The sequence below is a fragment of the Pseudomonas sp. R11F genome (genome assembly GCF_050312575.1).
GTDB lineage: Bacteria > Pseudomonadota > Gammaproteobacteria > Pseudomonadales > Pseudomonadaceae > Aquipseudomonas > Aquipseudomonas palleroniana.
Window position 1 is genome coordinate 1 of sequence record NZ_JBNPJU010000053.1, and the last position, 99,262, is coordinate 99,262.

Below are 99,262 nucleotides of genomic sequence, written 5' to 3' on the forward strand. Positions count from 1 at the left end.
AGTAGGTCATCGTCAAGATTAAATTCCGAAACCCCATTTGCGAAAGCAGATGGGGTTTTGTTTTGGGCGATCGAAAACTTCCGGCAGTTGTCCACATTCAACCTGTATCAAGTCTGGCCGCTTCTACGGCTGTATCCACAGAGCCCAAATACCTCACCAGGTTTGGCGGCTGGGCTGCGATCAGATAGTGCGCCGCGTATATATCGCTATCGTTGTGTACCTTTCAGACTGCGATGCGGCGTCTGAGTGTTTAGCAAAATAATCCCCGGAAACAGCTCATATCGCCTGTCCGGACACAGTCACCCAGGACTATCATGCCGATAACCCTGTCCCTCACTACAAGGAGCCGCTCGGAACGCCGATGCGCCAGATCTGGAAATCTTTTCGAGCCCTTTATTTCGCTTCCTTGATGATGCTGATCGGCTCCGGCCTGCTCAGTACTTACCTGGCATTACGCCTGGCAGCAGACCATGTTGACAGCTTGTGGGTGGGGGCATTGATGGCGGCCAACTATTTTGGCCTGGTGCTGGGTGGCAAGATCGGGCATCGCCTGATCGCCCGCGTCGGACACATCCGTGCGTATGCCACTTGTGCCGGAATTGTCGGGGCCGCCGTGCTGGGTCACGGGCTGGTCAACTGGTTGCCGGCCTGGATCGTGCTGCGGATGATCGTAGGCCTGGGGATGATGTGTCAGTACATGGTTATCGAAAGTTGGCTGAACGAGCAGGCAGACGCCAAGCAGCGCGGCTTAGTGTTCAGTGGCTATATGATCGCCTCCTATCTGGGCCTGGTATTAGGCCAGTTGATTCTCGTGTTGCATCCTCAGCTTGGCCTGGAGCTGTTGATGTTGGTAGCGGTCTGTTTTGCCTTGTGCCTGGTGCCGGTGGCCATGACCCGGCGCATTCACCCTGCGCCGCTACATCCGGCACCGATGGAACCGCGATTCTTTATCAAGCGTGTGCCGCAGTCGTTGAGTACGGTGCTGGGGGCCGGGCTGATTGTGGGCTCCTTTTACGGTTTGGCGCCGCTGTACGCGTCCCAGCAGGGGTTGACGACTGAACAGGTCGGTGTGTTCATGGGGTGCTGCATTTTTGCAGGTTTGGTGGTGCAGTGGCCGTTGGGTTGGTTGTCTGATCGTTATGACCGCGCATTATTGATTCGCTGTTTCGCTTTGTGCCTGGCAGTGGCAGCTCTGCCCCTGGCGATCCTGACCCAGGTGCCATTGGAGGTGCTGTTTGTCGCGGGTTTCCTGTGTTCGTTGGTGCAGTTCTGCCTTTACCCGCTGGCCGTGGCGTTTTCCAATGACCATGTCGAAGGGGACCGTCGGGTATCGCTGACTGCCATGCTGCTGGTGACCTACGGCATCGGCGCCAGTGTCGGGCCGCTGTTGGCGGGCGTGGTGATGAAGTTGTTTGGCAGCCATATGCTGTACGCGTTTTTCAGCCTGTGCGCGCTGATTCTGGTCTGGCGTATCCGTCCGAAAGCCGTGACTAACCTGCATCAGGTTGATGATGCTCCGCTGCACCACGTAGCGATGCCCGACAGCATGTCCAGTTCACCCTTGGTGGCTGCGCTCGATCCTCGTGTCGATGAGGCGGTGGTGCAGGAGCAGATGCAAACCACCGTAGCTGAGCCTGGGTCCGACGCTAATCCGCAAGCACCGACCGAGGGGGATGCACTGGATACTCCACCCGAGCATCCAGACCCGGATAATCATCCTCATGACCTGAGCAAGGCACGCCCCTGAATATAAAAACGGGCAGATCCCATCAGGATCTGCCCGTTTTTTGACGCGAGTTTTAAGGCTTAAAAATCATCATCCTTGTCGAAGCGTCGCGCTTCACGCTGCAGCTGATACACAAACCGTTCTACCTGGCGCTGCACCAGGCCGCTCATGTTATGAAAGCGCACGCCGGCGAAAGTGGTATTGATCTTGTCTTCGAAGTGCAGATAACGCAGTTCGACGGACGTGCTCATGCTGCCAAAGGGCAGGGCAGCGATAAAGCGGTCATACACCTGACCCAGTTGCAGGCGCTCGGATATGTCGCCTTCAAAGCGCAGCTTGCAGCCGGTAGCGGAAATATCCAGTAGCTTGCCACTGATGGGGGCCTTGAGCTTTTCGCCGCCCAGCTCGATGTTCACCAGCTGTGCCAGCTTCAACGCAGCGCGGAAGGCATTGCGTCGCTGATGGTAGACCACTTCGCCAGGTATGCTGCCGGTGTAAATGCGGTGCCCATCTTTCTCGCTGATGGCCAGCGTACCGTTGCTTTCCCAGGCAACCCGCACACCCTCATGAAAGCCTTCAATGCGGAAGGACTCGCCATTCTCGAGGTAGCGTTCGCCATCGCGGGGAATCATTTCGTCCAAGGCCAGCGTCTTGCTGTCCCGGTCAACGTCTACCAGGTAGCTTTGAAAGCGCTGGCTGCGCTCGTGGAAAGTGATGATCAGTGGATCATGGCTTTCCTGCAGCATTCGCAAAGTACTGGCGATTTCCAGAGGCGTGGTGAGGACCTTTGGTGGCTGCGGGGCATCTTCCGCATTAAGGGCGTTGAACACGGTTCTTCCATCTCCAGACAAAATACGACTACACGCAAGAAGGGGCATTTTGCCAGTATGTAGCGTGCCTTGGATAGGCGCGCGGTGAACCGGCGTCAGGCTTGGCTGCGGGTGCTTGGTTTGACCAGGCGCGAGGTCGAGCCTTGGGCGTTGTAGAGGGCCGGAGGTTCTCCGCCGTGGAGTATGCGCAACTGGTTGGCGGTCGTGGCTTGCTGAAGCTGGATCGACTGACCGTTGAGCAGGTTGGCTTCCTGGCACTGGGCGAGCAATTGATTGAGCGCGCTACTCTGGGTCAGTAGTTGATCACCAACCGAGGAATGGCTGGCCAGTTGGGCAAGGCCGTCGTGATCAGCCGGCAGGCCCAGGCTGATGAGAATTTCGCTGCGCTTCTTGCCGTGTTGTTCGAGCAGCACAATCAGCGACTGTTTGCGTGCCAGGATTTCTTCCAGCAAACGCATATCCCGGCCATACAGGGCCAGGGATTCTTCTTTGAGCAACTCGAGCAAATGTTGCGTCGGCGCCAGATCATCAATGATCAGTTGGAGCAAATGTTCGTCGTGGTGCATGGCTGGCCTTGGGTTTTAAGCGTCCAAAAGCCCAGCGCAGGCCTTTGCCTAGCGCTCGGCTTCGAAGTTAAGCAGCTTGCTGGCTACACGGTTGCTGTCGACTTTATAGCTGCCATCGGCGATAGCCTGTTTCAACTCGGCCACACGGGCTTTATTGACAACCGGTTGATCGCGCAGCGAGTCAGTGACCTTCTGCAACTGTTGAGCCTCATTGCTCAGGTGTACCGATTCCCCGCTCTGGCTGACACCGGCCGGTTCTGCCTTGGTAGGCGCAGGCTGGGACTTGGCTTCTACACTGTCCTTGGCACCACCGGTGCGCGTAGAACCGGGCAAAGCCGGGGCGTTATTCAAACGACTGAAATCAATGACCATGTTAAAAAACCTCTGGGTATTTGGACGCTTGCCATGTTTTCGGCCATACCCGGATAAACTTTAGGCGCGATTGAGAATAAACCTGAATGCGCAGATGTTCAGCCCACAGTGTAGGAAAAGCCAGCGTCCTATGCCAGTGGAGTCTATAACGCCACCTCGACTTGTCCCGGTGCGGTCACCTGCGCCTTGATCACACGGTTGGAGTTGAGGTTCTTGACGCGAATCTGTTCGCTCATACCGCCGTTGGACAGTGCCTCCCCCGGCATTTTTACTGTCAATGCGCCGCTACTGGCGGAAATCACCACCTGATCCCCCTTGCGAATCACCTCGGCCTGTTCCAGATGGACCAGCGTGATGACTTGATCGGTAACCATTGGTCGGGTCAATTTCTGCCCGATGGCTTGGTCCACCGATGTGAGATAGCCCTGGTTGATCTGGCTGATATCACGTTCGCGCAGGGCAACATCTTCGAAACCGATGATGCCGGTGCGCTTCAGCGGGCGTGTCACCACCACGACATCGCGGAACAATTTGACTTGAGCGGGCACGAACACCGTCCAGGGCGAAGCGCCTTCACAACGGACTTTGACCGTGACGCGACCAATAGGCTGGGCAGGGCTTTCCAAGGTGGCAGTCAATTCCTTGTCGCACATTGGCATGCGCAGGCGAGGGTCTAACTGGTTGACTTGGATCTCGTAGCGTCCCGGCGTTTGTGTGGTTGTCAGATAATCTTCTACAGTGAACTCAAGAAAGCCCTGAGTGACGCCGATAAGTAGATCAGGCAATGTGACGTTGTCGGCACGGGTCGTAGCGCCTGCCGTCAAGGCAAGCAAAACCATCGTGGCGCAGAGCAGTCTGCGGTAGCGAGGGCGGGGGTGTCGGGAAACTGTCGTTTTAATGTCCATGGCCAATAAATAGCAAAGCTCGTGCCGTTTCGTGTTAGGGCGCGCGCCGCCTTGTAGGTATGGCCCAAGGTTTTAGCGTAGGAGTGCAGGCATGGCAGGTGTAATGGATTCAGTAAACCAGCGTACACAGCTGGTAGGGCAGAATCGCCTGGAGTTGTTGCTTTTTCGCCTGGACGGCAGCCAGCTATATGGCATCAACGTGTTTAAAGTTCGGGAAGTGTTGCAGTGTCCCAAATTGACGATCATGCCCAAATCCAGCCCTGTGGTGTGTGGTGTAGCCAACATCCGTGGTGCGACCATCCCGATTCTTGACCTGGCACTGGCCACAGGTTCCGCCGGTTTGCAGGACCGCGGAAGCCCGTTCGTGATCATCACGGAGTACAACACCAAGACCCAGGGTTTCCTGGTGCGCTCGGTGGAACGTATCGTCAACATGAACTGGGAAGAGATCCATCCGCCACCCAAGGGCACTGGGCGCGATCACTACCTCACGGCGGTGACGCGGGTTGATAACCAGTTGGTGGAAATCATCGACGTGGAGAAGATCCTCGCCGAAGTGGCGCCGACCTCGGAGTCTATCTCGGTAGGCGTGGTCGATGCGGAAACCGCGCACAAGGCGGTATCCCTGCGCGTACTGACCGTGGATGACTCCTCGGTCGCTCGCAAGCAGGTCACGCGTTGCCTGCAAACCGTTGGCGTGGACGTGGTGGCTCTTAATGATGGTCGCCAGGCGCTGGATTACCTGCGTAACCTGGTCGATGAGGGCAAGAAGCCGGAAGAAGAGTTCTTGATGATGATTTCCGACATCGAGATGCCGGAAATGGATGGTTATACCCTCACGGCCGAAATACGCAGCGACCCACGCATGCAAAAATTGCATATCATCCTGCATACTTCATTGTCGGGTGTATTCAATCAGGCAATGGTCAAGAAGGTCGGCGCTGATGACTTCCTGGCCAAATTCCGTCCTGATGACCTGGCATCCCGGGTAGTCGACCGGATCAAGGCTGCAGATCACGGCTAGGGGCTTTCCCTGGCGATCACACGATTTAAGAGGCGGTATCATTGTCTACGGGTAATTTGGATTTCGAACAGTTCCGGGTCTTCCTGGAAAAGGCCTGTGGCATATTGCTCGGTGAAAACAAGCAGTACCTGGTATCCAGCCGTCTCAACAAGCTGATGGAGCAGCAGGGTATCAAGTCGCTGGGCGAGTTGGTTCAGCGCATCCAGGGACAGCCGCGCAGTGGGCTCAAGGAAATGGTGGTCGATGCGATGACCACCAACGAGACCCTATGGTTTCGCGACACCTACCCCTTTGAGGTGCTCAAGAGCAAAGTGCTGCCGGAGGCCATCAAGGCCAGCCCGGGCCAGCGCCTGCGCATCTGGTCGGCGGCGTGCTCTTCGGGGCAGGAACCGTATTCGATCTCGATGTCTATCGATGAGTTTGAGCGAACCAACATGGGCCAGCTGAAGGCGGGGGCACAAATTGTTGCCACCGACTTGTCCGGCACCATGCTGACCAATTGCAAGACCGGCGAATACGACAGCCTTGCTCTGGGGCGTGGGCTTTCCCAGGAGCGCCTGCAGCGTTACTTTGAGCCTAAAGGGGCAGGGCGATGGGCGGTCAAGGCGCCGATCAAGAATCGCGTGGAGTTTCGCTCGTTCAACCTGCTCGACAGCTATGCCAGTCTGGGCAAGTTTGACATGGTGTTTTGCCGCAACGTGCTGATCTATTTCTCGGCCGAAGTGAAGAAAGACATCCTGTTGCGCATCCACGGCACCCTCAAGCGTGGCGGCTACCTGTTCCTGGGGGCTTCAGAAGCGTTGAACGGTTTGCCGGATCATTACCAGATGGTGCAATGCAGCCCTGGGATCATCTACCAGGCGAAGTGATGCACCCTTGAACAAAAAATGGGAGGCCCCACACAGGCCTCCCATTTTTTTCGCCTCAAAGCGGCAACTTGCATTGCCGCTTTACTGGCTTCACGCGGAAGTCCATTGCCGCTTTTCTGGCATTGCCGCTTAACAGCATCCAGCAAATCCTTGAAATACGGGCCTTCGAAGAATTGGCATGAGCCTTGCTATAACCCAGATACGAAAAGCAGGTCAGCCTAAAGGTTTCCGCCATGAGCATCAGCTTCGATAAAGCGCTCGGTATCCACGAACAAGCCCTGGGCTTCCGCGCCCAGCGTGCCGAAGTCCTGGCCAACAACATTACCAACGCCGACACCCCGAACTACAAGGCTCGGGATCTGGATTTCTCCGCTGTGCTCGCGGCGCAGCAGGACAAGACCAAGAACGGCACCTTTGCCTTGAATATGACCAATAGCCGGCATATCGAAGCACAAGGCCTGAGCAGTGGTGACGAGGCGTTGTTGTATCGCACGCCGATGCAACCGTCGATCGACCAGAACACCGTCGACGCCCAGCTGGAGCAATCGGCCTATGCCGAGAACTCGGTGAACTTTCAGGCCAGCTTCACCCTGCTCAACAGTAAATTCAAAGGGCTGATGTCAGCCCTGCGTGGAGAGTAAGCCATGTCCCTGTCCAGTGTTTTCAATATTGCCGGCAGTGGCATGAGCGCGCAGACCACGCGTTTGAACACCGTCGCCAGTAACATCGCCAACGCCGAGACCGTGTCTTCGAGCATCGACCAGACCTACCGCGCCCGTCACCCGGTGTTCGCCACCATGTTCCAAGGTGGCCAGGGCAACGGCAGCGATTCGCTGTTCCAGAATCAGGACGCCGCAGGCTCCGGCGTGCAGGTGTTGGGTGTGGTCGAAGACCAGAGCAACCTTGAGGCCCGCTACGAGCCCAACCACCCTGCTGCGAACGAAAAGGGCTACGTGTACTACCCCAACGTCAACGTGGTCGAGGAAATGGCTGACATGATCTCCGCCAGCCGCTCGTTCCAGACCAATGCGGAAATGATGAACACCGCCAAAACCATGATGCAGAAGGTCCTGACCCTGGGTCAGTGATAAGGGGCGCCAAATAATGGCCATTGTTGATACCACTAATCCAGCCAACACGCCGGTTCAGGACCTGTTCAATACCAAGGTCAAGACGGCGACAGACAACAGCAGTCTCAATAACGCAGCCAAGGCCGCCACGGGTAACCAGGCACTGGGCAAGGATGCGTTCATGCAACTGCTGGTGACCCAACTGAAAAACCAGAACCCGCTGTCGCCCCAGGATAACGGCGCGTTCGTGGCGCAACTGGCCCAGTTCAGCAGCCTGGAAGGCATCAACACCCTGAATGACTCGGTGAATGCGATCTCCAGCAACTTCAGCTCGTCGCAGGCGCTGCAAGCCTCGTCGTTGGTCGGGCGCTCGATCATCACCCAGACCGACAAAGCGTTGGTCGATACCAGCAAGAGCATGACCGGCTCGGTGGCGGTGACGGCAGCGACGGGTAACGTCTCCGTCAAGATCACCGACAAGGATGGGAACGTGGTGCGCACCATCGATATGGGCGCCCAGAGTGCCGGTAATAGCAGCTTTATCTGGGACGGCAAGAACGACAAGGGTGAAGTCGCTCCAACGGGCACCTACACCTTCAACGCCACCTACAAGAATGACAAGGGCGACTCTGCTGCCCTGTTGACTTCGCTGCCCGCCACGGTGACCAGCGTGACATTGAGCAAGACCGGCGGCGAGATGCTGCTCAACCTTGCAGGTGGCATGGGCAGCGTCAAGCTGTCGCAAATTCAGACTATCGGTACATAGAGCCGGCTAAATACGGCAGAGGGAGAGAAACATGTCTTTTAATATCGGCCTTAGCGGCCTCTATGCGGCCAACAAACAGCTGGACGTGACCGGTAACAACATCGCCAACGTTGCGACCACCGGCTTCAAAACGTCGCGTGCAGAATTCGCCGACATCTACGCAGCTTCCAAGCTGGGTACTGGCCAGAACAGTGTCGGCAGCGGTGTGAGCCTGGCAGCCGTGTCCCAGCAATTCACCCAGGGTGATGTCGTCGGCAGCGGCGGCCTGTTGGATATGGCGATCCAGGGGGGCGGCTTCTTCGTCCAGAAGGGCAGTGACGGGTCGCTGGAATACACCCGTAACGGTTCCTTCCACTCGGATAAAGACGGCTTCATCGTCAACAACACCGGTACCTCGCGCTTGCAAGGCTACGCGGCGGATGCCAATGGCAACATTATCAAGGGCGCCCTGACCGACTTGCAATTGAACCTGTCGAACCTGCCGCCCAAGGCCTCCACCAAAGTGGACTCCCAAAGCAACCTGAACTCATCGTCGCCGGTGATCGACCAGACGGCCACACCGTTCGATCCCACCAAGTCCGAAACCTTCACGACCCAATACAACACCACCTTGTATGATAATCAGGGCAACGCACATTCGATGGTGCAGTACCTGGTCAAGACGGGTGGCAATACGTGGAATTCCTACACCCTGATCGATGGCCGCAACCCTGATGGTACTGCGCCGACGGGCACGGGCTCCACACCGCCGGTTGCTTCGACCTTGAGCTTTGACGGCGCAGGCAAACTCACCGGGATCGTTACCGGTGGCGCGTCCAGCACTACGCTGACCATTGCCAACTGGACCCCAGGTACAGTGACCAATGGTGTGTGGACGCCAAACGGCGCGACGGCCAACCCGACCGGTATCGCCATCAACATGGCTAACATCACCCAGTACAACTCGGCCACCTACCGTAACCCACCGGTCACCGATGGTTACGCCACCGGCCAGATTACCGGCTTGAACATTGATGGTAGCGGCGTGCTGTTCGCAACATTCAGCAACCAGCAGAGCAAGGCGATCGGCCAGCTCTCCTTGGCCAGCTTCAACAACGAGCAAGGCCTGCAGCCGGCCGGCAGCACCACCTGGAAAGAGACCTTCGCCTCGGGCCAGCCGGGTTATGACAACCCGCAAGCCGGTACCCTGGGTTCGATCGTGTCCAAATCCCTGGAGAGCTCCAACGTCAACCTGACCAACGAGCTGGTGGACCTGATCAAGGCCCAGAGCAACTATCAGGCGAACGCCAAGACCATCTCTACTCAGAGCACGATCATGCAGACCATTATCCAGATGACCTGATGCATCTGGGTTGGCATGCAGTCTGAAGGCCCCTCGTATGAGGGGCTTTTTTTTGCGTGGGAAAACACCCGCTGAGGAGTAATGGAATGCTGTGGAACGCCTGAGTCCTGAATCGCCACTGAGTAGGCCTGTGACTCAATGGAGAGGCTTGGGAATGTGGAATTCAGGTGTAGTGGGGTTCGGATATGGGCGCGTGGGTTCTACGCCGGGTGTAGAGCCTGCGACGTCGGCGCCTGTCGCGCCTGTTAATGAGGCGGGTGCGATCAAGAAGCTGCTCAATGAGCTGTTTGACGCCGAGCAAGGTTCCAAGTCCCAGACGGCCCGGGACGTGCGCGACAAACTCAATGCCCTGCGCGAGAAGCTGGGCGACGAGCAATTCAAGGCGCTGATTGACGACCTGATCGCAGAGGCTTCCGCGCCGTTTCGTGAGTTTCTCAAGCGACTGTTGAAGGAATGGTTTCCGGATGCGGATGATGCCTCGCCCAGCCCACCACCGGTGTTGCCAGGCAGTGGTGGTCGTGGTCCTGGCGTGCCTAGAAGCGATTTCGGCCCCAGTGAATCCATGAGCAACAAGCCCATTACCGAAGGGGCGAAACATTTCAACTACAAACCGGACTACAGTAATCCGGGGAAGAAACCGGACAACATCTGGAGTGGGTTCAGTCAGGGGGCGGATGGCAATTGCATCACGGTTTCCGCGATAAAGGCGGCGATGATGCAGTACGGCCAGAAGCCCACCGATGTGTACAAAGAGGTCAAGGAGAGTGGCGACGGTTATGACGTGACCATGCGCGATGGCTTCAAACTGCATTTGTCCAAGGGCGAGTTGCAGCTTGCAGCGCGGGAGGCACGCTTCAAGGGGGATGACCCGCAAATGATGACCGACGCAAACTTCATGTATGCCGTGAGCGCAAAGCGGGCTCAAATGGAGAACAATGATGGCACTGCCGGGCGCAGTTACCGGGCTGCCTTGAATAGCTTGATGGATGGGGAGGGCAGCCGGGAAGGCTTGGATCGTTTGGGACTCAGAGGACGTTACAGGCCAGCGACTGACGCGGACCTGAGAAGCAGCAAGGTGGGCACGGTGGAGTATAAAGGTCATTCGATGGCCGTGATCAATGGCCGGATCGAGCTATGGGGTGAGCGAGGTGGGGCACCCAGGTCGGGGCTGGCGACCGTCTTGTTCTAAGCGGCCTGTCCGACTAAAGAAAACCCCCGAAAAGAAAACCCCCGATAAACCCCATTGCAGCCAGGGTCTATCGGGGGTTTTTCAATCCCGGCTGTTCAAGCCCGGGACCGGTTCAGCTTATTGGCAAGCTTCGCAATCCGGCTCGTCGATCGCGCAGGCCTTTGGCACGGGGGCCGGGCCGGCTGGCGCTGCGAGAACCGAATCATCACCGTGGTTACCGCTGGAAACAGCGTTCAGCTTGCCGGTGTTGATGGTCGACTTCTCGGTGCTGGTCGCGGCCAGGGCACGGAGGTAGTAAGTGGTTTTCAGGCCACGGTACCAAGCCATGCGGTAGGTCACGTCCAGCTTCTTGCCCGATGCACCGGCAATGTACAGGTTCAGCGACTGCGCCTGGTCGATCCACTTCTGACGACGGCTGGCGGCGTCAACGATCCACTTGGTGTCCACTTCGAAGGCGGTCGCGTAGAGCTCTTTGAGTTCTTGCGGGATACGCTCGATCTGCTGCACGGAACCGTCGTAGTACTTCAGGTCGTTGATCATGACCGAGTCCCACAGGCCGCGGGCCTTGAGGTCGCGAACCAGGTACGGGTTGATCACGGTGAATTCGCCCGACAGGTTCGATTTCACATACAGGTTCTGGTAGGTCGGTTCGATCGACTGCGACACGCCGGTGATGTTGGCGATGGTTGCAGTCGGTGCGATGGCCATGATGTTGGAGTTACGAATGCCTTTCTGTACACGAGCACGTACCGGTGCCCAGTCCAGGGTTTCTTTCAGGTCAACGTCGATGTACTTCTGGCCACGGGCTTCGATCAGGATCTGTTGCGAGTCCAGCGGCAGGATGCCCTTGGACCACAGCGAACCCTGGAACGTCTCGTATGCACCGCGCTCGTCGGCCAGGTCGCAGGACGCCTGGATCGCGTAGTAGCTGACCGCTTCCATGGACTTGTCGGCGAACTCGACCGCGGCATCCGAACCGTACGGAATGTGCTGCAGGTACAGCGCGTCCTGGAAGCCCATGATGCCCAGGCCCACTGGACGGTGCTTGAAGTTGGAGTTCTGCGCCTGTGGTACCGAGTAGTAGTTGATGTCGATAACGTTATCGAGCATGCGAACGGCAGTGTTGACGGTACGTTCCAGCTTGGCGGTATCCAGCTTGCCGTTGACGATGTGGTTCGGCAGGTTGATCGAGCCCAGGTTGCAAACGGCGATCTCGTCCTTGTTGGTGTTCAAGGTGATCTCGGTGCACAGGTTCGAACTGTGGACCACGCCGACGTGCTGCTGCGGGCTGCGCAGGTTGCATGGGTCCTTGAATGTCAGCCATGGGTGGCCGGTTTCGAACAGCATCGACAGCATTTTGCGCCACAGGTCTTTGGCCTGGATGGTCTTGAACAGCTTGACCTTGCCTGGATACTCGGTGAGGGCTTCGTAGTACTCGTAGCGCTCTTCGAAGGCTTTGCCGGTCAGGTCGTGCAGGTCCGGTACTTCGGATGGAGAGAACAGGGTCCATTTGCCGTCATCGAAGACGCGCTTCATGAACAGGTCAGGGATCCAGTTGGCCGTGTTCATGTCGTGGGTACGACGACGGTCATCACCGGTGTTCTTGCGCAGCTCGATGAACTCTTCAATGTCCATGTGCCAGGTTTCCAGGTAGGCACACACAGCGCCTTTGCGCTTGCCACCCTGGTTGACCGCGACGGCGGTGTCGTTCACGACTTTCAGGAACGGTACGACGCCCTGGGACTTGCCGTTGGTGCCCTTGATGTACGAACCCAGTGCGCGCACCGGCGTCCAGTCGTTACCCAGGCCGCCAGCGAATTTGGACAGCATGGCGTTGTCGTGGATCGCGTGGTAGATGCCCGACAGGTCATCCGGCACGGTGGTCAGGTAGCAGCTGGACAGCTGTGGACGCAAGGTACCGGCGTTGAACAGGGTCGGTGTCGACGACATGTAGTCGAACGACGACAGCAGGTTGTAGAACTCGATCGCGCGGTCTTCTTTGTGCTTCTCTTCGATCGCCAGGCCCATGGCCACGCGCATGAAGAACACTTGCGGCAGTTCGAAGCGCACACCGTCCTTGTGGATGAAGTAACGGTCGTACAGGGTTTGCAGGCCCAGGTAGGTGAACTGCTGGTCACGCTCGTGATTGATCGCCTTGCCGAGTTTTTCCAGGTCGAAGGAGGCCAGGACCGGGTTCAGCAATTCGAATTCGATACCCTTGGCGATGTAGGCCGGCAGGGCCTTGGCGTACAGGTCGGCCATCTCGTGGTGGGTGGCGCTGTCGGCCACGCCCAGGAAGCCCAGGCCTTCGGCGCGCAGGGTGTCCATCAGCAGGCGCGCGGTCACGAACGAGTAGTTCGGCTCACGCTCGACCAGGGTACGGGCGGTCATCACCAGGGCGGTGTTGACGTCGGTCAGGGCCACGCCGTCGTACAGGTTCTTCAGGGTTTCGCGCTGGATCAGGTCGCCGTCGACTTCTTCCAGGCCTTCACAGGCTTCGGTGATGATGGTGTTCAGGCGGCCCAGGTCCAACGGTGCAAACGAACCGTCGGCCAGGGTGATGCGGATCGACGGGTGAGCTTGCACCGCAGCTTCTTCAGCGGGGGAGCGCACGGCACGTTCCTTGGCGCGCGAGTCACGGTAGATCACGTAGTCGCGAGCGACTTTCTGCTCGCCGGCACGCATCAGGGCCAGCTCGACCTGGTCCTGGATTTCTTCGATGTGGATGGTGCCGCCCGAAGGCATGCGACGTTTGAAAGTCGCGGTGACCTGTTCGGTCAGGCGGGCAACGGTATCGTGGATGCGCGACGAGGCAGCAGCGGTGCCGCCTTCAACTGCAAGAAACGCTTTGGTGATGGCGACGGTGATTTTGTCATCGGTGTAAGGAACGACAGTGCCGTTACGCTTGATCACACGCAGTTGGCCGGGTGCAGTGGCGGACAGATCCAGGTTTGAATCAGCGGCCTGCGGCACGGAGCCTTGCGGGTTCTCGCGAGTTGTGTCGGTTTGCATGGGGGGTTGTCTCCACGTTCTATATTTGATTGCGAGTGCCAGGCTTTTTCCTGCAACACCCGTACCGTTTTCCATGTCGGGGATGGAGAACAGATGCCATCCGCGTGAGCGGTTTGGTCTACTGAAAATCTGTTGGTTCCACGTCGCGCTAACAAATAAAGCGCTTGAGTTTCGAGCCACTTGTGTGGTTAGGCACTTTGCTCGAAAACCCTACATGTAGGGTCTCGTTTGTCCTCGAGGTACAAGATAATGCGTTTTTGAGGGGTTAGCAACGGAGTAACCTGTGGATAAGGTTGTGAGTAAAATGTGTAAGAAAGGTCGAATGCCCGTGTAGGCCGCGTTACTGCTGGATTGCACCGTTTGTCATTAAATGTTTCGGGTGCAAAACAACCGAGCCTTTTTCGAAGGGCGCGAACCCTATCACAAAAAAATGCGATCACCGAGTGGATTTCCGGGCTTGTGCGCAAGGGCAGGCCCGTGGCTACAATCGGCCTCTGTTATGCCCTCTAAACATTACAAATAAGGTGTGGCCGGCGAAGATCAGCATGTGGGAGAAGCATGTGAGAGATAGACACGCTTGCTCCCCTATCCGGCCGCATTGTCATAACGACTCTCTATCGCGACGAGGATCACCCGTGGAGCAAGAGGCCTGGCAAATACTGATTGTCGAGGACGACGAGCGATTGGCCGAGTTGACCCGTGATTACCTGCAGAGCAACGGCCTGCGGGTGTCGGTGGAGGGCGATGGCGCCCGGGCTGCGGCGCGTATTATCGACGAACAGCCGGACCTGGTGATCCTCGACTTGATGCTGCCCGGCGAAGACGGCTTGAGTATCTGTCGCAAGGTGCGTGCGCGCTACGACGGGGTGATCCTGATGCTGACCGCCCGTACCGATGACATGGATCAGGTGCAGGGACTGGACTTGGGGGCGGATGACTATGTGTGCAAACCCGTACGCCCACGCTTGCTGCTGGCGCGCATTCAAGCCCTGCTGCGGCGCAGCGAGCCGACGGAGGCCGGCGTTGTGGAGAACCAGCGTCGCTTGCAGTTTGGTCCCTTGATCGTGGACAACGCCCTGCGCGAAGCCTGGCTGCATGACGGCGGCATCGAACTGACCAGTGCCGAGTTCGACCTTTTATGGCTGCTGGTGGCGAATGCCGGGCGTATCTTGTCCCGCGAAGAAATCTTCATTGCCCTGCGCGGCATCGGCTACGACGGCCAGGACCGCTCCATTGATGTGCGTATCTCGCGTATTCGCCCGAAAATAGGCGACGACCCGATCCACCCACGGCTGATCAAGACCATCCGCAGCAAAGGCTACCTGTTCGTCCCCGAAGCCGCTGCCGATATGCCGCTGTGAACTCGATCTTCCTGCGCATCTACGGCGGCATGTGTGCGGCGCTGATTCTGGTGGCGCTGCTGAGCGTGCTGGCGCTGCACCTGCTCAACGAGGTGCGCAGCGGGCAATACCGCGAGCGCCTGGCCCACGGCACCTTCGCGTTGATGGGGGACAACCTGCAACCCATGAGCGCCATCGAGCGTCAGCGTGCCCTGGCGGTGTGGGAGCGTTTGTTGGGCATCCCCCTGGAACTGCGCAGCCTCAGCGATGCGCAGTTGGACCTTGCCCAGCGCAATCGCCTGCAACGCGGCCAGGTCCTGGTGCAGCAGACCGGGCCGCATGCCGCGCGGGTACTGCGTTTGGTCAGTGAGCAAGAGTCGTTGGTGCTGACCGGCGAAGTGCAGCAGATCAGCGAGCAGCTGGCGCGTGCAACGATCTACCTGTTGGCCGATGAACTGGTGCGTTACCCGGTGGCGGAGCAGCCGCAGCGTTTGGCCGACCTAAAGGAAGCCAAGGGCTTTGGCTTCGAAATGCACCTGATGACCCTCGATCAGGCTGATATGGATGAGGATCAGCGCCGTCGTGTGTCGGAAGGCGATACGGTGATGGCGCTGGGTAAAGGCGGTGATTCGATTCGCGTGTTCGCCGGTATGGTCGGTACGCCTTGGGTCCTGGAACTCGGCCCGTTGTATCAAATGAACCCTTACCCGGCGCAGTGGCTGATCCTGATCGCGTTGGTCAGCCTGACTCTGATCGGCTTGATCGTGTATTTCCTGGTGCGCCAGCTCGAGCAGCGCCTGCGCGGGCTGGAAGCGGCGGCCACGCGTATTGCCAAAGGCAGCCTGGAGGTGCGTGTGCCGGCCCGCGGGGCGGACTCGGTCGGGCGTCTGGCGGCAGCCTTCAATGGCATGGCCGAGCATCTGCAGCAGTTGCTGGCGATCCAGCGCGAATTGGTGCGCGCGGTGTCCCACGAACTACGTACCCCGGTGGCGCGCCTGCGCTTTGGCCTGGAGATGATCGGTGACGCCGCCACCCCCGAGGCGCGGCGCAAGTACATGGACGGCATGGACAGTGATATCCAGGACCTCGATGGCCTGGTGGACGAAATGCTCACCTATGCACGCCTGGAGCAAGGTGCGCCGCAACTGAGTTTCCAGCGGATCGACCTCAGCGCGTTGCTCGATCAGGTCATCGGCGAATTGTCGCCACTGCGCCCGCAGATCAGCGTGAGTCGGGGGGGCTGCCTGTCCTCGGCGCATTGGGACGACGCTTGGGTCGACGCCGAACCGCGTTACCTGCATCGGGCTTTGCAGAACCTGGTGAGCAATGCCATGCGCCATGCCCAGGGCCGAGTGTTGATCAGCTATCAGGTGGGGCAGGTGCGCTGCCGTATCGATGTGGAAGATGACGGCCCGGGCGTGCCGGAAAGTGCATGGGAGCGGATCTTCACACCCTTTCTGCGCCTGGATGACAGTCGCACCCGGGCCTCGGGTGGGCACGGCCTGGGTTTATCGATCGTACGGCGGATCATCTATTGGCACGGCGGGCGCGCCTTGATCAGCAAGAGCAACAACCTGGGCGGGGCATGCTTCAGTCTGAGTTGGCCCAGGGATCAGGAGAAATCCTGAAACCGCGATCTCCTGTGGAAGGGGGCTTGCTCCCGATAGCGCCCTATCAAGCGCCGATAGCCACCAGGCTCAATAACTGATCCCCATCCACCGCATACTGCCCCTCCAATACCTTGCCGTGGCACCACTCGGCCGACAGGTCCGTCAGCAGGCGCAAGCGCACATGGCCGGCTTCGGACCACTCCAGCACCTCGGCATGCTCAAAGTAGAAACGCTGCTGCACAATCGGGTAGAGCGCCTTGAACAGGCTTTCCTTGAGCGAGAACGTCAGCGTCACCAACCGGGCGATCTGCTCACGCGGCAGGGCGGCCATGCGTTGCAGTTCATCGGCGGTGAGAATTTCCCCGGCCAGGCGCTCGGCCCGCTCCAGGCTCAGCAGGTTCTCCAGGTCCATCCCCAGCCCACGCCATTGCGCCTTGTACCCGACGATGGCGGCGGCATGTCCGGTGCTGTGGGTGATGGAGCCGCTGATATGCCCTGGCCACACCGGCGCACGGTCTTCGCCGATGGCCGGGACGCAATCGAGCTGATCCAGTTGTTGCAACGCCGTACGCGCACACAGCCGGCCGGCAAGGAACTCGGCCTGGCGCTTGGCCACCGAGCGCTGGATGCTGGCCGGTGGCGGCACGGCGCTGCGCTGGAAGTCGCCGGCCTTTAATAAGGTGGGGTCGAAGCGGGTGCTGAGAAACACCGTATCCGGCAAGGGTTCGGGTAGGGGCCAATGTGCATCGAGCGGGGTGCAGCAAGCGGGTAGGGGCGTCATGGGCGGTATTTTGCTTCAGTTGGCACACCAGTGGATAGCCCGCAACGGTTCAGGTGCGGTTCAGAGCCCGTTCAGGGGGAGTTCAGGGGCGCCTGCGTAGTCTGGCACCCATAGCCAAATGCGTAGAGGTAACCCCATGACTGCGATCAAACAGCTGCTGTTGGCCTTAACCATGCTCAGCGCCACTGCCGGAGTGCAGGCTGCGGACGGCTCCTTTGCCGCGTTCGGCGGCGAGAAAACCAAGAAGTCCGGCAACCTGATCCACCGTGTCAGTTTCGACGATGCAGGCAGCCAGGCTGCGCCGTGGGGTCAGTCGCTGGGGCAGACTGCCCCGCAGCCGGGTTACCGCACCGGCTACGAACACCTGACGGGCCAATACAATGGCATTAAACTGCGCCCGCAAGACCTGCAGGGCCGCTATGATATCCCTCTGTCGGACAGTTGAATCGCCTTGGAGAGCCTTATGAAATTGCTGGTGGTGGAAGATGAGGCGCTGTTGCGTCATCACCTGTTGACCCGCCTGACCGACAGTGGGCATGTGGTCGAAGCCGTGGCCAATGCCGAAGAAGCCTTGTACCAGACTGGCCAGTTCAATCACGACCTGGCCATCATCGACCTCGGCCTGCCCGGCATGGGCGGCCTGGACCTGATCCGCCAATTGCGCATCCAGGCCAAGAGTTTCCCGATCCTGATCCTCACGGCGCGGGGCAACTGGCAGGACAAGGTCGAAGGCCTGGCCGCCGGTGCCGACGACTACGTGGTCAAGCCATTCCAGTTCGAAGAACTGGAGGCGCGCATGAATGCCCTGTTGCGCCGCTCCAGTGGTTTCACCCAGTCCACGATCGTGGCGGGGCCGCTGTTGCTGGACCTCAACCGCAAACAGGCTTCCCTGGATGAGCAACCCTTGGCGTTGACCGCTTATGAGTACCGTATTCTCGAGTACTTGATGCGCCACCATCAGCAGGTGGTCGCCAAGGATCGCCTGATGGAGCAGCTCTATCCCGATGATGACGAGCGTGATCCGAACGTTATCGAAGTGTTGGTGGGCCGCCTGCGTCGCAAGCTGGAAGGCCCGGCGGGGTTCAAGCCGATCGATACCGTGCGCGGCTTGGGTTACCTGTTCAATGAGCGCTGCCGTTGATTCGCTCGCTACGTGTGCGCTTGATGCTGGCGGCCGCGACCCTGGCCGTGCTGTTTATGTTGGGCTTGTTGCCCGCCATGCAAGGCGCTTTCAGCCTGGCGTTGCAGGATTCCATCGAGCAGCGCCTGGCGTCGGATGTGACCACCCTGATTTCTGCGGCACGCGTCGAAAACAACCGCTTGCTGATGCCCGCGCAGTTGCCTGACGAGCGTTTCAACCTCACCGACAGCCGGCTGCTGGGCTATATCTATGACCGCGAAGGTCATCTGGTGTGGCGGTCGCGGGCAACCCAGGAAGAAAACATCAACTACCGGCCGCGTTACGATGGGCGTGGCAACGAATTTGCGCGTATCCGCGAAGCCGGTGGCCAGGAGTTCTTCGTGTATGACGTCGAGGTCAAGCTGCTGGGAGGCAAAAGTGCCGCGTTCAGCATCGTCGCGTTGCAACCGGTACGCGAATATCAACTGACCCTTGAGGGGCTGCGGGAAAACCTCTACCTGGGCTTCGGCGCCGCCTTGCTGGTGCTGTTGACCTTGCTCTGGCTGGGCTTGACGTGGGGGCTGCAAGCCCTGCGACGCCTGAGCCAGGAGCTGGACCAGATTGAAAGTGGCACGCGCGAAAGCCTCACCGAAGAACACCCACGCGAACTGTTGCGCCTCACCGGCTCCCTCAATCGGTTGCTGCACAGCGAGCGTGAGCAGCGTACCCGCTACCGCGATTCCCTCGACGACCTCGCCCACAGCCTGAAAACCCCGCTGGCGGTATTGCAGGGCGTGAGTGAAGACATGGCGCAGCGTCCCGAAGAACGTGGCCAGGCCATGGTTCTACAATCGCAGATTGAACGTATGAGTCAGCAGATCGGCTACCAGCTGCAACGTGCCAGCCTGCGCAAAAGTGGCCTGGTGCGCCACCAGGTGCATCTTGCGCCGGTGCTGCAAAGCCTCTGCGACACATTGGGCAAGGTGTACCGCGACAAGCGCGTTACCGTGTCCTTCGACTTGCCGGACGAGGGTTATGTGCCCATCGAGAAAGGCGCCCTGCTCGAAATGCTCGGCAACCTGCTGGAAAACGCCTATCGCCTGTGCCTGAGCGAAGTGCGTATCAGCCTGGTAGAAAGTCTTGCCGGCACTGAGCTGTGTATCGAGGACGATGGCCCCGGTGTGCCACCGGATCAGCGCGCACGGATTCTGCAACGGGGCGAACGGCTGGACCGTCAGCATCCGGGGCAGGGCATTGGGCTGGCGGTGGTCAAGGACATTATCGAAAGTTACGGCGCACGCCTGACTTTGGGGGATTCGGCGCTGGGTGGCGCGGCGTTCAAGATTCACTTCCCGGCTGTGTGATTTTTAGTGGCTGAGCCGGCCTCATCGGGGGCTAGCCCCTCCCAGATTTTTTGATTTGTGAACACATTCAAGGGTGGGAGGGGGCTTGCTCCCGATGGCGTCAGTATGGGCGCCACCTTCCTAATTTTCCTGCTCCCGGTAGGCGCCCGGCGTAAGCCCCGTCCACTTCTTGAACGCCCGATGAAACGCCGACGGTTCGGAGAATCCCAACTGCTCGGCGATTTCCTGCAGCGACAGATTGGCCCGCCCCAAGTGATAAATGGCGATGTCTCGCCGCAATTCATCTTTGAGTGCCTGGAAACTGGTGCCTTCCTCGCGCAGGTGTCGGCGCAGGGTCTGCGGGCTGATGTGCAGGTGCTGCGCCACGGCCTCCAGGTCCGGCCAAGGCGTGCGGTCACGGCTTAACAAGCGGCGTAACTGGCTGCTCAAGCTGTCGCCTTCGTCCGGTCGTGACAGCAAGTCTGCGGGCGAGCGCTGCAGAAAATGCTTGAGCGTGCGTTCGTCCTGCAGCAAGGGCAGGCTCAAATAGCGGCAGGGGAATACCAGGCTACTGCTCGGTGCGTTGAATACCTGAGGGCAGGGGAAGAGCAAGTCATACTCGCCTGCATGGGCCGGCATCGGGTAGTGGAACGTCGCCTGATGCAACCGGATTCGCTGGCCGATCAACCAACTGCCCAGGCGATGCCAGATCACCAGCAGGCATTCGCTCAGGAAATGATCCGGGTCCCACAGCTGTGAGTCATCCAGGCTCAGACGAGCCATGTCGCCTTCTCTTGTCAGATGCCAGCGCGGACCCTGTGGGAATAAGCTATAAAATAATAAACCGCGTTCCAGAGCCTTCTCCAGGGTGCGGCAGTGAATCAGCGCGTGGCACATCATGGCGAAGGTGCCGCGTTTACTCGAACCTTCAGCGAACCCCAGGTACTCGTCGTCGAGCTCCAGCCAGAGCATCTGCAACAGCCGGGTAAATTGTTCCGGCGCAATGCGGGCGCGGGGCTCGGTCAGCAACTCAGGGGTAATGCCCACCTGTTGCAGCAGGGCCGAGTAGTCATAGCCCGCCCGACGGGCACCGACCAGAGCCGCTCGGGCGTAGTGACTGGCGATGGTGCGTTCACGCATGTGAGGGCCTCGTCCATGGAGTGGCGGATGTTAGCCATCACTGGGTGAGGCGACAAGGCGGATATCCGCCAAATTGTAGGACGGGATTTGGCTGCATGGCGGAAACCCGCCACTTGTTCAGGGCGCGTGAAGGAAGGTTGAGCGCGCCCAGGCCTGATGTCTAAAGGCCTTCAGCGGATTTGCAGAAAGTGGCACGGCGTTTGCGATAAGAGATGGCAGCGCAGGCCTGGTCCTACCAGCCTCGCAAACAACAAATCCCTCCAGTGCAGGAGGGTTCGCAATTCAAGTGTCGTGGGCAATGGCGGATATTTGCTACACGGGACGATTGAGGAACTTTGCAATGACGACTCGTCAGCCACTGTACAAATCCCTGTATTTCCAGGTGATCGTTGCAATCGTTATCGGTATTTTGCTCGGTCATTTCTACCCGCAGACCGGCGTGGCGCTCAAGCCACTGGGTGACGGCTTTATCAAGCTGATCAAAATGGTCATCGCCCCGATCATCTTCTGCACCGTTGTCAGCGGTATCGCTGGCATGCAAAGCATGAAATCGGTCGGCAAAACCGGCGGCTACGCGCTGCTGTACTTCGAAATCGTTTCCACCATCGCCCTGCTGATCGGCCTGGTCGTGGTCAACGTTGTGCAACCGGGCGCCGGCATGCACATCGACGTGGCTACCCTGGACGCCTCCAAAGTTGCGGCCTACGTGACTGCCGGTGCAGACCAGAGCGTGGTTGGCTTTATCCTCAATGTGATTCCGAACACCATCGTCGGCGCCTTCGCCAACGGTGACATCCTGCAAGTGCTGATGTTCTCGGTGATCTTCGGTTTTGCCCTGCATCGCCTGGGTGCCTACGGCAAGCCGGTGCTGGACTTCATCGATCGCTTCGCCCACGTCATGTTCAACATCATCAACATGATCATGAAGCTCGCGCCAATTGGTGCCCTGGGTGCCATGGCGTTCACCATCGGTGCCTACGGTGTAGGTTCCCTGGTGCAACTGGGTCAGCTGATGATCTGCTTCTACATCACCTGCGTCCTGTTCGTGGTGGTGGTGTTGGGTGCCATCTGCCGTGCCCACGGTTTCAGCGTGTTGAAGCTGGTGCGCTACATCCGTGAAGAACTGCTGATCGTACTGGGCACTTCCTCTTCCGAATCCGCGCTGCCACGCATGCTGATCAAGATGGAGCGCCTGGGCGCGAAGAAATCCGTAGTCGGCCTGGTGATCCCCACCGGCTACTCCTTCAACCTCGACGGTACTTCGATCTACCTGACCATGGCTGCCGTGTTCATCGCCCAGGCGACTGACACCCACATGGATATCACCCACCAGATCACCCTGCTGCTGGTGCTGTTGCTGTCCTCCAAAGGCGCTGCTGGCGTGACCGGTTCGGGCTTTATCGTACTGGCTGCCACCCTGTCGGCCGTCGGCCACCTGCCGGTTGCCGGCCTGGCACTGATCCTGGGTATCGACCGCTTCATGTCCGAAGCGCGCGCCCTGACCAACCTGGTCGGTAACGCCGTTGCCACTATCGTTGTCGCCAAGTGGGTCAAGGAACTGGACACCGACAAGCTGCAGAGCGAGCTGGCGTCCGGTGGTACCGGTATCTCCGATACCCGTCCGGAAGATGACCTGGGTGTGGCCGAAGGCCCTGCTCCTGTCATCAAGTAACTCGCTGCTGGCGTGAACTGACGCCGAAGCCCTCCACAAACGCCCCGACTGTTTCGGGGCGTTTGCGTTTGTGGTCGGCCACTCTGGAGGCTTTTGCTTTACAGTGATTGGGTGAGTAATCGTTGTAAGGCCGGCAGGAGGTTGGATGGATAGCGTGGATCTGAATGTCCTGCGCAGTGTGCTCGAATGGCGTCGCGCCGGGCAGCGGGTGGTGTTGTACAGCGTGGTCCAGACCTGGGGCAGTGCACCGCGTCCGCCGGGGGCGATGTTGGCATTGCGGGGCGACGGGGTCGTGATCGGCTCGGTGTCCGGCGGTTGCATTGAGGATGATCTGATTGCGCGCCTGCAAGATGGTCGCCTGGCGGAAGATGGCCCGCCCGTGCAGTTAGTGACATACGGGGTCACCCGCGATGAGGCGGCGCGCTTCGGCCTGCCGTGCGGTGGCACGTTGCGCCTGACCGAAGAACGGGTAGGCGACTGGCAATGGGTCGCACAGCTGCTGGAGCGTTGTGAGGACCATCAGATTGTCGCCCGGGAGCTGGATCTGGCCACGGGTACTGTGACCCTCGGCAGCGCAAGCAAGACGGATGTGGTGACATTTGACGGGGAGCGCCTGCGCGCCATCTATGGCCCGCGCTGGCGCCTGCTGTTGATCGGTGCCGGGCAGTTGTCGCGCTACGTGGCCCAAATGGCGCGCTTGCTGGATTTCGAAGTGTTGGTCTGCGACCCGCGTGAAGAGTTCGTCTACGGCTGGGAAGAACAGCATGGTCGGTTTGTGCCGGGCATGCCGGATGAGGCGGTACTGAACATTCAGACCGACGAGCGCACAGCTATCGTCTGCCTGACCCACGACCCCCGCCTGGATGATATGGCGTTGCTGACGGCATTGAATTCCGATGCCTTCTACGTCGGCGCGCTGGGCTCGCGGGTCAATACCCAGAAGCGCCGGGAAACCCTGGCGGCGCTCGGGCTGACGGCCGAGGCGATTGCGCGCTTGCATGGGCCGATCGGCTTGCACATCGGTAGCCACACGCCTGCTGAAATTGCCTTGTCGCTGATGGCTGAAGTCGTCGCAATCAAGAACGGTGTGGCGCCGATGCAGAAAAAGCCGCTGCCGGTGGTCGCCGAGTGACGGTGACGGCGATTGTACTGGCGGCAGGGCAGGGCAGTCGTTTCCGTGCCGAAGCCGGTGCCGACCAGGACAAGCTGCTGGCCAATTGCAGCGGATTGGATGGCGTGACGCGGCCGGTACTCGAGCAGGTGCTGGTGAACCTGCCGGCGACGCTCGTTGAGCGTTGGGTGGTGACCTCGCCGGAGCGCCTGGAGGTCATTCGGTTGGCCAAGGCGCAGGGTTGCAAAGTCGTGTTGCTGGAATCGGCGGGCATGGGCGACAGCATTGCCGCGGCGGTCGCGGCCAGCGGTGCGACGGATGGCTGGCTGGTGGTGCTGGGAGATATGCCGTTTATTCGGTCCTCGAGCATTGAGCGGGTGATCGACGGGCTGGAGGCGGGCGGTATCCGTGTGCCGGTGCAGGATGGGCGGTATGGGCATCCTGTAGCGTTTGGCCAGGCATTTGGGCCTGAGCTGATGGCATTGACCGGTGATCGTGGAGGACGATCATTGTTTGCGCAGACGTTGGTCAGCGAAGTGGCGGTTGAAGACCCGGGTGTGCTCTGGGATGTCGATGTTCCGCAGTCCTTGAACTTCAAGCCGATCTGAGTGTGGGAGGGGGCAAGCCCTAATGCCTGTCAGTTAAGCGATAGAGCAGACGATGAATAACCTGTGGGAGGGGCGGTGCGACGATTCGACTTGCTCCCGATGGACTGCGTAGCAGGCCCATTTTTGAGGCCGCTGCGCGGCCTATCGGGAGCAAGCCCCCTCCCACAATGACCGCGTTAAGCCGATCACATAAAAAAGCCCCGCCTGATCACTCAGGCGGGGCTTTCTTGTGGCTGCTGGAATCAGGCGAGAGGTTTGCTCTCGTGCTCTGCTTCCTGTGCTGCGGCAGCAGCAGCTGCGGCTTCAGCTTCCTTGCGACGACGGCGCACTTCACGTGGATCGTTCGGTGCACGGCCGTTTTCGGTCAGGGCGCTGACCGGTGCGGCTTCAACCGCAGGGGCGGCCACTTCGGCAGCTACCGGCGCCTCAACTACTGCTGCAGGTTCTACGACCGGAGCAGGCTGAACCACTGGGGCTGGCTCGGCAGCCACGACTTCGGCAACCGGTTCCGACACTTCTTCTACCGCAGGGGCAGGCGTTGGCGCTTCAACCGGAGCAGCTGGCTCGGCAGTCCATTGGAAGGCGGTCTGTTCTTCGCGAACTTCTCGTACTTCTGGAGCCGCTTCGACAACCGGAGCTTCAACAGCAGCTTCGACCACTGGCTCAGGTTCAGCTACAGGTGTCGGCTCGACAGCCGCCACTTCAACTTCTGGCTGGGCTTCAGGAGCCTGGGCAACTTCCACTTCCGGAACAACCGGCGCTTCGATTGGGGTAGTGGCTTCGACCACAGGAGCTTCTACGACTGGGGTTTCAACGACAGGTGCTTCAACAACCGGCGCTTCAACCACTGGGGTCTGGGCAGCAGGTGCTTCTACAACCGCAGTTTCTTCAACAGCAGCAGTTGCGCGTTCAGCCTGTTCGTGAGCCTGGGCTTCAGCAGGTGCGCTGATGACCGAGCTGGCCACCGCGGCAGTCACGGCCAGGCCGGCAGCCAGTTCGGCGCCAGTCGGCTCGCTGGTAGCGGCTTCGGCGTTCTCGCCGGCTTCTTCCGAGCCTTCGATCACATTGCCATTGGCATCGCGTTGACGCTCACGACGGTTGCTGCGACGACGCTGGCCACGGGAGCGGCGGCGTGGACGATCGCCTTCGGCGTTGTCCTGGCCATCTTCCTGCAGTTGCTCTTCGCCGTTCAGGACTTCTTCTTCGCTGGCGGCAGCGGCTTGTTCGGCACGTGGTTGACGCTCTTCACGCGGTGGGCGTGGTTGGCGCTCCTCACGAGGCGCACGCTCTTCACGTGGCTGGCGAGCCGGGCGCTCTTCGGCGACAACCGCAGCACCGGCAACGGTAGCGGCAGCGGCTGGCGCTGCGTCCAGCGGTTCGCGCAGTTCACGCACGCGCTCTTCACGCTCGCCACGTGGCTTGCGATCTTCACGCGGTGCACGTGGCGTGCGCGGTGCACGCTCTTCACGCGGTGCGCGTTCTTCGCGGGCTACGGTCGGGGTTTCTTCACGGGCTTCGCGAGGTGCACGCTCTTCACGTGGCGCGCGTTCTTCACGCGGTGCACGTTCTTCGCGTGGCTTGCGCTCTTCATCACGACGACCGTTGCGGTTACGGCTCTGCTGGCGGCCGTTGCGACGTTCTTCGTTGCGCGCCGGACGTTCGGTGGCCGGTTTTACAACCACAACCGGAGCAGCAGGCTCTTCCTTGGTGGCGAACAGGCTGACCAGCGATTTCACCAGGCCTTTGAACAGGCTCGGCTCAGGCAGGGCGGCCGGAGCGGCAACCGGGGCAGCCGCTTCAGTTGGAACCGGTGCATTGGCACGCGCCGGTGCAGTCTTCACGGCAGCTTCCTGGCGAACCAGGGTGCGCGTCGCGGCAGCCGGCTGGACTTCTTCCACTTCGGCAGCGGCAGCCGCGATTTCGTAGCTGGACTGGTTGTTGTGGGCTTCCGGGCTGTCGTCACGCAGGCGCTGCACTTCGAAGTGCGGCGTTTCCAGGTGATCGTTCGGCAGGATCACGATACGGGCACGGGTGCGCAGTTCGATCTTGGTGATCGAGTTGCGTTTTTCATTGAGCAGGAATGCGGCGACCGGGATCGGCACCTGAGCGCGGACTTCGGCGGTGCGGTCTTTCAGGGCTTCTTCTTCGATCAGGCGCAGGATCGCCAGGGACAGCGATTCAACGTCACGGATGATGCCGGTGCCGTTGCAGCGCGGGCAGACGATGCCGCTGCTTTCGCCCAGGGACGGACGCAGGCGCTGACGGGACATTTCCAGCAGGCCGAAGCGCGAGATGCGGCCGACCTGTACGCGGGCGCGGTCAGCTTCCAGGCATTCGCGGACTTTCTCTTCCACGGCGCGCTGGTTCTTGGCGGGGGTCATGTCGATGAAGTCGATCACGATCAGGCCGCCGATATCACGCAGGCGCAACTGGCGGGCGATTTCTTCAGCCGCTTCCAGGTTGGTCTGCAGGGCGGTTTCTTCGATGTCGCTACCTTTCGTGGCGCGCGCCGAGTTGATGTCGATGGACACCAGGGCTTCGGTCGGGTCGATCACGATGGAGCCGCCGGAAGGCAGTTCGACCACGCGCTGGAAGGCGGTCTCGATCTGGCTTTCGATCTGGAAACGGTTGAACAGCGGCACGCTGTCTTCGTACAGCTTGATCTTGCTGGCGTACTGCGGCATCACCTGGCGGATGAAGGTCAGGGCTTCGTCCTGGGCTTCAACGCTGTCGATCAGCACTTCGCCGATGTCCTGGCGCAGGTAATCGCGGATGGCGCGGATGATCACGTTGCTTTCCTGGTAGATCAGGAACGGCGCGGAACGATCCAGGGACGCTTCTTTGATGGCGGTCCACAGTTGCAGCAGGTAGTCGAGGTCCCACTGCATTTCTTCGCTGCTGCGGCCCAGGCCGGCAGTGCGCACGATCAGGCCCATGTCGGCCGGGGCTATCAGGCCGTTCAGCGCTTCACGCAGTTCGTTGCGCTCTTCGCCTTCGATGCGACGGGAAATGCCGCCGGCACGTGGGTTGTTCGGCATCAGGACCAGGTAACGGCCGGCCAGGCTGATGAAGGTGGTCAGGGCGGCGCCCTTGTTGCCACGTTCTTCTTTCTCGACCTGGACGATGACTTCCTGGCCTTCGCTCAGGACGTCCTTGATGTTCACGCGGCCTTCAGGAGCTTTCTTGAAGTATTCGCGGGAGATTTCCTTGAGGGGCAGGAAGCCGTGGCGCTCGGAGCCGAAGTCGACAAAGGCAGCCTCAAGGCTTGGTTCGATGCGAGTAATACGGCCTTTATAGATGTTGGCCTTCTTTTGCTCGCGTGCACCGGATTCGATGTCCAGGTCGTATAGGCGTTGGCCATCTACCAGTGCAACACGCAACTCTTCGGGTTGAGTTGCGTTAATCAGCATTCTTTTCATGTTGTACCGTCGGTTTCCGGGCTGCCGGAAACGGCGTTCGGCACACACGACTTCTCACGGTCGGTGTCAGGTGCGTCAAGAGTGGTTGGCCACTCCAGTGTCCAGCAAACACCAGCCAATTGGGCCGGTATCGCGACGGACGCGTCCTGCTTGTTAGCGGTGGTGACAAAGGCACCACTTCAACAAAAGCTAAGGTCAGGAGGAGGAATCAACCGGCGACTGTGGACGAGATGAAGCGTCTAAATATAAGCCTAGTGCTACACGGTCCGACGGTTGTGCATCTCCACCCTACACGTATCCCTGATAATTCGGGTGCTGCCGCGCGCAGAATCCGCAGCGGGTTGGCATTTACCGTGTTCTCCAATGGGGAGTTCACGCTCATGGCTAAACAGGACTGGGTGTGGGCGATCGCGCTCTCACTCAGCTCTTAACAGGCGTTATTTCCGAAGCATTCGCCATGGTCTGGCTCAAGACTGACTGCACTTTGTGAACTGGCCGTAAATATCGGCGCAAAACGCGAGTATTCACTCTGCTTTCTGCACTCGCTTCAGGCCTCATGTCACCTGCGCTTGTTACAATCCCGAGTCTTCCAACGTGGCGAAAGCCCCGTAGGACGGCCTCGCGTCCTGATGAATTGCGATGGTCAGGGCCGGCAGTTTGCCGCAAGTCCTCTGGCCAGGCCGCTTTTGGCGGCGTTCGCGACTATAGCAGTAATGATTAAGTGCTTCAATTCCATAAAAAATTGTTATCATCGCCGCCATGACGACTACCGCCCCCCAGACCCCCAGCGTCCAGCTGCTTGAGGTCTCGCCGGAATATGCCGGCCAACGCATCGACAATTTTCTCTTGGCCAGGCTCAAAGGCGTGCCCAAGACCTTGATTTACCGCATCTTGCGAAAAGGTGAAGTGCGCGTGAACAAGGGCCGGATCAAGCCCGAGTACAAGCTGCAGGCGGGCGATATCGTCCGTGTGCCGCCGGTTCGCGTGCCGGAGCGTGACGAACCTGTGCCGTTGGCCCAGGGTTTGTTGCAGCGCCTGGAAGCCTCGATCGTCTTCGAAGACAACAAGCTGATCGTGATCAACAAGCCGTGTGGCATTGCGGTCCACGGTGGCAGTGGCCTGAATTTCGGGGTCATCGAAGCCTTTCGTCAGTTGCGCCCGGATGCCAAGGAGCTGGAACTGGTTCACCGCCTGGACCGTGACACCTCCGGCCTGCTGATGATCGCCAAGAAGCGCAGCATGTTGCGTCACTTGCACACCGCCCTGCGGGGTGACGGTGTGGACAAGCGCTATATGGCGCTGGTGCGCGGCCACTGGGCCAGCTCCCTCAAGAGCGTCCGGGCGCCGTTGCAGAAGAGCAATCTGCGCTCCGGCGAGCGGATGGTCGAAGTGGACGAGGAGGGCAAGGAGGCGCTGACTCTGTTCAAGGTGCTACGCCGTTTCGGCGACTTCGCCACCATGGTCGAGGCCAAGCCGGTGACCGGGCGTACCCACCAGATTCGCGTGCATACCTTGCACGCGGGCCACTGTATTGCGGGTGACACCAAGTACGGGGACGAAGATTTCTCCAAGGAAATCCGCGACCTGGGCGGCAAGCGCCTGTTCCTGCACGCCTACATGCTGACCGTGCCGCTGCCGGACGGTGGCGAGCTGAAGCTGCAGGCGCCGGTCGACGAGATGTGGGCCCAGACCGTGGAGCGTTTGAGTGCCGCACCCTGACTACAAGCTGCTGATCTTCGATTGGGATGGCACGCTGGCTGACTCCATTGGCCGGATTGTCGAGTCCATGCACATGGCCTCGACCCGCTCCGGCTTCGCGCTGTGCAGCGACCTGGCGGTCAAGGGCATCATCGGCCTGGGCTTGCCTGAGGCAATACGCACGTTGTATCCGGAGATCGACGATCAAGAACTGATCGCGTTTCGCCAGCACTATGCCGATCATTATATTGCCTTGGAGGCGCAGCCTTCGCCGCTATTTGATGGCGTCCGGCAATCCCTCGAGGCCTTTCGCGCCGAGGGCTATCACCTCGCCGTGGCGACCGGCAAAGCCCGGCGCGGGCTCGATCGTGTGCTCAAGGCCCATGGCTTTGAGGATTATTTCGATATCACCCGCGCTGCGGATGAAACTGCCAGCAAGCCTCACCCTCTGATGCTGGAGCAGATCCTGGCTCACTGTGGTGTGGCGCCGCGCCAGGCGTTGATGGTGGGGGATGCTTCCTTCGACTTGATGATGGCGTGCAATGCCGGGATGGACAGTGTGGCCGTCAGCTATGGTGCCCAGTCGGCCGAGGCCTTGCAGCCCTACGAGCCGAGGCTGATGATTGATCATTTTTCTGAATTGCAGGCCTGGCTCGGTCAGGCCCGATAAGTCTTTGCTGGGGTTGATGGCATGAGTGACGAGTGGAAAGCGCCCGAAAAGGCCGAAAGCAGCGACGATAAAAGCTGGAAGCTGTTGGAGAAGACGCTGCTGGCCAGTGTCCAGGAGCAGCGTCGTTCAAGACGTTGGGGTATTTTCTTCAAATTGCTGACCTTTGTTTACCTGCTCGCCATGCTGGCGCTGTTCAGTCCGTTGATGGACGTGGAAAAGAGCGCTACCCGTGGCAGTCACTACACTGCGCTGATCGAAGTGCGTGGGGTGATAGCCGACAAGGAGTCGGCCAGCGCCGACAACATTGTCAGCAGCCTGCGCGCTGCGTTCGAAGATCCCAAGGTCAAGGCCGTGATCCTGCGCATCAACAGCCCGGGCGGCAGCCCTGTGCAATCAGGCTACGTGTATGACGAGATTCGCCGCCTGCGCACGCTGCATCCGGATACCAAGCTGTACGCAGTGATCGCCGACCTGGGCGCCTCGGGGGCTTATTACATCGCCAGCGCCGCTGATCAGATCTACGCCGATAAGGCCAGTCTGGTCGGTTCCATTGGTGTGACGGCTGCCGGTTACGGCTTTGTCGGCACCATGGAGAAGCTGGGTGTGGAGCGTCGCACCTATACCTCGGGTGAGCACAAGGCGTTTCTGGACCCGTTTCAGCCGCAAAAAGCCGATGAAACCCAGTTCTGGCAGGGCGTGCTCGACACCACTCATCGTCAGTTCATTGCCAGTGTGAAGCAGGGGCGTGGTGATCGCCTGAAGGATAAGGACCATCCGGAGCTGTTCTCCGGGTTGGTGTGGTCTGGCGAGCAGGCATTGCCGCTGGGCTTGATCGATGGGTTGGGCAGTGCCAGTTCGGTGGCGCGGGATGTGGTGGGTGAGAAGGAGTTGGTAGATTTCACGGTCGAGGAGTCGCCGTTCGATCGTTTCTCCAAGAAGCTCGGTGCCAGTGTGGCGGAGAAGCTGGCCTTGTACATGGGCTTCCAGGGCCCGACTTTGCGCTGATACCTCCAGGTGTATGCAGCTTAAAATGTGGGAGGGGGCTTGCTCCCGATAGCGGTGTATCAGTCACTTTATTTGTAGCTGACCCACTGCAATCGGGAGCAAGCCCCCTCCCACAGTGGTTTTGTGGTGTTGTCAGGGGATCTGTACGCCTTCGGCCAGCAGCATGTCCACCAGTCGGATCAGCGGCAGGCCCACTAAGCTCGTCGCATCCGGCCCTTCTGTGCTCTGAAACAAACTCACGCCCAAACCCTCGGCTTTGAAGCTGCCTGCGCAATCATACGGCTGCTCGATCCGCAGGTAGCGTTCGATGCGCTCCGCGTCCAGGACACGCATGTGCACGGTAAACGGCACGCAATCCACCTGGCACTGCCCGGTTTGGCTGTTGAGCAGCGCCAGGCCGGTGAGGAAGCTGACGCGCTTGCCGCTGGCCGCCAGCAACTGTTCGCGAGCCTTCTCGAAGGTGTGCGGTTTGCCGATGATCTGGCCGTCAAGCGCGGCTACCTGGTCCGAACCGATGATCAGGTGCCCTGTGTGGGTAGTGGCGAGGGCGCGGGCCTTGTCTTCGGCCAGGCGCTTGACCAGCGCCACGGCGGACTCATTTGCGTGAGGGGTTTCGTCGATATCCGGCGAGCTGCAGATGAACGGCAGGTGCAGTCGGCTCAGCAATTCCCGGCGATAAACCGAGCTGGATGCGAGTAATAAAGGCAGCATGGACGTCTCCTCAAGGCAGTCGCCGATTCTAGCGGGGCGACCGGCTGACGCACAGGGCTGAATTTCCTTTGACATGGCTGGGTGCATCCCTATAATGCTGCGCCTATGTTGAATGACCCGATTCCACCTCACGTTGACCCGCGCAAATTGGCAGATCGTGGCACTTCCCTTCAAGGTGAATTGCCGCTGGCCGATTTGGAGAGACTCTGCGACCCGCTTTCCGACAGTGTCGGTACGGTGCAGGCCAAATTCGTTTTTGAACGAGATGAGCGTAAGGCTGTGGTAATCCACAGTTTTATCGACACCGAAGTCAAAATGGTTTGCCAGCGTTGTCTTGAGCTGGTCACCCTGCCGATCCACAGCGAGTGCAGTTATGCTGTGGTGAAGGAGGGTGCGAATACCCAGTCGTTGCCGAAAGGTTATGACGTGCTGGAACTGGGCGAAGATCCTTTGGATCTGCATGCACTGATCGAGGAGGAGCTTTTGCTCGCCTTGCCCATTGTGCCTGCTCATCATCCGGAAGAATGCCAGCAGCCGGCGGGCCTCGATGACGAGCCCGAACCGAGCGAGGACGAGGTAACGCGGTCCAACCCGTTCAGTGTATTGGCGCAGTTAAAGCGTGACCCAAACGTTTAGGAGTTAATCAATTATGGCTGTTCAGCAGAACAAAAAATCCCGCTCCGCCCGTGACATGCGCCGTTCGCACGACGCTCTCGAGGCAAGCACCCTGTCCGTAGAAAAGACCACCGGTGAAGTTCACCTGCGTCACCACGTATCGCCAGAAGGCGTTTACCGTGGCCGTAAAGTGATCGACAAGGGCGCTGACGAGTAATCACTTGTCTGCTCAAGTCATCGCGATTGACGCAATGGGCGGGGACTTCGGTCCCCGCAGCATTGTTCAGGCTTGCATTGCCAGCCTGTCTGCTACGCCCTCGCTGCACCTGACCCTCGTCGGTCAACCCTCCTTACTTGAAGAACTGATTGCTGGCCATCCGGCAGTGGATCGCGCGCGCCTGACGATTACGCCGGCCAGCGAAACCATCGGAATGGATGAAAAGCCTGCGACCGCCTTGCGTGGCAAACCTGATTCCTCGATGCGGGTGGCCCTGGAGCTGTTACGCGATGGCAAGGTGCAAGCCTGTGTCAGTGCGGGGAACACCGGGGCCTTGATGGCGTTGTCGCGGTATGTGCTCAAGACGCTGCCCGGTATTGATCGGCCGGCGATGGTGGCGGCAATTCCGACGCAGAAGGGCTATTGCCAGTTGCTGGACCTGGGCGCGAACGTCGATTGCAGCGCCGAGCACCTGTTCCAGTTCGCCGTGATGGGCGCGGTGGCCGCCGAAGCGCTGGGCGTGGCCCGGCCGCGGGTGGCCCTGCTGAACATTGGCACCGAAGACATCAAGGGCAACCAGCAGGTCAAGTTGGCGGCTACGTTGCTGCAGGGCGCGCGGGGCTTGAATTACATCGGCTTTGTCGAAGGTGATGGTTTGTACCGGGGCGAAGCGGATGTGGTGGTATGCGATGGGTTTGTTGGCAATATCCTGCTTAAATCCAGCGAAGGCCTGGCGACCATGATCGCCGCGCGTATTGAAGCGTTGTTCAGGCGAAACCTGGCGTCGCGTGTGGTCGGCGCCCTGGCATTGCCGTTGATGCGCCGCTTGCAGGCTGACCTGGCCCCGGCACGGCACAATGGCGCCAGCTTTCTCGGTTTGCAGGGCATCGTGGTGAAAAGCCATGGCTCGGCGGGGGTGGAAGGCTTTCAAAGTGCGATTGCGCGTGCGGTGATCGAAATCCAGGAAAACCTGCCGCAGCGTTTGCACGGCCGGCTTGAGGATTTGTTGTCTTAGGCGAATCGGCCCGGGAATGCTTAAATGTGACCGGCCAGTTCAATTGACCATCCAATCTGTCAGTTTCGTTCGCTCCCACCGTAGGAGCGACCATTTTTTGACGACCAGATCATTAGGGGCTTGTTACATGTCTACATCCCTCGCATTCGTCTTTCCAGGGCAGGGTTCGCAGTCCCTCGGCATGTTGGCCGAGCTGGGCGCGCAATATCCGCTGGTTCTGGAAACCTTCAAGGAAGCTTCCGATGCCCTGGGTTACGACCTGTGGGCACTGACCCAGCAAGGGCCGGAAGAGCAACTCAATCAAACCGACAAAACCCAGCCGGCCATCCTGACCGCTTCGATCGCCCTGTGGCGCTTGTGGTTGGCAGAAGGTGGCGCGCGCCCGGCATTCGTTGCCGGCCACAGCCTGGGTGAATACAGTGCATTGGTTGCCGCGGGCAGCTTGACCCTGGCCGAAGCGGTCAAGTTGGTCGAGCGTCGGGGGCAGTTGATGCAAGAAGCCGTTCCGGCCGGGCAGGGCGGCATGGCCGCGATCCTGGGCCTGGACGATGCTGTGGTGATCGAGGCTTGCGCCGAAGCCGCCCAGGGCGAAGTGGTCAGTGCGGTCAACTTCAACTCCCCGGGCCAGGTGGTGATCGCCGGCGCCAAGGCTGCCGTTGAGCGCGCCATCGAAGGTTGCAAGGCCCGTGGCGCCAAGCGTGCGCTACCCTTGCCGGTGAGCGTGCCGTCCCACTGCGAGCTGATGCGCCCGGCCGCCGAGCGTTTTGCCGAGTCCATCAATGCGATCGACTGGCAGGCGCCGCAGATTCCGTTGGTACAGAACGTCAGCGCCGCCGTGGCTGCCGACCTCGGCACCCTCAAGCGCGACCTGCTGGAGCAGCTCTATAAGCCTGTGCGTTGGGTTGAATCGGTCCAGGCTCTGGCTGCCAACGGCGCCACCGAGTTGGTCGAGTGTGGCCCGGGCAAAGTCCTGGCCGGCCTCAACAAGCGCTGTGCCGACGGCGTGTCGACTGCCAACCTGAATACCCCGGATGCCTTCGCTGCCGCGCGCGCGGCACTGGCCTGATCCCCACACTTAGGAGAAGCCTGCATGAGTCTGCAAGGTAAAGTTGCACTGGTCACCGGCGCAAGCCGTGGCATTGGCCAGGCGATCGCCCTGGAATTGGGCCGTCAGGGCGCGGTCGTGATCGGCACCGCCACTTCCGCTTCGGGCGCCGAGCGTATCGCCGCGACCCTGAAGGAAAACGGCGTTCAGGGCACTGGCCTTGAGCTGAACGTGACCAGCGATGAGTCCGTGGCTGCCGTACTGGCTGAAATCACTGCACAGTTCGGCGCTCCGTCGATCCTGGTAAACAACGCCGGCATCACCCGCGACAACCTGATGATGCGTATGAAAGACGACGAGTGGTACGACGTGGTCGACACCAACTTGAACAGTCTGTTTCGCTTGTCCAAGGGCGTTTTGCGCGGCATGACCAAGGCGCGTTGGGGCCGAATTATCAATATTGGCTCCGTAGTGGGTGCCATGGGCAACGCAGGCCAAGTAAACTATGCCTCCGCCAAGGCCGGCCTGGAAGGTTTCAGCCGTGCACTGGCGCGTGAGGTCGGTTCGCGGTCGATTACGGTCAACTCGGTGGCCCCTGGGTTCATCGACACCGATATGACCCGTGAACTGCCTGAGGCGCAGCGTGAAGCCTTGCTGACGCAGATTCCGCTGGGCCGTCTGGGCCAGGCTCAAGAGATCGCGAATGTGGTCTCTTTCCTGGCATCCGACGGTGCGGCATACGTGACTGGGGCTACAATCCCGGTGAACGGCGGGATGTACATGAGTTAAATTGTGACGGATCGCTTCAAAAAAATGTCATACGAGCTGTCTAAAATCCGTTATAAAGCTGCAACTTAATTTATAGGCAGGTGGCCGACTGGGTACAGGGTGAAGCTTTCAGTTGAAAAGCTGAAATGGCTTTCTATACACTTACCCACTGGCCAGCTGCCTGAATTTGTCCATTAGGAGTTAAACAAGGTATGAGCACCATCGAAGAGCGCGTCAAGAAAATCGTCGCCGAGCAACTGGGCGTTAAGGAAGAAGAAGTGGTCAACACTGCTTCCTTCGTAGAAGACCTGGGTGCCGATTCCCTTGACACCGTTGAGCTGGTGATGGCTCTGGAAGAGGAATTCGAGACCGAAATCCCGGACGAAGAAGCTGAAAAAATCACTACTGTTCAAGCTGCTATCGACTACGTTACTGCCCACCAGGCGTAATAGTTTGTAGTCGTCGCTTGCTGTCAGGGAAAAACCGCACTGCTGTAACGGCGTGCGGTTTTTTCTTTAGCTCTGATGAAAAGTAAGCGATGAAGCAAAAGTGTCGTCATTAGAAAAAGGAGAGTGCTGTGTCGCGTAGACGCGTCGTAGTCACCGGTATGGGTATGTTGTCGCCACTGGGCACGGATGTGCCGAGCAGTTGGCAGGGCATTCTGGCTGGCCGCAGTGGTATTGGTCTGATCGAACACACGGACCTTTCTGCCTATTCCACCCGTTTTGGCGGCTCGGTAAAGGGTTTCAATGTCGAGGAGTACCTCTCGGTCAAGGAATCCCGCAAGCTCGACCTGTTCATTCAATACGGCCTGGCAGCCGGTTTTCAGGCAGTGCGTAACGCCGGCCTGGAAGTCACCGACGCCAACCGTGACCGCATCGGCGTGGCCATGGGGTCGGGTATTGGCGGTTTGACCAATATCGAAGAAACCAGCCGCACATTGCACGATTCCGGCCCTCGTCGAATTTCACCGTTCTTCGTGCCGGGCTCGATCATCAATATGATTTCCGGTTTCCTGTCCATCCATCTGGGGGCACAGGGGCCTAACTACGCCATCGCCACGGCGTGCACCACCGGCACGCACTGCATCGGCATGGCGGCGCGCAACATCGCCTATGACGAAGCCGACGTGATGATCGCCGGCGGCGCCGAAATGGCGGCCTGCGGCCTGGGCATGGGCGGCTTTGGCGCGTCTCGCGCACTGTCGACCCGCAATGACGAACCGACCCGTGCCAGCCGTCCGTGGGACAAGGGCCGTGACGGTTTCGTACTGTCCGACGGCGCCGGTGCCCTGGTACTGGAAGAGCTGGAGCACGCCAAGGCGCGCGGTGCCACCATCTATGCCGAGCTGATCGGCTTCGGCATGAGCGGTGACGCCTACCACATGACCTCGCCACCGTCCGACGGTGCCGGTGCTGCCCGCTGCATCGCCAATGCCCTGCGTGACGCGAAGGTCAATGCCAACCAGGTGCAGTACATCAATGCCCATGGCACTTCGACTCCGACGGGTGACCTGGCGGAAGCCGAGGCGATCAAGTCGGTGTTTGGCGAACACGCCTACAAGCTGGCAGTCAGCTCGACCAAGTCCATGACCGGCCACCTGTTGGGTGCGGCGGGCGCGGTTGAGGCGATCTTCAGCGTAATGGCCATCAAGGATCAGGTCGCGCCGCCGACCATCAACCTCGATGAGCCGGACGAAGGTTGCGATCTGAACTTCGTGCCCCACGAAGCGCAACCCATGCCGATCGATGTGGCGATCTCCAACTCGTTCGGTTTTGGTGGCACCAACGGTTCCCTGGTGTTCCGCCGGTTCGCCGAGTGATGCACAGCTGGGTCGACGGTCAGCCAGCGGGCAGCGTGCCTCTGAAAGATCGCGGCCTGGCGTATGGCGACGGGCTGTTCGAGACCATCGCCGTCAGGGCCGGTCAACCTGCGTTGCTCGACCGCCACCTGCAACGCCTGGATGAGGGGTGCAGGCGGTTGGCGCTGGTTGCGGATCAGTCACTGATCCGCAGCGAAGTGCTGGCGTATGCCGCCGCCCTCGGCGACGGCGTTCTCAAGTTGATCCTTACCCGCGGCGACAGCCTGCGCGGTTACGGCATCAACCCTGGCGCTCCCGTGCGCCGTATCTTGCAGGGCAGTCCGCCCGCATCCTATCCCCCGGCCCATGGACTTGAAGGTGTCCGCCTGTTTCCGTGCGCCACCCGTTTGGCCGAACAGCCATTACTGGCAGGGCTCAAGCACCTCAACCGCCTGGAGCAGGTGATCGCTCGCGCCGAGTGGCAGGACGCCGAGCATGCCGAAGGTTTGATGCTGGATATGTCCGGTCGCGTGATCGAAGGCGTGTTCAGCAACCTGTTCCTGGTATGCGACGGCGGGTTGCTGACCGCTGATCTGAATCGTTGCGGGGTTGCCGGGGTCATGCGCGCTGAGGTTTTGGCCCAGGCGCAGGTACTGGGCCTCCCTGTTACCGTGGCCGACATCAGCCTGGAGCAGTTGCGGCAGGCTGACGAAGTGTTTGTGTGCAACAGCGTTTATGGCATTTGGCCGGTGCGTGGCTGCGCTGCGATGAGCTGGTCGGTTGGGCCGCTCACCCGTAAACTGCAGGGCATTGTTCGCGCACTATTGGATATTTGAGTTGATACGAAAACTGCTTTTATTGCTGCTGATAGGCTTGGTCTCGGCAGGCATTGTGCTGGGCTTTTCGGCCTGGAAGCTCGATTCTGCCCTGAAACAACCCCTGAAGCTGAGCCAGGAGCAATTGCTGGATGTACCGGCCGGGGCAACCCCGACGGGCACCTTCAATCGCCTGGAGGCCGAGGGTGTGCTTGACGGTGCCTTCTGGCTGCGCCTGTACTGGCGTTTCAACCTTGACGGCCAGCCACTGCACAGCGGCGAATACCGCATGACCCCTGGCCTGACTGCTGAAGGCTTGATCGGTCTATGGCAGCGTGGCGAAGTGGTGCAATACAGCCTGACGCTGGTCGAAGGCTGGAATTTCCGCCAGGTGCGTGCGGCGTTGGCCAAGCACGAAAAAATTGTGCAGACCCTGTCCGGCCTGAGCGACAAGGAAGTGATGGAAAAACTCGGCCACCCGGACGTGTTTCCAGAAGGGCGCTTCTTCCCGGACACCTATCGCTTCGTGCGCGGCATGACCGACGTCGAATTCCTGAAAAAAGCCTACAACCGCCTGGACGATGTACTCGCTCAGGAGTGGAGCAAGCGGGCTGCCGATGCACCTTACACCGATCCCTATCAAGCGCTGATCATGGCCTCGCTGGTGGAGAAAGAGACCGGGGTGCCGGAGGAGCGGGGGCAGATTGCCGGGGTGTTCGTGCGGCGCATGAAGATGGGCATGCTGCTGCAGACCGACCCGACGGTGATCTACGGCCTGGGCGAACGCTACACCGGCAAGCTGACGCGGGCGCATCTCAAGGAGGCCAACCCGTACAACACCTACATGGTCGCCGGCCTGCCGCCGACGCCGATCGCCATGGTCGGCCGCGAGGCCATCCACGCGGCGTTGAACCCGGTGCCGGGTAGCAGCCTGTATTTTGTTGCGCGTGGCGATGGCAGCCATATTTTTTCCGATGACTTGGATGCGCATAATGCGGCCGTGCGTGAGTTTCAACTCAAGCGCCGTGCCGACTATCGCTCCAGCCCGGCGCCGGTGATCAAGCCGCCGCAAGACACAACGCCACCGGCCGATGCGCCCACTGAGCCCGCGCCGGACACCGCCGCGCCGCAAAGCCTGCAATGACTCTGACTAAGGACTGCCTGTGACTGGCTTGTTTATTACCCTGGAAGGCCCGGAAGGTGCCGGCAAAAGCACCAATCGCGATTACCTGGCCGAACGGCTGCGCGCAGAGGGCATCGAGGTTGTGCTGACCCGTGAGCCAGGGGGCACGCCGCTGGCCGAACGCATTCGTGAAGTGTTGTTGGCGCCGGGTGAAGAACAGATGAACCCGGACACCGAGCTATTGCTGGTATTCGCCGCCCGTGCCCAGCACCTGGCCGAAGTGATTCGCCCGGCGCTGGCACGCGGTGCCGTGGTGATCTGCGACCGTTTCACCGACTCCACCTATGCCTATCAGGGCGGCGGCCGGGGTTTGTCGGTGGAGCGCATCGCCACGCTGGAAACGTTCGTGCAAGGCGATTTGCGCCCTGACCTGACCCTGGTGTTCGACCTGCCGGTTGAAGTCGGCCTGGCGCGGGCCAGCGCCCGTGGTCGCCTGGACCGTTTCGAACTGGAAGGCCGCACCTTTTTTGATGCCGTGCGCACGGCGTTCCTCAAGCGCGCCGCCGCCGAGCCTGCGCGTTACTATTTGCTGGACGCGGCGCAGCCCCTGACTCAAGTGCAACACGCCATCGATGCGCTGTTGCCTGCATTGCTGGAGCGCACCCGTGGCTGAAGCCTACCCCTGGCAGGATAGCCTCTGGCAGCAATTGGCCGGTCGTGCCCAGCACGCCCACGCCTACCTGCTGCACGGGCCGGCAGGTATCGGCAAGCGTGATCTGGCCGAGCGTTTGATGGCGAGCCTGTTGTGCCAGCAACCGGTCAACCTGGACGCCTGCGGCGTATGCAAGTCCTGCCTGTTGCTAAAGGCAGGCAGCCACCCGGATAACTACCTGCTGGAACCCGAGGAAGCCGACAAGGCGATCAAGGTCGACCAGGTGCGCGACCTCGTCAGCTTCGTGGTGCAGACCGCACAGATGGGCGGGCGCAAGGTGGTCTTGATCGAGCCGGTGGAGGCCATGAACATCAACGCCGCCAACGCCTTGCTCAAGAGCCTGGAAGAACCGTCCGGCGATACGGTACTGCTGTTGGTCAGCCATCAGTCCAGCCGTTTGCTGCCGACCATTCGCAGTCGTTGCGTGCAGCAGGCATGCCCATTGCCGAGTGAGGCGATGAGCCTTGAGTGGCTGGCGCAGGCACTGCCGGACTGTTCCGCGGATGAGCGGGTCGAGCTGTTGACCCTGGCCGCCGGTTCCCCTTTGGCCGCCGTCAAGCTGCAGGCCCAGGGCGTGCGTGAGCAGCGGGCGCTGGTGGTGGATGGGGTGAAGAAACTGCTCAAGCAGGAACTCTCGGCCACCCAGCTGGCTGAAAGCGCCTGGAAGGATGTTCCCCTGCTGCTGCTGTTCGACTGGTTCTGCGACTGGTCGAGCCTGATCCTGCGCTACCAGTTGACCCAGGATGAAAGCGGCCTGGGGCTGCCCGATATGCGCAAAGTTGTGCAGTACCTCGCGCAGAAAAGTGCGCAGGACAAGGTACTGAATATCCAGGACTGGATTCTCGCTCAGCGCCAGAAGGTCCTCGGCAAGGCCAACCTCAACCGTGTGCTGTTGCTCGAAGCGCTGCTGGTGCAATGGGCCGGTCTGCTCGGCCGTCGTTAATTTCCGTGGCTGACGGGTGTATCGTTGGCCAGACACTTATCGTGACTCAAGTTGTAACTTCCTATGCTCGTAGATTCCCATTGCCACCTTGATCGACTCGACCTCGCCCAGCACGGCGGCTCCCTTGACGCTGCCCTTGAAGCGGCGCGCCAGCGCGGGGTAGGGCACTTCCTGTGTATTGGCGTCAGCGCCGATAACGCCGCCGACGTCAAGGCCCTGGCCGAGCGTTACGCCGATGTGGATTGCTCGGTGGGTATCCACCCGCTGGACCTCAAGCCCGGCGAAGCGCCGGCCCTCGATTGGTTGCTGAGTGAACTCAACCACCCGCGCGTGGTGGCCATCGGCGAGACCGGGCTGGATTACCACTACGAGCCTGAAGCGGCCGAATTGCAGCAAGCGTCGTTCCGCCTGCACCTGCAAGCCGCCCGGCAAACCGCCAAGCCGGTGATTGTCCATACCCGTGGCGCCCGCGCCGACACCCTGGCCTTGCTGCGCGAAGCCGCATTGCCCCAGGCGGGTGTGCTGCATTGCTTCACTGAAGATTGGGACATGGCCAAGGCCGCTCTGGACCTGGGTTTCTACATCTCCCTGTCAGGCATCGTCACCTTCCGCAATGCTGACGCTTTGCGTGACGTGGCGCGCCAAGTGCCGGCCGACCGCCTGCTGGTGGAGACCGATTCGCCGTACCTGGCGCCGATTCCCCATCGTGGCAAACCGAACCTGCCGGAGTATGTGCGCGACGTGGCGGATTATCTGGCGATGCTGCGCGGCGAGTCCTACGAGCGTTTTGCCGAACAGACTACCGAGAATTTCCGGCGCCTGTTTCCGTTGGCTCACGTCGCTGTGTAAGAGGCTTAAACGGCAGGCAAAAAAAACCCGGGTTCTGGGGGGTGAATCCGGGCTAAGACCATTAGGAGTAAACAAGGGTACGCAGTCCGTCGGTACCCGGGTCGACGCGCCACTTGGGGGAGATGCCACGCCGACAGTTGAAGTATTGATCACTATCCTATTCAGTCCAGTCGGATCTGATCGTTTTTTAAACAGATTTGGAATACACGCGCTTCCCTTGAGTTCTCATTGGGTTGATGGGCAGGTGCAGATGTTGCGTATTATTTCTGACTGATATCGGTAAAAACGTTGGCGTGCTGAAAGTTTAGTGCGGAGCGGGTTCACATAGGCGTTGCCCAACGACCGTTCAGTCGGGATAATCCCTCGAACCGGGTAAATCGTATCGCCAGGTATCCCTGGCCCTGCGCAACCCTTCACCTATTCACTCTGCAGACCTTTTCCTCATGCAAAAAGAACCCCGTAAGGTCCGTGAGTTTCGCCGCCGCGAGCAGGAAATTCTCGACACCGCACTCAAGCTGTTCCTCGAACAAGGTGAAGACAGCGTCACCGTCGAGATGATTGCGGATGCCGTGGGTATCGGCAAAGGCACCATCTACAAGCACTTCAAGTCCAAGGCCGAGATTTACCTGCGTCTGATGCTCGACTACGAGCGCGACTTGAACGAGCTGTTGCACTCGGCCGACGTGGACAAGGACAAGGAAGCCCTGTCCCGGGCCTACTTCGAGTTCCGCATGCGCGACCCGCAGCGTTATCGCCTGTTCGACCGCCTGGAAGAAAAGGTGGTCAAGGGGCATCAGGTGCCGGAAATGGTCGAGGAGCTGCACAAGATCCGTGCCTCGAACTTCGAACGCCTGACCTTGCTGATCAAGGGCCGCATCAGCGAAGGCAAGCTTGAAGATGTGCCGCCCTATTTCCACTACTGCGCCGCCTGGGCGTTGGTGCACGGCGCCGTGGCGCTGTATCACTCGCCGTTCTGGAGTAATGTGCTGGAAGATCAGGAAGGCTTTTTCCAGTTCTTGATGGACATCGGTGTGCGCATGGGCAATAAGCGCAAACACTCGACGGACCTGCCGCCCGCACTCTGATGATTTTCTGCCTGGCGCGGTATCCCGGGAATATACTCAGGCAGGGATCTTGCTAAAAGCTGATTATTGAGTCAGCTTCTAGCGCGCCCACATTATCCTCTGCCGGAGTGATCCATGATCGTTGATCGTCAAGGCAGGCGGTTTCGCAATTTGCGGATCAGCCTGACTTCAGCCTGCAATTATGCGTGTACCTATTGCGTGCCCAATGGCAAGCGATTGGTGGCTGCCCAGGATGAACTCTCGGCTGAGGCGATGGCGCGTGGCGTGGCCTACCTGATCGAAGCGGCGGGCATCGACCGCCTGCGTATCACCGGCGGCGAGCCGTTGGTCAGCCCCAAGCTGGAAGCCTTCATGGGCGCGGTAGGGCAGATGGGCTTGAGTGACATCAGCCTGACCACCAACGGCCAGTTGCTCGCGCGCAAACTGCCGCTGTTGCTGGATGCCGGTATCCGGCGCATCAACGTCTCCCTCGATACCCTGGACGCCGACGCCTTTCGCAGCATTGCCCGTGGCGGCGACCTGGCCAGCGTGCTCGCCGGTATGGACCAGGCCCGTGCGGCCGGGATCAAGATCAAGGTCAATATGGTGCCACTGCGCGGGCAGAACCTGGACCAGGTGATGCCGCTGCTCGACTACTGCCTGGAGCGTGGCTACGAGCTGCGCTTTATCGAGCTGATGCGCATGGGCCACCTGGCCAAGGACTCCAACGCGTTCCTGCAGCAATTTGTCAGCCTGCAGCAACTGCTCAGCCTGATCGGCGAACATCACGACTATCTGCAGGCCGATGCCCCCGTGGATGCTACGGCGGTGCGTTATGAGGTGCCGGGCAAAGGCTTCTTCGGTGTGATCGCCAATGAAAGCGTACCGTTTTGCCGCACGTGTTCGCGACTGCGGCTGTCCTCTACCGGTTGGTTGCATGGTTGCCTGTCGTCGAGTAACCGGCATTACATCGGTGACCTGCTGGACAAGCCGCGCCACCAGGCTTTGCCGGCCCTGCAAGGCTTGTTGATGAAAGCCCTGGGCGACAAGCAGGAAGTCGCCTTCTCCGGCGGCGCGACAATCATGAAGATCATTGGCGGCTAACCCACCCCCAGGGCAACCCAACACCCGATGTGGGAGGGGCGGTGCGACGATTCGACTTGCTCCCGATAGGCCGCGCAGCGGCCTCAAAAATGGGCCTGCTACGCAGTCCATCGGGAGCAAGCCCCCTCCCACATTTGTTATGTGTTGCTACCAAATGGCGCAAAACCTGCATCTGACCCCCATTCGCCGGTTTTCCGTCACCGGCTTCTGGAGGATTAGGATGCGTAGTCTGGTTTTGTTGCTGGCGTCGTTGACGCTGAGTGGTTGCATGACCGTCAGCGATATGGCCGAAGGCACCCGTTATCAGATGAGCGACGCCGGGTTGCTGGACCACAGTGATACACGCCGTACGGCCTCGGTTCGCATACAGCCGGACTCCTTTGTCTTTATCGCCCAGGGCGCCTTTGTGCCGCCGGGCAGCGCCTACCCGCGCCCCAACGTGGTGGCCGAGGAAGCCTTCAATGGCTTCGTCGAGTATTTCCCCATGGTGCGCCGCGCCCGCAAGCCGGAAGGGCTCGAACAAGCCATGGCTGAGGCGCGGGCCGCAGGGGCGCATTACCTGTTGTATTGCCGCTTTGCGGCAGCCGATGACCGTATCGGCAATGCCGATGAGTGGACCGATCAGCAGGCCCTGGACCGGCTGGGCCTGGACAGCGGGGTGATCCAGATCATGTTGATCGAGACCAGCACCCAGTATTTGATTGATACTGCACGCATTCGCAGTCGTGGCGGTTTACTGACGTTCCACGACAACAAGCCAGAAGATCTGATTGCCCGCCCGCTGGCGCAGTACGCCCGAGGCTTGCTGGGTATGAGCAATCAGTAAGAGCAGGAGAACCCGATGACCGATTCCGCCAAGGCCAATGATCTGTTGGCCCAACTGCCCAAGGGTAAGGGACCGGCGCCAGTGCACCTGTGGAGTCCGGATTTCTGCGGCCACATCGACATGCGCATCGCCCGCGACGGCACCTGGTTTTATCAGGGCACGCCGATTGGGCGTAAGCCGATGGTCAAGTTGTTCTCCAACATCATCCGCCGTGACGGTGACGAGTACTTTCTGGTCACGCCCGTGGAAAAGGTCGGCATCCGCGTCGATGACGCGCCGTTTGTCGCGTTGACCCTGGAGGTGCAAGGGCAGGGCGAAGACCAGGTGCTGCGCTTTACGACCAATGTCGACGAGCAGATCGACGCCGGCCTCGAACACCCGTTGCGGGTGGTGATCGATCCGGTCACCCAGGAACCGGCCCCCTATCTGCGGGTACGTACCAACCTGGAGGCCCTCGTGCATCGCAACGCGTTCTATCAATTGGTCGAGCTGGCGGTCAGCCGCCCGATCAACGGTCAGAACTGGCTGGGAGTCTGGAGCGGCGGGGAGTTTTTCCCCATTGGCCTGGAACCCTGAGGCGCGTTTTTTCATCTCCCTGAAATAATTTGCTTGCGGGAAACCGGCGCTTTCGGCTATCAATTTGTACATGATTAAACATGTTCGATTTGATAAGAAAAAACGCGTCGTCGACGAACTCATCCGCCGGATCGAGGCTGGAGTGATGGCCGACGGTTTCCTGCTCCCCGGCGAGCACCAGTTGGCCGAAGAGTTCGCGGTCAGCCGCGGCACCCTGCGCGAAGCGCTGGCCGAACTCAAGCGGCGCAACTACATCGCCACCCAGAGCGGTGTCGGCTCCATCGTCACCTTTGACGGCATGGCGCTCGACCAACGCAGCGGGTGGGCCCAGGCCCTGGCCGATACGGGCGCGCAGGTGACCACCGATATCCTGCGCCTGGAAGCCGTAACCCGTCCTGACCTGCTCAGCCGTTTCGGCAGCGACCAGTTCATTGCGCTCGACCGCCTGCGCCGCACCCCCGATGGTATCGCGGTGTCCCTGGAGCGCTCGTTGATGCCTGCTTGCGGTGGTTTGGAAAGTTTGCCCAGTGTCGGCCTGATCGATAACTCACTGACCATCACCTTGGCAGCCTTTGGCTACATAGGCGCCAACGGCGACCAATGGATCGGCGCCGAAGCCTTGAGTGACGACGATGCCGAGTTGCTCGGGCGACCCGCCGGCTGCGTGTTTCTCAAAGCCGCGCGTACCACTTATGACCGTCGCGAGCGTTTCATGGAATATGTCGAAAGCTGGCTGGACCCTCTGCATTTTCGTCTGCACCTGCAGTTTGGAGCGTCGAAATGAGCCCGCAAGACCGCGCGCTTGGCGCCTTCTATGGCTTGGCCCTGGGCGATGCCTTGGGGATGCCCACCCAGTCCCTGAGCCGCGAGCAAGTGCGCACGCAATTTGGTGCAATCACCGCTCTGCAAGATGCTCACGCCGACCAGCCTATCGCCCCGAACATGCCGGCCGGTTCGATTACGGATGACACCGAGCAAGCGATCCTGGTCGGTGAGTTACTGGTCGAAGGCCAGGGCAGGATCGACCCCCAGGTGCTCGCCCAACGCCTGATCGACTGGGAAGCAGCCATGCGCGCCAAGGGCTCCCAGGATTTGCTCGGCCCGTCGACCAAGCGCGCGATCGAGATGATCCTCGCCGGCCACACGCCGCAAGAGTCCGGACGCTACGGCACCACCAATGGTGCGGCCATGCGTATTACGCCGGTGGGCATTGCCGCCGACATCCGCGACCCGGCGCAGTTTATCCAGGCGGTGATCCAGGCGTGCCAGGTCACCCATAACACCACGCTGGGCATCTCCAGTGCGGCGGCGGTGGCGGCGGTGGTGTCGGCCGGCATCAACGGCGTGGACCTGGGTGAAGCCTTGAACATCGGCGTCCAGATCGCCCAACAAGCGCAGGACCATGGCTATTGGGTGGCTGGCGGACGCATTTCCACGCGGATCAGTTGGGCGCGCACCTTGAGCGTGGGCAGTGGCGACAAGGCGCTGTTCGCCGACTTGCTTTATGAGTTGATCGGCACCTCCGTGGCGTCCCAGGAATCGGTAGTGGTGTCGTTCGCCTTGGCCCAGCAAGTGGCGGTGGGTGATATGAGCGCATTCGAAGCCCTGTGCCTGGCCGCCAGCCTCGGCGGCGACACCGACACCATCGCCGCGATGCTCGGCGCCATGCTCGGCGCGTGCCTGGGGTTGCAGTGTTGGCCTGAGGCGATGATTGAACAGGTGAAGGTCGTCAATCGTCTGGATCTACAGCCTTTGGTCACAGCCTTGCTCGCCATGCGCTAAGCGCCGCAGGCAAACCTGTGGGAGGGGGCTTGCTCCCGATAGCGGTGGGTCAGTTGATACATCAGGTGGCTGACCCACCACCATCGGGAGCAAGCCCCCTCCCACATGAATAAAACAACCATAACAATACCGGCACCAGGAGCTCCCCATGAGCAGCACTTCTTCCGGCCAGAGCGCCGGGCAACTGGAAACACGCGGCATCGAGCCCGTCCCTGAGAGCGAGTGCAACGGCCATCCGCTGCAACTGTTCTGGGTCTGGTTCGCGGCCAATATCAGCATCCTCGGCTTGCCGCTTGGGGCGACCCTGGTGGCGTTCCGTGGCTTGTCCATCTGGCAGGCGATCATTGTCGCCATCCTCGGCGCTGCCGGCTCCTTTGCGGTCGTGGGCATTATCTCGATCGCCGGGCGTCGTGGCCGGGCGCCCAGCCTGACCTTGTCCCGCGCCATCTTCGGCGTGCGCGGCAATATCGGCCCTACGGTGGTGTCGCTGATGTCGCGCCTGGGCTGGGAAACCGTCAACACCACCACGGCGGCCTTTGTGTTGCTGTCGTTGTGTTCGATCCTGTTCCAGTCGCCGGTCGAAGCGAAAAGCGCACCCGTGCTGACCTTGATCTTCATCGCGATTTTCGTGTTGCTGACCTTGTCGGTTTCCGGCCTCGGGCATGCGACGTTGCTGGTGATCCAGAAGTGGGCCACCTACGTGTTTGGCGCCTTGAACATTCTGGTGGGTGGCTTCCTCTGTGCCACCATCGACTGGAGCGCGGTATTCAATGCCACGCCGGCACCGCTGAGCGCGATGATCATCGGCGTCGGCACCATGGCCGCCGGTACCGGGATCGGTTGGGCCAACGCGGGGGCCGACATGTCGCGCTACCAGCATCGCAGCGTCAAGGCCGCGCGCCTGGTGGCGTCCGCCGCGTTTGGCGCGGGGATTCCGCTGGTGCTGTTGATCACTCTCGGGGGGCTGTTGTCGGTGGGTAATCATGACCTGGCCTCGGCCACCGACCCGATCATTGCGATCCGCGACATGTTGCCGACCTGGATGGCCGTGCCCTACCTGATCACCGCCTTTGGCGGGCTGCTGCTGTCGAACAACCTCTCGGTGTACTCGGCCGGGCTCACTACCTTGACCCTCGGCCTCAAGGTCAAGCGCGTGCATGCGGTGATCGTCGACATCGTGGCGATCTTCGCCGGCTCGATTTACTTCATGCTGATCGCCGACAGTTTCTATGGCCCGTTCATCACCTTCATCTCGCTGCTGGCGGTGCCGATTACCGCGTGGGTCGGGATTTTCGTGGTGGACTTGATCCACCGTCACTACTACAGCGCCAAAGACTTGCTGGACGTGAGCCCAAGCAGTGCCTACTGGTATCGCGGTGGCGTGGAGTGGCGTGCGTTCGGCGCCTGGGCCGTGGCGATTGTGCTGGGCTTCAGCTTCACCACTATCGGTACCACCGCCGAAAACATCTGGTTCGCCGGGCCGTTGTCCGACTCCTGGCTGGGCCATAACGGCCTGGGCTGGATCGTCACCTTCCTGGTGGCCGGCGGGACCTATGCGGTACTGGGCGGCGCGGCCGACCGTCGCCCCGCGTTACTTGTCGAGAACCACAATGCCTAGATTGCTGCACACCGGCCAGGTCATCGTCGATCTGGTCATGGCCCTGGATACCTTGCCTGCGCCGGGTGGCGATGTCTTGGCGCAATCGGCCAGCTTTGAAACCGGTGGTGGCTTCAATGTCATGGCCGCCGCTCGACGTAATGGGCTGGCGGCGGTCTATCTGGGCCGACACGGTGACGGACGTTTTGGCGACTTGGCCCGTGCGGCGATGCAGGCCGAGGGCATTGAGATGGCCCTTGCTGCCAGTGCGGGCAAGGACACCGGTTTGTGCGTGTGCCTGACCGAAGCCACCACCGAGCGCACCTTCATCTCCCATATCGGCGTCGAGGGCGAATTGAGCGCCGAGGACTTGGCCAGGGTTCAACCGCAGCTGGACGACTACGTGTACGTCAGCGGCTACAGCTTGTTGCTGGAGGGCAAGGCGCAGCCGCTGGTGGACTGGTTGCTGGCGCTGCCCCGGGCGATCACGGTGGTGTTTGACCCTGGCCCGCTGGTAAAGACGCGAGACTCGGCCCCGATGCGTGCACTGTTGCCGCGTATCGATATCTGGACCAGCAATGGTCCCGAAGCCCTGGCATTTACCGGTGCGCCGCAGATTGCAGGCGCATTGCCACAGCTGAGCCGACTCCTGCCTGCCGGAGCATTGCTGGTGGTACGCGATGGGCCGAATGGATGCTGGGTCGGGCGCTCGGGAGCAGTGGAGCAGGTGCCCGGTTTCAAAGTCCAGGCCGTGGACAGTAACGGCGCTGGGGATGCGCATGCGGGCGTGTTGATTGCCGGCTTGGCCAATGGCTTGAATCCTGTCTCGGCAGCACGACGGGCGAATGCCGCCGCGGCATTGGCGGTAACGCGCTGGGGGCCGGCGACGTCTCCCGGCACCGCTGAAGTCGACGCATTAGTCACGCAATAAATGGGGGAGGGGGCATGCCCCTCCCTTATCTGGAACGGCTTTGGAACTGCGCTCAGCCCGCTTTACGCAGCGCTTCGATCAATTGATCCTTGCGCATGCTCGACCGACCAGGAATATCCTTGGCCCGCGCTTCCTTCAACAAGCTCTCCTTGGTCTGGGTTTCCAGCGAAGCACGGCTGCCGCGCGGGTGTCCCTGACGCGAGGCGGCGGCGCGCTTGGCCGACTCATGCCGGTCCTCGGCTTTCTGGGCAGAGGGCTTGCGCCGGCCCGAACCGCCCGCCTTTTCGCCACCGCCGGACTGCTTGTTCACAGTGGCCCAGGCGCGGGCTTCAGCCTCTTCCTTGGACAGGCCCTTGTGCTCATAACTCTCCTCGATACGCGCGGCTTTACGCTTTTGTGCGGCGGTGTATTTGGCTTTGCTTCCAAGAGGCATTGCGATACTCCTCCTGGCCCCTGCAGCGGGGCCAGACCAGACAAAATGAATTACTGCGGGCTGGTACCGTCGAGCTTGCGCGCTTCATCAACGCCAGAAGCGGTCAGCTTGATCGGCAGGTTCAACGAATATTCACCGGCATCGTCGGTGGTCACATGCCCATCCTTGATAAACCCGCGCTCCTGCAGGAAGGCCAGGACACTGGCCACCTCCTTTTCGCCGCGGTAGTTATCCAGCACCTCCTTGCCCAAGCCGTTCGGGTGAGCGTGCAGCAGGCGGGTGAGGACTTCTTTCTCAAGGTTTCTATCGACGTTCATGTGTACCTCTTCACTGGGGAATGATCGGGTGTTCGTCATGCTCGCGGGGTCAAGGCGCAGGCTGTTTCGGTGCGCCAGGGATATTGCTGTCATCGCCTTTGTTCACTTTGGGTTCGGCGTTCACACCCGGGCCCATCTTGCCATTGCCCACGGCAGGCGGCGCCTGGCGCTGGGTATCGTTGCCCTGGGTACGTGGGTCGGCACCGGCGCCGTTATCGATGATCGCGCCGCCGTTGGTGTCCATGCCGGTGCCCATGGATTTTTGCGATTCGCTGGTGGCCGGGTTGGTCGGCCCTGTGGAGGAGGTCGCGGCAAACGCGCTCAGCGCAGTGGCAGACAGCAGGCCGGTGAGGGCAAGGGCGGCAAACTTGGAATGCTTCATGGGGATGTCTCCATAGAGTTAATGTCCTTACCTCTTATTGGTCCGCCCCGGTTTGTGGATCGTGCCTTGTTGACGACGAGCGGTAGCGGGGCACCTGTAAAATTTTGTGTGGCAGGCCGCCAATTGCCCTGCAATCAGTCATCAAAGCCCCTTAGTATGTGTGCTTTGAAACTGTCCAAGGCCTGCCCATGACCATCGAGATTCGCCCCGCCGTGCCCAGCGATGCTGCGCAGATCCTGACGTTTATCACCGAGCTTGCCGAATACGAAAAGGCCCGGCATGAAGTCATCGCCAGCGTCGCGGATATCGAGCGCAGCCTGTTCAGCGAGGGCGCGACGGCCCATGGCTTGATGTGCCTGCGCGACGGCTTGCCGATCGGCTTTGCGGTGTTCTTCTTCAGCTACTCCACCTGGCTTGGCAGCAACTGCCTGTACCTCGAAGACCTGTACATCAATCCCGAACAGCGCGGTGGTGGAGCCGGCAAGAAGTTGTTGCGCCACTTGGCGAAGATCGCCTGCGACAACGGTTGTGGGCGTTTCGAGTGGAGCGTGTTGGACTGGAACGAACCGGCCATCGCCTTCTATAAATCCATCGGCGCCCAACCGCAGGAAGAATGGGTGCGCTACCGCATGGAAGGCGACGCTCTGCGCGACTTCGCCCAGGGCTGACCCGACCGAATGTGAGAGGGGGCTTGCCCTAATGCCTGTCAGTTAAGCGATAAAGCGAGCGATGGATAAATTGTGGGAGGGGCGGTGCGACGATTCGACTTGCTCCCGATAGCGGTGTGTCAGGTTCAGAAACCGTGACTGACACACCGCTATCGGGAGCAAGCCCCCTCCCACAGTGACAGCGTTAAGCCTTAACTGACTGGCATTAGGGCTTGCCTCCTCTCACATTATTTTTGGTTTTTCTCACTATATGGGATGTAAATTTATATATTGAGATGTTTCGAAAGATGGGTTTATAGTCGCCTGCATCAGCACTCACTACCAAAAATAAAATAGGTGAAGCGATGCAGTCCCAACCGTTGTCATTGCCTGCGGTGCCCGAGCCTACCTATGGCGAGCGCCTGAACAACAAAGTGGTGATCGTCACCGGGGCCGCCCAAGGCATTGGCGAGGCGATCGTGGCCTGCTTCCAGGCCCAGCAGGCGCGCCTGGTCATTGCCGATGTGCAGGCCGAAAAGGTCGAGCAAGTCGCCGCCCACTGGCGTGAGCGTGGCGCGCAAATCGTCGCGCAGCCGGTCGATATCACTTCCAAAGAGCAGTGGCAGGCACTGGTCAATGTGGCCATCGAGCGTTTCGGTCGCGTCGATGTGCTGGTCAACTGCGCCGGGGTCAATGTGTTCCGTGACCCACTGCAGATGACCGACGAGGACTGGCGCCGCTGCTTCGCCATCGACCTCGACGGTGCCTGGTTCGGTTGTCGCGCCGTGTTGCCGCACATGATCGAGCAGGGCATCGGCAACATCATCAATATCGCCTCCACCCATTCCAGCCACATTATTCCCGGTTGCTTTCCTTATCCTGTGGCCAAACACGGCCTGCTCGGCCTGACCCGTGCGCTGGGCATCGAATATGCGCCCAAGGGCATCCGCGTCAATGCCATCGCCCCGGGCTATATCGAAACCCAACTCAACGTCGACTACTGGAACGGTTTCCCCGACCCCCAGGCCGAGCGCCAGCGCGCCTTCGACCTGCACCCGCCCAAGCGCATCGGCCAGCCCATCGAGGTGGCGATGACCGCGTTGTTCCTGGCGACTGACGAAGCGCCCTTTATCAATGCAACCTGCCTGATGATCGATGGCGGGCGTTCTGTGATGTACCACGACTAAAGCGTTTCCCAAGAATAAGAAGGAGGTGGTTCATGCTTAAGAAAACACTCGGCACGCTGGCGCTCGCCGTCGCTTTCAGCGGCTTTGTATCGGCCGAAGAAGTGAAGATCGGCTTCTTGGTCAAGCAGGCCGAAGAGCCCTGGTTCCAGACCGAATGGGCGTTTGCCGAGAAGGCCGGCAAGGAGCACGGTTTTACCGTGATCAAGATTGCCGTGCCGGACGGCGAGAAAACCCTCTCGGCCATCGACAGCCTGGCCGCCAACGGCGCCAAGGGCTTTGTGATTTGCCCGCCGGATGTGTCGCTTGGGCCGGCTATCGTCAGCAAGGCCAAGGTCAATGGCTTGAAAGTGATGGCCGTGGATGATCGTTTTGTCGACGCCAAGGGCAACTTCATGGAAGACGTGCCGTACTTGGGCATGGCGGCCTTTGAAGTGGGCCAGAAGCAGGGCGCCGCAATGGCCGCCGAAGCGAAAAAACGCGGCTGGGACTGGAAGGAGACGTACGCGGTCGTCAACACCTATAACGAACTCGATACCGGCAAGAAACGCACTGACGGTTCGATCAAATCCCTGGAAGAGGCGGGCATTCCCAAGGACCACATCCTCACCGCCGCGCTCAAGACGCTCGACGTTCCCGGCAGCATGGACGCCACCAACTCGGCCCTGGTCAAGCTGCCCAGCGGCGCGAAGAACCTGATCATCGGCGGCATGAACGACAACACCGTGCTTGGCGGCGTGCGCGCCACCGAAAGCGCCGGCTTCAAGGCGGCCAACGTGATCGGTATCGGCATCAATGGCACCGACGCCATTGGCGAGCTGAAAAAGCCCGACAGCGGCTTCTACGGTTCAATGTTGCCCAGCCCGCATATCGAGGGCTACAACACGGCGCTGGCGATGTACGAGTGGGTCACGACGGGTAAAGAACCGGCAAAGTACACGGCCATGGATGAAGTGACGCTGATCACCCGCGCCAACTTCCAGCAGGAACTGACCAAGATCGGTCTGTGGAAATGACCGGCGCGGCCTTGCGCTTCAATGGCATCGGCAAGGAGTTTCCCGGGGTCAAGGCTCTGGCGCAGATCAGCTTTGAAGCACGGCCGCACACGGTCCACGCGCTGATGGGCGAGAACGGCGCAGGCAAGTCGACCCTGTTGAAGATCCTTGGCGGTGCCTACATCCCCAGCAGCGGCACGGTGCAGATCGGCGAGCAGACCATGGCCTTCAAATGCGCCGCCGACAGCATTGCCAGTGGTGTCGCGGTGATCCACCAGGAGTTGCATCTGGTGCCGGAAATGAGCGTGGCCGAGAACCTGTTCCTGGGGCACTTGCCGACGCGCTTTGGCGTGGTCAATCGAGGCCAACTGCGCAAGCAGGCGCTGGCGTGCCTCAAGGGCCTGGCCGATGAGATCGACCCGGACGAGAAACTGGGGCGGTTATCCCTGGGCCAGCGCCAACTGGTGGAAATCGCCAAGGCATTGTCCCGTGGGGCTCATGTGATTGCCTTCGACGAGCCGACCAGCAGCCTGTCGGCGCGGGAGATCGACCGCTTGATGGCGATCATCACGCGTCTGCGCGATGAGGGCAAAGTGGTGCTGTACGTGTCCCATCGCATGGAAGAGGTGTTCCGTATTTGCGACGCGGTGACCGTGTTCAAGGACGGCCGCTTCGTGCGCACGTTTGATGACATGCGGGCGCTGACCCATGACCAGTTGGTGACCTGCATGGTCGGGCGGGACATCCAGGACATCTACGATTATCGCCCGCGTGAGCAGGGCCAGGTGGCGCTCAAGGTCGATGAGCTGCTTGGCCCCGGCTTGCGTGAGCCGGTCAGTTTCCAGGTGCATCAGGGCGAGATCCTCGGCCTGTTCGGGCTGGTCGGGGCAGGGCGCACCGAGCTGCTGCGCTTGCTCAGCGGTTTGACCCGCAGTAGCGCCGGGCGCCTGGCGCTGTGCGGGGAAACACTGCAATTGCATTCACCTCGCGACGCGATTGCCGCCGGGGTGTTGCTGTGCCCGGAGGATCGCAAGAAGGAAGGCATCATCCCGCTGTCCAGCGTGGCCGAGAACATCAACATCAGTGCCCGTGGTGCGCATTCGAGGTTTGGCTGGTTGTTGCGCGAGGGTTGGGAAAAAGGCAACGCCAACCAGCAGATCAAGGCGATGAAGGTCAAGACGCCGAATGCCGAGCAGAAGATCCTGTACCTCTCCGGCGGCAACCAGCAGAAGGCGATCCTGGGCCGCTGGCTGTCGATGCCGATGAAAGTGCTGCTGCTGGATGAGCCCACGCGCGGCATCGATATCGGCGCCAAGTCGGAGATTTACCAGATCATCCATAACCTGGCGGCGAGCGGTATTGCGGTGATCGTGGTGTCCAGCGACTTGATGGAAGTGATGGGCATCAGCGACCGCATCCTGGTGATGAGCGAAGGCGCCCTGACCGGCGCATTGCCCCGCGAGCAGGCGGATGAAGCACGGCTGTTGCAACTGGCTCTCCCGCGCTCGCGGGCTTGAAGAATGCGAGGTGAATGATGTCCGAAGTAAAAACTGCAAAAGGCTTCTGGCCGGGCTTCAACCAGCGCAAGTTCCTCGATGACTGGGTGATGCTATTGGCGGCGCTGGGCATCTTTGTACTCAGTGCGCTGTTTATCGACAACTTTCTCTCGCCCCTGAATATGCGTGGCCTGGGCCTTGCGATTTCCACCGTGGGCATTGCGGCGTGCACCATGCTGTTCTGCCTGGCGTCGGGGCACTTCGACTTGTCGGTGGGTTCGGTGATCGCCTGCGCCGGAGTGGTGGCGGCCATCGTTATGCGCGATACCGACAGCGTGATGCTGGGCATCGGCGCGGCCTTGTTGATGGGGCTGATCGTCGGGCTGATCAATGGCATCGTCATTGCCAAGTTGCGCATCAACGCGTTGATCACGACGCTGGCGACCATGCAGATCGTGCGCGGCCTGGCCTACATTTTCTCCAACGGCAAGGCGGTGGGGGTGATGGATGAAGGCTTCTTCGTGTTCGGCAACGGCCAATTGATGGGCGTGCCGGTGCCGATCATCATCACCGTGGTGTGTTTTGTGTTCTTCGGCTGGCTGCTCAACTACACCACTTACGGGCGCAACACCATGGCCATCGGTGGCAACCAGGAAGCGGCGTTGCTGGCCGGGGTGAACGTCGATCGGACCAAGATCATCATCTTTGCCGTGCACGGTCTGATCGGCGCCCTGGCCGGGGTGATCCTGGCCTCGCGCATGACCTCCGGCCAACCGATGATCGGCCAGGGTTTCGAGTTGACGGTGATTTCCGCCTGCGTGCTGGGCGGGGTGTCGTTGAGTGGCGGTATCGGCATGATTCGGCATGTGATTGCCGGGGTGTTGATTCTGGCGATCATCGAGAATGCGATGAACCTGAAAAACATCGACACGTTCTACCAATACGTGATCCGCGGTTCGATCCTGTTGCTGGCGGTGATCATTGACCGCCTGAAACAACGCTGACCCCACATTGGATCTGCACTGTATTGACGCCCGGTATTTGCCATAATGCCGCTCGTTTTCGTACCACCACATAGGCCCGATATGCAGGAAAACGCCCACACCCCCGTCAAAGACGCCGCCCCAACCGGCACCCAGACCCTGCTGCGTGGCCTGGGCGTGGTGCAGGCGGTGGCGGCCGGTGCGCGCGACTTGAAGGAAATCGCCAAGCGCATTGGCACCACCCGCAGTACCACCCACCGCCTGGCCAGTTGCCTGGTGGAGGAGCGTTACCTGCGCGTGGTGCCGCAAGTCGGTTATCTGCTGGGGCCGAAGTTGATTGAACTGGGGTTCCAGGCCCGCGAAGAGTTGCCGTTGGTGACCCTGGCCGTGCCGTATCTGGACGAGCTGTCGGCCCTGACCGGAGACACCATCCACCTGGCGATTCGTGAATACGACGACGTGCTCTACCTGCATAAGAACCCCGGCCGCAATGGCCCGGAAATGCGCTCGCGGGTCGGCCATCGCATGCCGTTGGCGCGTACCGGTATCGGCAAGGCGCTGCTGTTGGATGACAGCGTAGAAGAGTGGCAGCGCCTGTACGAAGTCAGCTTGCCGGCCACTGGTAAAAGCCAGGCATGGCCGCAACACCCGGAGCAATCCTGGGCGCAGTTCGAGCAGCGCATGCGGGAATATGTGGTGGGAGGGTATGCGTTCGATCTGGAAGACAACGAACCGTCGATCCGTTGTGTGGCGGCCCCGGTGCGCGACGCCAGCCGGCGAATCGTCGCCGGCATCAGCATCGCCAGTACCGTGCCCTATATGCCGCTGGAAAAAATGGCCGAGCTGATCCCTGTGGTCAAACAGGTCGCAGCCCGGCTGTCGGCGGAGTTGGGCGCGAAAGCCTGATCAGGCTTTCAGGGTCGCCATGTCGATGACAAAGCGGTACTTCACATCTCCGGCGATCATGCGGGTGTAAGCCTCGTTGATCTGGCGGATGTCGAGCATTTCGATATCGCACGTGATGTTGTGCTCTGCGCAGAAATCCAGCACTTCCTGGGTTTCGGCAATGCCGCCGATCAACGAACCGGCCAGCACCTTGCGCCCCAGTACCAGCTTGGCCGCATTCACCGGCGGGTCTACCGGCTCGATCAGTCCGACCAGGATGTGCACGCCGTCAAAGCGCAGTACGTCCAGGTAGGGGTTCAGGTCGTGCTGCACGGGGATGGTGTCGAGCAGGAAGTCGAAGCTGCCGGCGGCGGCTTTCATCTGCTCGGCATCGGTGGACACGATCACGTGATCGGCGCCCTGGCGACGGCCTTCTTCGGCCTTGCTCGCCGAGCGGGTAAACAGGGTCACTTCAGCGCCCATGGCCTTGGCGAACTTGATGCCCATATGGCCCAGGCCACCCATGCCGAGCACGCCGACTTTATCGCCGGCCTTCACGCCGTAATGCTTGAGCGGCGAGTAGGTGGTGATGCCGGCGCAGAGGATCGGCGCGGCGCTGGCCAGGTCGAGCGTGGCCGGGATCTTCACCACAAAGTGCTCGCTGACCACGATGCTGTCCGAGTAGCCGCCCATGGTGTTGCTACCGTCTACGCGGTCCGGGGTGGCATAGGTCATGGTCGGACCTTCCAGGCAGTATTGCTCCAGGTCGGATTTGCACGCCTCGCAGTGGCGGCACGAGTCGACCATGCAGCCCACGCCGACCAGGTCGCCGACTTTATGCGCGGTGACGTTGGCGCCGATGGCGGTGACCTTGCCGACGATCTCGTGGCCCGGCATCAGAGGGTACACGGCGATGCCCCATTCGTTGCGGGCCTGGTGGATGTCGGAGTGGCAGACGCCGCAGTAGAGAATCTCGATGGCCACGTCATCGGCGCGCGGGCTGCGGCGCTGGAACGACATGGGGGCGAGGGGAGTGGTGGCCGACTGGGCGGCATAACCGATGGCGGTGTACATGGTGAACCTCGCAAAAGGAATGAACAGGGAGGTGGCGCATTCTGCGCGCCGACCCTGGGAGCGAACATGGCAAATGCTCCGAGTCTCATGCCTATTCGTCCGGGAGTGCCCCCGGTTTGGATTCATTGGCCGCCAGACCTGCGATGATGTTCTCATCCCTTGTTCACGAAGTTTTTTGCCATGTTGTTGACTCGCCATCTCGATGCCAACGCGACGTTGGTTGCCTTGATTGAGGGGCTGGCGCCCCGCGACGGTTTTTCGCCCACTCATTTGCCTGGCGTGCAGCTTCTGCGCGCCAGTTGTGATGTGGCGCGTGGGCCGCAGATCTATGAACCGAGCCTGATGTTCGTCGCCCAAGGCAGCAAGGTCGCCTACCTTGGGCCGCGCACGTTGGAGTACGGCGCCGGGCACTACTTGATCCAGGCGATGCCGGTGCCGTTCGAGTGCGAGACGTTCGCCATGGCTGCGGATGCGCCGCTGCTGGGTGTGACGGTGGGCATTGACCGCGTCGTGCTGGGCGAGTTGGTCATGGCCATGGGCATTCAGGCCGGGCCGCCGCCGACGGCGCAGACGCTGGAGTCGATGAGTTCGGTGGTGTTGGATGATGCCATGCGCGGGTGTGTCGAGCGGCTGCTGGAGTGCCTGCACGATCCGCTGGAAAGCCGGATCCTGGGGCCGGCGCGGGTGCGCGAGTTATTGTTCACTGCGTTGCGCGGGCCGCAGGCCGATGTACTGCGCGCACTGGTGGAACAGCAGGGGCAGTTTTCACGGATTGCCACCTCGCTCAATCACCTGCATGCCCATTACGCCGAGCCGCTGAATATCGAGACCCTGGCGGGCTATGCGCACATGAGTGCGTCGACGTTTCATGAGCACTTCAAGCGCTGCACCTTGTTGTCGCCGGTGCAGTATCTGAAGCGTCTGCGTTTGCTCAAGGCCCAGCAGTTACTGTTGGTGGAGGGCATGGGCGTGGCGCAGGCGGCGCACAGTGTGGGGTACCAGAGCACTTCGCAGTTCAGCCGGGAATACAAACGCTACTTTTTGCGCAATCCGGGCGAAGAGCGAGCGGCCTAGTAATAACGTCGCGGGTCGGACTCGATCAGGCTGGCCAATTTGGTCAGGGCAAAGCGCAGTTCGTCCTGGCTGGTGGGCGACATCAGCACCAGTCGCACGCTGCGCGTGACCCCGGAACGTTCGGCCTGGAACTGCGTACCACTGAGTACCAGCACCCCATTGGCGCGCGCCAGCATGGTGAATTCGTCGCTGGTCCAAGGCTCCGGCAGTGTCAGCCAGACGTGGTAGGAGTACGGCTGGGTCTTGAGTTCGAAGTTGGCGAAGATCTCCTGGGCAATCGCCTGCCTGCCGGCGGCTTCGTTGCGCTGGATGCGCATCAGTTTTTTGTCCAGGCCTTCGGTGATGACATTGCTGGCCAGTTGCGCGGTCAGCGGCGATGGCATCCATACGCTGCTGCGCACCATCGATGTGAGGCGTGAGAGTAGTTTTGGTGGGCTATAGAGATAGCCGATGCGCAGCGCGGGCATCACCGACTTCGACAGGCTGGTGAGGTACACCGAGCGATCCGGGGCAAACGCGGACAGGGGTTTGATTGACGGGTCGGTGGCGAGGAAACCATAGATGTCATCGTCGAGAATGATGAAGTCGAACTCCTCCGCCAGCGCCGCGATTTGTGCCCGGCGTCGTTGCGACATGATCGCCGCCGTCGGGTTCTGACAGGTCGCCACGCACACCAGCATGGCGGGTTTTTCGCGCTGGCACAGCTCGCGCAACGCCTCGGGAATGATCCCTTCATCGTCCATCGGCACGCCACGCAGGCGGCGTTCAAGGCCGTGCGCCAGGGAAATGATGCCGGGATAGCAGAGTTCTTCGCACAGCACCAAGTCGCCGGCGTTGGTCAGGGCACTCATTGCGACCATCAAGCCGTGCTGGGCGCCGGAGGTGATGATCACCTGCTGCCATTGTGCGTCGGGCAACGAATGTCGCAGCCACTGCGCCCCCGCCTCACGGTGTGCCGGGTGCCCACCGTCTGGCGCGTAATCCAGGGCTCGGGCGAAATCGGTGCTCTTGGCCAAACCTACAAGTGCGTCGCGCAGCCAGTATTCCAGAGTTTCGCTGGAGGGCTTGATGATCGAAAGATCGAGCAGTTCGGACTGACCCAGGTTCAGTGTTGCGGAGCTGTTACTGGCGGGCAGCTCCAGCTGTTTTTGATTGAGCACATACGTGCCGCGCCCCACTTCCCCCTGCACCAGCTTACGCCGATGGGCTTCGCTATAGGCCCGGCTGATGGTGCCCGGTGTGACATTCAGCGTAGTGGCCAGCTCCCGCAAGGTCGGAAGACGGTCACCCTCGCTCAACACGCCGTTATTGATATCGCGCGCCAACGCATCGGCAATCGACAAATACATCGGCTGGTTGAACTCGCTTAGCTGGGGAACCCACATGAATGATCACTGCCCATCGTAGAAATGATGAATATCCGAGCATATCACATGGAGGTTAGACAACTGATAAATCGAGCTAATCTGACAATTGAGTCGATTGATGTAGTGATTGAGTCGAAGAGAATTAAGCGATGATGATATTTTTTAAAAGAAAAATAACTAATTAAATCAATTGATTAATTGGTTTATAGGGCGAAAATCAAGACCGCTGGCAAAAAAACATCTCGTAACAACCTCGCTGCCTATTGAATCAATTCAATTCATTCAAATACACTCGTCTCGAATCGAATCAATCGACTCAATCAATCCACTGGTCACTGCGCGACTCCGCCGCGCCAAGTCGAGACATCATGGACACACTCAGAAAGGATCTATCCCTGTCAGCCGTCATCGCGGGCTTTATCGCCGTGATCATTTCGTATGCCGGCCCCTTGATCATCGTGTTTCAGGCGGCCAAGGAAGCGCACCTGCCCAATGACGTGGTGTCTTCATGGATCTGGGCGATTTCCATCGGTAGCGGCATCACCGGTCTGTTCCTGAGCTGGCGCCTGCGGGTACCGGTCATTACTGCATGGTCAACACCGGGGGCGGCGCTGCTGGTGTCGATGCTGCCCACTGTGACCCTGCCGCAGGCTATCGGTGCGTACGTGGTGGCGTCGGTGATCATTGCGCTCGTCGGTTTGTCCGGCGCGTTCGACAAGCTGATGAGTCGCCTGCCCAAAGCGATCGCTGCCGCCATGCTGGCGGGCATTCTGTTTCGCTTTGGCGCTGAACTGTTTACCTCGATCAAGCTGCAGCCGGCGCTGGTGCTGTCGATGATCGCGGCCTACTTGATGTTCAAACGCTTTTCGCCGCGCTACGCCATTCTGTCGGTGTTGATTATCGGGTGTGCCGTAGCCGCCTCGTTTGGCGAGCTCAACAGCGGTGCAATCACCATCGCCGTGGCACATCCGGTGTTTATTGCGCCAGAGTGGAACTGGCACGCGATCATCAATATCGGCCTGCCGCTGGCGCTGGTGACACTGACCGGCCAATACGTGCCGGGCATGGCCGTGTTGCGCACTTCGGGCTACAACACCCCGGCGCGTTCGATCATCTCGGTCACGGCCATCGGTTCGGTCCTGATGGCACCGTTCGGCTCCCACGGCTTCAACCTCGCTGCGATTACCGCCGCTATCTGCACCGGCCGCGAATCCCATGAAAACCGCGATAAACGCTACATCGCGGGGATCGCATGCGGGGTGTTCTACATCCTGATGGGGACCTTTGGTGCGACCCTGGCCTCCGTGTTTTCCGCACTGCCCAAAGAGTTGATTGCGTCGCTGGCCGGCCTGGCGCTGTTCGGTGCAATCAGTGCCGGGCTCACCGGTGCCATGGCGGACGAGAAACAACGGGAGGCGGCATTGATTACCTTCCTGGTGACGGCGTCGGGCATGAGTTTCCTCGGTCTGGCCGCAGCGTTCTGGGGCCTGATTTTTGGCTTGGTGGCGCACTTCGTGTTGACGTACACCCGGGAAAGCAAAGCTGCCGCATTGGCCGAGGGCAGCCGACCATGAGCGCCTGTTATGACTTTATTGTGGTGGGCGGTGGCATCGCCGGTGTGTCTGCGGCGTATGAGCTGGCGGCCCATGGCAGTGTCTGCCTGCTCGAACGCGAACAGCAGTTGGCCTATCACACCACCGGCCGCTCGGCGGCCATTTCCATGGAAAGCTATGGCAACCAGCAGATCCGCTCGCTGACCTGTGCTTCCCGGCGTTTTTTCGAGAGCCCGCCCGAAGGCCTGGCCGAACACCCGTTATGGTCGCCACGCGGCGCGTTGATCGTGGCGCAGGCCACGCGAGTGGAGGCACTGACGGCGCGTTTGCGTGCCGTGCTCGAGCAGGTTCCGAGCGCCAGGCTCCTTGACGATAAGCAGGTGCTGGAGCTGGCGCCGTACCTGGCCGAAGGCGTCTGGAGCGCGGGTATCTACGAACCCAGCGCTTTCGATCTGGATGTGCATGGCATTCACGGCGCCTACCTCGGTGGCTTTCGGGCTCGCGGCGGTGTGATCAAGCGTGAGGCCGAGATGGTGCGCGGCGAACATCGTAACGGTCATTGGGCCCTGCATACCGCTGACGGCCAACGGTTGGAAGCGGCCGTCGTGGTCAACGCCGCCGGCGCCTGGGCGGATGAGCTCGCCGAGCGCTGCGGTATGGAAAAGGTCGGTGTACGGCCGCTGCGTCGCACGGTGCTGGCCATTGACCCGCACTGCGACGTACACCACACGCCTTACCTGGGCACCATTGACGAAGATATTTTCATCAAGCCCGAAGCCGGGCGTCTGATCGTTTCGCCCTGTGATGAAAGCCCCTCGCTGCCTTGCGATGCGTTGCCGGAAGAACTGGATCTGGCCATCACGATGGACCGCCTGCAAAGCACGACGCGTTTGCGTCCACGCTCGATCATCAACAAGTGGGCGGGCCTGCGCACTTTTGTCGCTGACCGTTCCCCGGTACTCGGCCAAGACCCGCAGCAAGAAAGCTTTATCTGGCTGGCCGCCCTGGGTGGCTACGGCATTCAGGCTGCGCCGGCCATTGCCCGGTTGTGCAGCCACGCAGCGCTGGGCATCGCCATGCCGGCGGACCTCGCGGCGCTGAAACTCAACTACCAGCATTTTTCCCCGTCTCGCTGCCGTGACGAGGATTTTTCAGGCCTGGCCGTCACACAGGTTGCCGATTTGCACTAACCCCAACCCGCTTAACAAGGAACGTCACCATGCAGACAAATGCTCAGCTCCAGCCTGTCGCCAAGCCTTTCCTGGGCGAAGACAACGTGATTTTCACTGACAAGGCGCCGCTGCCACTGGGGACGTATTCCCAGGGTATCAAGGTCAGTCAAGGGCAAACCATTTACCTCTCGGCGCAGACCCCGGTCTCGGCGTTGAACAATGAGGTGCTGGCCAAGGACTTCGAAGGCCAGTTGCGCCAGACCCTGGACAACTTGCAGCAAATGGCCGAAGCGGCGGGTGGCACCTTGGCGAATGTGGTCAAGGTCACGGCGTTCATCACTGACCTGAGCGAATTTCCGACGCTCAACCGGGTGATGGAGGAGTACTTCACCAAACCCTACCCAGCCCGTACGACCGCCGGCGCCAGTGCCCTGGCACGCAACACCCTGGTTGCCATCGACGCGATCATGGTGGTCTGAAACACCTTGCGTCCGTGAAGTGCCCGCCGGCCCAAAGGGGCCGGCTTCGGCGGGAACCACCCGCACGTCATACTTTCAGGAGGGGGCTATGAATCATTCGTGTAGAGAGTATGTGTTGCAGTGCCTGGTGTGTGATCGCAGCTACCAGCCGCATGAGGTCAGCTATTACTGCCCTCATTGCAAGACTGAAGGGGCGCTCGATGCGCTTTACGACTACCCGACGCTCAAACGCGAATGGTCCAGGGGCCGTCTGGCCCACGATCATGCCCGTGGCATGTGGCGCTATGACCGGTTGATGCCGTTGAGTTCGACGCAATTCATTCCGCCTTTACTGGTGGGGAACACGCCGCTGTATTCGCGCCCGGAGCTGCTCGGCAAGGGGTCGCGGATCAAAGTCTTTATCAAGGATGAATCCCGCCAGCCCACCGGGTCGCTGAAGGATCGCGCCAGTGCCCTGGCTGTGGCCCACGCCATGCAATCCGGCGCACGCACCATCGCGGTGGCAAGCACCGGCAACGCCGCTTCGGCCCTGGCCGGAATGAGCGCCAGCCTGGGCCTGCGCAATGTGATTTACCTGCCCAAGACTGCACCCCGGGAAAAGCTCGCGCAGATGCAAGGCTACGGCGCCGAGATTGTGCTGGTGGACGGCCAATACGACGAAGCCTTCGAACAATGCCTTGACGCCTGCGAAACCCACGGCTGGTACAACCGCACCACCGGAATCAATTCGTACATGAGCGAAGGCAAGAAAACCGTAGCGTTCGAGCTGTGCGAACAGCTCAACTGGCAAGTCCCGGACCTGGTGTTCGTGCCGGTGGGTAATGGCTGCATTCTCGGCTCGGTCTACAAGGGTTTTTTCGACTTGCTGCAGTTGGGCTGGATTGAGCGTATTCCACGCCTGATCGGCGTGCAGGCCGAGCACAGTAATTTCATGTACCGCGCCTGGCGCAGTGGCCAGCCCATGCAGCAGGTAGAACGCATTCCCCCCACCAGCCTGGCCAGCAGCATCAACGTAGCCCTGCCGCGCGACCGTCTCAAAGCCCTGCGTGCGGTAACCGCCAGCGAGGGTGAGTTCATTTGCGTCAGTGACCCGAGCATTGTTGCCGCCGCTTCCCGGCTAGCCGCCAGTACCGGGGTGTTTCCCGAAGCGGGCGCCGCCAGCGCGTTCGCCGGGTTGCTCAAATATGCCGAGGAGAATCCCGGCACTGCGCAAACTGCCGTGATCCTGATCACCGGCAGCGGCTTGAAAGACACCTCCATTTTTCTATCCGACTCGGCCAGAACCCCGTCACGGGCGCAGTCGCCTTCCGTACCTGCGGCACTGGCCGACGAGTTCACCTGAGGAATCACAGCATGAGCCTGCAAAATTTTGACCCCGCCGTAGCCCGCCTGATCGAGCGTGAGCGCAACCGTCAGGAAACCCACCTGGAATTGATTGCGTCAGAAAACTACGTCAGCGACGAAGTGCTCCAGGCCCAGGGCTCGGTGCTCACCAATAAATATGCCGAGGGCTACCCGGGCAGGCGTTATTACGGCGGATGCGGCGTTGTCGACGAGATCGAAAACCTGGCCATAGAGCGCGCCCGCAAACTGTTCAATTGCGAGTACGTCAACGTCCAGCCGCACTCCGGATCCCAGGCGAACCAGGCCGTGTTTCTGGCGGTGCTTGAACCGGGCGACGCTATCCTGGGGATGTCCCTGGCCCATGGCGGTCACTTGACGCACGGCGCCTCGGTGAATTTTTCGGGCAAGTTCTACCGGGCGTTTTCCTACGGCCTGGAGCGGGAAACCGAGACTCTCGACTACGCCGAGATGGAAGCGCTGGCCCGAGAACACAAACCGAAGTTGATCATCGCCGGGGCTTCTGCCTATTCGCGAACCATCGATTTCCAGCGTTTTCGCAAGATCTGCGACGAAGTCGGCGCCTACTTGATGGTGGATATGGCGCACTACGCCGGGTTGATCGCGGCAGGGGTGTACCCATCGCCCGTCGGTATCGCCGATTTCATCACCTCCACCACCCACAAGACCTTGCGTGGTCCGCGCGGCGGCTTGATCCTGGCAAAGGCGCAATACGCGGCGCTGCTCGACAAGACCATTTTTCCCGTTTATCAGGGCGGGCCGCTGATGCATGTCATCGCCGCCAAGGCCGTGGCGTTCAATGAGGCGTTGAGCGATGGGTTCAGGCACTACCAGCAACGGGTGATCGACAACGCCCGCACCATGGCCGGCATTCTCACGCGCCGTGGTTTGCGCGTGGTGTCCGGTGGCACCGATTGCCATATGTTCCTGCTCGATCTGCGCTCGATGAACATCACCGGCAAAGATGCCGAGGCGTTGCTGGAGAGCGCCCACATCACACTGAACAAGAATGCAATCCCTGATGACCCGCAGAAACCGGCGGTCACCAGCGGCATTCGCATCGGCACGCCGGCGCTGACCACTCGGGGCTTTGGCGAAGCGGAGTGCGCCGAAGTGGCGAACCTTATCGCTGACTTGCTGGAGCAGCCCAATAACGCGGCGCTGCTGGATAAGACTCGGCGCCGGGTGATGCATTTGTGTGAATGTTTTCCGGTGTATCTGTTGCGCTGATACTTTGTTGCGCTGATAAAAAAAGCCAACGCCGAAGGGCGTTGGCTTTCTTATGCGACTGGCTTACATATTCGGGTAAGTCGGCCCACCCGCGCCTTCCGGCGTTACCCATGTGATGTTCTGCGAAGGGTCCTTGATGTCACAGGTCTTGCAGTGCACGCAGTTCTGGGCGTTGATCTGGAAGCGCTTCTCGCCGTCTTCCTGGGTGATCACTTCGTACACGCCTGCCGGGCAGTAGCGTTGCGCCGGTTCATCGTAGAGCGGCAGGTTGGTGCCGATCGGGATGCTCGGGTCCTTGAGCTTCAAGTGGCACGGTTGCTCTTCTTCGTGGTTGGTACCGGAGATGAACACCGAGCTCAGCTTGTCGAAGCTCAGTTTGCCGTCGGGTTTCGGGTAGTCGATCTTCTTGCTGTCCTTGGCGAGCTTCAGGCAGGCGTAGTCCGGCTTGGTGTCGTGCAGGGTGAACGGCATTTTGCCGCCGAGGATATTCTGGTCGAACCAGTTGAAGCCGGCACCGAGGATCGGGCCGAACTTGTGCATCGCCGGGCCGAAGTTGCGGCTGGCGAACAGTTCTTCGTAGAGCCAGCTGGACTTGAAGCTGTCGACGTAAGCGGTCAGTTCATCGCCGCCTTCGGATTCGGCGAACAGACGGTCGGCCACGGCGTCGGCGGCGAGCATGCCGGACTTCATCGCGGTGTGGCTGCCTTTGATCTTGGCGAAGTTCAGGGTGCCGAGGTCGCACCCGATCAGCGCGCCACCTTTGAAGACCATCTTCGGCAGCGAGTTCAGGCCGCCTTTGCAGATGGCACGGGCGCCGTAGCTGATGCGCTTGCCGCCTTCGAGGTACTGGGCCAGCACCGGATGGTGCTTGAGGCGCTGGAATTCATCGAAGGGCGACAGGAAGGTGTTGCTGTAGGACAGGTCGACAATAAGGCCGACAACCACCTGGTTGTTCTCCAGGTGATAGAGGAACGAGCCGCCAGTGTTTTCGGCGCTCATGATGTCCAGCGGCCAACCGGCGGTGTGCACCACCAGGCCAGGTTGATGCTTGGCTGGGTCGATTTCCCAGATTTCCTTCAGGCCGATGCCGTAGTGCTGCGCGTCGGCATCGCTGTCCAGGTTGAAGCGCTTGATCAGTTGTTTGCCGATGTGGCCACGGCAACCCTCGGCGAACAGCGTGTACTTGCCGCGCAGTTCTATGCCTGGGGTGTACACGCCTTCTTTCGGATGGCCTTCGCGGTCGACGCCGAGGTCGCCGGTGATGATCCCGCGGACCACGCCATTTTCGTCGAACAGCGCTTCCTGGGCGGCGAAGCCCGGGTAGACTTCAACGCCCAGGTTCTCGGCCTGCTGGGCCAGCCAGCGGCACAGGTTGCCCAGGGAGATGATGTAGTTGCCTTCGTTGTGCATGGTCTTGGGCACAAAGAAGTCGGGCACCTTGGTGGAGGTTTCGGGGCTGCGCAGTACATAGATGTCATCGCGCACCACGGGGGTGTTGAGCGGGGCACCGAGTTCCTTCCAGTCGGGGAACAGTTCGTTCAGGGCACGTGGTTCGAACACGGCACCGGAGAGGATGTGGGCGCCGACTTCGGAGCCTTTCTCGACCACGCAGACGCTGATTTCTTTACCGGCTTCGGTGGCCTTCTGCTTCAGTCGGCAGGCGGCAGACAGGCCCGCCGGGCCGGCGCCGACGATGACCACGTCGAATTCCATGTATTCGCGTTCCACAGGCTATCTCCTACTCAAGGCTCAACAGGCTTTTTTTTCTAATGGGTGGAGGTTTCGGTGACGTCTGGCGCCTAGGCCTGACCCACCTTGCTCTCTAGGTGGCGCATTATATATAGACCACTGTCAGCGTCCAATACAAACGTTTGTTTGAATTGCTTGGAAGCTAGGTAAATCAAAGCAACGCGGCTTATGACAGGCTATTTTGGCGTATTGACCAGAATAGGCGTTCCGGTCAATATACGGTCGGTTTTGCGCTTACCGTAGGCAGACTGCAGGTTTCAAGAGCACGTCCAAAGGCAGGAAAGGTGAAGCGTGCCTCAGCGATGGCGCGCAGTTTACACGCTGCGATAAAGAATGACCTCCCGGTCACCACTGACGAACGGTCATCGCTATCCCATTGTCGTGCCATCTCTGCCGTCTTTGGAGGTGCCCTTGTGTGCCGATGAGCATCAACCGCCAGGTTCGCCTAGGCGACTTTCTTTTCACCGGAGAGTAACGAGGAATCCATGAAGGTTCTTGTAGCTGTCAAACGCGTTGTCGATTACAACGTGAAAGTTCGCGTCAAGGCGGACAATTCCGGCGTCGACCTCGCTAACGTCAAAATGTCGATGAACCCTTTCTGCGAAATCGCCGTGGAAGAAGCCGTGCGCCTGAAAGAGAAAGGCGTGGCGACTGAAATCGTGGTGGTTTCCATCGGCCCGACCACTGCTCAAGAGCAGTTGCGTACCGCCCTGGCACTGGGCGCCGACCGTGCCATCCTGGTCGAGTCCGCTGAAGAGCTGACTTCCCTGGCCGTTGCCAAGTTGCTCAAAGCCGTTGTCGACAAGGAACAGCCTCAATTGGTGATCCTTGGCAAACAGGCCATCGACAGCGACAACAACCAGACTGGCCAGATGCTGGCTGCACTGACCGGTTACGGCCAGGGCACCTTCGCCTCCAAAGTCGAAGTGAGCGGCGACAGCGTAGCGGTCACCCGTGAGATCGACGGCGGTGCACAGACGGTTTCCCTGAAACTGCCGGCCATCGTCACTACCGACCTGCGTTTGAACGAGCCGCGCTATGCGTCGCTGCCAAACATCATGAAAGCCAAGAAGAAGCCGCTTGAAACGCTGACTCCTGATGCTTTGGGCGTTTCCACCGCCTCCACCAACAAGACTGTCAAAGTCGAAGCACCGGCTGCACGCAGCGCGGGCATCAAGGTCAAGTCGGTGGCTGAACTGGTCGAGAAACTGAAAAACGAAGCGAAGGTAATCTAATCATGACTATCTTGGTAATCGCTGAACACGACAACAAAGTGCTGGCCCCGGCCACTCTGAACACCGTGGCTGCCGCTGCGAAAATCGGTGGTGATATCCACGTACTGGTTGCAGGCCAGGGCGCTGGTGCCGTAGCTGAAGCCGCCGCGAAAATCGCGGGCGTGAGCAAAGTCCTGAACGCTGACAATGCCGCCTACGCGCATCAGCTGCCGGAAAACGTTGCTCCGCTGGTTGCAGAACTGGGCAAGGGCTACAGCCACATCCTGGCTGCCGCGACCTCCAACGGCAAAAACATCCTGCCACGCGTTGCCGCGCAGCTGGACGTTGACCAGATCTCCGAGATCATCTCGGTAGAAAGCGCTGACACGTTCAAGCGCCCGATCTACGCCGGTAACGCTATCGCGACCGTACAGTCCAACGCCTCGGTCAAGGTCATCACCGTGCGTGCCACCGGTTTCGACCCGGTTGCCGCAGAAGGGGGCTCGGCTGCCATTGAAGCCGTTGCCGTTGCCCACGACGCCGGTACTTCCCGCTTTGTTGGCGAAGAGCTGGCCAAGTCGGACCGTCCTGAGCTGACCGCTGCCAAGATCGTCGTTTCCGGCGGCCGTGGCATGCAGAACGGTGACAACTTCAAGCACCTGTACGCCCTGGCCGACAAGCTGGGCGCGGCGGTCGGCGCTTCCCGCGCTGCTGTCGACGCAGGTTTCGTACCCAACGACATGCAGGTCGGCCAGACCGGCAAGATCGTTGCGCCGCAGCTGTACATCGCCGTCGGTATCTCCGGTGCGATCCAGCACTTGGCGGGTATGAAAGACTCCAAAGTGATCGTTGCGATCAACAAGGACGAAGAAGCCCCGATCTTCCAGGTGGCTGATTACGGCCTGGTGGCGGACTTGTTCGAAGCAGTGCCTGAGCTGGAGAAGCTGGTCTAATCCAGCGGCTTCACTTATAAAGAGCCCGGTCCTTGTGACCGGGCTTTTTTTTGACTATTCGGAGAGCTTCGCCATGCAACTGCGCCCCTGGGTGGTACTGCTGGGCCTCACGCTGCTGCCAAGCCTGGCGCTGGCCGCCGGCAAGTGTGAGCGCCTGGTGATTACCGGCAGCCCGGACGCACCGCCCTTGTTGTGGCGCGATCCCCAGGACCCGACGCATCTGATCGGCGCCACCGCCGACGTGCTGCAACAAGTCGGCAAGGACCTTGGCCTGAAAATCGACCTGCTCTACGGCGGCAAACGCTCCCTGGCCCTGGATGAGGTGCGCAGCGGGCGCATGGACCTGCTTGCCGATGCGCCGCTGAACCTGGGTGAGTTGGAAACTCTTGATTATATCCACCCGGCGTTGGTGCAGATCGATTACCTGGTCTGGACCCGCAAGGACTCGCCCCTGGTCTACACCACGGCCGCCGATCTGCACGGCCATAAAGGCGCGGTGTCGGAACGTGCCCGCCTGAGTGCAGGCCTGGAAACGTTCGCGGGCCAGCAGTTGAACCTGCAACGCTTGCCCAGCCTGACGCCGGCCTTCCAGAAATTGCTGCTCGGGGAAGTGGACTACGTCATTGCCGGGCGCTATTCCGGGATGGCCATGGCCCAGAGTCTGGGCATGAGCAACGATCTGGTTGCGCGCGAAACCCCGGTCGACCAGCCCGGATTGTACTTGGCGGTTTCCCACAACTCGGCCTGCAATGATCCGTGGCTGCGCGGACAGCTGGCCAAAAAGATGACAGAATTGCCCACGTCCGACGTCGCGCACACCGCGCTGCAGCGCAATCTTGAGCGCTGGAAAGCGCAACTGCAGCAACCCGTCGGCACCTCAGCAAAGTAAGGATTTACCGTGACTCTTCGACCTTTTTTCGCGGCCCTCGCCGTTGTCGCTTTGGCGGGATGTGCCGCTGATCCTGCGCCGAATGAACAGATTCGCCTCACCCAGCAAGCCTTGGAACAAGCCAGCGCCGTGGGTGCCAATACCGATGAATCACCTGACCTGAAACTGGCTGAAGACAAGTTCGCCAAGGCCAAGGCTGATATGGCTGGCCAATCCTATAAGGATGCGCGCATGCAGGCCGAACAGGCCGAGCTGGACGCGCGCCTCGCCGAAGCGCGGATTCTGACTCGCAAAAGCCAGGAGCAACTGAACGTGCTCAACACCCGCATCACTCGCCTGCGCAAGCAATTGCAGTTGGGAGAAGCCCAATGAGCCCGATCATCCGTGGTTTGAGTTGTGCTCTGTTGCTGGGCAGTGCCGCCTTGGGGGGTTGTGCCAGCCAGCCTAACAGCGAGCAGGCGTTGCAGCAGGCCGGCAGTGACTTCCAGAAGGTCAAGGAAGACGCCAATGTGCTGCGTTTCGCGCCTAAAGACGTGATTCGTGCTGGTGAGTCCCTGGCTCGCGCCGACCGCCTGTCCAGTTATTGGGGCAGCGGTGCCGACGTGGTGCACTACGCTTACCTGAGCCAACGCTACAGCGCGATCGCCCGTGAGCATGCCGAGCAGGGTCTCAACGCCGAGCGCGGCACCAAGCTCGAACTGGAACGCCAGCGCCTGCAATTGGCCCTGCGGGAAAATAAGCTGGCCAGCGTGCAGCAGCAGGGCAAGTGGGTTGAAGCACAGATCGCCAGCCTCACCACCCAGACCGATCGGGGCCTGGTGATGACCCTGGGGGATGTGCTGTTTGATACCGGCGAAGCTGAACTGCAGAACTCGGCCAGCCGTACAGTGCTGAAAATTGTGCAGTTCCTGCAACTGAACCCCAAGCGTCGGGTGCGCGTCGAGGGCTACACCGACAACACCGGAGGCGAGCAGGAGAACCTGAAACTGTCCCGCGACCGTGCCCAATCGGTGGCAGACCTGTTGATTGACCTGGGTATCGATGACAACCGTATTGAGGTCGAAGGTTACGGCGACCAGTACCCGGTGGAAGCCAATGCCTCCGAGCGTGGCCGCGCGCTGAACCGCCGGGTGGAAATTGTATTTTCGGACGAAAAGGGCCAACTGGGCGCCGCTCGCTGAGAACTCGCCTCTAATGAAACTGTAGGAGCGAGCTTGCTCGCTCCTACACGCGACACCCCCCTACAGTTTTTGCTGTCACTCCCGCCTGCGCTCGACTATTGTGGCAACTGTCCCCGTACACTTCTAAACTGTGCCGGTATGTTTCACACAAAAATAAAATACCCGTGAAATCGAGTGCTGCGTCATGACCAATCTGTTGCTTTACCAACGTATTGCCCAGCAACTGGCTGAGGACATCCGGCGCGGTGTTTATCAGCCGGGAGAGCGCGTGCCGTCGGTGCGCAAGATGAGCTCCCAGCTCAACGTCAGCCATGCCACCGTGTTGCAGGCTTACGCCAACCTGGAAGACCAGGGGCTGATCCGCGCGCGGCCGCAGTCGGGCTACTACGTGCACCAGACACCTGCGCTGACGGCGCCTACGCCGGACATCGCACGGGTCGAGCGCCCAGGGTTGGTCACCCGCAGCAGCATCATTCAGCAGGTATTGGTCGAGTCGCGCCGCGAAGGTGTATTCCCGTTGGGCGCTGCGGTGCCGAGCGTCGACTACCTGCCGGTACGCGCACTGCACCAGCAGTTGGCCAAGGTCACGCGCTTCCAGAGCCCGCGGGCGTTCAGCTACATGTTCAGCCCCGGTTTCGAACCGCTGCGCCGCCAGGTGGCGATTCGCATGCGCGACGCCGGCGTCGTGGTGGACCCCTCCGAAGTGGTGATCACCCACGGCTGTGTGGATGCCTTGCAGATGTCATTGCGTGTGCTCACGCGGCCCGGCGACCTGATCGCGGCTGAATCGCCCACTTATTATGGGTTGCTGCAACTGGCCGATCTGCTGGGCCTCAAGGTCATCGAGATCCCCAGCGACCCCGCCACCGGCATGAGCCTGGAAGCCCTGCAACTGGCGGCGAACCAATGGTCGATCAAGGCCCTGGTATTGACCACCCGCCTGAGCAACCCCTTGGGCGCGACCATGCCGGAAGAGCGGCAGAAGCAGTTACTGCGCCTGGCCTCGGATTTCGATATCCAGATTGTCGAAGACGATATCTACGGCGAACTGATGTTCGAAGTCGGTCGCACCAAGGCCCTCAAAGCCTATGACCGCCTGGATCGAGTGATCTACTGCTCAAGTTTTTCCAAGACATTATCGCCCGGTGTGCGAATCGGCTGGATGATCGCCGGCAAGTACCAGCAGGAAATCCAGCGCCTGCAGATGTTCAGCACCCATTCCGCCTGCAGCGTCACCCAGATGGGCGTTGCCGCTTACCTGGAGAACGGTGGTTACGACCGGCATCTGCGCTACATCCGCCAGGAATACCGTAAGAATCTCAGCGCGTTCCAGCTGGCCGTGCAGCAGTATTTCCCTGAAGGCACGCAAATGACCCGCCCAACCGGCGGCTTTATCCTGTGGGTCAGTTTGCCGGGGCGGGTCAATACCCAGGAACTGCACGTGCGTGCCTTGCAACAGGGCATCAGCATTGCACCTGGGGTGATTTTCAGTAATACGGAACAGTTCAACCACTGTATTCGCCTCAACTGTGGGACGCCGTGGAATCGCGAGGCGGAGCGGGCACTGATGACTCTGGGCATGCTTGCCAGCCAGTTATGCCAGGAAACGGCGGCAGGCTTTTGAGGCGTAGAAAGGGGACAGTTCGCCTGCATGGCTGATCACCGCGCTTGTCATGCCATGCACAACAAGCGAGCATATGGCTTTCTGCCGTTAATGCTGTTGGCGATATGACCTCTATTTTTCGCGCTGTCTGGATGATTGGCTTGTTGATCCTGTGTAACGTCGGCGCCGTGCTGGCCGCGTCGCCCGTGACTGAAACCAGGCCCGCCGCCCAGGCACAGCAGAAGACCCCAGCGAAAAAAACGCCCCCTGCCAAGAAGAAAGCCGCGCCCGTGAAGAAGCGTGCACCGATCGCCAGCAAATCCAAGTCGGCCCACGAAGTGGCCCAGACCAAGTTGCCACCGGCACAGTTGGACCTGTCTTTACCTACGGACATGGTGCGGCACTTGCAGCCGATCGGCACCATGCCCAAGCCCAAGAGCGTGCCATTGTTGCCACCGATGTTTGGCGAAAAGCCAACCGATAACAGTGCGTTCCAGATCAATGGCCGCTTGCTCAGCAACGAGATGAAGCTGCAATTGCGCAACGAAGAGCGGCGTGAAGTGGAAGGCGCAGCGCTGGATTTCGAATTCAAGCAGTAAACTTTTCCCTCGGACGTGACGCTTGCCCTCGACCATCTGTCGCAGACTGGTCAGTCACTTTTGTTTTGCGCGAAAAACCCCTGTTGGACCATTTTAAAACGGCTGTTTTAGGGCGTACTCTAGCCCGGCCATCCCTATTGAGCCGTCGAGGACCTGCTGGTCATGAAATGCCGTGAAGGCTGTGGCGCTTGCTGCATCGCCCCCTCCATCAGTTCACCGCTGCCGGGAATGCCCAACGGCAAACCTGCGGGAGAACGCTGTGTGCACTTGTCGGTCGAACAGCTATGCCTGCTGTTCGGCCGCCCGGAGCGACCGGCGGTGTGCAGTGATTTCAAGGCGGATATCGAAGTCTGCGGCAACGACCAGGCCGATGCGATCCGGCTGATTGGCTGGTGGGAGCAGATGACGGCGGCTTGATGGGCTTTACTATTGGAACTTCAACAATAAGGAATACAACAATGGGTTCACTGAAACGAATGGCTGTGTTGTGCGGTTTTACAGTGTTGTTCGCTGCCACTGCCCAGGCGGAAGACTGGCAGGTTGCCAAGGACGAAGACGGTATCAAAGTGTCCTTGAGCGAAATTGCCGGCTCCAAGTACAAGGCTTATCGCGGTGTCACCGTGATCAAGGCCCCAGTCGCCAAGATCCAGGCTCTGCAGGAAGACGTGGCGGGCGCCTGCTCATGGATCCATGAGTGCAAATCGCAGAAGCTGGTCGATAAGAAAGGTGACGAAAGCTGGACCTACACCCAATTCAAGGCCCCGTTCCCGGTGACTGACCGCGATTCCTACCTGCATATCACGACGACCAAGGCGGCCGACGGCACGCTGACGCGTAAACTGGAAGGTGTGCCAACCTACAAGCCTGAAGAAAAAGGCTACGTTCGAGTCGCCCAGGTCGATGGCTTCTGGAAGCTCGTTCCCAAAGGCGACAACCAGACCGAAGTGACCTACCAGGTGCACACCGAGCCTGGCGGCAGTGTGCCGTCGTGGCTGGCCAACAAGTTCGTGGTGGACGCCCCGTTCAAGACCTTGAAAGCCTTGAAAGAACACGCTGAAAAATAAGCACAGCCGATCAGGTGCCTGCGACCTTGAGTGGAACATTTGCCAAGCCCTCAAGGTCCAGATGGATGTGAGCCCACACTTGGGTTTTATCGAGGAAGCACCGATGCAAAAGTGGCAGATTACCTTTGTTGATGACCACGGCGTGAAGTCCGTAGAGCAGTTCGATTGCACGCAAAAGCCCAGCCTCGAAGAGGCGGCGCACATGATTCGCAGCAAGCTGGTGCCGGTAGCCGCCGAGCTCGACCTCAATGACCTTGAAGGACGCCAGCCTGAGCCTACGGTCAAGATCCTCAAAGACCAGAACAGCATCCAGATCCTCGACATTTCTCCGGCTGCCTGAACAATCCCTGTAACTCATTCAACCCCCTCTGGTAGAGGTGATAGCTTCGCGCTACTCTGCAAACGAGATCAGCGAATGAATCGCTAAGGTCTGGTCTTGTCAGCTACATGCTTGTTTTCCAGCGGTGTTGTTATTGCCGTAGTACCTGCGCCAGTAGGGCGCAGGCTTCGGGAAGCACGGAAAGTCTATCCATCGGTTTGAGGAGGACGTTTCATGAGCACAGCCTATCAAGAAGATATCAGCACCCATGTTCTGCGCCGCATGAAAGAAGGCGGCTTTGACTTCTCGCGTTTTCACCCCATCGAGTTCTACGCCATTTTCCCGGATGAGGAACGGGCGCGCCGGGCTGCGGGTCGATTTCGTGGGGAATCGCTGAATGCCCAGGTCAGCGCGCGCGACGATGGCGCGTGGTACTTGGAACTGAGCAAAATCATGTCCGCAACCTACGACGGCATAGGAGACTTCGAACAAGACTTTGAAGCGGTGGTCGAGCCGCTGGGCGGGATCATCGAGGGATGGGGCGTGAAGCAGGAGGTGCGTGGATTACCCATGTAGTTGCATAGAGTCTCAGCGTATCGGCTGACCTTCGGGTCGGCCGATTTTGTTTGTGCCGTCTGAAAATGTGTGGAACTTGCGCGGTACTTTCTCAGCCTCAAAAAAAAGCCACCCGACAAGGGTGGCCTAAAGGGAAGAGCGGAGCGCTGAAGGCAGTTCAGCAGATGGGGCGATTATCCCTGGGGGCAGCCGGGCAATGAAATCAACTCTGGCTATGCTGTTGATAGCCAAAGCCCGCATTGGGATGAAGCGTGACGCAAGGCGGCGGGCATTCTGCGCACCAGGACGGTGCGGTTAGATTCCGCTGCTTATCCAACTCACTGATTTATAAGTGTTTATGCCGATGGCACGGGCCTTGCGAAGATTCTTGCGTCCGGGGGACAAGGAGTACGGCATGATCCGCACTTATTACGACGAGATGTACGATGGGGCAGGGCAGGTCCGTCCCCATTACCGCGAATTCGCCCGCTGGTTGGCTGAAACGCCCGCCGAGCTGTTGGCCCAGCGCCGGCGTGAGGCCGATTTGCTGTTTCACCGCGCCGGGATCACGTTCACCCTGTATGGGGACGAGCAGGGCACCGAACGCCTGATTCCCTTCGATACAATCCCGCGCAGCATACCGGCCAGCGAGTGGCGCACGGTCGAGCGTGGCTGTATCCAGCGGGTCAAGGCGCTGAACATGTTCCTCGCCGACCTGTATCACGACCAACGCATCATCAAGGCCGGGATCATTCCCGCTGAACAGGTATTGGCCAACGAGCAATACCAACTGGCGATGCAGGGGCTGAACCTGCACCGCGATCTGTATTCCCACATCTCCGGCGTCGACCTTGTACGCGATGGCGACGGTACTTACTACGTGTTGGAAGACAACCTGCGTACGCCGAGCGGTGTCAGCTACATGCTCGAAGATCGCAAGATGATGATGCGCCTGTTCCCCGAACTGTTCGCGGCCCAGCGCATTGCCCCGATCGATCATTATCCCAACCTGCTGCTCGATACCCTCAAAAGCTCAAGCCCGCTGGATAACCCGAGCGTGGTGGTGCTGACGCCAGGGCGTTTCAACAGCGCATTCTTCGAACATGCGTTCCTGGCCCGCGAGATGGGCGTGGAACTGGTGGAGGGGGCCGACCTGTTTGTGCGCGATGATCGCGTGTTCATGCGCACCACCGACGGCCCCAAGGCGGTGGATGTGATCTACCGCCGCCTCGACGACGCATTCCTCGACCCGTTGGCGTTCAACCCCGAGTCCATGCTGGGTGTGCCCGGCCTGCTCGCCGCCTATCGTTCGGGTAACGTGGTACTGGCCAATGCCATCGGCACGGGGGTGGCGGATGACAAGTCGGTGTACCCCTTCGTCACCGAGATGATCCGTTTTTATCTGGATGAAGAACCCATCCTGAAGAATGTTCCGACGTACCAGTGTCGTAAGCCTGACGAACTATCCCACGTGCTGGCCAACCTGCCGGACTTGGTGGTGAAGGAAACCCAAGGCTCCGGCGGCTACGGCATGCTGGTCGGCCCGGCGTCTACCGCGGCGGAAATCGAAGCCTTTCGCGCCCGCATCAAAGCCAAGCCCCACGCCTATATCGCCCAACCAACGCTGTGTTTATCCACGTGCCCGACCTTTGTCGAAAACGGTATCGCACCGCGCCATATCGACCTGCGTCCCTTCGTGTTATCCGGCAAGGAAACCCGCGTGGTGCCCGGCGGCTTGACCCGTGTGGCGCTGCGTGAAGGTTCGCTGGTGGTCAACTCGTCCCAGGGCGGCGGCACCAAAGACACCTGGGTGGTCGAGGACTGATGCCATGTTGAGTAGAACTGCCTCGGATTTGTACTGGATGTCGCGCTATCTGGAACGTGCGGAAAACCTCGCACGCATGCTCGACGTCAGCTATTCGCTGTCGCTGATGCCTCAAGACGGGCACGGTGACGGTCTGCATGAACTGGCCATGCCGTTGCTGATCACCGGCACCCTGGATGACTACCGTGAACGCCACGGCGAACTGCATGCCGAACACCTGCTGCACTTCTTCGCGCTGGACGCGGCCAACCCGGCCAGCATCTACAGTTGTCTCGGCGCCGCGCGGGCCAGCGCCCATGCGGTTCGTGGGCGAATTACCGCCGACATGTGGGAAAACATCAACGCCACCTGGCTGGATATCCGCGACATCGCCCAGCAAGGCTTGAGCCATTACGGCATGAGCCGGTTTTGCGAGTGGGTCAAGGAGCGTTCGCACCTGTTCCGGGGCGCCACTTACGGCACCATCATGCGTAACGACGCCTTTCGCTTTATCCGCCTGGGCACCTTCATCGAGCGTGCCGACAACACCCTGCGCCTGCTGGACGCACGTTATGAAATGGCCGGCGACCAGGCCGCCGCCGTCAGCGACGGCACAGCCCACGCCTACTACCAGTGGAGCGCCTTGCTGCGCGCGTTATCGTCGTTCGAGGCCTACACCGAGATCTATCGCGACGCGCCCGGCGCCCGGCAAGTGGCCGAGTTGTTGCTGTTACGCGCTGATGTCCCACGCTCGCTGCGCGCCTGCAGCGAAGAGATCGACCAGATCCTCGCCAGCCTGCCCGGCCTCAACGGGCGACCGGCCCAGCGCCTGGCCGCCGAAATGGACGCACGCCTGCGCTTTACCGCCATCGACGAAATCCTTGAGGAAGGCCTGCACGCCTGGCTGACCGACTTTATCCCTTTGGTCCGCCAGTTGGGCGACGCCATCTACAGCTCCTACCTGGAGGCCGCATGAGACTCTCCCTCAGCCACGAAACCACCTACCACTATGAAGACCCGGTGCGCGCCAGTATCCAGTACCTGCGCCTCACGCCCCATGACAGCGAGCGCCAGCACGTCATCAGTTGGCAGCTAGACCTGCCACGCCCGGTGCGGGCACAGGTCGATCCGTTCGGCAATATCCTGCATGTGCTGACGCTGGACGAACCCCACGACGCGGTCATCATCGGTGCCCGTGGCCAGGTGGATATCGATGAGTTACGCGAGGCTGAACACGAGAGCCAGTCGGCTTTCCCGTTCCTGCGCAGCACGCGCCTGACCGAACCCGACGAAGCGTTGCGCAGCTTTGCCGAGCAGCACTGCCGGCAACGTCGCGACCGCAGCGCGTTGATCGACCTGATGCACGCGCTCAACCAGTCGATGGTCTACACGCCGGGTGCAACCGCAGTTGACACCAGTGCCGCCGAGGCTTTCGCCGGGCGGGCAGGCGTATGCCAGGACCATACCCACGCCTTCCTGGCCTGCGCACGCAGCCTGGGGATTGCGGCGCGATATGTGTCGGGATATCTGTACACCGAAGACAGCACGCACCTGGCCAGCCACGCCTGGGCTGAAGCCTGGCTGGATGACGCCTGGTACAGCTTTGACGTGACCAACCAACTGGCGCGGCCGGAGCGGCATTTGAAACTGGCCGTGGGCCTGGATTACCTGGATGCCTGCCCGGTACGCGGCATGCGTCGGGGCGGCGGGCATGAACAGATGCATGCCAAGGTGTTATGCATGGCGCCGGCCCCGGTGATCGCTGTCCAGCAGCAATAATGCAATGTGGGAGGGGTCTTGCTCCCGATCGGCGGTTGCCAGTCAGTGATTTTTAGCTGACACACCGCTATCGGGAGCAAGCCCCTCCCACATAGGCATTGTCGCGAAGTTCAGGGGTGTTGTTTACGCCCCGCCATATGCCTCAAATACCCCACCAGCAAACCCAGCTCAGTATCGGGCAATACACTGGCTGCAAAAGCCGGCATCTTCGCCTGTGGCCAATGCCGCAGGCTCTGGGGATCGCGGATATAGCGCTTGAGGAAATCCCCGCTGAAATATTCGGTGGGGTTGTAGGGAATATTCAGATCCGGCCCCACTTGGGCGTCGCCGGCGCCATTGAGCCGGTGACAGGCCAGGCAGTTTTTCTGGAACAACGCAAAGCCTTGGTTCACGGGGTCATTCGCCGCCAGCTGCGGATCGGGCAGCAAGGCGGGAAAGCGTTCGGCGACGGTCTTCAATTGCTTGATCCCGGAGATCTGGAACGGCCACTGCTCAGGGCTGATGGAGCCGGCTTGCGGATCGGTCCACACCAGATAAAACGGCCCGGCACTCGGTTTATCTTGCGCCAGCGCCGGCCAAGGGTGATCGGGGTCCTCAATGGCAAGCCAGGCGCGGGCGCCGTGGTTTTGCAGAAACGGCGCGGCGGCAAGTTCGGCAGCGAAGCCATCGAGGGCGACGGCTTGCAGATGGTTTTCCGCTTTTAGTCCCGGTAGGAGGGCGGCTAGTGGCACTGCGCGATAGGTCATATTGCGCTTGTAGGAAACGTCATCGACGATCTGCACCGTCTGTACATCCGGCCGCTTGAGCAAGTCGGCGGTCTGCCAAGTCTTGCTGGTGTGGTCCAGTTCGATGGTCAATTGCGCTGCAGAGACGGGCAGAGTCAGTAATGCAATGAATAGGGCGACGATCGTTTTCACGATATGGGCTCGATGTGATGGGCAAAGACACCCAACAATAGCGGAAAATCGCACGCAAAACGGCAGCGCCTGCACAGGACCGCTATACGCAATGTCCCGGCAGGTGCCGCCAAAAACTGCAGTCGTGATGCTGCGTGTGCACTGAATGCGAGGGTTGAGCCGTCACCCGATAATCTTGGTGAGATTGGGCAAGATCAGAATCAGTGTGGTGGCGAAAAGAATGAGTCCCGCCTGACGTACTTTCGAATGTTTGAACATGGCTGACTGCCTTTTGTTGTTATTCCTGAGCGTCAAATGCGTGCCGGAAAATTTCACTATGCCGATATGACGTGTCGCTTTTCTTACAGCTGCTCCAGCAAAACCCGGCAGCAGCCTCTTACAGATTCAACCTTAGAGCCCCTGTTCTGCGCGGCTTAGATCCATTTCATATCAACTAAGCAGTATTTGAGCTTAAAACGGCATGAGGCCAATCGCCATCTTGGCGCCAGCCCTAGGGCTAGACCGCTAAAACGATTAATCAGCGGTTTCCCTTAGGTACCTACCGTTCGTCCGAGCGAGGGGGTCAAAAGCAATGAGCGCATCCGTCATTGAAACCGTGTCAATCGGGCCTAAGGTAGGCACACACGCACAGTGGTTCGAGGACGTCATGACCCAACAAGCTTTGATCTTTGATGCGATACGTACGCCCCGGGGCAAAGGCAAAGCCGAGGGTGCCCTGCACAGCGTCAAGCCGGTAAACCTGGTGGCCGGCTTGCTTACGGCGCTGGCGCAACGCGCCGATCTTGATACGCACCAGGTGGATGATATCGTCCTCGGCTGCGTCACCCCGGTGGGCGACCAGGGCGCCGACATCGCCAAGACTGCCGCGCTGGTGGCGGACTGGGACATCAGCGTTGCCGGCGTGCAGATCAACCGCTTCTGCGCCTCGGGCCTGGAAGCGGTGAACCTGGGCGCGATGAAAGTGCGCTCAGGCTTCGAAGACCTGGTGGTGGTCGGCGGCGTCGAGTCCATGTCGCGGGTGCCGATGGGCAGCGATGGGGGAGCCTGGGTACTCGATCCGCAAACCAATATGCACAGTCATTTCACGCCCCAGGGCATCGGTGCAGATTTGATCGCAACCCTGGAAGGCTTCAGTCGCGAGGACGTCGATACCTTCGCCCTGCAGTCCCAGCAGAAAGCGGCGAGGGCGCGTGCAGACGGCTCCTTCAGCAAATCGTTGATTTCAGTGCAGGACCAGAATGGCATCGTGCTGCTGGACCATGACGAGTTCATCCGCGGCGACTCCACCTTAGATGGCCTGGGCAAACTCAAGCCCAGCTTCGAAATGATCGGGCAAATGGGCTTCGATGCCACTGCGCTGCGGGTCTACAGCCATGTGGAGCGCATCCACCATGTGCACACGCCGGGCAACAGCTCCGGTATCGTCGATGGGGCCGCCTTGATGTTGATCGGCTCCGAGGCCAAAGGCCGCGAACTGGGGCTGCAACCTCGGGCCCGTATCGTCGCCACTGCCGTCACCAGTACCGACCCGACCATCATGCTTACCGGCCCGGCCCCGGCCACACGCAAGGCCCTGGCCAAGGCCGGGCTGCGCGTAGAAGACATTGACCTGTTTGAGGTCAACGAAGCTTTCGCCTCCGTGGTGCTCAAGTTCATCAAGGACATGCGCATCGACCCCGCTCGGGTCAACGTCAACGGCGGCTCCATCGCAATGGGCCATCCGTTGGGCGCCACGGGCTGCGCGATCCTCGGCACCTTGCTCGACGAGCTGGAAGTACGCCGCCAGCGCTACGGCCTGGCCACCCTGTGTGTCGGCGGTGGCATGGGCATCGCGACCATCATCGAACGTCTCTGAGCCGAAGGAACCCGTCATGAGCGACGCTATTCGTTACGAAAAAGGCCAGGACCAGATTGTGGTACTGACCCTCGACATGCCCGGCCAGAGTGCCAACACCATGAACGCCGCGTACCGCGAGGCCATGGCGGCCACGGTCACGCGCCTGGAAGCGGAAAAGGACAGCCTTGCCGGTGTGATCATCACCTCGGCCAAGAAGACGTTTTTTGCCGGTGGCGACCTCAATGAGCTGATCCAGGTCGACAAGCACCACGCCAAGGATTTCTACGACGGTGTGCGCGTGCTCAAGGCCCAGTTGCGCCGCCTGGAAACCCTCGGCAAACCGGTCGTGGCCGCGATCAATGGCGCGGCCCTGGGCGGTGGCTGGGAGATTTGCCTGGCCTGCCATTACCGCGTCGCACTGGACGATAAATCCACCCAGCTCGGCTTGCCGGAAGTCACCTTGGGCCTGTTGCCGGGCGGTGGTGGGGTCGTGCGCATGGTGCGCCTGCTGGGGCTGGAAAAGGCCCTGCCGTATTTGTTGGAAGGTAAAAAACTGCGGCCGCAACAGGCGCTGCAAGCCGGCTTGATCAATGAGCTGGCCTTGAGCCGTGATGAACTGCTGGCCAAGTCTCGCGCCTGGATTTTCGCCAACCCCGAGGCCAGGCAGCCTTGGGACAACAAGGCGTATCAAATCCCCGGCGGTACGCCGTCGAACCCCAAGGTTGCACAGATGTTGGCGATTGCACCGTCGATGTTGCGCAGCAAAACCAACGGCTGCTTTCCGGCTCCGGAAAAAATCCTCTGCGCCGCCGTGGAAGGTGCGCAGGTGGATTTCGACACGGCCCACCTGATCGAAACCCGTTACTTCACCGAACTGGTCACCGGCCAGGTGGCGAAGAACATGATCGGCACCTTCTGGTTCCAGCTCAACGAAATCAACGCCGGCGGTTCGCGCCCCCAAGGCTTTGCCCCTTACGTGACCCGCAAAGTCGGCGTGCTGGGTGCCGGGATGATGGGCGCGGGGATCGCTTATGTCAGTGCCTGTGCGGGCATCGACGTGGTGCTCAAGGACATCGACCTCGTCGCCGCCGAGAAAGGCAAGGCGCACTCGGCCGCGATATTGGACAAGAAGGTGGGGCGTGGGCAATTGACCGCCGAGCAGCGCGATACCATCCTGGCGCGCGTTCATCCTACGGCCTCTGATGCCGATCTGGCCGGTTGCGACCTGATCATCGAGGCCGTGTTTGAAAACCGCGAGCTCAAGGCCCAGGTTTCGGCCGCCGCCCAAAGCGTCGTCGGCGCCGACGCGGTGATCGCCTCCAATACCTCCACCTTGCCCATCAGCGGCCTGGCCAACGCCGTGCCCGATCCAGGCAAGTTCCTGGGCCTGCATTTCTTCAGCCCGGTGGACAAAATGCCATTGGTGGAAATCATCAAGGGCACGCACACCAGCGACGAAACCCTGGCCCGAGGTTTTGATTTCGTACTGCAGATCAAGAAAACCCCGATTGTGGTCAACGACAGTCGCGGCTTCTTCACCTCGCGGGTGTTCGGTACCTTCACCAATGAAGGCATCGCTATGCTCGGTGAAGGCGTGGCTGCACCGATGATCGAGACCGAAGCGCGCAAGGCCGGCATGCCCGTGGGGCCGTTGGCGGTGTCCGATGAGGTGTCGCTCAGCTTGATGAGCCATATCCGACAGCAAACGGCCAAGGATCTGCAGGCCGAAGGTAAGGAGATGCCGACGCATCCGGCAACGCGGGTGATCGACCTGCTGGTGAATGAGTACAAACGCGCCGGCAAGGCCGCGGGTGGTGGGTTCTATGACTATCCGGCAGGCGGGCAGAAACACCTGTGGCCGGAACTGAAAGCCCGTTTCGAACAGCCGGGTAAACAAATTTCGCCACAGGATGTACGTGACCGCCTGCTGTTTATCCAGGCCATCGAAACCGTGCGGTGTGTGGAGGAGGGGGTGTTGATGTCCACGGCGGATGCCAATGTGGGCTCGATCTTCGGCATTGGCTTTGCCGCGTGGAGTGGCGGTGCGTTGCAGTTTATCAACCAGTACGGGTTGAACGACTTCATCGCCCGGGCGCGCTACCTGGCGGAGCAATATGGGGAAAGGTTCTCTCCTCCGGCGTTGTTGCTGGAAAAGGCTGCACAAGGCGAAATATTTCGGTGATCTGAATGTGGGAGGTGACTTGCTCCCGATGGCGATGTATCAGCTGACGAGTCAGTAACTGTGCCACCGCTATCGGGAGCAAGCCCCCTCCCACAAGGGCTTGCCTTGGAGGGTGTTTCAGGGCAGGCTCTGGGGTGTGCATTATTCCCATCACCGTGTCAGGTATTTTTTATGTCGCTACGCGTCTGTATCCTGGAAACCGATATCCTGCGTCCAGGCTTGATCGATCAATACCAAGGGTACGGGCAGATGTTCAAGCGCCTGTTCTCCAAGCAGCCGATTGCCGCCGAATTCGTTGTCTACAACGTTGTGCAGGGCGAATACCCGCCGGAAGATGAAGTGTTTGATGCCTACCTGGTCACTGGCAGCAAGGCCGACTCCTTTGGCACCGACCCTTGGATCCAGACTCTCAAGACCTATCTGCTCGAGCGTTACGAGCGCGGCGACAAACTGCTGGGTATCTGTTTCGGCCACCAATTGCTGGCGCTGCTGCTGGGCGGCAAGACCGAGCGCGCGGGCCAGGGCTGGGGCATGGGCATCCACGATTACAAGCTCGATGCCAAGGCGCCGTGGATGAGCCCTGAAGTGGAAGAACTGACGCTATTGATCAGCCATCAGGACCAGGTCACCACGCTACCGAAAAACGCCACGGTGATTGCTTCCAGCGCGTTTTGCCCGTTTGCGGCGTACCACATTGGCGATCAGGTGCTGTGCTTCCAGGGCCACCCGGAATTTGTCCATGACTATTCCCGCGAGCTGTTGGAGATTCTTCAGACGACCTTGGGCGAGAAGGTCTACAACCATGGCGTCGCCAGCCTGGAACGCGACCACCACGGCGTCACCGTGGCGGAATGGATGATGCGTTTCGTGGCCCACCAATCCGAGGCCAAGCGTTAAAGCCAGCCCGAACGCTTGAAGCTGGCCCACAAACCGGTACAGCCCACCGCGATAAACCCGAGCACTGCAAAATAGCCGTAGTGCCATTGCAGCTCGGGCATATTCTGGAAGTTCATCCCGTAGATCCCCGCCACCGCTGTGGGGAAGGCGAGGATCGCCGCCCATGCGGCGAACTTGCGCTGCACCACGCTTTGGCGCGAAGCCTCCAGCAATACACCGATCTCGATGGTCTGGCTGGCGATATCGCGCAGGGTGGTGAGGTCTTCCATTTGCCGGGTCACATGGATCTGCACATCGCGGAAATACGGGCGCATGTTCTTGTCGATAAACGGGAAGCTCAGCTTCTGCAGCTCCTGGCTGATCTCCACCATCGGCGCGACGTAGCGCTTGAGCCGCAGCACGTCGCGGCGCAAGCCGTGCAAGTTCTGGATATCACGCTCATTCAGCGAGCTGCACAATACGTTGCGTTCCAGTTCATCGATCTCGGCATGGATCGCCTCGCTCACCGGTTGGTAATTCTCGGTGACGAAATCCAGCAGCGCATAGAGTACGAAATCTTCCCCATGCTCCAGCAACAGTGGCCGCGCCTCACAGCGCTGGCGCACAAGCCCGTAGGACGCCGAGTGGCCATTGCGTGCAGTGATGATGTAGCCGTTGCCGGCGAAGATGTGGGTTTCGATAAACACCAGCTTGCCGTTCTCGCGCACCGGTGAGTAGGTGACGATAAACAGTGCATCGCCGAAGGTTTCCAGCTTCGGGCGGCTGTGCTTTTCCAGGGCATCTTCGATGGCCAGTTCATGCAGGTTGAACTGGCGTTGCAGGTTGGCCAGCTCTTGAGCGTTGGGGGCTTCCAGGCCGATCCATACAAAGTGGTCAGGTTTGGCGGCCCAGGCGGCGCCTTCGTCGAGGGTGATATCGGTGACTTTCTTGCCGGCGCTGTAGACGGCAGCCGCAACAACTCTACCCATGGTGCTGATCGCTTCTTATTGGGATGACAGATGTTGGGCAGCTTAGCCTGAATGACGTTCCGTCGTAGCTGTCATTGCGACGAGCTTTTTGTGGTGAGCGAGCTTGCTCGCGCTGGGGGACGAAGCGCCCCCCCGGGCGGTGTTCAAGCAGCCCGCAACTCAAGATCCATCTGCGCGATGCATTCATCCATCTGCATCTGGCAAGTCTGCATCAACTGGGGGATGTCATCCGAAGTCAGCCCAACCGTAGGAATCGGCGGCAACGACCGTATGAGCACATCCCCACTGTTCCAGCGATTGAGCTGCATATGGGTGATGTAGTTGCTGACGCACACCTGCACGATCGGCACTCCGGCCGCAATCGCCATATGGAATGCGCCTTTCTTGAACGGCAACAAGCCTTTGCCCAGGTTGCGTGTGCCCTCCGGGAACACCCAGATCGACGTGTTCTCATGTTGCAACGTATGGGTGGTGGTAAGCATTGCCCGGCGTGCCTTGTAGGCATTGCCTCGGTCGATCAGCACATTGCCCGCCAGCCAGAACAACTGGCCGAACAGCGGCACCCATTTCAGGCTCTTCTTGGCGATGCACACCGTGCGGTGAGGCACCACGGTGCCGAACACAAACAAGTCATAGTTGGACTGGTGGTTGGCGATGATCACGCAGGTGCCGGGCTTGTTGCGCAGCGAGTCGACCTGCGCTTTCACGTTCAGGCCCAAGAGCCACATGGCCGGCAGCGCATAGAGGCGGGCGCACAGGCGGCTGTTGTCCGGGTTGAACGGACGGCAAAGGCCCAACACTACACCGAGCACACCGGCGACGATAAAGTGCAGGCCCATCAACAGCATACGTAGCAGAAAAAGCATCGACACGGACCATCGGGACAAGGGTGACGCAGTGTACGGGTGTGCACTGGGTTCGGCAATTGCCCCTGCAGACGTGGGAGATAGGCGATGTTTAAGCACATGTTTCAATATGCACCGACATCGCCCGACTAGAGCGCCTAAAGATGATTCTGATTTATCTGTAAGAAAAAGCCCGACTCAAGGTCGGGCTCTGATGCTGCAGTTGTGAGGATTTAGCTCAGGACATGACCCTGATCCTGAATGATTGCGTCATCCAACGCCTCCAGCAGCGCTTTGCGCACTTTCAACTTGGTGTGCTTGTGGGCGTTCATATTGATCTTCTTCAACTGACGCGCCGCTTCCAGGGCCGCTGCGTGCAACTCTTCGGGGGCGACGACCTTATCCAGGAAGCCGGCATGCAAGGCGCCCTGCGGATCGAACATCTCGGCGTTGATCACCGAACGCTGAAATGCCGACTTACGCAGGCGATCCCGCGCCAATTCGATACCGGCGTGGTGCATGGTCATGCCGATCGCCACTTCATTCAGGCCGATGCTGAACGGGCCTTCCACACCAATCCGATAATCGGCCGACAACAACAGGAACGCGCCCTTGGCCACCGCATGCCCAGGGCAAGCGACGATCACCGGAAACGGATGGGACAACAAACGACGCGCCAACGTCGAACCCGACGTCACCAGGCTGATCGCCTCTTTGGGGCCGGCGGTCATCACCTTCAAGTCATAACCCCCCGACAGTATCCCCGGCGTCCCGGTGATCACCAACACGGCCCGGTCTTTCTCGGCCTGATCCAGCGCCGCATTGAACTCACTGACCACCGCCGGAGAAATGGCATTCACCTTGCCGTTGCTCAAGGTCAGGGTCGCGATACCGTCTTCGAGGTGGTAGGCAATCAACTCACTCATGACGCGGTTCCTTGTAAGACTTGTTATAGAGAAGCTATGGATAGAAATGCATACGCAGACGTTACCCACCACGCCCGCCCCGGTAAAGCGCCGTGACTGACTACCCAGTCAGGCTTTTACGCCACACCCAAGCTTAGACGGCCCGGAGCAGGGCGCACCGAGCGTCCCAGGCTCACGCTACCCATGCCCAAGAATGGCAGAATCACCGTCCCTCACCAGGCGGGTTATGACATAACCGTCTAACCGCATGAAAATTCTGAAAAAAACCTTTGCCATCGGAAAGGCTTTCGACTACATTAGCGCGCCTCGACAGACTGAACTGGTTTGACGAGATACGGTGAAGTGTCCGAGTGGCTTAAGGAGCACGCCTGGAAAGTGTGTATACAAGAAATTGTATCGAGAGTTCGAATCTCTCCTTCACCGCCAAATTCGATGTAAACAAAACCCCTGGTTTCGAAAGAAACCAGGGGTTTTGTGCTTTCTGGGCTTGGAAATTTCCCGTTCTAGATCATGTACACGGCATGTCCAGCCGGCGCCCAATGACATCCAGCAGATCGCACCCATCGCGTAGTGGAATTGAGCAGAGCAGGGCAAAATCACTGAGCACGACGGCATCACTGCCTATTTCACTGCGTAGTGCGAGATTCTCAAGGACCTGGGTCACGGCGCGAAGTCGATAGGTCGCGGCCTCTAGCAGTATTTCCAGAGGCGATTGGCGTGCAAAGGCTGGGAGTACGAGCGTAAAGCTCACAACGGCGACCACGCTTGAACGAAGGCTGTTTTCAGGGCAGCGCTGAGCGGCCTTGATACGTTCCGTGAAAACGCCACTCCTCAATGCCTATGCCGATGATGCACGTCCGGAAAATGCGCATGGCTATGCTTCATCGCACTGTGCACATGCACGTGGCTATGCGGCACCGCCGGGTCCCATTCAAAGTCATGGTCATGCTGGTGATGCTCATCATGCACATGGCGATGCCCGTGTTCCGTCGCTTCATGCAGATGCTCATGGGCATGTCGCTCTGTCAGGTGCAGCCACACGCCGATAGCCATTAACGCCGACGCGATCCAGAACGCGACGGTGACCGACTCGTCCATCACCCATAAGGCAACCGCAGCCCCGAGGAAGGGCGCTGTCGAAAAGTAGGCGCCGGTGCGGGCGCTACCTAGCCCGCGGAGTGCCAGTATGAACAGGACCAGGCTGATGCCATAGCCGAGAAACCCGACCAGCAACACGGGCGCAAGTTGCACGGCGCTCGGGAGCTGCGCGCCGAGATAAAGCGCCAAGCTGCAATTCACCCACCCGGCAATCAAACCCTTGGCGCCTGCGATAAACAGGGCGTCAGATGCGGATACCTTGCGCGTCAGGTTGTTGTCGATCCCCCAGCACAGGCAGGCCAGCGCAACGGCAAACGGTCCCGTCCAGTCCTGGCTGGTAGCGCCGCCGTCGGACCAGGACAGCACTACGCCGCCCAGCACAATGGCGAGCATACCGAGCACGATACGGCGGTCGGCGTTTTCCCTGAACACCAGCCAGGCGATAACCGCAGTCAGTACCGACTCGAGGTTGAGCATCAATGAAGCCGTGGCCCCGGCGGTGCGGGTCAGGCCGAACATCAGGGCGACGGGCCCGAGGATGCCGCCGAAGACGATGGCGCCGAGCAGCCAGGGCCATTCCGAGGGGGCCAATCCGCTAGGTTTCCAGCCGCGATCACGTATGCAGCGCACACCGGCCAGACCGATACCGCTGCCAAGATAGAGCAGGCCGGCGAGGAGTATGGGCGAGAGGCCAAGGCCCAGGCTTTTGGCAAGTGGGGTGCTGGCGCCGAACAGGGCGGCGGCCGCAAGGGCGTAAAGGATACTGAGGTTCATGGGCCATCCTCGAAGGTATGGCCCATGATACGTCGCGCGCGGGCCTGAGCCCTGGCGATTTTGACTATTTCACGATCATTTATTGCGCAGTTTTGAGCTTGACCACATCACCCGAGATCTTGGTGGTGTAACCGCTGAGCACCCAGGCCCAAAACCAGTTTTCTTGCACTTGGGTGTTGATCAACGCATCGCCGCCTTTGGCCTTGATGGCCGCGTCCTGCGCGCGCACGAAACGGCTGTTCTGGCCGATCGGGATCAAGCCGAACAGCATGATGCCGGTGGCGCTGGCTTCACTGTGACCCAAAACGGTGTATTGGCTGCTGTCGTAATGCGGGGATTTGATCGCGGTACCGGTGCAACCTGCAAGGGTGAAACCCAGAACTGCTGCTGCAACCACTTTACTGACGTACTTCACTGAATAACTCCATGAACTCAATCCCGGGATCCAATTTCCCGGGGCGCGACACTCTAATCGCTCAGCTGGCAGATTGAAATCCGCCAGCCAAAGGTTTCACTTTCATACCCGCACTTACGCCCAGGCTGACAGGCGCGGATACCCGCGCACCGGGACGTGCTTGGCGTCAGATATGCAGCCACGCCAGGCTGCCCAGCACCACCGCCACACCCGCCGCTGCATAGGACATGCGCTTCAGCCATTCACGCCGCGTGAGCAAGGTAATCGCCGCCAACGAAATCGCGATCTGAATCGCCGTCATCGCCTGAGCCCAGCGGTGATGCTGGTGCAGTGCCTCTTCGGATTTCTGATCCCACTCTCGGGAGGTGGCCTCCAGTTTTTCGGCTTGTTTGCGCACTTCTTCCTTCTGACTTTTGTAGCGCTGCACTTCGTCGTTGTAGTGCGCCGCGTCGACGCCGGGGATGTGTGCGGCGAGTTCGGCGAGGTTTTGCCGGCTGGATTTGGCCTGGTAGTAATTCCACTGGTTGGCGGCTTCGGTCTTGATGATGGCGGCGTTGTTCTTGTCCATTGCCGCTTCGCTTTCGGTGGAGCCGGCCTGGTAGCTGAGCATGGCGCCGAGGGTGGCCATCAGCGCGGTCATCACGGCAATGCGGCTGGCGAAATTGTCACCGCGGCCGTGGGCATGTTCGGTGGTGTGTTCGATGTGTTTTTCGTGGGGGCTGGGGACTTCGAAGGCTTCGGACATGGGGGATTCTGCACACGGAATCTGGGAAGCCTGATTCTTTACCAGTGAAGCTGTCTCAAAGCTGTACGTAACGCTGCAAACCGGCCACCAATGCATCAAACATCACCCGACAGCGTGGGCTGTTGCGCAGGTCCTCGTGCATGGTCACCCAGGTGTCCAGTTTGAGCGCGAAAAACTGCGGCAGCACTCGCTGCAGGCGTGGGTCGCGCTTGGCCAGTTGCACTTGGCAGCCACCGATGCCGGCACCGGCGCGGATCAGTGCCAGTTGTGCCAGGTCGCTGTCGCTGCAGAGGGCGAAGGCGCTGCGTTCGAAGCCCTTGATGGCCAGGCTGCGGATGAAGGCGTTTTCCTGGTCGAAGCCGATCACCGAATGGTTGGCCAAGTCTTGCATGTGCAGGGGCACGCCCCGTTGTTGCAGGTAATCATCACGGGCGTGCAGGCCGACTTCGATCAGGCCTACGCGCCGCGCCACCAGTTGTTCCTGGCTGGGCCGGACCATGCGCACGGCGATGTCGGCTTCCAGTTGCAGCAGGTCGCTGAGGCGGTTGGTCAGCACCAGTTCGACCCGCAGGTGCGGATGCTCACGGCGTAATTGAGTGATGATCGGTGGCAGCAATTCCACGCCGACGACTTCACTCGCGGAAACCCGCACCACACCGCGCACCTCGTCACCGTGGGAGGAGGCGGCACGCTCGAGGGCGGCGGCGGTGCGTTCCATGGTTTCAGCGTGGGCGCGCAAGGTATGCGCCACCGCCGTCGGCAGCAGCCCTGTCGGTGAACGTGTGAACAGCACCACGTCCAACGCCGTTTCCAGCGCAGCGATATGCCGGCCCACCGTAGGCTGCGTGATGCCGAGCAGCCGCGCGGCCCCCGACAACGATCCTTCCTTGAGTACACCCAGGAACGACCGGTAAAGCTCCCAACCAATATTCGATGCCATGCATAAATGTATAGCGACTGGTGGGTCTTGGGCAATTCCTCTATAGCCGGGTCCGGAACAGAATGCGCTCACCAACCAACGTGGGAGAGTGTGATGAGCAAGGTTCTGGTATTGGGTGCAACCGGTGGCATTGGTGGCGAGGTCGCGCAGCAACTGGCAGCGGCGGGTTGGGACGTGCTTGCGTTGACTCGGGATGTCGACAGGGCCCGTCGGCGAAACCCTGGCCTCACCTGGCTCAAGGGCGACGCACTCGATCGGCAGCAAGTACTGGCGGCAGCGCGTGGTTGCGAGGTGATCGTCCATGCCGTCAACCCGCCGGGCTACCGCAATTGGGCCGGGCTGGTACTGCCGATGATCGACAACACCATCACGGCGGCGATTGCCGAGGGCGCGACCATCCTGTTGCCGGGCACGGTGTATAACTTCGGGCCGGATGCGTTTGCGCTGCCGCATGAGGATTCGCCCCAGCACCCGCAGACGCGCAAAGGGGCGATCCGTGTGCAACTGGAGCAACGCTTGCTCGACGCCTCCCGCCAAGGGGCGCGGGTCTTGATCGTACGCGCCGGGGATTTTTTCGGCGCCCGTGCGTCCAATAACTGGTTTTCCATGGGGCTGATCAAGCCTGGAAAACCGGTCGCCAAAGTGAGTTATCCGGGCGCGCGTGGCGTGTTGCATCAGTGGGCCTATTTGCCGGACGTGGCGCGCACGATGCTCGAGTTGCTTGAGCGCCGTGCCACCCTTGACGCGTTCGCCCGTTTTCACATGGAGGGCTTCGTCGATGCCGATGGCACACAGATGAGCGAGGCCATCCAGCGCGTGGTGTTACGCAGGACGGGTCAGCAACCCCGCGTAGGCCCGTTCCCTTGGTGGCTGTTGAAGGTGGCGGCGCCCTTTGTCGTCACGTTCCGCGAGATGCAGGAGATGCGTTACCTCTGGCGCACCCCATTGCGCATGGGCAACGAACGCCTGGTCGCGGTGTTGGGCAGGGAACCTCATACGCCGCTGGACCAGGCGGTGGAGGCCACATTGGACGGTCTGGGCTGCCTGCCTGAGCCCGCCTGATCAAGCGCATCTACACCGCGAGATTGATCAGTTCCACTGCCGTTTCCTGCGCCGTTGCAGGGTGGACGGTCATGGCAAAGGGTTGCCTGCCGACAAGCGTGGCCGTTATTGTGCTGAATCCTTTTAGTCCTTCCTCCAGGTTCTGTTGTGATGAATGCACCGCGTAGCGCTGTCGGTCCGATCAAGGCCGTGATATTCGATATGGACGGGTTGTTGCTGGACACTGAGGGCATCTACACCGAAGTGACGCAGATCATCGCCGAACGCTACGGCCGAACCTATGACTGGGGTATCAAGCAGCACATCATTGGCCGCGGCGCCCAGGACCTGGCCGATTATGTGGTCAAGGCACTGGACCTGCCGATCACACCGGCGCAGTTCCTGACCATCCGCGAACCGCTGATGAGCGAGCGTTTCCCCAAGGCTTTGGGCATGCCCGGTGCCGAAGCGCTGGTGCGGCATTTGAAAGCACACCATATTCCGATTGCCGTGGGCACCAGTTCGTCGCGTAATTCGTTTGGCCACAAGACCACTCTGCACCGCGAGTGGTTTGCTCTGTTCGACACCATCGTCACGGCCGATGACCCGGAAGTCGGCGCCGCCAAACCGGCCCCCGACATCTTCCTCACCGCCGCCCGCCGCCTGGGCGTCGCGCCCGAGGACTGCCTGGTCTTCGAAGATTCGCCGTTCGGCGTTACCGCTGCGAAAGCCGCGCATATGACCGCCATCGCCGTGCCGGATGAAGCCATGGCTGACAGCAAGTACCAGCATGCTGACCAGATCATTCGCAAACTTGCAGACTTCGATCTCGCCGCCTATGGCCTGCCGCCGATGTCCTGAACAAACACGATCAAATAGTGTGAGAGGGGGCATGCCCTGATGCCAGTCAGTTAAGGATTAACGCGGTCATTGTGGGAGGGGCGGTGCGACGATTCGACTTGCTCCCGATAGGCCGCGCAGCGGCCTCAAAAATGGGCCTGCTACGCAGTCCATCGGGAGCAAGCCCCCTCCCACAGTGGTTTAAGCGCTGAAACCACCATCGATAGTCAGACTGGCACCTGTGATATAGCCGGCTTCCGGCCCCGCAAGATAAGCGACGAAGCTGGCAATCTCTTCCACATGCCCATACCGACCCACCGCCATCAACCCAATCAAACTTTCCGCAAAATCACTGTTCGCCGGGTTCATGTCGGTGTCCACCGGCCCAGGCTGTACGTTGTTGACGGTGATACCACGCGGCCCGAGGTCCCGTGCCAGCCCTTTGGTCAGCCCCACCAGCGCGGATTTGCTCATGGCATACGGCCCGCCACCGCCAAACGGCATGCGCTCGGCGTTGGTGCTGCCGATGTTGATCACGCGGCCACCGTCTTTCATGTGTTTGGCGGCTGCCTGAGTGGCGATAAACACGCTGCGCACGTTGATCGCCAGGGTTTGGTCGAAATCTTCCAGCTTGAACTCTTCCAGCGGCCCGATGGCCAGCACACCGGCGTTGTTCACCAGGATGTCCAGGCCGCCGAACGCTGCGACGGTGGTGTCGACCGCCTGGCGTATCGCCGTGGCATCGGCGCTGTCGGCATGAATCGCCAAGGCTTTGCCGCCTTCGCTGATCACGCTGTTTTGCAATGCTTGCGCCTTGTCGGCCGAGCTGACGTAGGTAAAGGCAACGGCTGCACCTTGCGCGGCGAGGCGCTTGACGATGGCGGCGCCGATGCCGCGGGAACCGCCTTGGATCAAGGCAACTTTGCCGCTGAGGTTTTGTGTGGTCATGTCGATCTCCGAGCTGTTCAAGGCGGAATGCCTTGTGGTTGGAAGCGAGTATCGGCCTGGGCCATCGCGCCCGGTAGACCGTGATTGCTATAGTCTGTGTAAACCAAAAGTTTAGAGTGGGGCGATATGGAGAGCTTTGGCGGTATCGAATGCTTTGTGCGCAGCGCTGAAGGCGGCAGTTTTGCCGAAGCCGCCCGGCACCTGAGCCTGACTCCGGCGGCGGTGGGCAAAAGTGTTGCCAAGCTGGAAGCGCGCCTGGGTGTGCGCTTGTTCCAGCGCAGCACCCGGCGCCTGACCTTGACCGAAGCCGGCCAGCTGTTTCTCGAAGAAGTCGGCGCCAGCCTCACCACTATTCAAAATGCCGTGGCCAACCTGGCCAGTGCGCAGGGGCGCCCGGTGGGCACGCTCAAGGTCAGCATGGGCACGGTGTTCGGTAATCGGTACGTGGTGCCGTTGCTGGGCAAGTTCATGCAGCGCTTTCCGGATATCAGGCCGGACTGGCATTTTGATAACCGCCAAGTCGATTTGATCGGCCAGGGTTTTGACGCGGCGATCGGCGGTGGATTCGAATTGCCCCAAGGGGTGGTTGCACGCAAGCTCACGCCGGCCCATCGGGTGTTGGTGGCGGCGCCGGCCTACCTCGCACAGTGCCCGCCCGTTTTGCATCCCGAAGATCTGGCGAGCTGCAGCGGCATCTTGATCCGTTCGCCGCAGACAGGCCGCGTGCGCTCCTGGCAACTCACCAGTCGGGAGCGCGAGCACCGCCCGCTGGTGCTCAAGCTCGGCATGACCATGAGCGACTCCGAGGCGGCGTGCTGCGCCAGTGCCCAGGGTTTAGGCATTGCGCTGGTGAGCATGCCGATGGCAGTGCCGTTCCTCGACAGCGGTGAGGTGGTGCGGGTACTGCCTGATTGGTACGTCGACGACGGCAACATTTCACTCTATTACGCCGAACACAAACTGCTGCCCGGCAAGACCCGGGCCTTTGTGGATTTCATCATCGAACAGTTTGCCGAGCAGGGGCTAGGGAAAAGGTTCAGCGCAGTCTGAATGTGGGGCTTGCTCCCGATGGATTGCGCAGCAGGCCCAGCCCTTTCAAACCCAAAGCAGGGGCCGCTGCGCGGCCCATCGGGAGCAAGCCCCCTCCCACAGTGACAGCGTTAAGCCTCCACTGACGGGCATCAGGACCGGCCCGGCCAGCCAATCACTTTCTTCGGTCGTGGCGTTGCGTAGGTCCGGATCTTCGACGTCGACAAACCCAGTCGCACCAGCGACTCGGCAATGGTCACCGCCGCTGTCACGCCATCCACCACCGGTACGCCCGTGCGCCGGCGAATCTGTTCGTCCAGCCCGGCCATGCCGCCGCAACCCAGGCAGATCACTTCGGCCTTGTCTTCACTGATGGCCAGTTCCGATTGACGCACGATGGCCTCCATCGCGGCCAACGGGTTTTCTTCCAGCTCCAATACCGCCATGCCACTGGCCCGCACCGAGGCACAACGCTGGTACAAGCCTGCGAGTTTCAGGCGGTCTTCGATCAGCGGCACGGTGCGGTCCAGGGTGGTCACCACTGAATAGGCGTGGCCCAGGAACATCGCAGTGCTGGCGGCCGCTTCGGTGATGTCCACCACCGGCACATTCAGCAACTCCTGCAAGCCTTCACGGCCGTGCTCGCCGTAACCGGCCTGAATCACCGCATCGAATGGCTGGTCGTAGGCCATCACCCGATCCATCACGGCAATGGCCGCCAGGTAACTTTCAAAATTGCCTTCTACCGATTCTGCGCCGAAGTAGGGGGTGAGCCCGACGATCTCGGTGCCGGGCGAAGCCACGGCCCGCGCCTGTTGGGCGATGGTGTCGGTGATGGATTCGGTGGTGTTGACGTTGACCACGAGGATACGCATGGAGTGTCCTTGATTAGTGACTGACGTTATCGACTGCAATGCTTTCGCCGCTGACATCGGCGTAGAACGCTTGGCGCTTGGCGATCAACCGGTACAGCAACCCTGCAATACCGGCGCCAAACAACCAGGAAAACGGCGCGACACCGGCAAAACCAGGCAACAGCGCCAGCAGAATCGCGATCACCGCCGCAGGCACAAACGCCGCCACTGCGCGCAAATTGATCCCGTGGCTGTAGTAATAAGCACCGTTGGGATCTTCGCTGTACAGCTGCAGCACATCCACCCGGCTTTTACGGATCAGCCAGTAATCGACCATGATCACCCCGTACAACGGCCCCAGCAGCGCACCCAGGCCGGAGAGGAAATACACGATCACCAGCGGGCTGTTGTAGAGGTTCCACGGCAGGATCAGCACCGCCACGGTGGCGCTGATCAACCCGGCGCGACGGAAGTTCAGGTACTTGGGCGCCAGGTTGCTCAGCACGAAGGCCGGTGCCACGAAGTTGGCCATGATGTTCACCGCCACGGTGACGATCAGGAAGGCCAGGCAGCCCAGCACCAGGAAGAAGGTATTGGGGATGGCGGCGATGATTTCGGTAGGGCTTTCGATCACGCGGCCATTGAGTTGGAATTGGCCGCCGCACAGCAGCACGGTGATCGCCGCGAATACCAGGATGTTCACCGGCAAGCCCCAGAAGTTGCCCACCAGGATGGTCTTGCGGCACGGTGAAGAGCGGGCGAAGTCGCAGAAATTAAGGATCAGCGTGCCATAGATGGACAGCCACAACGCGCCGCCGGCAAAGATATTGCGCCACATCTCGCCGCCGCTCAGCGGCTCGCGGATCGACCAGGCGATATCACCTGCGGTCTGGAAATACATCCAACCGGCCAATGAGGCCACGGTCACCAGGATCACCGGCCCGGCGAAGGCTTCGTAGCGACGCACCATCTCCATGCCATACGCCAGGATCGCCAACTGCACGAACCAGATCGTCACGAAACACACCCAGCCCAGGGTCGACAGGCCAAGGATCGAGTTGTGGTCATAGTCGGCAAAGCCTGGATGAATCGCCGATAGCAACACGCGGAAAACCACCGACGCCAGGTAGGTCTGGATACCGAACCAGGCAATCGCAATGACGGCGCGAATCAGCGCGGGGATCTGTGCGCCATGGATACCGAAGCTGATACGGCTGATCACCGGAAACGGCACACCGGTCTTCTGCCCCATAAACCCCGACAAGTTCATGAAGAAGTACACCAGTGCCGCGCCGATACCCAGGGATAACAGGATCTGCCAGCCGCCGAGCCCCAGCGCATACAGGCCGATGGCAAATGAATAGTTGGCGATGTTGTGCACATCGTTGGTCCACAGCGCAAAAATGCTGTAGCGCCCCCAGCGCCGGCCTTCGCGCTTGGTGGGTGCCAGGTCTTTGTTGTGCAAGCGCGGGCTGAGCACCAGGGGGCCAGGGCTTGTAGCCTCGGGGGTCAGGGCGGAGGAGGGCAGATCCAGTGCGATGTTATTCGAAAGACTTGTACGCATTCCGGCAGGCTCCAGCGCATCTGCGAGCGAGCCGCGGATGGCAAAGTGTATGTATGATTTGTATTTATTGTATACAAAACCTATTTCACCTTAAGCCACATGCGTGCCAGTTTTCGATCTATTAAACGGCTGTCTAATTTCGTTTTTATATGTATTTTTGATAACTATCTGAATTTGAATGGATATAAATTGACCATTTGAACAGGTATTTATTTTTGAAGGCAGGAGGAAGCTGATTCAGAGCGAAATAATGCATGAGTGCGGGTGTTACGTTTTGGTGCTGTGACGAAAAAGATGCACACATAAATGGCACCGATCGTTACATCTATGTGTACATTTATCATGGATAACACAAAACAAATGTGGGAGGGGGCTTGCTCCCGATAGCGGTGTGTCAGTAACCAGCAATCTGGCTGAA

The 99,262-nt window shown here is 60.2% G+C and carries 98 protein-coding genes and 1 tRNA gene; 72 read left to right on the top strand and 27 right to left on the bottom strand.

Annotated elements, in window-relative coordinates; translation table 11 throughout:
- The first annotated feature begins 361 nt into the window (after positions 1-361).
- The gene (locus ACQRBV_RS14540; RefSeq protein WP_198763432.1) at positions 362-1,747 is read left to right on the top strand and encodes an MFS transporter; all 1,386 of its coding nucleotides are present in this window, start codon (positions 362-364) and stop codon (positions 1,745-1,747) included.
- A gap of 59 nt (positions 1,748-1,806) precedes the next feature.
- On the opposite strand, the gene ACQRBV_RS14545 is transcribed toward ACQRBV_RS14540, so the two are convergent.
- The 4 genes from ACQRBV_RS14545 to flgA form a co-directional block, all read right to left on the bottom strand.
- Entirely contained in the window at positions 1,807-2,556 is a 750-nt protein-coding gene (locus ACQRBV_RS14545; protein WP_060756335.1) for a flagellar brake protein, read from the bottom strand.
- Positions 2,557-2,651: 95 nt separating this feature from the next.
- Positions 2,652-3,122 (bottom strand): flagellar protein FlgN, encoded by a 471-nt coding sequence (locus tag ACQRBV_RS14550; RefSeq protein WP_060756334.1) that lies wholly within the window; start codon positions 3,120-3,122, stop codon positions 2,652-2,654.
- Positions 3,123-3,170: 48 nt separating this feature from the next.
- Positions 3,171-3,494, bottom strand: coding sequence for a flagellar biosynthesis anti-sigma factor FlgM (gene flgM, locus ACQRBV_RS14555; RefSeq protein WP_090369072.1), 324 nt, complete (start codon positions 3,492-3,494; stop codon positions 3,171-3,173).
- Positions 3,495-3,637: 143 nt separating this feature from the next.
- A complete protein-coding gene (flgA, locus tag ACQRBV_RS14560; RefSeq protein ID WP_060756332.1) occupies positions 3,638-4,399 on the bottom strand; it encodes a flagellar basal body P-ring formation chaperone FlgA in 762 nt (253 codons plus the stop codon).
- Between the two features lie 91 nt (positions 4,400-4,490).
- Between flgA and ACQRBV_RS14565 the strand changes: the two genes are divergently transcribed.
- The 7 genes from ACQRBV_RS14565 to ACQRBV_RS14595 all read left to right on the top strand — a co-directional run bounded on the left by ACQRBV_RS14565 (position 4,491) and on the right by ACQRBV_RS14595 (position 10,659).
- A complete protein-coding gene (locus tag ACQRBV_RS14565) occupies positions 4,491-5,423 on the top strand; it encodes a chemotaxis protein CheV (RefSeq protein WP_161549523.1) in 933 nt (310 codons plus the stop codon).
- Positions 5,424-5,464: 41 nt separating this feature from the next.
- Positions 5,465-6,292 carry a protein-glutamate O-methyltransferase CheR gene (gene cheR, locus ACQRBV_RS14570; protein ID WP_060756330.1) on the top strand — a complete coding sequence of 276 codons (828 nt, stop codon included), beginning with the start codon at positions 5,465-5,467 and terminating at the stop codon, positions 6,290-6,292.
- A 233-nt stretch (positions 6,293-6,525) separates the two neighbouring features.
- Positions 6,526-6,933: a flagellar basal body rod protein FlgB gene (flgB, locus tag ACQRBV_RS14575; protein WP_060756329.1), complete on the top strand. Its 408-nt coding sequence runs from the start codon at positions 6,526-6,528 to the stop codon at positions 6,931-6,933.
- A 3-nt stretch (positions 6,934-6,936) separates the two neighbouring features.
- Positions 6,937-7,380: a flagellar basal body rod protein FlgC gene (flgC, locus tag ACQRBV_RS14580; protein ID WP_060756328.1), complete on the top strand. Its 444-nt coding sequence runs from the start codon at positions 6,937-6,939 to the stop codon at positions 7,378-7,380.
- 16 nt (positions 7,381-7,396) lie between these two features.
- On the top strand, positions 7,397-8,128 hold the full coding sequence (flgD, locus tag ACQRBV_RS14585) for a flagellar hook assembly protein FlgD (protein WP_060756327.1): 732 nt from the start codon (positions 7,397-7,399) through the stop codon (positions 8,126-8,128).
- A 31-nt stretch (positions 8,129-8,159) separates the two neighbouring features.
- The gene (gene flgE / locus ACQRBV_RS14590; protein WP_060756326.1) at positions 8,160-9,470 is read left to right on the top strand and encodes a flagellar hook protein FlgE; all 1,311 of its coding nucleotides are present in this window, start codon (positions 8,160-8,162) and stop codon (positions 9,468-9,470) included.
- A gap of 154 nt (positions 9,471-9,624) precedes the next feature.
- Positions 9,625-10,659, top strand: a complete 1,035-nt coding sequence (locus ACQRBV_RS14595; protein WP_411985698.1) for a hypothetical protein — start codon at positions 9,625-9,627, stop codon at positions 10,657-10,659.
- Positions 10,660-10,776: 117 nt separating this feature from the next.
- Here the strand turns inward: ACQRBV_RS14595 and ACQRBV_RS14600 are convergent, their stop codons facing one another.
- Positions 10,777-13,671, bottom strand: coding sequence for a ribonucleoside-diphosphate reductase subunit alpha (locus ACQRBV_RS14600; RefSeq protein WP_090369079.1), 2,895 nt, complete (start codon positions 13,669-13,671; stop codon positions 10,777-10,779).
- 635 nt (positions 13,672-14,306) lie between these two features.
- On the opposite strand from ACQRBV_RS14600, the gene ACQRBV_RS14605 reads away from it, so the two are divergent.
- Entirely contained in the window at positions 14,307-15,032 is a 726-nt protein-coding gene (locus ACQRBV_RS14605; RefSeq protein WP_060756324.1) for a response regulator, read from the top strand.
- A complete protein-coding gene (locus ACQRBV_RS14610; protein ID WP_411985697.1) occupies positions 15,029-16,639 on the top strand; it encodes an ATP-binding protein in 1,611 nt (536 codons plus the stop codon). The genes ACQRBV_RS14605 and ACQRBV_RS14610 overlap by 4 nt, the downstream gene beginning before the upstream one ends.
- 46 nt (positions 16,640-16,685) lie before the next feature.
- On the opposite strand, the gene ACQRBV_RS14615 is transcribed toward ACQRBV_RS14610, so the two are convergent.
- Complete coding sequence (locus tag ACQRBV_RS14615; RefSeq protein WP_090369083.1) at positions 16,686-17,402, bottom strand: 4'-phosphopantetheinyl transferase family protein; 717 nt, start codon at positions 17,400-17,402, stop codon at positions 16,686-16,688.
- A gap of 136 nt (positions 17,403-17,538) precedes the next feature.
- On the opposite strand from ACQRBV_RS14615, the gene ACQRBV_RS14620 reads away from it, so the two are divergent.
- Genes ACQRBV_RS14620 through ACQRBV_RS14630 form a run of 3 tightly spaced genes read left to right on the top strand, consistent with a single transcriptional unit; the run spans position 17,539 to position 19,886 of the window.
- Positions 17,539-17,847 (top strand): hypothetical protein, encoded by a 309-nt coding sequence (locus ACQRBV_RS14620; protein ID WP_060756321.1) that lies wholly within the window; start codon positions 17,539-17,541, stop codon positions 17,845-17,847.
- Positions 17,848-17,865: 18 nt separating this feature from the next.
- Positions 17,866-18,543: a response regulator gene (locus ACQRBV_RS14625; RefSeq protein ID WP_411985696.1), complete on the top strand. Its 678-nt coding sequence runs from the start codon at positions 17,866-17,868 to the stop codon at positions 18,541-18,543.
- Entirely contained in the window at positions 18,540-19,886 is a 1,347-nt protein-coding gene (locus ACQRBV_RS14630; RefSeq protein WP_090369085.1) for an ATP-binding protein, read from the top strand. The genes ACQRBV_RS14625 and ACQRBV_RS14630 overlap by 4 nt, the downstream gene beginning before the upstream one ends.
- A gap of 120 nt (positions 19,887-20,006) precedes the next feature.
- On the opposite strand, the gene ACQRBV_RS14635 is transcribed toward ACQRBV_RS14630, so the two are convergent.
- Positions 20,007-21,005, bottom strand: coding sequence for an AraC family transcriptional regulator (locus ACQRBV_RS14635; RefSeq protein WP_104994598.1), 999 nt, complete (start codon positions 21,003-21,005; stop codon positions 20,007-20,009).
- A gap of 340 nt (positions 21,006-21,345) precedes the next feature.
- Between ACQRBV_RS14635 and ACQRBV_RS14640 the strand changes: the two genes are divergently transcribed.
- The 3 genes from ACQRBV_RS14640 to ACQRBV_RS14650 all read left to right on the top strand — a co-directional run bounded on the left by ACQRBV_RS14640 (position 21,346) and on the right by ACQRBV_RS14650 (position 24,396).
- On the top strand, positions 21,346-22,677 hold the full coding sequence (locus ACQRBV_RS14640; protein ID WP_060756317.1) for a dicarboxylate/amino acid:cation symporter: 1,332 nt from the start codon (positions 21,346-21,348) through the stop codon (positions 22,675-22,677).
- Between the two features lie 145 nt (positions 22,678-22,822).
- Entirely contained in the window at positions 22,823-23,809 is a 987-nt protein-coding gene (locus ACQRBV_RS14645) for an XdhC family protein (protein ID WP_104994597.1), read from the top strand.
- On the top strand, positions 23,806-24,396 hold the full coding sequence (locus tag ACQRBV_RS14650) for a nucleotidyltransferase family protein (RefSeq protein ID WP_411985695.1): 591 nt from the start codon (positions 23,806-23,808) through the stop codon (positions 24,394-24,396). The genes ACQRBV_RS14645 and ACQRBV_RS14650 overlap by 4 nt, the downstream gene beginning before the upstream one ends.
- A 242-nt stretch (positions 24,397-24,638) precedes the next feature.
- Here ACQRBV_RS14650 and rne read toward each other — a convergent pair whose 3' ends face one another.
- Positions 24,639-27,815, bottom strand: coding sequence for a ribonuclease E (gene rne, locus ACQRBV_RS14655; protein ID WP_427877923.1), 3,177 nt, complete (start codon positions 27,813-27,815; stop codon positions 24,639-24,641).
- Positions 27,816-28,574: 759 nt separating this feature from the next.
- Here rne and rluC point away from each other — a divergent pair.
- Genes rluC through ACQRBV_RS14670 form a run of 3 tightly spaced genes read left to right on the top strand, consistent with a single transcriptional unit; the run spans position 28,575 to position 31,188 of the window.
- On the top strand, positions 28,575-29,534 hold the full coding sequence (gene rluC, locus ACQRBV_RS14660; RefSeq protein WP_060756312.1) for a 23S rRNA pseudouridine(955/2504/2580) synthase RluC: 960 nt from the start codon (positions 28,575-28,577) through the stop codon (positions 29,532-29,534).
- A complete protein-coding gene (locus ACQRBV_RS14665; RefSeq protein WP_411985693.1) occupies positions 29,521-30,183 on the top strand; it encodes an HAD-IA family hydrolase in 663 nt (220 codons plus the stop codon). Before rluC ends, ACQRBV_RS14665 begins: the two co-directional genes overlap by 14 nt.
- Positions 30,184-30,204: 21 nt before the next feature.
- Complete coding sequence (locus ACQRBV_RS14670; protein ID WP_060756310.1) at positions 30,205-31,188, top strand: S49 family peptidase; 984 nt, start codon at positions 30,205-30,207, stop codon at positions 31,186-31,188.
- 132 nt (positions 31,189-31,320) lie between these two features.
- Here ACQRBV_RS14670 and ACQRBV_RS14675 read toward each other — a convergent pair whose 3' ends face one another.
- A complete protein-coding gene (locus ACQRBV_RS14675) occupies positions 31,321-31,899 on the bottom strand; it encodes a Maf family protein (RefSeq protein ID WP_060756309.1) in 579 nt (192 codons plus the stop codon).
- A 105-nt stretch (positions 31,900-32,004) separates the two neighbouring features.
- On the opposite strand from ACQRBV_RS14675, the gene ACQRBV_RS14680 reads away from it, so the two are divergent.
- The 20 genes from ACQRBV_RS14680 to ACQRBV_RS14775 all read left to right on the top strand — a co-directional run bounded on the left by ACQRBV_RS14680 (position 32,005) and on the right by ACQRBV_RS14775 (position 49,682).
- On the top strand, positions 32,005-32,535 hold the full coding sequence (locus tag ACQRBV_RS14680; protein WP_060756308.1) for a YceD family protein: 531 nt from the start codon (positions 32,005-32,007) through the stop codon (positions 32,533-32,535).
- Between the two features lie 13 nt (positions 32,536-32,548).
- Positions 32,549-32,731 (top strand): 50S ribosomal protein L32, encoded by a 183-nt coding sequence (gene rpmF, locus ACQRBV_RS14685; RefSeq protein WP_003179396.1) that lies wholly within the window; start codon positions 32,549-32,551, stop codon positions 32,729-32,731.
- Positions 32,732-32,735: 4 nt separating this feature from the next.
- Complete coding sequence (gene plsX, locus ACQRBV_RS14690) at positions 32,736-33,746, top strand: phosphate acyltransferase PlsX (RefSeq protein WP_090369099.1); 1,011 nt, start codon at positions 32,736-32,738, stop codon at positions 33,744-33,746.
- A gap of 127 nt (positions 33,747-33,873) precedes the next feature.
- Positions 33,874-34,812, top strand: a complete 939-nt coding sequence (gene fabD, locus ACQRBV_RS14695; RefSeq protein WP_060756306.1) for an ACP S-malonyltransferase — start codon at positions 33,874-33,876, stop codon at positions 34,810-34,812.
- A 24-nt stretch (positions 34,813-34,836) separates the two neighbouring features.
- Positions 34,837-35,580 (top strand): 3-oxoacyl-ACP reductase FabG, encoded by a 744-nt coding sequence (gene fabG / locus ACQRBV_RS14700; protein WP_060756305.1) that lies wholly within the window; start codon positions 34,837-34,839, stop codon positions 35,578-35,580.
- Positions 35,581-35,771: 191 nt separating this feature from the next.
- Positions 35,772-36,008, top strand: coding sequence for an acyl carrier protein (gene acpP / locus ACQRBV_RS14705; protein ID WP_007987170.1), 237 nt, complete (start codon positions 35,772-35,774; stop codon positions 36,006-36,008).
- A 128-nt stretch (positions 36,009-36,136) separates the two neighbouring features.
- The gene (gene fabF, locus ACQRBV_RS14710) at positions 36,137-37,381 is read left to right on the top strand and encodes a beta-ketoacyl-ACP synthase II (protein WP_060756304.1); all 1,245 of its coding nucleotides are present in this window, start codon (positions 36,137-36,139) and stop codon (positions 37,379-37,381) included.
- Complete coding sequence (pabC, locus tag ACQRBV_RS14715; protein ID WP_104994594.1) at positions 37,381-38,196, top strand: aminodeoxychorismate lyase; 816 nt, start codon at positions 37,381-37,383, stop codon at positions 38,194-38,196. The genes fabF and pabC overlap by 1 nt, the downstream gene beginning before the upstream one ends.
- Before the next feature lies 1 nt (position 38,197).
- Positions 38,198-39,319 carry an endolytic transglycosylase MltG gene (gene mltG, locus ACQRBV_RS14720; RefSeq protein ID WP_411985692.1) on the top strand — a complete coding sequence of 374 codons (1,122 nt, stop codon included), beginning with the start codon at positions 38,198-38,200 and terminating at the stop codon, positions 39,317-39,319.
- A 19-nt stretch (positions 39,320-39,338) separates the two neighbouring features.
- On the top strand, positions 39,339-39,971 hold the full coding sequence (gene tmk, locus ACQRBV_RS14725; protein WP_104994592.1) for a dTMP kinase: 633 nt from the start codon (positions 39,339-39,341) through the stop codon (positions 39,969-39,971).
- Entirely contained in the window at positions 39,964-40,953 is a 990-nt protein-coding gene (locus ACQRBV_RS14730) for a DNA polymerase III subunit delta' (RefSeq protein WP_104994591.1), read from the top strand. The genes tmk and ACQRBV_RS14730 overlap by 8 nt, the downstream gene beginning before the upstream one ends.
- 63 nt (positions 40,954-41,016) lie before the next feature.
- Positions 41,017-41,802 (top strand): TatD family hydrolase, encoded by a 786-nt coding sequence (locus ACQRBV_RS14735; RefSeq protein ID WP_161549528.1) that lies wholly within the window; start codon positions 41,017-41,019, stop codon positions 41,800-41,802.
- A gap of 443 nt (positions 41,803-42,245) precedes the next feature.
- Positions 42,246-42,887, top strand: a complete 642-nt coding sequence (locus ACQRBV_RS14740) for a TetR/AcrR family transcriptional regulator (RefSeq protein ID WP_411985691.1) — start codon at positions 42,246-42,248, stop codon at positions 42,885-42,887.
- Between the two features lie 114 nt (positions 42,888-43,001).
- Positions 43,002-43,970, top strand: a complete 969-nt coding sequence (locus tag ACQRBV_RS14745) for a GTP 3',8-cyclase MoaA (protein WP_198763450.1) — start codon at positions 43,002-43,004, stop codon at positions 43,968-43,970.
- Between the two features lie 220 nt (positions 43,971-44,190).
- Complete coding sequence (locus tag ACQRBV_RS14750; RefSeq protein WP_060756296.1) at positions 44,191-44,796, top strand: DUF4823 domain-containing protein; 606 nt, start codon at positions 44,191-44,193, stop codon at positions 44,794-44,796.
- Positions 44,797-44,811: 15 nt separating this feature from the next.
- A complete protein-coding gene (locus ACQRBV_RS14755) occupies positions 44,812-45,372 on the top strand; it encodes a DUF1285 domain-containing protein (RefSeq protein ID WP_411985690.1) in 561 nt (186 codons plus the stop codon).
- Between the two features lie 70 nt (positions 45,373-45,442).
- On the top strand, positions 45,443-46,156 hold the full coding sequence (locus ACQRBV_RS14760) for a GntR family transcriptional regulator (RefSeq protein ID WP_411985689.1): 714 nt from the start codon (positions 45,443-45,445) through the stop codon (positions 46,154-46,156).
- Positions 46,153-47,154 carry an ADP-ribosylglycohydrolase family protein gene (locus ACQRBV_RS14765; protein ID WP_411985688.1) on the top strand — a complete coding sequence of 334 codons (1,002 nt, stop codon included), beginning with the start codon at positions 46,153-46,155 and terminating at the stop codon, positions 47,152-47,154. The genes ACQRBV_RS14760 and ACQRBV_RS14765 overlap by 4 nt, the downstream gene beginning before the upstream one ends.
- 148 nt (positions 47,155-47,302) lie before the next feature.
- Entirely contained in the window at positions 47,303-48,772 is a 1,470-nt protein-coding gene (locus ACQRBV_RS14770; protein WP_411985687.1) for a purine-cytosine permease family protein, read from the top strand.
- Positions 48,765-49,682 carry a PfkB family carbohydrate kinase gene (locus ACQRBV_RS14775; protein WP_411985686.1) on the top strand — a complete coding sequence of 306 codons (918 nt, stop codon included), beginning with the start codon at positions 48,765-48,767 and terminating at the stop codon, positions 49,680-49,682. Before ACQRBV_RS14770 ends, ACQRBV_RS14775 begins: the two co-directional genes overlap by 8 nt.
- 52 nt (positions 49,683-49,734) lie before the next feature.
- Here ACQRBV_RS14775 and ACQRBV_RS14780 read toward each other — a convergent pair whose 3' ends face one another.
- From ACQRBV_RS14780 to ACQRBV_RS14790, 3 genes are read right to left on the bottom strand one after another with little or no spacing between them, the layout of a single operon-like run.
- On the bottom strand, positions 49,735-50,115 hold the full coding sequence (locus ACQRBV_RS14780; RefSeq protein WP_411985685.1) for a Rho termination factor N-terminal domain-containing protein: 381 nt from the start codon (positions 50,113-50,115) through the stop codon (positions 49,735-49,737).
- Positions 50,116-50,165: 50 nt separating this feature from the next.
- Positions 50,166-50,432, bottom strand: a complete 267-nt coding sequence (locus ACQRBV_RS14785) for a hypothetical protein (RefSeq protein ID WP_411985684.1) — start codon at positions 50,430-50,432, stop codon at positions 50,166-50,168.
- A 49-nt stretch (positions 50,433-50,481) separates the two neighbouring features.
- On the bottom strand, positions 50,482-50,814 hold the full coding sequence (locus tag ACQRBV_RS14790) for a hypothetical protein (protein ID WP_060756288.1): 333 nt from the start codon (positions 50,812-50,814) through the stop codon (positions 50,482-50,484).
- 188 nt (positions 50,815-51,002) lie between these two features.
- Between ACQRBV_RS14790 and ACQRBV_RS14795 the strand changes: the two genes are divergently transcribed.
- The 6 genes from ACQRBV_RS14795 to ACQRBV_RS14820 all read left to right on the top strand — a co-directional run bounded on the left by ACQRBV_RS14795 (position 51,003) and on the right by ACQRBV_RS14820 (position 57,025).
- Entirely contained in the window at positions 51,003-51,482 is a 480-nt protein-coding gene (locus tag ACQRBV_RS14795; protein WP_060756287.1) for a GNAT family N-acetyltransferase, read from the top strand.
- A 344-nt stretch (positions 51,483-51,826) separates the two neighbouring features.
- Complete coding sequence (locus ACQRBV_RS14800) at positions 51,827-52,648, top strand: SDR family oxidoreductase (RefSeq protein ID WP_161549535.1); 822 nt, start codon at positions 51,827-51,829, stop codon at positions 52,646-52,648.
- A 32-nt stretch (positions 52,649-52,680) separates the two neighbouring features.
- Positions 52,681-53,661 carry a substrate-binding domain-containing protein gene (locus ACQRBV_RS14805; protein ID WP_411985683.1) on the top strand — a complete coding sequence of 327 codons (981 nt, stop codon included), beginning with the start codon at positions 52,681-52,683 and terminating at the stop codon, positions 53,659-53,661.
- On the top strand, positions 53,658-55,157 hold the full coding sequence (araG, locus tag ACQRBV_RS14810; protein ID WP_411985700.1) for an L-arabinose ABC transporter ATP-binding protein AraG: 1,500 nt from the start codon (positions 53,658-53,660) through the stop codon (positions 55,155-55,157). The genes ACQRBV_RS14805 and araG overlap by 4 nt, the downstream gene beginning before the upstream one ends.
- Positions 55,158-55,174: 17 nt before the next feature.
- Positions 55,175-56,140 (top strand): L-arabinose ABC transporter permease AraH, encoded by a 966-nt coding sequence (gene araH / locus ACQRBV_RS14815; protein WP_060756340.1) that lies wholly within the window; start codon positions 55,175-55,177, stop codon positions 56,138-56,140.
- An 81-nt stretch (positions 56,141-56,221) separates the two neighbouring features.
- Positions 56,222-57,025, top strand: a complete 804-nt coding sequence (locus ACQRBV_RS14820; RefSeq protein WP_411985699.1) for an IclR family transcriptional regulator — start codon at positions 56,222-56,224, stop codon at positions 57,023-57,025.
- Here ACQRBV_RS14820 and ACQRBV_RS14825 read toward each other — a convergent pair whose 3' ends face one another.
- Positions 57,026-58,078 (bottom strand): NAD(P)-dependent alcohol dehydrogenase, encoded by a 1,053-nt coding sequence (locus ACQRBV_RS14825; protein WP_090369133.1) that lies wholly within the window; start codon positions 58,076-58,078, stop codon positions 57,026-57,028. It lies immediately after the preceding gene.
- A gap of 180 nt (positions 58,079-58,258) precedes the next feature.
- On the opposite strand from ACQRBV_RS14825, the gene ACQRBV_RS14830 reads away from it, so the two are divergent.
- Complete coding sequence (locus ACQRBV_RS14830; protein WP_060756281.1) at positions 58,259-59,152, top strand: AraC family transcriptional regulator; 894 nt, start codon at positions 58,259-58,261, stop codon at positions 59,150-59,152.
- Here the strand turns inward: ACQRBV_RS14830 and ACQRBV_RS14835 are convergent.
- Positions 59,149-60,537 (bottom strand): PLP-dependent aminotransferase family protein, encoded by a 1,389-nt coding sequence (locus tag ACQRBV_RS14835; protein ID WP_411985682.1) that lies wholly within the window; start codon positions 60,535-60,537, stop codon positions 59,149-59,151. The genes ACQRBV_RS14830 and ACQRBV_RS14835 overlap by 4 nt on opposite strands.
- Before the next feature lie 350 nt (positions 60,538-60,887).
- On the opposite strand from ACQRBV_RS14835, the gene ACQRBV_RS14840 reads away from it, so the two are divergent.
- The 5 genes from ACQRBV_RS14840 (at position 60,888) to glyA (ending at position 66,315) form a co-directional block, all read left to right on the top strand.
- Positions 60,888-62,093, top strand: a complete 1,206-nt coding sequence (locus ACQRBV_RS14840) for a benzoate/H(+) symporter BenE family transporter (protein WP_411985681.1) — start codon at positions 60,888-60,890, stop codon at positions 62,091-62,093.
- Positions 62,090-63,262 (top strand): NAD(P)/FAD-dependent oxidoreductase, encoded by a 1,173-nt coding sequence (locus tag ACQRBV_RS14845; RefSeq protein ID WP_205343318.1) that lies wholly within the window; start codon positions 62,090-62,092, stop codon positions 63,260-63,262. The genes ACQRBV_RS14840 and ACQRBV_RS14845 overlap by 4 nt, the downstream gene beginning before the upstream one ends.
- A 29-nt stretch (positions 63,263-63,291) precedes the next feature.
- Entirely contained in the window at positions 63,292-63,723 is a 432-nt protein-coding gene (locus ACQRBV_RS14850; RefSeq protein ID WP_090369141.1) for a Rid family detoxifying hydrolase, read from the top strand.
- An 88-nt stretch (positions 63,724-63,811) separates the two neighbouring features.
- On the top strand, positions 63,812-65,065 hold the full coding sequence (thrC, locus tag ACQRBV_RS14855) for a threonine synthase (protein WP_411985680.1): 1,254 nt from the start codon (positions 63,812-63,814) through the stop codon (positions 65,063-65,065).
- 11 nt (positions 65,066-65,076) lie between these two features.
- The gene (gene glyA / locus ACQRBV_RS14860; protein ID WP_090369146.1) at positions 65,077-66,315 is read left to right on the top strand and encodes a serine hydroxymethyltransferase; all 1,239 of its coding nucleotides are present in this window, start codon (positions 65,077-65,079) and stop codon (positions 66,313-66,315) included.
- 63 nt (positions 66,316-66,378) lie between these two features.
- On the opposite strand, the gene ACQRBV_RS14865 is transcribed toward glyA, so the two are convergent.
- Positions 66,379-68,043, bottom strand: a complete 1,665-nt coding sequence (locus ACQRBV_RS14865) for an electron transfer flavoprotein-ubiquinone oxidoreductase (protein ID WP_411985679.1) — start codon at positions 68,041-68,043, stop codon at positions 66,379-66,381.
- 506 nt (positions 68,044-68,549) lie between these two features.
- On the opposite strand from ACQRBV_RS14865, the gene ACQRBV_RS14870 reads away from it, so the two are divergent.
- The 14 genes from ACQRBV_RS14870 (at position 68,550) to ACQRBV_RS14935 (ending at position 80,024) form a co-directional block, all read left to right on the top strand.
- Complete coding sequence (locus tag ACQRBV_RS14870) at positions 68,550-69,299, top strand: electron transfer flavoprotein subunit beta/FixA family protein (protein ID WP_014719538.1); 750 nt, start codon at positions 68,550-68,552, stop codon at positions 69,297-69,299.
- A gap of 2 nt (positions 69,300-69,301) precedes the next feature.
- On the top strand, positions 69,302-70,231 hold the full coding sequence (locus tag ACQRBV_RS14875; protein ID WP_411985678.1) for an electron transfer flavoprotein subunit alpha/FixB family protein: 930 nt from the start codon (positions 69,302-69,304) through the stop codon (positions 70,229-70,231).
- A gap of 73 nt (positions 70,232-70,304) precedes the next feature.
- A complete protein-coding gene (locus ACQRBV_RS14880; RefSeq protein WP_104996182.1) occupies positions 70,305-71,120 on the top strand; it encodes a substrate-binding periplasmic protein in 816 nt (271 codons plus the stop codon).
- A 9-nt stretch (positions 71,121-71,129) separates the two neighbouring features.
- Complete coding sequence (locus ACQRBV_RS14885) at positions 71,130-71,492, top strand: DUF4398 domain-containing protein (RefSeq protein ID WP_104994573.1); 363 nt, start codon at positions 71,130-71,132, stop codon at positions 71,490-71,492.
- The gene (locus tag ACQRBV_RS14890; protein ID WP_090369149.1) at positions 71,489-72,301 is read left to right on the top strand and encodes an OmpA family protein; all 813 of its coding nucleotides are present in this window, start codon (positions 71,489-71,491) and stop codon (positions 72,299-72,301) included. The genes ACQRBV_RS14885 and ACQRBV_RS14890 overlap by 4 nt, the downstream gene beginning before the upstream one ends.
- Before the next feature lie 184 nt (positions 72,302-72,485).
- The gene (locus ACQRBV_RS14895; protein ID WP_060756270.1) at positions 72,486-73,925 is read left to right on the top strand and encodes a PLP-dependent aminotransferase family protein; all 1,440 of its coding nucleotides are present in this window, start codon (positions 72,486-72,488) and stop codon (positions 73,923-73,925) included.
- A 104-nt stretch (positions 73,926-74,029) separates the two neighbouring features.
- Complete coding sequence (locus ACQRBV_RS14900; RefSeq protein WP_411985677.1) at positions 74,030-74,503, top strand: translation initiation factor 2; 474 nt, start codon at positions 74,030-74,032, stop codon at positions 74,501-74,503.
- A 162-nt stretch (positions 74,504-74,665) separates the two neighbouring features.
- Positions 74,666-74,920, top strand: a complete 255-nt coding sequence (locus ACQRBV_RS14905; RefSeq protein ID WP_060756268.1) for a YkgJ family cysteine cluster protein — start codon at positions 74,666-74,668, stop codon at positions 74,918-74,920.
- Positions 74,921-74,961: 41 nt separating this feature from the next.
- On the top strand, positions 74,962-75,567 hold the full coding sequence (locus tag ACQRBV_RS14910; RefSeq protein ID WP_060756267.1) for an START domain-containing protein: 606 nt from the start codon (positions 74,962-74,964) through the stop codon (positions 75,565-75,567).
- 103 nt (positions 75,568-75,670) lie between these two features.
- Positions 75,671-75,907 (top strand): hypothetical protein, encoded by a 237-nt coding sequence (locus tag ACQRBV_RS14915; protein ID WP_060756338.1) that lies wholly within the window; start codon positions 75,671-75,673, stop codon positions 75,905-75,907.
- Between the two features lie 213 nt (positions 75,908-76,120).
- Complete coding sequence (locus ACQRBV_RS14920) at positions 76,121-76,462, top strand: ribonuclease E inhibitor RraB (RefSeq protein ID WP_060756266.1); 342 nt, start codon at positions 76,121-76,123, stop codon at positions 76,460-76,462.
- A gap of 394 nt (positions 76,463-76,856) precedes the next feature.
- A complete protein-coding gene (locus ACQRBV_RS14925; protein ID WP_060756265.1) occupies positions 76,857-78,266 on the top strand; it encodes a circularly permuted type 2 ATP-grasp protein in 1,410 nt (469 codons plus the stop codon).
- A gap of 4 nt (positions 78,267-78,270) precedes the next feature.
- Positions 78,271-79,221, top strand: coding sequence for an alpha-E domain-containing protein (locus ACQRBV_RS14930; protein ID WP_104994570.1), 951 nt, complete (start codon positions 78,271-78,273; stop codon positions 79,219-79,221).
- Positions 79,218-80,024 (top strand): transglutaminase family protein, encoded by an 807-nt coding sequence (locus ACQRBV_RS14935; RefSeq protein ID WP_060756263.1) that lies wholly within the window; start codon positions 79,218-79,220, stop codon positions 80,022-80,024. The genes ACQRBV_RS14930 and ACQRBV_RS14935 overlap by 4 nt, the downstream gene beginning before the upstream one ends.
- A gap of 110 nt (positions 80,025-80,134) precedes the next feature.
- Here the strand turns inward: ACQRBV_RS14935 and ACQRBV_RS14940 are convergent, their stop codons facing one another.
- Positions 80,135-80,941: a c-type cytochrome gene (locus ACQRBV_RS14940; protein WP_411985676.1), complete on the bottom strand. Its 807-nt coding sequence runs from the start codon at positions 80,939-80,941 to the stop codon at positions 80,135-80,137.
- Between the two features lie 646 nt (positions 80,942-81,587).
- Here ACQRBV_RS14940 and ACQRBV_RS14945 point away from each other — a divergent pair.
- The 3 genes from ACQRBV_RS14945 to ACQRBV_RS14955 all read left to right on the top strand — a co-directional run bounded on the left by ACQRBV_RS14945 (position 81,588) and on the right by ACQRBV_RS14955 (position 85,857).
- Complete coding sequence (locus ACQRBV_RS14945; RefSeq protein ID WP_205343324.1) at positions 81,588-82,796, top strand: acetyl-CoA C-acetyltransferase; 1,209 nt, start codon at positions 81,588-81,590, stop codon at positions 82,794-82,796.
- A gap of 16 nt (positions 82,797-82,812) precedes the next feature.
- The gene (locus ACQRBV_RS14950) at positions 82,813-84,960 is read left to right on the top strand and encodes a 3-hydroxyacyl-CoA dehydrogenase NAD-binding domain-containing protein (protein ID WP_411985675.1); all 2,148 of its coding nucleotides are present in this window, start codon (positions 82,813-82,815) and stop codon (positions 84,958-84,960) included.
- Between the two features lie 171 nt (positions 84,961-85,131).
- On the top strand, positions 85,132-85,857 hold the full coding sequence (locus tag ACQRBV_RS14955) for an amidotransferase (RefSeq protein WP_161549546.1): 726 nt from the start codon (positions 85,132-85,134) through the stop codon (positions 85,855-85,857).
- Here the strand turns inward: ACQRBV_RS14955 and ACQRBV_RS14960 are convergent.
- From ACQRBV_RS14960 to ACQRBV_RS14970, 3 genes are all read right to left on the bottom strand, one after another.
- Positions 85,854-86,825, bottom strand: coding sequence for a magnesium and cobalt transport protein CorA (locus tag ACQRBV_RS14960; protein ID WP_060756258.1), 972 nt, complete (start codon positions 86,823-86,825; stop codon positions 85,854-85,856). The two genes, ACQRBV_RS14955 and ACQRBV_RS14960, sit on opposite strands and share 4 nt — an antisense overlap.
- A gap of 143 nt (positions 86,826-86,968) precedes the next feature.
- Entirely contained in the window at positions 86,969-87,691 is a 723-nt protein-coding gene (locus tag ACQRBV_RS14965) for a 1-acylglycerol-3-phosphate O-acyltransferase (RefSeq protein ID WP_411985674.1), read from the bottom strand.
- A gap of 212 nt (positions 87,692-87,903) precedes the next feature.
- Entirely contained in the window at positions 87,904-88,596 is a 693-nt protein-coding gene (locus ACQRBV_RS14970; protein WP_104994565.1) for a crotonase/enoyl-CoA hydratase family protein, read from the bottom strand.
- Positions 88,597-88,932: 336 nt separating this feature from the next.
- Here ACQRBV_RS14970 and ACQRBV_RS14975 point away from each other — a divergent pair.
- A tRNA-Ser gene (locus ACQRBV_RS14975) sits at positions 88,933-89,022 on the top strand.
- A gap of 82 nt (positions 89,023-89,104) precedes the next feature.
- Here ACQRBV_RS14975 and ACQRBV_RS14980 read toward each other — a convergent pair.
- The 5 genes from ACQRBV_RS14980 to ACQRBV_RS15000 form a co-directional block, all read right to left on the bottom strand.
- Positions 89,105-89,359, bottom strand: coding sequence for a short-chain dehydrogenase (locus tag ACQRBV_RS14980; RefSeq protein ID WP_411985673.1), 255 nt, complete (start codon positions 89,357-89,359; stop codon positions 89,105-89,107).
- 68 nt (positions 89,360-89,427) lie between these two features.
- Positions 89,428-90,468 (bottom strand): DMT family transporter, encoded by a 1,041-nt coding sequence (locus ACQRBV_RS14985; protein ID WP_244700093.1) that lies wholly within the window; start codon positions 90,466-90,468, stop codon positions 89,428-89,430.
- A gap of 79 nt (positions 90,469-90,547) precedes the next feature.
- On the bottom strand, positions 90,548-90,883 hold the full coding sequence (locus ACQRBV_RS14990) for a hypothetical protein (RefSeq protein ID WP_060756254.1): 336 nt from the start codon (positions 90,881-90,883) through the stop codon (positions 90,548-90,550).
- A gap of 166 nt (positions 90,884-91,049) precedes the next feature.
- A complete protein-coding gene (locus tag ACQRBV_RS14995) occupies positions 91,050-91,628 on the bottom strand; it encodes a DUF4337 domain-containing protein (protein WP_060756253.1) in 579 nt (192 codons plus the stop codon).
- Between the two features lie 55 nt (positions 91,629-91,683).
- Positions 91,684-92,568, bottom strand: a complete 885-nt coding sequence (locus ACQRBV_RS15000; protein WP_411985672.1) for a LysR family transcriptional regulator — start codon at positions 92,566-92,568, stop codon at positions 91,684-91,686.
- Positions 92,569-92,661: 93 nt separating this feature from the next.
- Between ACQRBV_RS15000 and ACQRBV_RS15005 the strand changes: the two genes are divergently transcribed.
- Together ACQRBV_RS15005 and ACQRBV_RS15010 are read left to right on the top strand one after the other, a co-directional pair.
- On the top strand, positions 92,662-93,630 hold the full coding sequence (locus ACQRBV_RS15005; RefSeq protein WP_411985671.1) for an NAD-dependent epimerase/dehydratase family protein: 969 nt from the start codon (positions 92,662-92,664) through the stop codon (positions 93,628-93,630).
- 150 nt (positions 93,631-93,780) lie between these two features.
- Positions 93,781-94,470 carry an HAD-IA family hydrolase gene (locus tag ACQRBV_RS15010; RefSeq protein WP_104994527.1) on the top strand — a complete coding sequence of 230 codons (690 nt, stop codon included), beginning with the start codon at positions 93,781-93,783 and terminating at the stop codon, positions 94,468-94,470.
- A 180-nt stretch (positions 94,471-94,650) separates the two neighbouring features.
- Here ACQRBV_RS15010 and ACQRBV_RS15015 read toward each other — a convergent pair whose 3' ends face one another.
- Positions 94,651-95,397 carry a 3-oxoacyl-ACP reductase family protein gene (locus ACQRBV_RS15015; protein ID WP_161549585.1) on the bottom strand — a complete coding sequence of 249 codons (747 nt, stop codon included), beginning with the start codon at positions 95,395-95,397 and terminating at the stop codon, positions 94,651-94,653.
- 126 nt (positions 95,398-95,523) lie between these two features.
- Between ACQRBV_RS15015 and ACQRBV_RS15020 the strand changes: the two genes are divergently transcribed.
- The gene (locus ACQRBV_RS15020; protein ID WP_411985670.1) at positions 95,524-96,447 is read left to right on the top strand and encodes a LysR family transcriptional regulator; all 924 of its coding nucleotides are present in this window, start codon (positions 95,524-95,526) and stop codon (positions 96,445-96,447) included.
- A 131-nt stretch (positions 96,448-96,578) separates the two neighbouring features.
- On the opposite strand, the gene ACQRBV_RS15025 is transcribed toward ACQRBV_RS15020, so the two are convergent.
- Both ACQRBV_RS15025 and ACQRBV_RS15030 read right to left on the bottom strand, forming a co-directional pair.
- Complete coding sequence (locus tag ACQRBV_RS15025) at positions 96,579-97,301, bottom strand: aspartate/glutamate racemase family protein (RefSeq protein ID WP_060756248.1); 723 nt, start codon at positions 97,299-97,301, stop codon at positions 96,579-96,581.
- Between the two features lie 13 nt (positions 97,302-97,314).
- Positions 97,315-98,844 carry an NCS1 family nucleobase:cation symporter-1 gene (locus tag ACQRBV_RS15030; protein ID WP_244385276.1) on the bottom strand — a complete coding sequence of 510 codons (1,530 nt, stop codon included), beginning with the start codon at positions 98,842-98,844 and terminating at the stop codon, positions 97,315-97,317.
- Between the last annotated feature and the right edge of the window lie 418 nt (positions 98,845-99,262).

Excerpts from the sequence above, each read along its gene's own strand:
- ACQRBV_RS14540 (WP_198763432.1), top strand. The coding sequence starts at position 362 with ATGCGCCAGATCTGGAAATCTTTTCGAGCCCTTTATTTCGCTTCCTTG.
- ACQRBV_RS14550 (WP_060756334.1), bottom strand. The coding sequence starts at position 3,122 with ATGCACCACGACGAACATTTGCTCCAACTGATCATTGATGATCTGGCG.
- flgM (WP_090369072.1), bottom strand. The coding sequence starts at position 3,494 with ATGGTCATTGATTTCAGTCGTTTGAATAACGCCCCGGCTTTGCCCGGT.
- flgA (WP_060756332.1), bottom strand. The coding sequence starts at position 4,399 with ATGGACATTAAAACGACAGTTTCCCGACACCCCCGCCCTCGCTACCGC.
- ACQRBV_RS14565 (WP_161549523.1), top strand. The coding sequence starts at position 4,491 with ATGGCAGGTGTAATGGATTCAGTAAACCAGCGTACACAGCTGGTAGGG.
- flgB (WP_060756329.1), top strand. The coding sequence starts at position 6,526 with ATGAGCATCAGCTTCGATAAAGCGCTCGGTATCCACGAACAAGCCCTG.
- flgC (WP_060756328.1), top strand. The coding sequence starts at position 6,937 with ATGTCCCTGTCCAGTGTTTTCAATATTGCCGGCAGTGGCATGAGCGCG.
- flgD (WP_060756327.1), top strand. The coding sequence starts at position 7,397 with ATGGCCATTGTTGATACCACTAATCCAGCCAACACGCCGGTTCAGGAC.
- flgE (WP_060756326.1), top strand. The coding sequence starts at position 8,160 with ATGTCTTTTAATATCGGCCTTAGCGGCCTCTATGCGGCCAACAAACAG.
- ACQRBV_RS14595 (WP_411985698.1), top strand. The coding sequence starts at position 9,625 with ATGTGGAATTCAGGTGTAGTGGGGTTCGGATATGGGCGCGTGGGTTCT.
- ACQRBV_RS14600 (WP_090369079.1), bottom strand. The coding sequence starts at position 13,671 with ATGCAAACCGACACAACTCGCGAGAACCCGCAAGGCTCCGTGCCGCAG.
- ACQRBV_RS14615 (WP_090369083.1), bottom strand. The coding sequence starts at position 17,402 with ATGACGCCCCTACCCGCTTGCTGCACCCCGCTCGATGCACATTGGCCC.
- ACQRBV_RS14620 (WP_060756321.1), top strand. The coding sequence starts at position 17,539 with ATGACTGCGATCAAACAGCTGCTGTTGGCCTTAACCATGCTCAGCGCC.
- ACQRBV_RS14625 (WP_411985696.1), top strand. The coding sequence starts at position 17,866 with ATGAAATTGCTGGTGGTGGAAGATGAGGCGCTGTTGCGTCATCACCTG.
- ACQRBV_RS14635 (WP_104994598.1), bottom strand. The coding sequence starts at position 21,005 with ATGCGTGAACGCACCATCGCCAGTCACTACGCCCGAGCGGCTCTGGTC.
- ACQRBV_RS14640 (WP_060756317.1), top strand. The coding sequence starts at position 21,346 with ATGACGACTCGTCAGCCACTGTACAAATCCCTGTATTTCCAGGTGATC.
- ACQRBV_RS14645 (WP_104994597.1), top strand. The coding sequence starts at position 22,823 with ATGGATAGCGTGGATCTGAATGTCCTGCGCAGTGTGCTCGAATGGCGT.
- rne (WP_427877923.1), bottom strand. The coding sequence starts at position 27,815 with ATGAAAAGAATGCTGATTAACGCAACTCAACCCGAAGAGTTGCGTGTT.
- rluC (WP_060756312.1), top strand. The coding sequence starts at position 28,575 with ATGACGACTACCGCCCCCCAGACCCCCAGCGTCCAGCTGCTTGAGGTC.
- ACQRBV_RS14670 (WP_060756310.1), top strand. The coding sequence starts at position 30,205 with ATGAGTGACGAGTGGAAAGCGCCCGAAAAGGCCGAAAGCAGCGACGAT.
- ACQRBV_RS14675 (WP_060756309.1), bottom strand. The coding sequence starts at position 31,899 with ATGCTGCCTTTATTACTCGCATCCAGCTCGGTTTATCGCCGGGAATTG.
- ACQRBV_RS14680 (WP_060756308.1), top strand. The coding sequence starts at position 32,005 with ATGTTGAATGACCCGATTCCACCTCACGTTGACCCGCGCAAATTGGCA.
- rpmF (WP_003179396.1), top strand. The coding sequence starts at position 32,549 with ATGGCTGTTCAGCAGAACAAAAAATCCCGCTCCGCCCGTGACATGCGC.
- fabD (WP_060756306.1), top strand. The coding sequence starts at position 33,874 with ATGTCTACATCCCTCGCATTCGTCTTTCCAGGGCAGGGTTCGCAGTCC.
- fabG (WP_060756305.1), top strand. The coding sequence starts at position 34,837 with ATGAGTCTGCAAGGTAAAGTTGCACTGGTCACCGGCGCAAGCCGTGGC.
- acpP (WP_007987170.1), top strand. The coding sequence starts at position 35,772 with ATGAGCACCATCGAAGAGCGCGTCAAGAAAATCGTCGCCGAGCAACTG.
- pabC (WP_104994594.1), top strand. The coding sequence starts at position 37,381 with ATGCACAGCTGGGTCGACGGTCAGCCAGCGGGCAGCGTGCCTCTGAAA.
- ACQRBV_RS14735 (WP_161549528.1), top strand. The coding sequence starts at position 41,017 with ATGCTCGTAGATTCCCATTGCCACCTTGATCGACTCGACCTCGCCCAG.
- ACQRBV_RS14740 (WP_411985691.1), top strand. The coding sequence starts at position 42,246 with ATGCAAAAAGAACCCCGTAAGGTCCGTGAGTTTCGCCGCCGCGAGCAG.
- ACQRBV_RS14745 (WP_198763450.1), top strand. The coding sequence starts at position 43,002 with ATGATCGTTGATCGTCAAGGCAGGCGGTTTCGCAATTTGCGGATCAGC.
- ACQRBV_RS14750 (WP_060756296.1), top strand. The coding sequence starts at position 44,191 with ATGCGTAGTCTGGTTTTGTTGCTGGCGTCGTTGACGCTGAGTGGTTGC.
- ACQRBV_RS14755 (WP_411985690.1), top strand. The coding sequence starts at position 44,812 with ATGACCGATTCCGCCAAGGCCAATGATCTGTTGGCCCAACTGCCCAAG.
- ACQRBV_RS14760 (WP_411985689.1), top strand. The coding sequence starts at position 45,443 with ATGATTAAACATGTTCGATTTGATAAGAAAAAACGCGTCGTCGACGAA.
- ACQRBV_RS14765 (WP_411985688.1), top strand. The coding sequence starts at position 46,153 with ATGAGCCCGCAAGACCGCGCGCTTGGCGCCTTCTATGGCTTGGCCCTG.
- ACQRBV_RS14770 (WP_411985687.1), top strand. The coding sequence starts at position 47,303 with ATGAGCAGCACTTCTTCCGGCCAGAGCGCCGGGCAACTGGAAACACGC.
- ACQRBV_RS14775 (WP_411985686.1), top strand. The coding sequence starts at position 48,765 with ATGCCTAGATTGCTGCACACCGGCCAGGTCATCGTCGATCTGGTCATG.
- ACQRBV_RS14780 (WP_411985685.1), bottom strand. The coding sequence starts at position 50,115 with ATGCCTCTTGGAAGCAAAGCCAAATACACCGCCGCACAAAAGCGTAAA.
- ACQRBV_RS14785 (WP_411985684.1), bottom strand. The coding sequence starts at position 50,432 with ATGAACGTCGATAGAAACCTTGAGAAAGAAGTCCTCACCCGCCTGCTG.
- ACQRBV_RS14790 (WP_060756288.1), bottom strand. The coding sequence starts at position 50,814 with ATGAAGCATTCCAAGTTTGCCGCCCTTGCCCTCACCGGCCTGCTGTCT.
- ACQRBV_RS14795 (WP_060756287.1), top strand. The coding sequence starts at position 51,003 with ATGACCATCGAGATTCGCCCCGCCGTGCCCAGCGATGCTGCGCAGATC.
- ACQRBV_RS14800 (WP_161549535.1), top strand. The coding sequence starts at position 51,827 with ATGCAGTCCCAACCGTTGTCATTGCCTGCGGTGCCCGAGCCTACCTAT.
- ACQRBV_RS14805 (WP_411985683.1), top strand. The coding sequence starts at position 52,681 with ATGCTTAAGAAAACACTCGGCACGCTGGCGCTCGCCGTCGCTTTCAGC.
- araG (WP_411985700.1), top strand. The coding sequence starts at position 53,658 with ATGACCGGCGCGGCCTTGCGCTTCAATGGCATCGGCAAGGAGTTTCCC.
- araH (WP_060756340.1), top strand. The coding sequence starts at position 55,175 with ATGTCCGAAGTAAAAACTGCAAAAGGCTTCTGGCCGGGCTTCAACCAG.
- ACQRBV_RS14820 (WP_411985699.1), top strand. The coding sequence starts at position 56,222 with ATGCAGGAAAACGCCCACACCCCCGTCAAAGACGCCGCCCCAACCGGC.
- ACQRBV_RS14825 (WP_090369133.1), bottom strand. The coding sequence starts at position 58,078 with ATGTACACCGCCATCGGTTATGCCGCCCAGTCGGCCACCACTCCCCTC.
- ACQRBV_RS14830 (WP_060756281.1), top strand. The coding sequence starts at position 58,259 with ATGTTGTTGACTCGCCATCTCGATGCCAACGCGACGTTGGTTGCCTTG.
- ACQRBV_RS14835 (WP_411985682.1), bottom strand. The coding sequence starts at position 60,537 with ATGTGGGTTCCCCAGCTAAGCGAGTTCAACCAGCCGATGTATTTGTCG.
- ACQRBV_RS14840 (WP_411985681.1), top strand. The coding sequence starts at position 60,888 with ATGGACACACTCAGAAAGGATCTATCCCTGTCAGCCGTCATCGCGGGC.
- ACQRBV_RS14845 (WP_205343318.1), top strand. The coding sequence starts at position 62,090 with ATGAGCGCCTGTTATGACTTTATTGTGGTGGGCGGTGGCATCGCCGGT.
- ACQRBV_RS14850 (WP_090369141.1), top strand. The coding sequence starts at position 63,292 with ATGCAGACAAATGCTCAGCTCCAGCCTGTCGCCAAGCCTTTCCTGGGC.
- thrC (WP_411985680.1), top strand. The coding sequence starts at position 63,812 with ATGAATCATTCGTGTAGAGAGTATGTGTTGCAGTGCCTGGTGTGTGAT.
- glyA (WP_090369146.1), top strand. The coding sequence starts at position 65,077 with ATGAGCCTGCAAAATTTTGACCCCGCCGTAGCCCGCCTGATCGAGCGT.
- ACQRBV_RS14870 (WP_014719538.1), top strand. The coding sequence starts at position 68,550 with ATGAAGGTTCTTGTAGCTGTCAAACGCGTTGTCGATTACAACGTGAAA.
- ACQRBV_RS14875 (WP_411985678.1), top strand. The coding sequence starts at position 69,302 with ATGACTATCTTGGTAATCGCTGAACACGACAACAAAGTGCTGGCCCCG.
- ACQRBV_RS14880 (WP_104996182.1), top strand. The coding sequence starts at position 70,305 with ATGCAACTGCGCCCCTGGGTGGTACTGCTGGGCCTCACGCTGCTGCCA.
- ACQRBV_RS14890 (WP_090369149.1), top strand. The coding sequence starts at position 71,489 with ATGAGCCCGATCATCCGTGGTTTGAGTTGTGCTCTGTTGCTGGGCAGT.
- ACQRBV_RS14895 (WP_060756270.1), top strand. The coding sequence starts at position 72,486 with ATGACCAATCTGTTGCTTTACCAACGTATTGCCCAGCAACTGGCTGAG.
- ACQRBV_RS14900 (WP_411985677.1), top strand. The coding sequence starts at position 74,030 with ATGACCTCTATTTTTCGCGCTGTCTGGATGATTGGCTTGTTGATCCTG.
- ACQRBV_RS14905 (WP_060756268.1), top strand. The coding sequence starts at position 74,666 with ATGAAATGCCGTGAAGGCTGTGGCGCTTGCTGCATCGCCCCCTCCATC.
- ACQRBV_RS14910 (WP_060756267.1), top strand. The coding sequence starts at position 74,962 with ATGGGTTCACTGAAACGAATGGCTGTGTTGTGCGGTTTTACAGTGTTG.
- ACQRBV_RS14915 (WP_060756338.1), top strand. The coding sequence starts at position 75,671 with ATGCAAAAGTGGCAGATTACCTTTGTTGATGACCACGGCGTGAAGTCC.
- ACQRBV_RS14920 (WP_060756266.1), top strand. The coding sequence starts at position 76,121 with ATGAGCACAGCCTATCAAGAAGATATCAGCACCCATGTTCTGCGCCGC.
- ACQRBV_RS14925 (WP_060756265.1), top strand. The coding sequence starts at position 76,857 with ATGATCCGCACTTATTACGACGAGATGTACGATGGGGCAGGGCAGGTC.
- ACQRBV_RS14930 (WP_104994570.1), top strand. The coding sequence starts at position 78,271 with ATGTTGAGTAGAACTGCCTCGGATTTGTACTGGATGTCGCGCTATCTG.
- ACQRBV_RS14935 (WP_060756263.1), top strand. The coding sequence starts at position 79,218 with ATGAGACTCTCCCTCAGCCACGAAACCACCTACCACTATGAAGACCCG.
- ACQRBV_RS14945 (WP_205343324.1), top strand. The coding sequence starts at position 81,588 with ATGACCCAACAAGCTTTGATCTTTGATGCGATACGTACGCCCCGGGGC.
- ACQRBV_RS14950 (WP_411985675.1), top strand. The coding sequence starts at position 82,813 with ATGAGCGACGCTATTCGTTACGAAAAAGGCCAGGACCAGATTGTGGTA.
- ACQRBV_RS14955 (WP_161549546.1), top strand. The coding sequence starts at position 85,132 with ATGTCGCTACGCGTCTGTATCCTGGAAACCGATATCCTGCGTCCAGGC.
- ACQRBV_RS14960 (WP_060756258.1), bottom strand. The coding sequence starts at position 86,825 with ATGGGTAGAGTTGTTGCGGCTGCCGTCTACAGCGCCGGCAAGAAAGTC.
- ACQRBV_RS14965 (WP_411985674.1), bottom strand. The coding sequence starts at position 87,691 with ATGCTTTTTCTGCTACGTATGCTGTTGATGGGCCTGCACTTTATCGTC.
- ACQRBV_RS14970 (WP_104994565.1), bottom strand. The coding sequence starts at position 88,596 with ATGAGTGAGTTGATTGCCTACCACCTCGAAGACGGTATCGCGACCCTG.
- ACQRBV_RS14985 (WP_244700093.1), bottom strand. The coding sequence starts at position 90,468 with ATGAACCTCAGTATCCTTTACGCCCTTGCGGCCGCCGCCCTGTTCGGC.
- ACQRBV_RS14995 (WP_060756253.1), bottom strand. The coding sequence starts at position 91,628 with ATGTCCGAAGCCTTCGAAGTCCCCAGCCCCCACGAAAAACACATCGAA.
- ACQRBV_RS15000 (WP_411985672.1), bottom strand. The coding sequence starts at position 92,568 with ATGGCATCGAATATTGGTTGGGAGCTTTACCGGTCGTTCCTGGGTGTA.
- ACQRBV_RS15005 (WP_411985671.1), top strand. The coding sequence starts at position 92,662 with ATGAGCAAGGTTCTGGTATTGGGTGCAACCGGTGGCATTGGTGGCGAG.
- ACQRBV_RS15010 (WP_104994527.1), top strand. The coding sequence starts at position 93,781 with ATGAATGCACCGCGTAGCGCTGTCGGTCCGATCAAGGCCGTGATATTC.
- ACQRBV_RS15015 (WP_161549585.1), bottom strand. The coding sequence starts at position 95,397 with ATGACCACACAAAACCTCAGCGGCAAAGTTGCCTTGATCCAAGGCGGT.
- ACQRBV_RS15020 (WP_411985670.1), top strand. The coding sequence starts at position 95,524 with ATGGAGAGCTTTGGCGGTATCGAATGCTTTGTGCGCAGCGCTGAAGGC.
- ACQRBV_RS15025 (WP_060756248.1), bottom strand. The coding sequence starts at position 97,301 with ATGCGTATCCTCGTGGTCAACGTCAACACCACCGAATCCATCACCGAC.
- ACQRBV_RS15030 (WP_244385276.1), bottom strand. The coding sequence starts at position 98,844 with ATGCGTACAAGTCTTTCGAATAACATCGCACTGGATCTGCCCTCCTCC.